Below are 115,343 nucleotides of genomic sequence, written 5' to 3'. Positions count from 1 at the left end.
CTGGATGCCTTCATCGCCGAACTGGGCCGGTATCGCCCCGGCCTCCTGCGCTGCGATCCGGCGGTGGGCGCGCTGCGCGTCTCAGGCGTCTTTCCGCTGGACGACACCGAGCGCATCCTGGCGATGCTGCCCAGCGTGCTGCCGGTGCGGGTGAGCCGGCGCAGCCGGTATTGGGTGACGGTGCAGGCGGCCGGGCAGGGCTAAGGCGCTGCCCGGCGGCACGTCGACAAAAAAGTTTGCTGCCGGCCTGCCCGATCGCCGCAGTTGCGGCACCTCCACAATGACGGTGTCAGTGCGACACCAACATCTTGTGGAAACAGCATGTCGATCACTGCCCGCCGCGGCCAACGTTTTTCTTCTTCGTTTCAGCGTATCGCTTCTGTACGGGCAGCACAGCGGCCCATCAGCACGGCAGTTGCGATTGCGCTGTGCAGTCTGGCGCTGTGTGCAGGCATGCCCGATGCAATGGCGCAAAACGCAGCCGCCACGCAGGATGTGCGGCAGAGTTATCGCATTCCCGCCGGCCCGCTGGCACCGGCGCTGCGCAACCTGGCCGGTTCGGCCAACCTGTTGCTGAGCTTCACCGCCGCGCAGACCGACGGCAAGACCACCGCCGGGCTGGATGGCAGCTATACCGCACCGGCGGCGCTGGCGGCGTTGTTGGCCGGTAGCGGCTTGCAGGCGGTGCCGTTGGAGACCGGCGGCTATGTATTGCGCGCCGCGCCGCGGGTGAGTGCGACCAGGAGCGAGGTGGATGCGTGGCTGCTGCCGACCGTCAAGGTAACCGCGCAGGCCAACCGTAGTGCGGCCACCAGCGGCACCGGCAGCTATACCGCGCGTGCGGTGAGCATCGGCCGCGGCGAGCAATCGCTCAAGGACATCCCGCAGTCGATCAGTGTGGTCACCCGCCAGTTGATGGACGAGCAGAACATCACCTCGGTCTACGACGCGCTGGCCAGCACCACCGGCATCACCATCGTGCAGAGCCCGCAGGGCGGCAAGTACATCTATTCGCGCGGGTTCGACATCACCACGGTGCAGTACGACGGCGTGCCGCTCAATCGCGGCATGTACGGCCGGGCCAGCAATTACAGCGCCAACATGGGCATCTACGATCGCGCCGAAGTGCTGCGCGGTGCGGCCGGCCTGCTGCAGGGCGCGGGCAATCCCGGCGGTGCGGTGAACCTGGTGCGCAAGCGCCCGCTGGATGTGCCGGGCGTGAGCGTGATGCTGCAGGGGGGCACGTGGGATCGCTACGGCGCGCTGATCGATGGCAGCGCCAACCTCACCGCCGATGGCGCGTTACGCGCGCGCGGGGTGATCGACTATCAGGACCAGGGCTCGTTCGTGGATGGCGTCACGCGCCGCACGCCCACCTACTACGGCACGCTCGATTACGCGTTCTCGCCGCAGACCCAGCTCAGCCTGGGTGTGAGCTACGAACAGGTCGAAGGCCGGCCGTTCTTCGGCGGCCTGCCCAGCTTCACCGATGGCCGCGATATCGGCCTGCCACGCGAGACCAATCTGGGCGCGCAGTGGAACCGGCAGTCTTCGTCCAATCGCGGGCTGTATCTGGATCTGGATCATCGCTTCAATGACGATTGGGTGTTCAAGCTCAGTGCGGTGCAGGTGCGCGAGCTGCACGATCTGAAATACGCCAGCTCCAGCCGTGCGATCAATCCGGCCAACGGCACCGGCGCCTTGTTGGCGGCACGCACCATCTCCGATACGGATGCGTTCGGCTTCGATGCCAATGTGATCGGGCATTTCAACGCGCTGGGCCGCCGGCATGAGCTGGTACTGGGCAGCAATTTCGCCGAGAACACGGTCGACACCGTCTACGGTACCAAGAACAACTTCCAGACCTTCAACGTGTTCGATCTGCAGCGCAATGTGCGGGCGATCAGCGACGAAGAAATCTTCGCCAATGCGCGCGAGGCACGGCATGGCACCTCGCGCGAGTTCGGCCTGTACGGCGCGTTGCGCTGGCAGTTGAGCGACCCGCTCAAAGCCATCGTCGGCACCCGTGTGAGCTGGCACGACACCCAGTGGAACACCACCACCACCGGGCTGTTGCCGTCGCAATCGATCGAGCACACCCGCGAGACCGGGCAGGTCACGCCGTATGCCGGCCTGGTGTATGCGTTGAGCCCGAACTGGTCGGCCTATGCCAGCTATGCGGACATCTTTCAGCCGCAGAACGCGCAGACCGAAGCCGGCGACATGCTCAAGCCGATGACCGGTGCCAACTACGAGCTGGGCATCAAGGGCGAGTGGCTGGATGGCCGCATCAACACGGCCTTTGCGTTGTTTCAGATCGAGCAGAAGAACCGTGCGCAGGCCGACTTGACCACCAGCCCCACCTGCCGCAACAACGACTTCTGCTACATCGACAGCGGCAAGGTACGCAGCCGCGGATTCGATGCCGAAGTGAGCGGTGAAGTGCTGCGCGACTGGAATGTGTTTGCCGGTTACACCTTCAACCGTACGACGTATCTGCAGGATGTCACCAGCCAGGGACAGGCCTTCAACAGCTATACGCCCAAGCATTTGCTACGTGTGTGGACGACGTATCGGTTGCCGGGTGTGTTGCAGGATGTGACCGTTGGCGGCGGTGTCAGTGCGCAGAGTGCGGCGTATCGGCAGATCGGCACCGCCATCGCGCCGATCGAAGGACGTGCGGTATGGAATGTATTGGCGCGCTATCAGGTCAACCGGCAGTGGTCGCTGGCGGTCAACCTCAACAACGTGTTCGACAAGCAGTACTACAACACGCTGTCCAGCTTCGTTAACGGCCGCTATTACGGCGAACCATGCAATGTGATGGTAACCCTGCGCGGCGCGCTGTAATGCAGGCATCGGCAGCGAGATGGTGCGTGGCGATGGCCGCATGAAGGACGGGTTTCGCCAAAGCATGGCGTGGCTGCACACCTGGTGCGGACTCACCTGCGGCTGGTTGCTGTGCGCGATTTTCCTGACCGGCACGCTCAGCGTGTTTCGCGACCCGATCACTCGCTGGATGCAGGCTACACCTGCCTTGCCGAGTGCGAGCACGCACGCGGCGTTGCCGGAACAAGCACTGGTACCGCGTGCATTGGCGCAGCTGCGTCAGCTCGCGCCGCAGGCACGCCTGTGGCGGATCACCTTGCCTGCGCATCCAGGTGAGGCGCTAACGCTGTTCTGGCGTACGCCGGATGGCCAGGGCCAGGCTTCACTGGATCCCGGTAGCGGCGAAGTCTTGCCGTCGCCGTGGGGCCGGCAGACCGAAGGCGGCCGGCATTTCATGAGCTTCCACTACACCTTGCACGGCGGCATTCCCGGCTATTGGCTGGTGGGCTGGGTGTCGATGTGCGGGCTGATCGCGCTGGTGTCCGGGGTGATCGTGCACAAGCGAATCTTTCTGGATTTTTTCACCTTTCGTCCGGGCAAGGGCCAGCGGTCGTGGCTGGACGCGCACAACGCCACCGCGGTGCTGACGCTGCCGTTTCTGCTGATGATCGTCTACACCGGGCTGGCGTATTTCTACACCAGCTACATGCCCGCGCCCTTGCAGGCGGTATATGGCAGCGATGAAGACGCGTACACGCGGTATGCCGATGATCTGTCACCGGCGTCGCCTGTTGCAGGTGCAGACGACACTGCGCTGAACAGCGTGCCTGCCTATCTGCCGGAGTTGGTGCAGCGCGCTGCGGTACTCAACGGCGCGCCTGCGCAAACGCTGGTGATCGAGCGCCCGGATCAACCCGGCAGCAAGCTGCGCGTGATTGCGCCTATGGCCGATACCGGCAGCTCGCGGCGTCTGCTCAATCCACCCGGCAGCGTGGTGTTCGATGCGAATAGCGGCGCGGTGCTGGAGCAGCATGCAGATGCTTCACGCACGGACATGCATGCGCAGGATGTAGAAGAGGTCATCAAGACCTTGCATGTAGCCGGTTTCGGCGGCTGGACCAGCAAGTGGTTGTATTTCATCTGTGGCCTGGCCGGCACCTTGATGATGGCGACCGGCACGCTGCTGTTTTCGATCAAGCGGCGTCGGCGCAGCGAGCAGGAGTTTGGTGCGGCCACTGCCGGCATCTATCGGGTGGTGGAAGCGCTCAATGTCGCCGCGCTTGCCGGAACCGCATTGGCGAGCATTGCGTATTTCTATGCCAATCGCTTGGTGCCGGCTGCGAATGCCGAGCGCGTGCAGATCGAAATCCATGCATTCCTATGGGTGTGGATGGCCACGCTGCTGCATGCGCTGTTGCGCCCGCCTGCACGTGCATGGGTGGAGCAATTGGCGGTCACCGCGCTGCTGTGCCTTGGTTTGCCGCTGCTCAATGCGCTGACGACCGGGCAACACGTTGGCGCGTATCTGGCCGCCGGCGATCTGCAACGTGCCGGGGTCGAGCTGGTCTCGCTCGCGTTTGCTGTGGCGTTTGCGTACGCGTCGTATCGCGCGCATCGCAGTGCCATGCGGCCTGCAACGGTGCGTGCCAAACGGGGCGCCACTGCCGCGAGGGATGCGTTGTGAATCGTGCCTCCAGCCCTGCATCGGTAACGCGTGATCGCTGGTCGGTCGCCGGTCGCGTGCTGGCCGCCAGTGTCGGTGGCTATGCACTGACCTCCACCGGCTGCAGCGTGCTGGCGCAGCTGTTGACCCGGTTTGCCGGCGTCTTGCCTGCGGTGGCGGTACTGAGCACGACGTTACTCAGCTTCGTCATCTACACCGTCGTGGTGTTATGGATGTTCCGCGCGCGCAATGCGTCGCGCATGTGGTTGTGGCTGGGCATATGCCTGGGAGTGCTGGCTGGCACGAACTGGCTACTGCGGAGCACGCCATGGGTGGGCTGATCACTGCGCTGCTGGGCACGGCGCTGTGCCATGCCGGGATGCTGGCGTTGGCCGTGGCGATGCATCGCCATTACGAGCAGCTGACCGGTCGCCGCACTGCACCAGTCACGCAGCGGTGGCTGTTGCGCTCGATCGGTACCTGCCTGTTGTTTGTTGCGCTTGTGCTGTGCGTACTCGGTTGGGGCGGCACGGTGGGAACGATGTTGTGGTTGGGGTTTCTCAGCGTGGGCGCGCTGTTGGTGGCGCTGGGCCTGGCGTACGCGCCGCGCTGGAGCGCATGGCTGGCGTTGCTGCTGGGCTGCGTGGCGTGTGTGGTGATTGGCTGGCGCGCGCAGTAGGTGGTGCGGAGTTCGCTGACCAGTGAAGTGAGGTCGGCAATGGCAGTGACGTTGCTCGGATCGAAACGCGCCGAGCCGACCGCACCTCATCGCATGGGAGTTTAGATGCAGTCAAAAGCCTGGTCGGTCGAGGGCGCGATGCCCTCACCGCTCGCGGGACACGCCGTGAATCCGTCCCTGGAGGCTCAGTGGCGGCATCCATGCCGCCACATGGTCCCGCAAGCGGCGAGGACACCGCACCAGAGAGTGAGTCGGTTGCTTTGTTGAAAGCCTGCCCATTGCTTCGCCTGCATTGAGATGCTGTTCGGACGCGCCGTTATCTAAACAGCGCACGTCATGCACTGCTTGCAACCATGCCCTCCGACGCTCTCCACTGGTCCTTGCCCGCCCACCGTCGCGGGACCTTACGCGGCATGGATGCCGACATGGACGTACTTGCGGCGTGTCCTGCGATGGTGGGCGGGCAAGGGCCTTGCAGCCAAGCCGCAGATCAACCGCTCTGCACTTGACGCATCCACATCGTTTAAACGCCTCTCAAGACGAACGAGAACTTGAGCTTCAGCGTCGTTCGGATGTTTCAAAGCCGCGTTGGTCGGCGTTGGTCGATGGCGCGGTGCCCTCACCGCTCGCGGGACACGCCGTGAATCCGTCCGTGGAGGCTCGGTGGCGGCATCCATGCCGCCACACGGTCCCGCAATCGGTGAGGGCACCGCACCAGGAAGTTTGTAGGCTGCTTTGTTAAAAGCCTGCCTATTGCTCTGCCTGCAGTGAGAAGCTGACCGAACGCGCCGTTATCCAAACAACGCACGTCATGCACTGCTTGCAACCATGCACGCCGACCAACTCGACTGGTCCTTGCCCGCCCACCGTCGCGTAAGAGCCTACATGGACGTACTTGCGGCGTGTCCCGCGATGGTGGGCGGGCAAGGGCCCTGCACGGAAGCCACAGAGCACATGTGTTGCAGTTATGTTGGGTGCTCTAAACACAGCCGGATCAACCGCAGACACGTGCCGCCATCGCGCAGGGATGCCAGAATCCATGCATGTCGCCGCCCATCGTCTCCGTGTCTCCTGCGCTCACCGCTCTGATCGAGCGGGCCGTAGCGCGCGTCCGTCATGCGCTGCCTGCCGACCAGTCCTGGCCGGGCGATGACGTCGACCAGCGGCTCGAAAAAGTCGCGCTCGCCAGCGAGTTTGCACTCGATACCCTGGCGCGCCAGCCGGCGTTGCTGCAGCACCTGGCGCAGCCCGATCCGCCGCCGTTGCCACTGCCGTTGCTCGATCCCGCACAGCCCCAGGCCTGGCCGGCGCAGCTGCGGCGCTACCGCAGCGCGGAATCCACACGGCTGGTGTGGCGCGATGTGCTCGATCTGGACAGCGTGGACGACACCCTGGCCGGCGCAACCCGCCTGGCCGAAACCTGCCTGCAATGCGGGCTGCAGGCATTGGAGCAGCAATTCCGCGACCGCCACGGCCAGGTGATTGCCGAAGACGGCAGCGTGCAGCGGCTGGTGGTGTTCGGGCTCGGCAAGCTCGGTGGCGGCGAGCTGAATTTTTCCTCGGATGTGGACCTGGTCTACGCATATCCGCAGAGCGGCCAATCCGATGGCGCGCGCCCGCTGGCCGCCGAGGAATATTTTGCACGTCTGGGCCAGCAGCTGGCCAAGCTGCTCGACGAAACCACTGCCGATGGTTTCAGCCATCGCGTGGATCTGCGTCTGCGCCCGTTTGGCACGGCCGGGCGGGTGGCCTTGTCGTTCACCGGCATGGACCACTACTTTCAGCGCGAAGGCCGCGACTGGGAACGTTATGCCTGGCTCAAGGCGCGTGCGGTGGCCGGCGATATCGATGCTGGCGAAGCCTGGCTGGAAACGCTGCGGCCCTTCGTTTACCGACGCTATCTGGACTTCACTGCACTGGATGGCTTGCGTGACATGAAGGCGGCGATCACCGCCGAAGTGGCGCGGCACGATCGGCTGGACGACATCAAGCGCGGACCGGGCGGCATCCGCGAGATCGAGTTTCTGGCGCAATCGCTGCAGCTGATTCGCGGCGGGCGCGAACCGACCCTGCGCGAGCGCCGCCTGTTGCCTGCATTGCGGGCGCTGGTCGCCGCAGGTCAGATGGATGCCGGCAATGGCGATGCCTTGATTGAGGCGTATCGCTTTCTACGCCGGCTCGAAAATCGTCTGCAGATGCTGCGCGATGCACAGACGCACGCCTTGCCGCAGGCAGCGCTGGATCGCGAACGCATTGCGGTGGGCCTGGGCTACGCGGATTGGTCGGCATTGCTGCAGGCACTGGCCCCGCAACGTGCGCGCGTGGCCGCCGAATTTGCCGAGCTACTGGCACCACGCGTCCATGCCACCGCGCCCGATGCGCTTGCCGATTATTGGCGCGCGTTACCGGAAGGCGATGCCGCGCCGTTGGCAGGCATCGGCTTGCACGATCCAGCCGGCGCGCATCAGGTGCTGGCCGATTTTGCGCAGTCCTCCGGCGTGCGTGCGCTCTCCGATACTGCCGGCGCACGGCTCGACCGCGTCATGCCGGCGCTGCTGCATGCGGCCACCCGCGCCAGCCAGCCCGATGCCGCCGTGCGCCGCATGCTCGGCCTGTTGCAGGCCACCTTGCGCCGCACCAGCTATCTGGCGCTGCTGGACGAACAACCCAGCGCGCTCGCACGCCTGGTCGATGTGCTCTCGCGCAGCGCCTTGCTGGCCGAGCGCCTGGCGGCGCATCCGTTGTTGCTGGACGAATTGCTCGACACCCGCATCAGCGGTCCGTTGCCCGACCGCGCCGCATTGCATACCGCATGCGTCGACACCTTGCAGATCGACGATACCGAAGCGGCCTTGCGCGAACTCAACGAGCGCCGGCTCGCGTTGAGTTTTCGTATCGCACTGGCCACGCTCGATGGTCGCCAACAGGCTGTGGAGAGCACCCAGCAACTGGCCTGGCTTGCCGAAGCGGTGGTGCAGACGGTGTTGCAGCTGGCGCGCCGCGAATTGGTCGCCGCGCATGGGCAGGTGCCCGGCGGCGCGTTCGCCATCATCGGCTATGGCAGTCTGGGCGGTCTGGAGCTGGGCTTCGGCTCGGATCTGGATCTGGTGTTTCTCTACGATCACCCACGCGAGGTGGAAGCCTCCGATGGCAAGCGGCCGCTGGAAGCCGGACGCTGGTTTGCGCGGCTTGCGCAGAAGGTGATGACACTGCTGGGCGCCGAAACCGGCGCCGGCCGTCTCTACGACATCGATGTGCGGCTGCGCCCGGACGGCGGCAAGGGCGCGTTGGTGTCCTCGCTCGCCAGCTATCGCGACTATCAACGCGATCGTGCCTGGACCTGGGAGCATCAGGCGCTGGTGCGCGCGCGTGCGGTGGCCGGCGATGCTGCGCTTTGCGAAGCGTTCGCGCAGGTGCGTCGCGAGACGCTGACACGCGTGCGCGACCCCGCACTGCTGCACGAGAACGTACGCAAGATGCGTGCGCGCATGCGCAGCGAACTCGATCGCAGCGATACCGGGCGACTGGATCTCAAGCAAGGCGCAGGCGGCTTGGTCGATCTGGAATTCGTGATGCAGGCCGGTGTCCTCGGCAAGGCAGCACAGCATCCCGAGTTGCTGTTGGCCTGCGCCACGCCCGCATTGATCGACGCGCTGGTGCAGGTGCAGTGGCTACCGGCCGAGAGTGCAGCGCCGCTGCACCACGCCCACGCCACGTTGGTGGAGGCGGGCCTGAGTTGCACGTTGGACCGTCGGCCACGTTTGGTGGTCTCCACGCCTCCGATTCGGGATGCTTGCCAAATTGTTGCATCGATTGCAGATGCGCAGCAGTTGCGATTTCCGCCAGGAAAAGGCGCCTAAAGACGTCGGCGGAGCCAGCCGTTTCTCTGCAGTGCGGCACGCCCGCAGTCCTTGTGCGCTACGCATCAGCACTCGCTCGGGTCTAGGCGTTTCTGGTCATGGACCTTCCTGCATAGAACGCCTGTGCAGCATCCTTACAGACATTCTCGTAAAACACATCAGCATCCTCGGTGGTGTAGCCGGCTCCGACGAAGCATCCGCGCGCGATTTCATGCAACGTATGCCTGACGCTGCTCGCATCGTCGTATACAGCATTGAGGCATGCCACCACTACCCCTACATCCTGTTTGGAAAGACGGGGCTCACCGCTCATCAAGCGTGCGTGGTTGATGCATGCAACGGCATTTGCGCTGGTAAACGAATCGCCTAACCCGGAACAGTCTTCGAAGCCATTGCCTTGCGCGTTGAGCTTGAAGTGCACGATCGGCAGGCCTTCCATATTCTTCTGTTTCGCCATCTCCATGAAGTCTGCAAGAGCTTCGGGTCGATCTTGCAGACGCCTGGACTGGAACTTCGTTTCCAACTGTTGCAATAACGGCCCGGCGACACTGGTGTTTCTTTTCAATACGCTGATGGACGGATCTTCGAACATCAGGGTCGCATCGATCCTGTCTGTTTGCTCCTGCGATAGCAGCCCGTTGGCGATCAGCGTTTTCATGATGACCTTTTCGGGGTGGCCCCAATGCTCGTCGGCGGCATACACCTGACGGAAATTCAGGATCGCTTGGCCGGCAGCGTGTTGTGCCTGCTTGCCAAGTTTGTCGTCGCCCTCCAGTGTACGTTCAAGCAATTCCATGCACTGTTTGAGCGACAACGCTCTGTCGCTCTGGGAATCCTGCTTGAAATGCTGCATGCCGCGATTGATGAAGGGCTGGGTGATTGATCGTGAGGTATATCCGCTTGCACCGGTCTGAGCATTGGGTACGCCGGTCAGAGAGTACTTGTTCTTGGTTTCGTAGAGCGGGCTTCTACTCAGGTCCGGATTGGCCGGGACATGCGTAGGGGCGTACTGGGCAATGCACTCGTCCCTGATGCGCTCGCCCTTGAGGCAGGCAAGGTTGGTGAGCAGCGATTGCTGTGCGTGCTGGCTGTCGAAGAGGTGTCCGATATGAACCTTGGTCGCCGCACGGTAGTCGCTCATGGTGGCGAACTGGTTGGACCCGCACGTTCTGATCGGTACGAAGGGACGGCTGTGCGATGCGCGTTCTCCTTCGGTAGCGCTGTGATACCGCGCGTGATAGCTCTCCGCTTTCACGCATGCTTTCTCAAGCCGATCATTGCTGCTAAATCCGGCCTTGCCGTCGCGGAGCGAGGTCGTTGAAAGAAAGAAGTTGTCTGCCACATAGCCTGCGCCAGCAATGCCAAGAGCGTACTTGGCAGCTCGTGTTGCCCACTGTCCGCCATGGTCTCTGCCATTCTTTGGTGTGCCTTCCTGCGTATTGGGTGGACGTTGGCTTTGCTGTTTTTGCTTGTTCTTTCGAGTTGGCAACGCTCCCAGTAAGCCTGCCGTCGTTTCTGCACGGGGAGTGGCTGACGCCGACGCAGGTGCGGGCGTGGATAACCCGGAGGAGGTGGCAGGGGTCAGTAGCCGCTGAACGGTGGCCAACGGCAGTGAGGTTTTTGTTCGCATGAGGGGTCTCCTAGAGTGCAGGACGGAAATCAGCGATGCCGGTTGAGTCGATGCTGGGCGGGCCTATGACCGAACGTAATGAACAGAGCGTGCGGGGTAGAGAATTGAGGGGCGTAGCACACGTTTGCGGGTGCCGTCTGGTGGTTTCATCCATCATCGGTCCAGCTCTGTGATTGAAGATGCGGACCGCCCAATCAATGATGCGGACCGCCCAATCAATTCGGTGTACGCGATCTCTCGTTCCGCCACGTGATAATGAATATGCCCTGCCGCGGTGGAGTCACCTGGATTTGCCTGTACTAGGACGTCGCTGACCAAACGCGTTATGCCGGTGTTCTCGATGGTGCGTGCAACAGTGTGTGCGCATCAACCGTAGTCGACCCCGTAAACCAAGCGTTTTTGCTCCCAGTTGACTCACGAGACGACTGTGCCGCAGATCTGCGCACGCTTTCATTTCGACTGCGAAGATGTGATGTCATAAGCGAGCAGCCACGTTGTGGCTCGTATCAGGAGCGTGTGCGATCGATGCACTGCCGTTGGATGCAGGCGTACCCGTATCATGTCGGTCGAGGTGTGTGCTGCAGTCACCCGCTCGCGCGCGGAGCGCTACGCCACAGCAGTGCGCGGAACGGGCCGAGCAGAAACACGCCCATGCCCAGCTTCACTGCCAGATCGCCGGCCGCCCAGCTGATCCACGGCAGACCGGCGCCGGCAAGGGCGATGCTCCAGAAGATCGCCGTATCCAGCGTGGCGCTGCAGGTGGTCGCCACGATCGGCGCGCGCCACCAGTTGCCATTACGCAGACGATCGAACACGCTGATATCCAGCAACTGCGCAGCGATAAACGCGCTGCACGACGCGATTGCGATCCGTGGCGTTGCCAGCCAGATCGACAACACCACTGCGAGCGCAAAGCCGCACCAGGCCACCTTGCGCGCTGCGCGTGGGCCGAAGCGGCGATTGATCAGGTTGCTCACCAGAAACGCCAGCGGATACGAAAACGCGCCCCAGGTCAGCCAATCGTTGATCGGGTACTGCACCAGGATGTTGGACAACAGCACCACCGCGCCCATGGCCAGCACCGCCCACGTCAAGGCACGTGCGGTGAGCGGAGCGAACAGCGTAGGTGAGGTGGTGGACATGGCGGTGCGGCAGTGAGCGATCAGCGCGAATTATCCGCGCGTTGGCGCATGCGGGCCAGCGCGCGCGGGGCCGCAAGTGCCTGCACCAGTACCATGGCGTGGCTGTTCGGCAGAACAGTGGCCGACACGCGCGCGCGCACCGCGCGTAACACCGTGTCCGGAGACGTGAGACGTCAGCGACGCCACATCGCAGCCGAGAGCTTTTGTACGCAGCGTTCCAGCATCACCATGTCTTGCTGCTGTTCTGTGCGGCCGCTTCTGCGGTCGGTACGAATGCCAACGCCTGGCCTTGTGGCGACTGCACGGTCCAGCCTGCGCCGGCCGGGCTCGGTTGAAAGGTCACCGTCTCGCCAACGTGGAAGCCCGCAGTCGGGTCGTCCTGGCGTGCTGGCCAGCGCAGCAGGGCGGTGTTGTCGGCTTTCGCTGGATCCTGCAAGTGCACTTCGCAGCCGCCATCGGTGTTTTTCTCCACCGACTTCACCCGCATCGGCGGCAATGGCCCGGCGGAGGCTTTGTTCGATGCATCGCCGAGTGCTTCCGAGCCCCTGCCCACACTGTGGCCGACAGCGATCGACACGAACACCGGTGCAGACACCACCAGAATCGCCGACATCGTCGAGGCATCGCCGCGCGTGATCGTGGTCAAGCCTGCGTGGGCCCGCATCGGCTGACCAAACGCGATGGCCAGCAACAGGCCAAGCCCGGCCGATCGAAGAGGGATGTTCATGGAGACGCTCCGTGCGTGGTGACGCTGTGTGGAATGGAATGATCCTGCTGCAGCACTTGGTGTTGCTGCAGGAAATCGAACACCGACTCGACCGTGATCACCGAATAATTGCCGGAGATACGTTCGCTGGCAGGATGGTCGGTGACGGCGGCATTGGCGACGAAGAAGCGTGCGCCGATGCGCTTGCTCAGATCGAGATGCAGGCGCGTGGGCTGGTAGCCGTTACGCTTGAGCCAAGCTTGCGCGCTGCGCCGATCCTGCACTGGCGCCGGTGTCGCAGAAGGTGCGTCGGTCGCCGCCAGCGCCGCTGCCAACACCTCGAGCACCCATTGATTGGAGTTCTGATACTCGGTGGAAAATGGATAGGCAATCATGCTGTAGCGCGCTTCGTGCAGCGTGTGTGCCAGCGGGGCCGGATCCTGCAACAGCGTGTGTAGCTGCTGCTGCAATGCAGGCGCCAGCACGCCGACGCGCAGATCCGCATTGAGTGCGCTTTCGCCGATGAAGTTGCTCAGGCCTTCGCGATACAGCTCGGAGCTGTCCGACTTGCAGTGATTGAGCAGGTGCTTCACCCTCCAGGTGCCGTCGTCCTCGCGCAACGCGAAGGCCAGATGGCTGTGTTTCAAGCCGTAGCGGCTCAGATCCTGGCCGCCGCGTGCCAGCAGTACCACCTGCGCGCCGTCAAGGGCATCCAGCGCCTGTTGGGTGGATTTGGCCATGTCGAACATCGCCGCCAGCGTGGCCGGTGTGGGGTAATGCGGGGTGCACACCGGCGCGGCAACGGCGGGCAGTGCGGCACTCAGGCACAGGAGCAACAGCGTTGTTGCAGGCCAGGTGCGTTGTTTGTCTTCCATCTGCATGCGGGTGCATCGTCCTTGTGTCTGCCCCGTGTCACTCACGGCCGCGCCATCATACGTGCAGGCGCTCGCGCACCAGGGTGGCAATGCGCTGGGTTTCGCGTAATGGTTCAAGGTGCGGCTGCGCTGCGAACACCGCGCTTGCCTCGCATAGACGGCCGTGCGCTTGCAGTGCCCGAACATATGTCTCAACCCGCCCTTGTGCCTGATCGGCAAATGCTGCGGCCACCGGTACGCGCGTGGCGCAGGCTTCGGAGAGCAGGTTGACCGAGTCGGCGCTGGCCACGATCGCATCGGCCCAGCCCAGCAGGCCGGCGTATGGATTTGGCCCATCGCGCGTGTCGCACCACAGCAGGCCTGGCAGATCTGCGCACAGCTTGCGCAGCCTCGTCATTGCCTCCGGCGGAGTGCGTCGCGACGTGGTGACCAGCAGGCTGCCACCGACCGCGTACAGCTGCTCGCGTAGCTGCGCGCACAGCGCCGCCAACGCCTGGGTCGTCCACGGCACATGTGCGGTTGGGCCGCCGATCAACAGCGCCACGCGCGGGCCGGGCAGGGTGCCGAGCGTGGGGAACGCGGCGCGGCCGGCGGCCAGCCAGGCATCGTCCACCGGGTGCAGGCTGCCGAGCAGGGTGATCACGTTCGCGCCACGCAGCGCATCGTGCTCGGGCACGATCAGCAGATCCCAGTGGCGCCGGTCCAGGCGCGGGTCCAGGACTTGCACCACCCGGCTACCGCGCGCGCGCAACAGCCGGGTGGCCAGCGCGGCCTGGCGTCCGCAGCCGATCGCCAGCGCCGGTGGCTGCTGCAATTGCCGGGCGAATCCGGGTCCGAATGCGGCTTGGGCGCCTGGTAAAAGGCGCGGCGCAAGCCAGCGCCAGGGCGCGCGGGCCTGCAGATGCAGCGCGGTGACCGGCTCCGGCTGCAGCGCACGCGCCAGCGCCTCGGCCTGGCGTGCGTTGCCTGCGCGGCCATCGCTGACCGCCCAGGTCAGCGCCATCGTTTCGAATCCGACATAGATTTGTTTCAGATTGAGCGTGTGTTGCAGCAATCGCGTCACTCTACACTGCGGGTCTTCACACCTGGGCCGGTGCCGCACTCTACTGTCGCCCATTCCTTTGCCTTCCGGAGTCTTCATGTCCGACCTGCTCGACGCTGCCGTGCTGGATCAGCTGTTCCGTACAGCCCGCACGCAAAACGCCTTTCTCGACACGCCCGTCAGCGAAGAGCAGCTGCGCCAGCTCTACGACTTGGTGAAGTGGGGCCCGACTGCCGCCAACGGCTCGCCGGCACGTTTCGTGTTCGTGACCAGCCCGGAAGGCAAGCAGAAGCTCAAGCCAGCGCTGTCCGACGCCAACGCCGCCAAGACGCTGGGCGCGCCGGTCACGGTGATCGTCGGTTACGACGAGCAATTCCACGAAAAGCTGCCCTACCTGTTCCCGCATGCCGATGCCAAGAGCTGGTTCGAAGGTTCGCGCGATATGCGCGTGTCCGGTGCATTTCGTAACAGCTCGCTGCAGGGCGCCTATCTGATCCTGGCCGCACGTGCGCTGGGCCTGGATGCCGGCCCGATGTCCGGCTTCGACAATGCCAAGGTGGATGCGGCGTTCTTTGCCGGCACGCCGATCAAATCCAATTTCCTGATCAATCTCGGCTACGGTGATCCGGCCGCGCTGTACCCGCGGCTGCCGCGCTTGAGTTTTGACGAAGCCGCACGCATCGAATAAGCGTGCGTCCCCCCTTTCCTGCAGTCCTCGTCCGTCTGCGTTCTGTCCCATCCGCGTTGATCCAACGCGTCTCTCATCACATGGAGTTTCAATGAAGACCACCCACAAACTGCTGCTGCCGCTCGCCCTGACCCTGGCCATTGCCGCCTGCTCCAAGCCGGCCGACAACGCCGCCGCACCGGCCGCCGAAACCCCAGCTGCCACCGCACCGGCCGACGCCGCTGCTGCCCCGGCACCTGCTGCCGCCGAGTCGACCGCCTCGACCGCGCCGGCCGTGACGGTGGCCTCGGGCACCTACACGCTGGACCCGAGCCACACCGACGTGCTGGCGCAGTGGAGCCACTTCGGGTTCTCCAACCCCACCGCGCATTTCGGCAATGTCGACGGCACCCTGATGTACGACGCGGCCGACGTGACCAAGTCCACCGTGCAGGTCACTCTGCCGCTGTCCGGCTTGAACAGCTTCACCGCCAAGTTCGACGAACACCTCAAGAGCGGTGACTTCTTCGACGCGGCCAAGTTCCCGACCGCCACCTTCAAGAGCACCAAGGTCGAAGCGGCTGGCCCCAACAAGCTGACCGTCACCGGCGATCTGACCATCAAGGATCAGACCAAGCCGGTCGTGCTGGACGTCACCCTCAACGGTGCCGGCGAGCACCCGATGAAGAAGGTGCCGGCCGCTGGTTTCGACGCCACCACCACCATCAAGCGCACCGACTTCGGCGTGGGCCAGTACGCCCCGAACGTCAGCGACGAAGTGAAGATCCGCATCACCACCGAAGCCCTGCAAGCCAAGGCCGGTGACGCTGCTGCGAAGTAATTCGCTGCAAAGTTCATGCATCGGTGCGCGTGGTCGCACCGATGTGTGGAACGCAGGAGCCGTTCGATTGGCGTAATGCTGTTCACTAAAGAAAAAACGGCGCCTCTCCATCTCGGTGGGAAGCGCCGTTTTTTTATGGGCATTGCGGTCGAGGGCGCGGTGCCCTCACCGCTCGCGGGACACGCCGTGAACCCGTCCCTGGGGGCTCGGTGGCGGCATCCATGCCGCCACACGGTCCTGCAAGCGGTGAGGACACCGCACCAGAGAGTTGGTCTGTAGTTTGATGAAAGCCTACCTGTTGATCGCGTCGCGTTTTGCGTTGCGAAGCTGATCGGCCGCGGCGTTATCCAAATAACACACCATGCCTTGCTTGCAACCATGCGCATCGACCATCTGGACTGGTCCTTGCCCGCCCACCGTCGCGGGACCTTACGCGGCATGGATGCCGCGTACCTGCACGGACGTACTTGCGGCGTGTCCCGCGATGGTGGGCCGGCAAGGGCCCCGCGGAAGTCCACAGATCAACAGCCGTCTGCACGGCAAACGCTGCACCCAGAGCCGCCATGCTGTCCGTTAGTGCGGAGCTGATTCAGCCTTCCAATATCCCTTCGCGCGCACCGACTCCTTGTCCACCCCGTGGTGCTCTTCGAGAAACTTGCGCATCGCACGTGCACGCATGGATTCGGCGCCGATCCAGTAGAAGGTATCGCCATCGTGCGGCTCGTAATCGCGCAGGCTGTCTTCCAACAAGGTGCTGCTGGCCGCATCGAAGCCGTTGCGTTCCAGCCAGTACACGTCCACGTCGGCGGCGCTGAGCAGCTCCTGGCGTTCTGCGGCGTCGGCAATTTCGATAAAGACTTCTGCATGCATGTCGGCAGGCATGGATTCCAGCCAGCGACCGATCGCCGGCAGTGCGGTTTCGTCGCCGATCAGCACGTAGTGGTCGTAGTCGTCGGCCACCAGAAACGAGCCGCGCGGGCCGCCGATCTTCAGCGTGTCGCCGGGCTGTGCGTGCGCTGCCCAGCTGGTGGCCACGCCGTCGCCGTGCAGCACGAAGTCGATGCTCAGCTCGCCGCTTTGCGGGTCGAATGCGCGCGGAGTGTAATCGCGGCCCGGCGAGGGCAGGGCGCCCTCGTCATAGCGCGGGCCTTCTGCCGTCATCGTCGGCAGCACAAAGGCGCCATCGGCATTGGGGAAGAACAGCTTGACGTGATCGTCCGGTGCGTCGCTTTGAAAGCCTGCAAGTTCGTTGCCGCCAAAGACGATACGGCGCATCTGCGGGGTGATCGATTCGCAGCGCAGCACCTGCACGGAGCGCAGGCGCGAGTCGCGGCGGACTTGGGTGTTGGTGTGGGTTGCCATGGGGGAATTGTTCCTGGATTGCCGTGCGTATGCGCGATGGGAAGAAGTGGGGAGTAACTGGCAAAACTGATGGCGCAATAAACAATCAAATAAACCAGCTAGGCAAATAAACCAGCTAGGAGCAGCTGCTGTTAGCTATCCCTTCTCCCATCGGGAGAAGGTGCCCCGAAGGGGCGGATGAGGGTACGGGCGAAGCCGCACGCAGTTGGAATGGCACGTGGCTTCGCCCGTACCCTCACCCCAACCCCTCTCCCGGCGGGAGAGGGGCTTGCCGTCCCGCGGCTGAAACTGTGTGTTGATTCTGAAATTGCATTTTGATCAAGACAGGCGATTACGTCGCTGCCAAACACGCAAGGTCGATGCTTTGGAATTTGCAGCGTTGTGAAGTCACAAAACAACGCATGTGCTGCGGTTCATGCCCGTCACTGACGCCCGCAACGCGAACATTGCATGAGGTGTCACTGTCGCAAAGCGCAATCAAGCTGGCATCGGCTGGCTTGGGATCACGGCGATAGGCGCACTTAGCCGTCATCGCGCTCCATGCCATCAGCGGCGTTGTTTAGCAGTGCCGCGATGCGTGCAGTTTCTGCTTCCGTCCACTGCCCGTGCCGCGCAAACAGGCCGTGCTTGATGCGATGAATCGCCTCGCGAATCGGTGCAGGTGTCTGTGCCTTGATCAACTCGCGTGCGCGGCGATGCGTGCGTGCCAGCGCCGCGTCGAGTGCGTCGCGCTGCTGTGCCACGTGCGTGCGGCCGGCCTCGGTGACCTGATAGCGCTTGCGGCCGTCATCCTGAGCCGTCTGCACCCAGCCGTCGGTTTCAAGCTGGGCCAGCGCCGGGTAGATCGCGCCGGCACTCGGGGTGTACAGCCCTTTGAACAATGCGGCGATCTGCCGCATCAGCTCGTACCCATGCCGCGGCTGTTGCTCGATCAGCGCCAGCAACAACAAACGCAGATCGCCATGCCCCAACGGCCGCGAGCGTCCGCTTGTGCCGCGCTCGGGCTTTGGGTCGGAGGCCGCATCGGCGTCTGCGGAGATGTCGTCAGGTGGAGGACGCGTGTTCATTCGATATATCGAAGCATGACGAAACGATATATCGAATTCGCGCTGCTCGCAAGCGCTGACGCACACGAGATCGCCTGGGCCGTGCGCCTTCTCGTCCCGATGGGCCTCGCCCGGCCGGTCCAGCACCACGCCGTCGACCACCGTGCCCACGCTAAGCAGAGCAGGGACCAGTCGGCCCGGTGCCGAACGACACCAAAGTCGACTTGCACCAAAGCCGGCCAGCACCGATGCCGAACGACCTCAACGCCGATCGACACTAAGGCCGACCAACCCCGAACCATGCTTCGCCGCGACTAGACAATGCCGAATTCTATAATTACGATGTAATTACTCCGACATTACGGGCCTGGCCCGATGAGGCAGCCGCATGAGTCGACAGTGGGACACCCAGGCCGAGAGCCGGCGCCAGCGCTTACAGCGCGCCGCCCCGCTTGCGCCGCAGGGGCGTGTGGTGGCGGCCAGCGATGTGGTGGCGCTGCTGGAAGCGGTGATCGAGCCCGGCGACCGCGTCTGCCTGGAAGGCAACAACCAGAAGCAGGCGGATTTCCTGGCGCGCTGCCTTACCGAAGTGGACCCGGCACGCGTGCACGACCTGCACATGGTGCAATCGGTGTTGTCGCTGCCCGCGCATCTGGACGTGTTCGAGCGCGGCATCGCCAAGCGGCTGGATTTCTCGTTCTCCGGCCCGCAGCCCGCGCGCCTGGCCGGGCTGGTCGGCGAGGGCCGCATCGAGATCGGCGCCATCCACACTTATCTGGAATTATTTGGCCGCTACTTCATCGACCTGACCCCGCGCATTGCGCTGGTCACCGCGCAGGCCGCCGACCGCCACGGCAATCTCTACACCGGCCCGAATACCGAAGACACGCCGGTGATCGTGGAGGCCACTGCATTCAAGGGCGGCATCGTGATTGCGCAGGTCAACGAGATCGTCGACACGCTGCCGCGCGTGGATATTCCCGCCGACTGGGTGGACTTCGTCACGCAGGCGCCCAAGCCCAACCATATCGAACCGCTGTTCACCCGCGACCCGGCACAGATCTCCGAGATCCAGGTGTTGATGGCGATGATGGCGATCAAGGGCATCTACGCCGAATACGGTGTCAACCGGCTCAACCATGGCATCGGCTTCGATACCGCCGCGATCGAATTGCTGTTGCCCACCTACGCCGAATCACTCGGGCTGAAGGGCAAGATCTGCCGGCATTGGGCGCTCAATCCGCATCCGGCGCTGATTCCGGCAATCGAATCGGGCTTCGTCGAATCGGTGCATTCGTTCGGCTCGGAACTGGGCATGGAGCAGTACATCGCCGCGCGCCCGGACATATTCTTTACCGGTGCCGACGGTGGCATGCGCTCCAATCGCGCGTTGTCGCAGACCGCTGGTTTGTACGCCTGCGACATGTTCATCGGCTCCACCCTGCAGATCGATCTGCAGGGCAATAGTTCCACCGCTACGCGCGACCGTATCGCCGGGTTCGGCGGCGCGCCCAATATGGGCTCGGATGCACGCGGCCGCCGCCATGCCAGCGACGCCTGGCTCAAGGCCGGGCGCGAGGCTGCACGACCGGGCGAGATGCCGCGCGGACGCAAGCTGGTGGTGCAGATGGTGGAAACCTTCCGCGAGCACATGGCGCCGGCCTTCGTCGATAAGCTCGATGCCTGGGAACTGGCCGAGCGCGCTAACATGCCGCTGCCGCCGGTGATGATTTACGGCGACGACGTCAGCCACGTGCTGACCGAGGAAGGCATCGCCAACCTGCTGTTGTGCCGCACGCCGGAAGAGCGCGAGCAGGCGATTCGCGGCGTGTCCGGTTACACCGCCGTCGGCCTGGGCCGCGACAAGCGCGCGGTCGAAAACCTGCGCGATCGCGGTGTCATCAAGCGGCCGGAAGACCTGGGGATTCGGCCACGCGATGCCACGCGCGACCTGCTCGCTGCGCGCACGGTCAAGGATCTGGTGCGCTGGTCCGGTGGGTTGTACGACCCGCCGAAACGTTTTCGCAATTGGTAGGGGCACAGCATGGAAACCCTGCGGTATCGCTTCGATGGCCAGCATGGCGCGCGCGCCGGGCTGGAACATGCGCTGGTCGGCGTGGTGGCCTCCGGCAATCTGGAAGTGCTGGTCGAGCGCGTGCCGCTCGATGGCGCGATGGAGATCGAGATCCTCACCGCCGCACGCGGATTCGGCGCGATCTGGCAAGCGGTGCTGGACGATTTTGCCGCGCGCCACCCGCTGCGCGATGTGCGCATCAGCATCAACGATGTCGGTGCCACGCCGGCGGTGGTGAGCCTGCGCTTGGAGCAGGCGATGGATGTCCTGCAGGGAGCCGACGCATGAGCCGCCCCTTTCACCCCGTAGGAGCGCACCCGGGCGCGACGGGCGTTCCCGGTGACGCCTCAGTCGCGCCCAGGTGCGCTCCTACGCGAGCCATCGGGAGCCGCACATGAGCACCACCACTCATCTCGTAGGAGCGCGCCTGAGCGCGACAAGCTTTCTCGGTAACGCCCCGGTCGCGCACAAGTGCGCTCCTACGCATGTCGTCGGGAGATACGTATGAGCACCACCATCCACATGGCCGAGCGCAGCTATTACGAAGCCGATGCGCGCGAGCGTATCGACGGCTTGCTGGACGCCGGTAGCTTCCGCGAATTCGTCGGTCCACGTCGTCGTTTGATCAGCCCGCATCTGGCCCAGCTCGACACCCCCGGCGCGTTCGATGACGGCATCGTGGTCGGCGAAGGCACGCTGCGCGGGCACAACGTATTGATCGCCGCGCAGCAAGGCGCCTTCATGGGCGGTGGCGTCGGCGAGGTGCATGGCGCCAAGCTCACCGGCCTGCTCGAACGCGCCGCAAAAACGCAGCCGGATGCGGTGCTGTTGCTGCTCGACACCGGCGGCGTACGCCTGCACGAAGCCAATGCCGGCCTGATCGCCATCTCCGAGATCATGCGCGCCACCTTGGGCGCGCGCGCTGCCGGCGTGCCGGTGCTGGCCTTGATCGGCAGCGGCAATGGCGCCTTCGGCGGCATGGGCATCGTGGCGCGCTGTTGCAGCGCGGTGATCATGTCCGAAGAAGGCCGCCTGTCGCTATCCGGCCCGGACGTGATCGAGACCGTGCGCGGCGTGGAAGAGTTCGACGCCCGCGATCGCGCGCTGGTGTGGCGCGTCACCGGCGGCAAGCACCGCTATCTGCTCGGCGAAGCGCAGACCTTGGTGGCCGACCGCATCGCCGCATTCGCCGAGGCGGCTGCCCATGCGCTGGACACACTTGCCGAGCCGGAAGGCGAGGCCGCACTGCAGGCACTGGAACTGGCGCAGCAGCAGTTGTCCAAGCGCATCGAGGCTTACGGCGATTGCCGCGATGGTCTGGATATCTGGCAGCGCCAAGGCATCGTCGATGCGCAGCGCCTGCCGTTGCTGGACACCGAGGCCTTCCTCGCTGCCACTGCCGACCGGAGCATTCCATGGAACTGAGCCAACTGCTGGATCAGCTGTTTCCGCTCGGTCACGCCATCGCACGCAACGACGATGTGCTCACCGGCAACGCGATGACCGCTGCGGGCGAGGTCACCGTGATCGGCACCGCCAATAAATTGGAGGTCGGCGTGGACCACGCACTGGCGTTGGCCGCCACCGTGTTGGCGAGCACCCGTGCACATCCGCAGCGGCCGATCGTGATGCTGGCCGACACCGCCGGGCAACGGCTCGCGCGCCGCGATGAACTGCTCGGCATCAACGGCTATTTCGCGCATCTGGCACGTTCGCTGGATCTTGCACGTAGGCGCGGTGCGCGCCTTGTCACGTTGGTGTATGGCGAATCGGTCAGCGGCGGCTTTCTCTCGTTCGGCTTGATGGCCGACCATATCCACGCCTTGCCCGATGCACAGATCCGCGTGATGGATCTGCGTGCCATGGCACGTGTGACCAAGCAATCGGTGGACACCTTGCAGGCGCTGAGCAAGAGCTCGCCGGTGTTCGCGCCGGGTGTGGAAAATTATGTGCGCATGGGCGCGGTGGAGTCGTTGTGGAAGGGCGATCTGGCGCAGGCGCTGCTCGATGCATTGGCCATGCCTAGCGATGGCGATCAGCGTCGTGCACTCGGCGCGCAGCGTGGCGGCCGCACGTTGGCGCGCGATGTCGCCGCTGCCGTGGCAGCCGGCGAGGCCTGAGCATGCTAGGCCGCCACGCACTGGTGTGGTTGCATCCCGATGCGCGCTGGCAGGCGTTGACGCCGGGTGCGCACCCGCGGCTGCAGCAGTGGTTTGCGGCGGGTTTGCCGGCGGTGGTGGCGCGTGGCGACGGCAGCGAAGCACCCGGCACACTGCGGCTCGGCGTGCCATTGCCGCCGAGCGAAGGCAAGCAGCGTCTTGCGTTGAGCGCCAGCAGTGTCGATATCGCACGCAGCACCGCACCGCTGCTGTTGGACGACGTGATCGCCCACACGCCCAGGGATATGCAGCCGGCATTGCAGGCCTTGCTGACGCAGACCCGGGCCAATGCATTGCAGCCGCGCGTGTTCGGCAGCTTTGCATGGCAGGCACTGACCGGGCTTGCGTATGTGCATGCGCACTCGGATCTGGACCTGTTGTGGTCGATCGAAACACCCGAACAGGCGCATGCGGTGGTTACATTGCTGCAGCGCTGGGAACAACGCCATGGCCTGCGTGCCGATGGCGAATTACTGCTGGCCGACGACGGCACCGCCGTGAACTGGCGCGAATATGCCGGCAGCGCGCAGCAGGTGCTGGTGAAATCCAATCATGGCTGCCGGATGGCGTCGCGCACCGCGTTGTTTCCTGTATGGAGCGCGGCATGAGTGCGCTGGCGAAAGATGTTGCCGATGCCAAGGCCGAGACCGCATGTATGCATGGCGATATTCAACATCGTGCATCGCTGCAGGGCGCATCGCGTCTCACCAGCGGCATGGCAAGTCCACTGGCGCACCGACTCGGCCGCCTTGCAGTGCTTGCCTTGCACGCAGAACTGGCCTGCGCACCAAAGCCTGGCCTGGTTACCCCGTTCGATACCGGTAGCCACACCGATATGGACGCGGCCACCTTTCTGCGCAGCCTGTTCGCGTTGCGCGGCTACTTTGTCGCGATTGCGCAAGCCGGCATCGACAACGCGCCGTTCGCACGCCTGCGTCAACTCGGTATCGATGCCGAAGTGGCGATGCTGCGCGCCACCGGCGGCATCAATACCCATCGCGGTGCGATTTTCAGCCTCGGCCTGCTCACTGCGCAGGCGGCGCGCTTGCGTGTCGCGCACAGGCGCTGCCCAACTGGTGAAGCGGTCTGCAACGCGGTGCAGTTGTGGCGCGCTGCATTGCAGGCTGCGCCGCTGAATCCGCACAGCAATGGTCAGCGTATGCGTGCGCAGTATCAGGTCAGCGGTGTGCGCGAGCAGGCCGCAACTGGCTACCCGCTGTTACGTGAAGTCGCGCTGCCGTGCCTGCGCGCTGCGTTGCTCAGCGGCGCCACGCGGGAAGCGGCGTTGGCGCAGACGCTGATGCAGTTGGTTGCTGAAGTGGACGATCTGAATCTGCTGCATCGTGGTGGGCAGGAAGGGCTGGCCTACGCAAAAGTGGAAGCACGTGCCTTCCTCGCCGACGGCGGCATCGCACAACCGCAGTGGCGTGATTGTTTGAACTCCATTGGCGAGCAATTCGTCGCCCGGCGTCTAAGCCCGGGCGGCAGCGCCGATCTGCTGGCCTGCGCCTGGTTTCTGCATCTGCAGGAACGCGCATGACGCTCGCCGTGCTCTGCCCGGGCCAAGGCGGCCAACACGCGAAAATGTTTGCGCGTGTCGCCGATACACCCGCGGCGGCCAGCGTGCTCGCTGCCGCGACCAAGCTGCTCGGTGCATCTGCGCAAACGCTGGCCGCAGACCAAAGCCGTTACGCCAATGCCATCGCACAACCACTGGTGTGTGCCGGCACGCTGGCGCAATGGCAGCTGGTGCGTGAGCAGCTGCCCACGCCGTTGCTGGTACTCGGCTACAGCGTCGGCGAGCTCGCCGCGCATGCGGTGGCTGGCAGCATGGACAGTGAAACCTGCCTGCAGCTGGCCGCGACCCGCGCACGCCTGATGGACGCGGCCAGCCCGGACAATGCCGGGTTGATGGCGGTGGTCGGCCTGCCATTGCGCGCGCTCGAAACGCTATGCCAGACCCATGGTGCGGCACTGGCCATCATCAACGGCGACGACCATGCCGTGCTCGGTGGCCCGCACGCTGCGCTGCAGGCACTCGGCGAAGCTGCGCAGGCGCAAGGCGCGCGCATCACGCTGCTGCCGGTCAGCGTGCCCGCGCATACGACGTGGTTGCGTGCGGCCGCCGACGCATTCGCCATCGCATTGAAAAACGCAGAAATCACTGCGCCAAAGCTGCGCGTGCTGGCCGGTATCGATGCACGTGCAGTCACCACGCAGGCCTTGGTGATCGACACGCTGGCCGCACAGATTGCGCAGACCGTGCACTGGTACGACGTGCTGGTGCAGGCCGCAGAGCGCGGCGCACGCGTGTTTCTCGAACTGGGGCCAGGCAGCGCATTGGCGCGCATGGCGCGGGAGGTATTGCCGGACTGCGAGGCGCGGTCGGTGGACGAATTCAACAGCACCTTAGGTGTTGTCGAGTGGGTCAATGCCGCGTGCGAGCGCGCTGCATGAGGTAACGCTAGGAGAGGCCAGCAACGCGTAGCGAGCAGGCAACCGCCTGGCAGCTGCGCATCGGTGCTGTCGGCCGCTCCTGGTGTCTGACAGGGCGTGACCCTTGGGTGGCGGGTGGCCATCCGTGCTGTACGCGTATCAGGTGTCTGGGAGGGCGCATGACCCCGCAAATTGCAACGATTCTTGGCTTGGTGATCATGTTCATCGTCGCCACCGCATTGCCCATCAACATGGGCGCGGTGGCCTTCGCGCTGGCCTTCATCATCGGCGGCGTGTGGGTGGGGCTGGACGGCAAGGAGGTGCTGGCCGGCTTTCCAGGCGACCTGTTCCTGACCCTGGTCGGCATCACCTATCTGTTCGCCATCGCGCAGAAGAACGGCACCATCGATCTGCTGGTGCATTGGGCGGTGCGCGCGGTGCGCGGGCGCATCGTGGCGATTCCCTGGGTGATGTTCGTCATTACCGGGTTGCTGACTGCATTCGGTGCGCTGGGGCCGGCGGCAGTGGCCATCATCGGCCCGGTGGCATTGCGCTTTGCCAAGCAGTACCGCATCAACCCGTTGATGATGGGCCTTCTGGTGATCCATGGCGCACAGGGCGGCGGGTTTTCGCCGATCAGCGTGTACGGCGGCATCACCAACAAGGTGGTCGAAAAGGCCGGGCTGGACGTCACCGAGATGGCGGTGTTTCTCACCAGCCTGGGTTTCAACCTGATGATGGCGATCATCTGCTTCTGCGCGTTTGGTGGGCTCAAGCTGATGCGTCGGCAGGAGGTCTCGCTGGCCGATGCGCAATACGTGGCGGTGGCCGACGATCAAGCCTCCAAGCGGCCGTTCGCGATCGAAGGGCATGGCTCCTTGGTCGCCGCTGGCGGCGGCACGCTGTCGACCAATCCGCTGGCGCTGGAGGCTGTCGCCATCACCCGCGATCGCTTGATTACGTTGGTGGGCTTGCTGGGTCTGGGTGTCGCGGCGCTGATCTACAACCTCAATGTCGGTCTGGTGTCGATCACCGTTGCTGTCGTCCTCGCATTGATCTCGCCCAGCGCGCAGAAGGGTGCGGTGGATGGCATCAGCTGGTCCACGGTGTTGTTGATCAGCGGCGTGGTCACCTACGTCGCAGTGCTGGAAAAAGCCGGCGCGGTGGACTACATCGGCACCGGCGTCTCGCATATCGGCATGCCGTTGTTGGGCGCGCTGCTGGTCTGTTATGTCGGCGGCATCGTGTCCGCGTTCGCATCGTCCGCAGCCGTGCTGGGCGCCACCATTCCGCTGGCGGTGCCGTTCCTGATGCAGGGTCAGCTGGGTGCGGCCGGGGTGATCTGCGCGCTCGCGGTGTCTTCCACCATCGTCGATGTCAGCCCGTTCTCCACCAATGGCGCGCTGGTGGTGGCTTCGGCCGCGAAAGAGGAGCGCGACGCGCTGTTCCGCCGCTTCCTGGTCTACAGCGGGCTGGTGGTGTTGTTGGGGCCACTGACCGCGTGGCTGCTGTTCGTGGTGCCGGGCTGGCTGTGAGCCGGCATGCGCACAGCGGCGGAGTGGGGCGCCCCCGTAGAATGGGCGGCCCTGCTCCGACGCTAACGACCTGCCCGCCATGACCCTCGCCCCTGATTCGCGCACCGCCAAAAAGCGCGTACCGCTGTACGAGGAAGTGGCCGAGCGCCTGCGCCAGAAGATCTACGACTACGCGTTGCCACCGGGCGAGTGGATCGACGAGCCGGCCCTGGCCGAAGAACTCGGCATCAGCCGCACTCCGCTGCGCGAAAGCCTCAAGCTGCTCGCCGCCGAAGGCCTGGTGCAACTGGACGCCGGCCGCGGCAGCCGGGTCACGCGGTTGACGCTGGAAGACCTCAATCAGCTGTTCCCGGTGATGGCCATGCTCGAAGGCCGCTGCGCCCACGATGCGGTCAAGCGCATCGACGCGGCCGGCGTGCAACGCCTGGAAGACCTGCACGCGGCGATGGAAGCCGCTGCCACCGCTGGCGACCTGGCCGAGTACTACCGTAACAATTATCTGATTCATGAAACCGTGCAGCAGTACGCCGGTAATCCGTGGTTGATCCGGGTCACCCACGATCTGCACCGTATCCTCAAGATGCATCGCGGCCGTCAGCTGTTGACGCCGGGACGCATGGCGCAGTCGCTGGCCGAGCATCGCGCATTGATGGAGTGCGTACGGCGCGGCGATGCCGAGGGCGCAGAACGCACGATGCACGGGCACCTGTTGAGTCAGGGGCAGGCCTTGGCGGCGTATGTGGCAGCGGGCGGCATGTTGAATGTGCCGGCACCCTTGCCGCGGGTCGGCGGGGTGTAGAGCCGCCGTGGCGAACCGCTTAAAGCAGCTGGCTTGACCCCAGGTGCACCTGACGCTCCTACCCTTCTCCCACCGGGAGAAGGTGCCCGAAGAGCGGATGAGGGTACGTCCGCACGTAGCGGCGGGAAGCTCTTGCTCTTGCGAATCCCAAATCCCAAATCCCAGCCTTTGAAAGACCGGGCTACCGCACACCCAACCCGAGCAACCCATCCACACGTTCAATCAACTGCGTCCCAGCCAACCCGGTAAACACCTCCGGGTGCGCATAGCCCCACGCCACCGCAGCAAACGGCAACCCCACCACTTGCGCCGCTTCCCAGTCGGCAACCTGGTCGCCCACATACACCGCCTGCGTCGCGCCATACCCGGTGGCGCGCAGTACACGACGCAAGGCGCGTTGCTTGCCCAGCAGATGCGCACCACCGTCGATCACTGCGAACTTCGCGCTCAAGTCCTTACCCAAGGCGCGTTGCACATTCTCCACCGAGTTGGACGACACCACCGCCAGGCGCGTGCCGCTGGCATGCAGCGTCTCCACTACGTCGGCAATGCCGGCAAACAACGCCATTGGCGGGGCGGCGCGCATCAGGCGGATAAAGTCGGCGGCCACCAGCGGCACGCGCCAGGCACGCAGCCCGGAGGCTTTTAACAGCTCCCGCGTACTCAGCCGGCGAGCATCCTCCACCTCGTGCGCTTGTGCCGCACGGAAACCGTGCCGCTCGGCCAGCACGCGCTGCGTGCTCAAAAAGAAACCGAACGAGTCGGCCAGGGTGCCGTCGAAATCGAAAATGATCAGTGCGGGCATTGCAACGCAAGTATCAGGGCGTCTTAGCCTAACCAATGCCGCTGCCGTGCCATACGCACACACGTCACTACATGTACGCGTAGGCGATGCCGCTTACACTTCGGCGAAGTGCGGCAGGATCGGGTTGTCGCCGTCGGCGTGCTGTTCGATGACCTTGCGCTGCATCGCGGACAGATACGCATCCAGCTCTTCGGTGGAGGCGAACACATCGCTCAGCGGCACCGCCTTGACCATGTCGAAGACCTTGCGGATCTGCGGCTGCGGGTTGGTCACCAGCAGCTTGCCCTGATGGGTCGCCAGCGCCTTGCGCACCTTGAAGATGCTGCGGATGCCGGCGCTGGAAATGTATTCCAGCGCGGTCAGGTCCAGCACCAGGGTGACGATGCTGGTGCCCAGCAGTGGCGACAGCGCCGCATCCAGGTCCTGGTAGGTGTGGGAGTCCAGGCGCCCGGTCAGGATCACGCGTTGACGGGTGTCTTGCGGCGGGTCGATCTGGATGGCGAGCGTGGTCATGGCAGTGCCTCGGGGACAGGGGCGTACGGATGCAGCAAGGTGATACGCACGACGTTATATGCACCATCGCGACGGTAGTCGATGTGATCGGCGAACTGATGCACCAAAAACAACCCCAATCCGCCGATCGGCCGATCGTCGAGCGCGGCGTCCAGCTCCAGTTCCGGCAGCGCACGCGGGTCGAAAGCGCTGCCCGGGTCGCTCAGCTCCAGTACCAGCGCCTGCGCGTCCAGCTGCAGCTGCAGGCGTAAGGGCTGTTCGGCGCATTGGCCGTGGGTGAGCGCGTTGCAGCCGAGTTCTTCCACGATCAGCCGCACCTGGCCGATGCGCGCTTCGTGCAGGCCTTCGCGCATCAGCGAGTCTTCCAGCGCGTCGTTGGCGCCGGCCAGTTGGGCCAGCGACGGCGCGATGGCCAGTTCGAGCTTCATCCGGTCGTTGCCTTTCCGGGACCGTCCCGGCCAGCGTCTGCCACCGGCTCAGCATGCTCCTGGCGCAGCCGGATCGCCAGCAGCGTGATGTCGTCGTACGCATCGGCCTGGCCGGTGAACCCGGCGATGTCGTCGATGACCGCCTTGCACTGTGCCGCCGCGCTACGGCGCGGATGCAGCGCGGCCAGCAGCCGCTCCAGCCCGTAGCTGGCGCCGTATTCGTCCATCGCCTCGGTCACGCCATCGGTATAACCCAGCAGGGTCTGCCCGGCGCTCATGCGGCCCTGCAGCACCGGGTACGCCAGCTGCGGCTCGATGCCCAGCGGCGCACCGGTTTCCAACGGCAACGGCCGCACCGTGCCATCCAGGTCGATCAACAGCGGCGGCTCGTGCCCGGCGCTGGCCAGCCAGTATTCGCCGCTCACCACATTGATCACCCCGCACAGCACCGTGGCGAACATGCACGGCTCGTTGTTCTCGGCCAGCCGCGTGGAGGCGGCGATCAGGATGGCGTCCGGGCGCGTGTGCCGGCGCGCGGCGATTTCCAGCACGCTCACCGCGCGCGCCATGAACAAGGCGGCCGGCACGCCCTTGTCGGAGACATCGCCCACCACAAACCACAACAGCCCCGGCTCGGTCTCGATGAAGTGGTAGAAATCGCCGCCCACCGCCTTGGCCGGTTCCAGCCAGGCGCAGGTTTCCAGATGCGAGTTGGCGCGGTCGAAGGTGCGCCCGGACGGCAGCATCGCCTGCTGGATCTCGCGCGCAATCTGCAGCTCGCTGTACATGCGTTCGCGCGCAGAGGTCATCTCGCCGATCTGCGCGATATGGTCGCGGATCGCACCGCGTGCACTGTCGAACGCACGCGCCATCACGCCCACTTCGTCATCGCGTTCGATATGCCGCAGCGGGTACTCGAATTCGCCACGGCGAAAATGCTCGGCGGTATCGGTCAATTCCTCGATCGGCCGCGTCAAGGTGCGGGTGATCCGCCCCATCAACCACCACCACACCGCCGCGCCCAGCAATGCCGCCAACGCCACCCATGCGGCCAGCCAATTCAGGCCGGCCAGCACGTAGTTTTCCGATGCGGACAGCACAAAGGTCCAGCCGCTGCGCCCCACCGCCGCGCTATGGGTCAGAAAGCGCTCGCCATCTGGCGCGGTGTGCGAGAACGAGATCGGCTGGCCCGCCGCCACTGCACGCTGCAGCGGTGCCAGATCCGGGCGCGAACGCGCCACGTAGGTAGCGAGCGTGTCATGCAGATTGAGCGCAGGGTCGGGGCTGAACATCACCATCCCCTCCGGCGACAACAGCATCGGCCGGATGCTGATGTCGTGCGGCAACTGGTCGATGATCTCGCGCAGATGTTGCAGCGGCAGATCCACGCTCACCATGCCCACCGGCGCCGCATCCACGGCATCGCCCGGCCGGCGCAGTGGCAGGTTGTAACTGGTGTACAACTCGCTGCCGCCATTGGTGTTGATATACGGCTCGGACCACCACGCGCGCCCTTCGCGCTGGGTGCGCAGATACCACGGCATCGCGCGGTAATCGTATCCCAGGTCCTGCACCGATTTTTCCAGCACGCGCGTGCCATCGCGATGCACGTACCAGACAAACCCGGTATCGCCGGCTTTTTGCGTGCGCGGTTCGATGATCAAACGCGCCGCGCCGATATCCGGGTCGCCACTGAGCGTGGCCAGCAGCAACGCACGCAGATTGAACGGCTGCAGCCCCACCGCACCGCTGCTGGCCGCCAATGTGCGGCCGCTCACCTGCACTGAATCCAGCATCGCCGCCAGGCTGCGCGCGGTCTGCTCGGTCAAGCCATCCACTTCGGTGCGCGCCGCTTCCACCAATTCGGCACGGGCGCCCAGGTAAAACACCGTGCCCAGGACCGCCAGCAGCAGTACCAGCACTGCGGTGGCGGCCAGCAACACGCGCATGCGCAGGCTGCGCCGCCAGTGCACGCGCGGGGTGACGGCCACGTTGTCGGCTGGCGATGTGAACCCCGTGGCGATAACGCGCTCCCCCTAGCGGACAGGTCGAATCATGGCAGCTTTCCGGCGGGCAACAACTGCCTCACGTCAGCTGCCGTAAATTGACCCCACCGGCTCAAGCGGACTAGATTGAGCCCCCTTATCGCCATGGAGGCCGGCCTTGCGCCTGATTCTCACACCGAGCCTGCTGGCCCTTTTGCTTACGGCCTGTAACGCCCCGGAGACCAGCATGACCCAGACCACATCCCCCGCAACCGAGGCCACTGCAGAAGCCGACGTGGAGGCGGGCGGTCGCGGCCTTGCCAAATTGAATCCCAGCCCGCGCAAGGCCTTCGAGGTCACGCTCACCCTCGACAAGGCGCCCGGTACCTTCGGCCTGGTCCAGGGTGCGGCGCAATACGACGTCAGCAACGAAGCCGAATGCGGCAAGATCCAGGCCGACACCGGTACCGCCGGGCGCATCACCAGCCAGGAAGACTTCGCGCTCAAGAAGATCTCCGACACCGAGTACCGCGGCACTGTCTATCTGGACCTGATGCAGGACGAGGACTATTACGGCCGCGGCGTCTGCCATTGGGAATTCAGCGGTGCCAGCGTGCTGCTCAAGGCCACCGGTGCCGAAGAAGAGACGCGCTTTTTGTCGTTTATCGAAGGCAAGACGGTGACTGCGCAGCAGCCGCAGACGAAGTACTACTGGAGAGAGGGTTATCCGAACTCAGGAATGGACGACTTCCCTGATGTGGGCGAACTGACTCCTGACAAATTCAAGCCTGAGATCCGCGACAATCTCTTCACCATCACACTGGCTGCCAAGGAAGTTGCGCCATGAGCATTCCATCGCCCCAATACGCGGGCTTGTCTGAAGACGCCTACAAGGATCGCGCGGTAGGTCGGCGTGCGCCGGGGCAGGAAGAGATTGTTACGGTTGAGGGGCAGCGTTACGCCGTTCTCGAACACGTCAACAACAAGTCCAATGGCTACCAGGGCACGATTTACCGCCGCGAAGGCAGTGGCGAAATCGTGGTTGCGCATCGGGGTACCGAAGGCGCGGCCAAGGACATTCTCACCGACGCGGCGATGGTCACCTCGCGGACCAATCCGCAAGCAGCTGATGCGCTGGCATTGACCAAACACGCGCTCGATTATGCGGAAATTGCGGGAAAGCGAACCGGTCACGCACCCGAAGTCACCGTCACCGGCCACTCCCTCGGCGGCGCGCTCGCACAGGTCTCCGCGCACCACTACGACCTCAAGGGCGAAACCTTCAACTCGTACGGTGCAGCCAGCCTGAGCTACCGCATCCCGGAAGGCGGCAACAGCGTGATCAACCACGTCATGGCGTCCGATCCGGTCAGTGCCGCCTCGCCGCATTTCGGGCAGGTGCGTATCTATGCCAAGCCGGATGAAATCACCACGTTGAATGGCGCCGGCTACAGCAACAGCAAGGCCAACTTCCTGATCCCGGACTACCCGCTGGTGGCGGCCGGCAGCTCGCTGGGCGCGCACAAGCTGGGCAACTTCCTGGGCGAGCACTCAGCGCTCACCGATCCCAACGCGCGTCCGCTGGCTGAAAAGAACGCGCGGATGATCGACGAATACCGCAACGATGTGGATGGGCTGCGCACCGGCACCACCATCCTGACGCGCAGCGCGCGCGGCCTTGGCCAGGACGCGGTGGACGCCATCCGCGGCCCGCTCGCACCGGGCGAACCCGCAAAGCGCGACGCGCGCGAGCACGGCAACGACCACACCTCGCTCCGCATCGATCAGCCGGGTCACGTGGGCAATGCCTTGTTTCAGGATGCACAGCGTGGCGTGCATGCGCAGGACGCGCGCGCAGGGCGCACACCCGACCAGCAAAGCGCCCAGTTGTCCGGTTCGCTCGCATCGGAAATGCATGCCATCGGCGGCAAGCGCATCGACGAAGTGGTGATGAGCCCCGATGCCGCGCGCACCTTCGCCGTGCAGGGCCGTGCCGACGATCCGGCGCAACTGCGCGTCAGCGTCGAGACGATGACCGCCATCAACACCCCGCTGGAACAGAGCAGCCAGCGCGTTGCAGAAAACGCCGCACGCCAGTCGGTGGCATTGGAACAGCAGCAGTCGCAGACCCAGCAACAGCAGCAGGGCGCACGCGCGATGAGTTGAGTGCGGGCATGCGTTCGCGGCCCGGTGGTGTTTATTCGCTCAACCAGCCTCCGTGACGCAGTGCCACGTCAGCCTGCCAACTGCTTCCATCGCACGTTGCACCAAAAACGCCGGCTTGCCCGGCGTTTTTTTGTTGGATCGCTGCGATCCTCCAGCGAGAGTTCGTTGAGTGCGCCGAACACGCAGGGCATCAGGAGTTGGGCTTCCAGCAGCGTGCCCAATTGCCGGCAGGCCTGTAGCGCTTTGCCGTATCTGATCAGGCCCAGGTCCATTGCGGTCGCAGACAGTCGGCCATGCGTGCCGTTGCGGCGACAGAGCGCCAGCATCAGAAGCCTCGCGCAGTACCGCGCCGTTTTTCTGTTGCACCCGCACAACATCGCGCTGGTGAAAACAGTGCCAGTTCGCTGGCGCAAGGTTTTTTCTGCCGCGAACTATGCCGCAATCGCCCAGCACCTATAGCGAGTGCAACCGCGTTGCAGTGCCGTGTTTGAATCGCCACCGTTTCGCAGCGTGCGTGGCTGTCGCGGCATTGCCCGCATCGCCGCACAGCACGCATCGAGATTCAGGGGGATCAGGCAAGGCGCCGCGTGGCGCGACATCCATCGATCAAGGGAGAGGGTTTCATGAGCATGTTTCGTAAGGGCTATAGCCGCTTGCTGTTGGTGCTGCTGCTGGGCTTCGTCAGCGCCGGCGCAGGCGCGCAAGGCATCGCCAAGGGCGCCGATGTCAGCTGGCTCAACCAGCAGGCCGCAGCCAACCCGCCGCAGGTGTTTCGCGATGCCTCCGGCAACACCACCGACTTCATCAAGCTGTTCAAGGATGTGGGCGGCAACGCAGTGCGCCTGCGCGTGTGGGTCAACCCGTCCGGCGGCTGGAACGATGGCCGCGACACCCTGGACAAGGCCAAGCGCGCCGCCGCGCAGGGCATGCGCATCATGATCGACTTCCACTACAGCGACAGCTGGGCCGACCCCGGCAAGCAGAACAAGCCGGCCGCCTGGGCGGGCCACTCCGTCGCCCAACTCAACACCGACGTCTATAGCCACACCCAGGGCATCCTCAAATACCTCAAGGACAACGGCATCACCGTCAGCTGGGTGCAGGTGGGCAACGAGATCAACAGCGGCATGCTGTGGAACGAGGGCAAGACGCCCAACTTCGCCAACCTGGGCCAGTTCATCAACAGCGGCTACAACGCCACCAAGGCGGTGTACCCCAACGCCAAGGTCATCGTGCATCTGGCCAACGGCTACGACAACGCCAACTTCCGCTGGTTCTTCGACAACCTGCGCTCGGCCGGCGGCAAGTGGGACGTCATCGGCATGTCGCACTACCCACCGGTGGGCAGCTGGCAGGACTACAACAACCGCCTGGACACCAACATGCGCGACATGATCTCGCGCTACGGCAGCGACGTGATCGTGGCCGAGGTCGGCATGGACTGGCAGCAGGCCGCCACCACCCGCGCCATGCTCACCAACCTGCTCAGCCGCAGCAACGCCATCGGCTCGCGTGTGCTCGGCGTGTTCTATTGGGAGCCCAACGCCTACCCCGGCTGGCAGGGCTACACCATGGGCGCGGTCAACAACAATGGCCAACTGACTGAGGCGCTGCAGGCGTTTTGACCGGGGCACGCAACCGGGCACCATCGACCGCCCCCGTAGGAGCGCACCCGGGCGCGACGGGCCTTACCGGTAACGCCCCTCGCGCCCAGGTGCGCTCCTACGGTGCATGCACATCGGCCCATTCCGCGCCGAGCCGGGCACTGGCGTTCGGCAATCGGCCGCCAGCGGCCCTTATCCTTTGGTCGTACACCGGCAGCGGCCGCATGCGTGGCATCCGCCACCAACGCATTCACCGCACAACACCATCCCATTCCATACGCACCCGTAGCGAGGAATGCCAACAGGTGCGTGCGGTACACTTGGGGGTTCACGAATTCACGATGTCGACACACCCGCGGGGTGTGTCCCCCCGGGAGCGCTAATGAACTGGTTGAACGAAGTGCTGCACAACGATCCGAACCCGCTTGAGACGCAGGAGTGGCTCGAATCGATCAAGGCCGTCATCGATGTAGAAGGTCCTGAGCGCGCCCATCAGCTGCTGGAAGGCATGGTCGAACAGACCCGCCGCGCCGGCGCTTACCTGCCGTTCTCGCCCACCACCGAGTACGTCAACACCATCGCACCGGCCAACGAGGCCAAGAACCCCGGCGACTCCGCGCTGGAGTGGAAGATCCGCTCGATCATCCGCTGGAACGCCATGGCCACCGTCGTGCGGGCCAACCGCAAGCCCGGCGACCTGGGCGGCCACATCGCCTCGTTCGCCTCCAGCGCCACGCTCTACGACGTGGGCTTCAACCACTTCTGGCGCGCGCCCTCGGACACCCACCCGGGCGACTTGCTGTTCATCCAGGGCCATAGCGCCCCGGGCATCTACGCCCGCGCCTTCCTCGAAGGCCGCATCAGCGAAGCCCAGCTGGACAACTTCCGCATGGAAGTGGACGGCCAGGGCATCTCCTCCTACCCGCACCCGTGGCTGATGCCCGAGTTCTGGCAGACCCCCACCGTGTCGATGGGCCTGGGCCCGCTGGCCGCCATCTACCAGGCGCAGTTCATGCGCTACCTGGAAAACCGCGGCCTGATCGAGAAGTCCGACCGCAAGGTGTGGTGCTTCATCGGCGACGGCGAGAGCGACGAGCCAGAAACCCTCGGCGCCATCGCGCTGGCCGGCCGCGAAGGCCTGGACAACCTCATCTTCGTGGTCAACTGCAACCTGCAGCGCCTGGACGGCCCGGTGCGCGGCAACGGCAAGATCATCCAGGAACTGGAAGGCGTGTTCCGTGGCGGCGGCTGGAACGTCATCAAGCTGCTCTGGGGCGGCTACTGGGACGCCCTGCTGGCCAAGGACACCGACGGCGTCCTCAAGAAGCTGATGATGGAAACCGTCGACGGCGAATACCAGAACTGCAAGGCCTTCGGCGGCGCCTACACGCGCGCCAACTTCTTCGGCAAGTACCCGGAGACCGCGGCCATGGTCGCCGGCCTGTCCGACGACGATATCTGGCGCCTCAACCGTGGCGGCCACGACCCGCACAAGGTGTACGCCGCCTACAACCAGGCCGTGAACACCAAGGGCATGCCCACCGTGATCCTGGCCAAGACGGTCAAGGGCTACGGCATGGGTTCGGCCGGTGAAGCGCTCAACCCCACCCACCAGACCAAGAAGCTGGACGATGCGGCGGTCAAGCACTTCCGCGACCGCTTCAACATTCCGGTGACCGACGCCCAGCTGGAAGACGGCCAGGTGCCGTTCTACCACCCCGGCGAAGACTCCCCGGAAGTGCAGTACCTCAAGGACCGCCGCAACGTGCTGGGCGGCTTCCTGCCCTCGCGCCGTCCCAAGGCCAGCAAGTCCTTCGTCGCGCCCACGCTCGACAAGTTCGAGCGCCTGCTCAAGGACAGCGGCGAGCGCAGCTATTCCACCACCATGTCCTTCGTGCAGAGCCTCAACATCGCCCTGCGCGACAAGGAACTGGGCCCGCGCATCGTGCCGATCGTGGCCGATGAGGCGCGCACCTTCGGTATGGAAGGCATGTTCCGCCAGATCGGCATCTATGCCCCGTTCGGCCAGAAGTACAAGCCGGTCGATGCCGACCAGCTGATGTACTACCGCGAAGACCAGACCGGCCAGGTGCTGCAGCAGGGCATCAGCGAGCCGGGCGCCATCGCCTCGTGGATGGCCGCCGGCACCAGCTACTCGGTGTCGGATGTGCCGATGCTGCCGTTCTACATCTACTACTCCATGTTCGGCTTCCAGCGCGTGGGCGACATCGCCTGGCAGGCAGCGGACATGCGCACGCGTGGCTTCCTGCTCGGTGGTACTGCCGGCCGCACCACGCTCAATGGCGAAGGCCTGCAGCACGAAGACGGCTTCAGCCAGGTCATCGCCGGCTCCATCCCCAACGTGCGTAGCTACGACCCGACCTTCGGCTTCGAAGTCACCGTCATCATGCAGCACGGCATGAAGGCGATGATGGAAGACCAGATCGACGAGTACTACTACATCACCCTGATGAACGAGAACTACGCCCACCCCGGCATGCCGGACGGCGCAGCCGAGGGCATCATCAAGGGCATGTACCTGCTGAAGGACGCCGGCAAGCCCAAGAAGGGCGAGCTGCGCGTGCAGCTGCTGGGCAGCGGCACCATCCTGCGCGAGGCCATTGCCGCGGCCGAGCTGCTGGACAAGGACTTCGGCGTCACCGCCGACATCTGGTCCTGCCCCAGCCTCAACGAAGTGCGCCGCGACGGCTACGCCGTGGAACGCTGGAACCGCCTGCACCCGGAAGCCGAACAGCGCAAGCCCTACGTCACCCAGCTGCTGGAAGGCCGCCAAGGCCCAGCGATCGCCGCAACGGACTACGTGCGCCTGTTCGCCGACCAGATCCGCGCCTTCGTCCCGATGACCTACAGCGTGCTCGGCACGGATGGGTTCGGTCGTTCGGACACGCGTGCGAACCTGCGTCGCTTCTTCGAGGTCGACCGTTACTACATCGCGCACGCGGCGATAGCCGCGCTGGCGAAGGATGGCAAGATGACCGGCAAGGATGTGGCCCGGGCGATCAAGCAGTACAAGATTGATCCTGAGAAGGCGAATCCTGTAGGGGTTTGATGTTACTTACGAAATGAGCGAAAAACTCGGGGGTAGCGGCTGCTGCCCCTTTCGTCTTATGACGATTGCGTAGTCAAGGAGGAGCAGTGCCGATCAGATTCGCATTTAGGCAAATCGATAGACGGGATCTGAGCACGATTTTCAGAGATGGAGAGATCCGTTCTAAGAATCATGTTTTCGTACAATCGTGTCATCAGACAAGTCATGCACAGATTGTGGGGTTTAGAGGAACTCCTGCTTTTTTGCTGCCTCATGGTGGAGTGGTGAATGACTATGTTCCATTCTATTTTTCGCCAGTCACCGCATTCTCACTGGTGATACATCGCGGTAACGTCGAAGTTAAGAGTCCTGCAGGGGTTTCCTTGGGAAGGTCTTCTATTGAAGATCGCATCTTCCTAGTTGTTAATATTTCAGAGATTACTAAAAGTGGTCTCAAGGCATGCTTTAGCGACTATGCTCTCAACTCGATGGCGCCAATGCCCACGGTGCTAGCTGACTTTAATCGATTGGAGTCACATGTTAAGTGGCCTCTCTTTGATGAGGTTCCAATTGTTGCTAAAATTCCCGAGGTGGGTTACGACGGCGTATGTCAGTACTTCATGGACTCTCCCGTGCCTGTAAGTAGGCAAAATCGTAAGAGCGCTAGAATGGCCGAGTTGCTTGTGAAAGATGCGATGCCTGTGTCTTTAATAAGTTGTATCGTTACGCCTAACGAAACAGCATACAAGCACGCAGCAATGCTAGCGGAAGCACACGGGTTTAGTGGAAAAGTCATCAATAAACCGAGCTGTTTCGTTTCATGAATAATATAACCTTTAAGGTGGGCGATATGTTCTTGACGAATGCAGATGCGATCGTTAACACGGTTAATTGCGTCGGGGTGATGGGAAAGGGCGTCGCCCTCGAGTTTAAGCGCCGCTGGCCAGAAAATTATAAATTTTATAAAAAAGCATGCGATAAGCGCGAGCTGCGCCCAGGGAAAATGCTTATATTCGATAGGGGCGGAATATTTGACGCTGAAGGACCGAGATTTCTAGTTAATTTTCCAACTAAAGATCATTGGCGTTCAAAGTCTAAAGTTGAATATATTGAGAGCGGACTAGATGCTCTTGTGGAGGAGATTAAGGTTCGATCAATTAAATCAATTGCGCTTCCTCCGCTAGGGTGCGGTAATGGAGGCCTTGATTGGGCCTTAATAAGGCCGCTGATCATCAGTAAGCTATCAATGCTATCTGGAGTGCGAATCGAGATATATGGTCCACTTGGCGAGGGTTTAGATCCAGAATATCTCGACGTGTCAGCAAAAATGACGCGCAGTAGAGCAATTTTTATTAAAGCAATCGCTTCGTTGGAGCCGAGATTTGGAGGTTCCGTTGACAGACTTTCGCTGCAAAAGCTTGCATATTTTCTTCAGAATCTAGGTGTTCCATTTAATCTAGAGTTTAAGAACAGTCTTTATGGGCCATATTCTTCAACTTTAAAAAAAGCTCTTGTTAAGTTGGATAAATGGTGTTATTTGTCAGGATATGTTGATGGCGACCGAAGCGCTAGCGTAACGAGCGCTGGCTATGCAGCTGCAGATGAATACATCAGAGTGCATAGTATGAGCGAGGAAGTGATAGATAAGCTGGCCCACCTTTTTCAAGGTTACGATAGTCCCTACGGTCTCGAACTTTTGTCAACGACTCATTTTAAGGCTTCAAGGCAGTTGGCTTACGACGGAAGTGATTATTCCTCAGATGAATTAGTTCACTACAGAAAGAATATCTTTCCACCAAACGAAGTTGAAGCAGCACGTAACCGTCTTATGGAAGATGGATTGCTTGATTTTGAAGATTTTGCCAGTGAGCGGTAAGCCGTGAAAGCCTACGCTATAGAAATTTTAGTGAAACTAGTAAGCTATGAATTAAACTAGAAGGCCTAAATTTTTCAAGCGTTACACTTGGATCTGAATTATTCGGTCTGTAGGCGATAAAAAAGCGACATGCAGCGCATATGTCTTGAAATGAGATTTATAAAAATCAAGCCACTAAAAAAGTATTATTTTAATATTATGGTATTTCTAAGGTTGCATTTATTTGGCAAGGGGTGGGTGATTTAGCAATGAAAGCTTTATATCTACAGCTAATCCAGGGTCTATATCAGCCGCAAATGCGATGAGGCCGCCAAGCATCTTTTGATCTTCTGTGCTGAGGATTCCTTGTGAATGGCGATGTGCCATTGATCTCATTAATCTCTTCCTGCCTCTACCAATAGAAAGCTTTCCACTCGGAGTTATGTTGATTCCCGTAACAGTCCTCCGCTGACGTTTGGAAATGTGGATAGTTTTATCTTTATTTATTTTTAGCTTTGGATAATCGGCTTTGCCAATGATGAGTTCTGTTTCATTTTGAATTTCTTTAAGGAGATTGGGCTCTGAAGAAGAGAATGTCAGGTCATCCGCGTAACGTGTATACGTCACCCCTGATTTATCGCAGACAGCGGTAAGCTGAGCATCAATCGAATATAAGAAAGTGTTTGATAGCATTGGCGAGCTCGGTGCCCCGATACACATTCGAAGGCTATCGCTACCTTTCTCCAGCCAAAATAAGATCAATTCAAGTTGTCGAACCTCATTTTCGTCGAAACGAGTGCTTGCATACATTTGTAAGTGCAATCTCAGGTCGTTTGGCTTCATTGACGGAAAGAAGTTTTCGAAATCCATTTTCAATATAAAATTTGCGCTCTGATGTGCCTCCGCATTGGTTCTAATGCCGCGTCCACGCACGTATCCGTGGGCAGCATTATGCACTGGGAAACCTGTCAATACGCTCTCACACAATGCACGTTGAAGTAACTTGACTTCTCTGCTCGGCTGCGCGATCTTCCTGTGTCCTCGGCCATTATTCTTTGGGATAAGGAACTCCTTATAACGCCTTGGAGCGGATGAGATTATTCGCATTACGTCAGTAGGCGTGAGCCCAACGCTCATGGAAAGTAGCTTGACAAGAGGTGTGCTCATGATTGCTGAGTCTTTAAAAACGCCGAAATTGCCTTGTAGCGTCTTGCGTCTTTTTCTTTGTAAGAAAGGACAATGTCAGATTTGAACCGGAGTTGATCGAAAATCTGATTTTTTGCAGTGATCACAGGTCGGAGTGTAAGTAACGGTCGAGCACCTAATGGCATATAAAAGTCTAAGCTTCCATAGCCAACTCTCTTAATGAGATTAAAATGTTCTAGCATTTTAATAATTTTACGCAATTGTTTTACTTCTATTTTAATTCCGAATCGCGTAACTATTTCCTGTATCTCCCCAAGCTTGAGAGCCGCAAAGAGGTCAATTGAAGCAGCCACCACCAGCATTTGATGAGCTAGATTGTCAGGTTGAAATTTAGTCGCAGAGACTGGTCGTTTGATAGAATCAATCATTGATTCTTCAATAAAATCCCAACATTCATCCATCTTAGTGACATCGGCTTGCATATTCGTATCATTGAACATGGGGAATACCTGAACCGAATTGCTCCGCTTGCGCCGGAGACTTGCGATAGGGCCAAGGAAAATAAACGATGGTGATGTGGATGAGTCGAGTCGTTGTTCGCAAACGACTAAAAGACGATTGGCGAGATGAGTCATTACACTGAAACTACCCAGTTCCGCAATTGATCCTGGACTTTCAACAAAAATAAGTACGCAGGCACAAAGAGCGGCAATATGCTCTTCAAATTCAAGTAAATCGAGAAAATCATCGCCGTGAAGGACATTGGTCAATTTCTCAGCGATCATGACTTTATGGCCAGCAATACAGCCTTCACGATCGGCTCGTGTCATTGCGTACTGACGGGCTGATAAATTTGCCGATGAGCCATCGGCAAGAGGGCCGCCACATAGAAAAATGAAGCCGTCGAAAGGCCTCAAGCTAATACTGGCTAAATCGACCTCGGAAAAAAAGCTATCGATTGATGCCACTTCTCTTTACCTTAAAAAGGCGGAAAACGCCGCGAGGCCTTACCGGGGGAGCGCACGCGGAGGAGGTAAGGCCTCGCGGTGTTTTCCGCCGATAAAAGTCAACAATCCTTATACAGTCTGGCGAAACGCCCGACAAGCAGATCAGCCATGATCAAACGCGTAAAGAGGAGTGCGGCAAATGACCGCATACGACCCTAATCTAACTAAGTCTGCATCGAAAAGCAATAGCAGTAAAATTGCTCCGCCGTTCGGAGTTGCCAACCCTTGATTCAAGATCCTTACAGTGTAGGGAGTTAATGTAAACGAGCTGAGCCATATGAACCTCTGGCGATCCTCCAAATGATGTTGAGCAACTATGTAAAAGTAAATATATGGGTGTAGTAAAAATTTAATGCGAGAGGGTGGTCAATCCCCGCTTTATGATGATTATCACTCTATATGGAGAAATTCTTGTTAGAGACAGCTTTAACTTAATCCGCTCGCAAGGTAGAGGTCGAAAAGACTTTCTTAGATAACGGTAGGTGCGCGGTCAGGTTGCCGTATCAGTGGGATGGGTCGCGTTTTTTTCTGGCGGTAGGAGTTTTCAACTTGGCGGAGCGGCGCGGATTGGGCTCCATCAAGGCTAGGGTCAAGCTTATTTTTAGGGACGCTCGTCCCACAAAAGGATTGGCTGCTGTAGCTAGGCCAATAATGCATACGCTGATCATAAGTCTGGGCAGGTAGCGGTGTTGGCAGTTGATACGCCCCAGCGTGCGAGCGGCGAAGCAGTCCTCGCGTTGCTAAAGACCTAATGTAGTTCTAGTACCGGTCAAACGCTGATACGTGGCGCTTGCTGCGAATCTTGCTGCTGGCTTCGTGCCAATTCCTGTTGTCGTGTCTGCGTCTGCTCCTGGGCGATGGCTTGGTTGGCCGCTTGTAGCTTTGCGTCCGATTGCTCCAAAGGCATATGAATTGCCTGGTCGATAGAGACGGCTGCGCGCTTGTGTGTTGGGTCGTCGATGCGCCCTTCGATCGCGACAAGGTTGCCGTTCTTGCCCATCAGTACGTGGTCCACGCGCTGCAGTGCATTGGCGGCAAGCGAGGTGTTGTCGGCGTCTGGATAACGCTCGCGATTGTCCTTGCACGCGGCCAGCAGGCAGCGGCTGACGCGCTCGCTCATCTCGTCATAAGGTTTGCCCACGCTCTCATCGATCTTGGCCACACCTTCGCGGATCTGATTCAGCATGGCGTGATCGGGATGATCCGGAGCTTGCGGGCCTGACGCTTGCGGTCGTGCGGGGGCGCTATGGCCGCGTACATCTGTGTCTTCTTGAGTTTTCTTCGAAGAGGTGTCCGCGTTGTCGTGGCTTTGCATCCTCGGCGCAGTGACATGGATCGTCTCTAGCGTTTTGATCGATTCGGCAGCAGCCTGGGCTACCGGCTGTGCAGCCGTACGCTGTGTGCCTACGGTCTGAGCTGCGTAGGTTCCATCAAGCTCTTGCTTCAAGTTTCCCTTGGCCTGGCTGTCCCAGAGCATACCGTCATGGGTCCATTGACCATCTTTGCCACGTTCGTAGAGGTCGCCGTCTGAGCCGACGATCCGGCCGGGATGCTTCAGTGCGTCATGGACTGCGGCGGGCATGTAGGTGTGACGCTCCCAGCCGTTCTGCTCGTAGGTCTCCTTGTAGTGCGCGGCCATCGCTGCTGGCGTGTGCATCGCGTTCTGCCTGATGATTTGCTGCGAAGCTTCATCGAGTTGCGACGCACGCTGAGGGCTAGCCGTTTCGGTGTGCGTGCTCATCGTGCGATCGATCAGGCCATCGGCTACCTGGCGCGTCCACTGCTGCGTATTCGCGTTGTGCACCCACGGGGATTCGCGCAGGCTGCGCGTGTCGTGCTCGTTGGCCGGTTGGGTGTAGGGATCTTTATTCTGCAGCGGCGAGCCGAGTGCCAGCTCGATAGACGTACGAGATGCTTTGAAGGTCAGTAAGTCCGCGACTTCCGGCGTGGCAACTTCGGTCCGCGTCTTGAAGAGCGGCACGCCGGCCTCGCCAAAGGCGACAGCGGCTGGATCGACCTCGCCAGTGCTGATGTCACGCGCCCACCGTTCTCCGGTTTGGTGATTCTCAAGGCGCCACGTATTGCCTTGCGCATCTTGTTGGTGGGAAATGCGATGATCATTGATCACATCGGCCAGCTTGTCGCCGCCCACCGCGCCAACGATGCCGCCAACCGCACCTGTGACTAGTAAGCCCGGGCCAGACTCCACGCCGAGCGCTGCGCCTACGCTACTGCCAAGCACTGCCCCGCCAAAGGTGCCCAGATTTCGTGTGGCGTAGCGAGTGACCTCTGCATCGGCCGCATTGCTGTTGCCCTGCGCGTCCAGCCGCTCGGTGTTCCTCACAGTACCGCCCAGGTCGTACACCGCCGCCGCCGCGCCCACAACGCCCAGCCCACGGACGGTGCCGGGAGAGAGCCTGCGTGACGCTGCTGCTTCTGCGGTAAGCGCTGTTTCCGCAAGGCTCGCGGCTGGCACATCAAGCCCGGTCGGTGCGCGGACCATGCCGGAGGCACTGAGTTCTGCGGATGACCGGAAGTGCGTCTCCTTTAGGTCAAAGCTTCCAGCAAACTCACGTGAAAACGTGACATCTTTGACCTGGTTTCCAATGCTTTCCGCCGATGTAAAGATTCCTTTGGGTGCTGCCTGAATAAATTGCGTTTGCACTTCCGGCAGCACGGCACCTGCGCCACCTTGGGCATACAGCGCCTGCAACTTCGGGACAGGTTGCCCACCTAACGACGTGACATTCGGGTTGTTCAGGACGGCCGGCACTTCCACCTGACCGAAGACACGCTCCAGGTTGGCAGCAGAAGCAACAACTTTGATCTCACCGCGCAGGGAACTTGCGAACTCGTGAGAGGCTTCGCCCCAGAGGCACCTCGACAGCGACGTCGGGTCCTGCGACGGGACGTTCGGATCGCCGTATAAGAACGAAGTTGCAGACTTCCTCGCTGTGGTCGGGTCATGACCCAGATCTTCAAAGATTTCTCTAGCTTTCTTTTCGATTGAACTGCGAACATCTTCATCAGAAAGAAAATTTGCTCGGGGCGTGTCATTTATGATTGGCAGCCCAGTCTCTTTCGAGAGGCTAACTGCTGCCCTCTCCGAAGAGACTTCTCCGATGGGCCTGCTATAGAGGATTCCACCTTCTTTTTCAGTTGTAGCAGCATGTTGCCGTGCAATGCTTGCTATGTCTTCCAGGCTATTGGACTGCCTGATTAATGCGATTTCGCTCTGGTAGTCATTCATCTGCGCAACTCCTACAGATCAACCTGCGTGATTAGCGCCCAGTCCTGCTCAAAGACAACTTGGCCGGTGAAGAACGACTTCTTTGATTCCATTAGCGCAGATGGCCTGTCTTCGAACTGCAGGCCTGCCGCAATTAACTTGTTGACCAGAAGCTTGACTCGCTCTAATTCATCAAGAGTGAATGCCCTCGTCGAAAATGATGGGAGCGGCATTCCGACCTCTACGCGATCTAGGTATCCGAAGTTGAGAATATGGATATTGAAGTGGGCCTTGTCCTCCAGCCACCTTGGTTCTAGCTCCCCAAATACCTCAGCCTGATCAACTTCGATTGCAAATGTATCGTGGCCCAGCTCGTCAAATCCGCGGATTCCTCCAGAGAAACGCGCGCGACCTTCTGGGAAATTTATCCATTCAAATGTCTCTGACATAACAGCGCCTCTTTTCCTGGATATGGATTGATGTGGCTCATTCTTGAGATTGAGCGGACGGCGATTCTTGTGATGCATCACTGCCAATTGTAAGCCGGGAATGACGTAGTGCTGACGGAGCATCGCTATAGTCGCAGCATAAGTGGGCGCCTGCACTTGATCGTCCATCAGCTGCTTGAAACGCTATCCTGCCGGTTCGCCTCAGCCAATAGTTGCTCGTACGACTGCACGCGTATACGTAGGCGAACAAGATGCCAGGACATCGCAAAGGCAAACAACAGTATGAAAGCCAGCACGCCCTGTGTCAGGGTGATCTTGCTCAACACCGCCCAATCCCCGAAGCGCCAGTCTTTCAGCTGTAGATAGAGGGCGAGCAGGACGGGCATGAACCCAAGCTTGTCCATCCCTCCGGTGAACAGCCCGAGCCGATCGTGCATGTTGGTGCGACGGTCGCGGATGAAGGCCTCGCGCCGCCGCCGTTGTTCTAGCGGAAACCTTCGAAGCGAAGCAACGATGGATTGATATTGGTGAAACTCTCGCTCTATTTGATCTGCGTGGTCGGCATAGGGGCGGCGGAAGCTCGGCCACTCGCGTTTGAACGAGAGTACGCCGTAGACGAGGAAACCTGTCAACTCAACCGCGAGGCCAGCCGCGGCTAAGTAAACACCGGTCCTACCATCTAGCAGAACGCCAGCCAGGATCCCGACGCCGGCACCTATCAGGCCAATCGCTAAGCTCCAGCGCTCCACTGGACCGGCACGGCTCTGTTCGGTCACTTGTGTGTACTGAGCGATTGCCACCGATAGCGATGGAAAGCTCGGGTCTGCAAGCGCGATAGCGTCTGCATCAACGCCGACGCTGCCTTCCGCTGCTGCTTCATCCACTGAACTCATCAAGCCTCCCTCGGCGATTGCGCGTGCAACATCCGTTTGTGATGGTCAGTATTCCTCAGCTGCCGACAGCGCGCCAGCACGTTACTCAAACGTGTCAAGTCTCTTCGTCAGTTGCTATTGACACGGTACGCCTTGCGCTCGCAATCTAAGCCCAAGGAGCGTCGAAACTCCTCTAAGAGCGGTACCCACCTCCGTCAAACCGGTGGGTTTTTTGTGCCTGCATCCTGCAGGTACAAGCCGATGCGATGCCTGCGTCGGGAGGGCGGCTAATACAACACCCGCAAGGGAAATACGCCCGCCGGCTCTTAGCGGTTTCGAACCTCCCGACATCCCGTCGCCGTTGGCGGCGGTTCTTGGGTTGTTCCAGGAGGGCGTTGCCATGTCTACCGCACCATCCACGCCGGCATCGGCGCCGGGTTATCTGTTGCCAGCCTCCGCCCATGGCTTGCTGTGGGATGTGGGCGAGGTGCTGCGCCGGCTGGCCGCACGCGCGGCTATTGAGCAGGCCGGCGACGATCCCGCGCAGCAGTTGCTCAGCCAACCCGGTGTGTTGTCGCAGGCCTTGCGCAGCCTGTCCGCCCGCATCGACGTGGCGCTGCAGCAGTGCGTTGCTGCACCTGTCGCCACCGGCCACCACTCGGAGGCGCCATGACACGCCGCCGCCCACCCAACGCGTCCGCCACCGCACGGCCCACCCGTCAACGTGCGCGCCCCGCGCCACCCAAGCGGGTGCAGTGGGTCATCGTCGAACCCGACCGGACCAAGCTGCCGCCGATGCTGCCGCCCGAGCCGGACACCACGCCGCAGGGCCCCGGCCGTTTGCAGGCACCCCGCCGCGCCCGCCGCCCGCGCCAATGCACCGTCAGCTACACCCACTACCCCGGCGCCCATGACCACGCCGGCGACCAGCACGTGCCCCACGTCCGCCTCAGCGGTCTATGGCTGGAACAACTGGGCTTCGCTATCGGCAGCAAGCTGCGGATTACCGCGAGCGAAGGGCAGTTGGTGATGGAGGTGTTGGCGCAGGTGGAGGTGCCGTCCAAAGCGCGCGGCGCGCGGCGGTGATGCTACCGCTGCCAGGGACCTTGCGATTGACCTCGGTGCCGGATGCCACTAGCGTCGCAGCCACACCAGCGCACAACGGACGCTTCATGATCGCGCGGCCCCTCTACGCCTTGCTCGCCACCCTCGCTCTGGGCGCATGCGCCCATACGGCGGCCACCCCAGCCCCGGCAACCGTCACGGAGACATCTGCCATGCGTTCCTCACCCGATTCCGCAGTCATTCCCGCTGGCAGTGAACCCAGCGGGCCGATACGAACGGCAGAGGATGCGCTTACCCGCATGCTTGCATTGATTGAAGCGATTCACGGACTTGACGATCTGACACCTGACTACCTGCAATCCAAAATGGGGGTTCCGGTTACGCATGCGGCAACAGATCCCAAGCGCTACGGTGCCAGTGCTCCGCTTACCACTGAATGGGGTTACAGCTTTGGCATGGACCAGACGCCTACTGCGGGGCGTTGGTTCGAGTTCACCTTTGTTCCAGCGCAAGCGGGTGCTTCCCCGCCCATGACGGAGATCTGCAGGATCGATTTCGATACGTTTACCAAGAAGCTAGAGAGCATCGGGTTTGTGCGTCAACGCAACATGGTGGAAGACGGGCGATGGATGAGTGACTTCTTCAGTCGCCCAGGCATGCGAGTGGAGGTGTTTCCACGAGGCGAGGCCGATGCGCCGCAGGAGCGGGTGGAGCACCACTGCGTTGAATGGATCTACATTCGTTAATCCAAGGAACGGTCATGCCATTGAGTCCACAGGCGCAAGCGATTGTTGATGACTTCGGCCGCCAGCCAGGCGTCAGCCCCGAACATGTCGTCAATTTGCAAGGTGTGCTCGCCGCATCGCCCGTTTTGCTTGACCAATTCAATGAGGCGGTTGCCAAGCAGCGCGTGCTCGGCCTAAAACCCCTGACCGACCCGAATGCAGGCGGAACGTTCACGCCGGATGATCATTCCATCCGGCTACCTCTGGCCAGGTTGTCGAATGGACCTGGTGGGAAGTCGCTCGACTCAGGTGAGATGACGTTTGTACTAGGCCATGAATTGCAACATGGCCTATACAGCACAGCCGCAGCCGCCTCTCGCAAAGATTTCGAAACCGCTGCGGTGCAGATAGCCAAGACCACGCACGACTATTCTGACGCAGCCGAGAAAGTGCTCTCAAGCAACCGTATGGATGAAGCGAGTGCAGAAATCGCAGGCTGGAATGCAACCGTTAGCAGGGTAAGGCAATCAAATCCGCATGCTTCCTTGGAAGATATTTATCGGGAAGCGCCAGGCCGTATGCATGACTTCATTGATCGGACTGGCGGAATGCCGCAATTTAATTACGCGCTCAAGTCCAACCTCACCTTGAACGCAGATATGACGATGCCCGCCAACGCTGCCAACGTCGAGGCAATGGGCGTCAACTTCTTCGACAAGGCTGCCAAGAGCACTCGCATTGGTCACGCGGGGCAGTCTGACTACGCCAACCACTACGGCCCGTGGGTGGTCGGCACAGCCGCCATCTACGAGCGTCACTACAACAAGCCCAAGCCCGGCGATCCAGAACAGCCAATGATCCTGGACATGCAGCGTCTGGGATTGAAAGAAGAAGTACTGGAACGCAACGGCATCGACCTGGGCAGCGATACGCGCCCCATGCCTTACCTCGACAGCAGCACGCAGCCACCGACGCCCGGCCTGTTCCAGCACAGCAAGAATACCCACTTGCACGTGTCGCCAATCTCCGTGCAGGAGTTGGAGCACGAGTTGCGTGAGCGCGACCCGCAATCACAATCATCACCGGCGCTGTCGCCCTCGCAGCCTGGCCACGCGGATCATGCGCTGTACCAACAGATCAAAGGTGGCGTAGAAAAGCTCGATGCGCAACATGGCCGGGAGTGGGATGCATCGAGTGAGCGCATGACGGCAAGCCTGCTTGTGCTCGCAAAGGAAGAAGGCTTGTCGCGGGTAGACCATGTGCTGCTCAACAACCCGACAGACAAGCTCGCGGCCGGAGAAAAGGTGTTTCTGGTGCAGGGCACCCAGAGCGATCCAGCGCACCACCGTGTCGACATGGCCACTGTGCAGGCAGTGCAAACGCCTGAAAACCAGTCGTTCGAGCGCGTGCAATCGATTAATCAAGCCCAATCGCAGGCACGGGAGCAGCAGCAAGCGCTTGAGCAATCGCAACAGGAAGTCACTCCGCCTGGACCAACGATGACGCGTTGAGATCGTTTGCGGACATGCTTGCAAAGGATTGATCAATTCGCGAGATAGAAGGTTTTTCTCAATTTCCTTTGCGCAAGTCCGCTCCCCACAGCACCCAAACCGCCACCGATGCTCGCGCCCGAGCCGGACACAACGCCGCAAAGCCCCGGCCGTTTGCATGCACCCCGCCGCGCCCGCCGCCCGCGCCAATGCACCGTCAGCTACACCCTCTACCCCGGCGCCCACGACCACGCCGGCGACCAGCACGTGCCCCACGTCCGCCTTAGCGGGCTATGGCTGGAACAACTGGGCTTCGCTATCGGCAGCAAGCTGCGGATCACTGCCAGCGCGGGGCAATTGGTGATGGAGGTGTTGGCGCCGGTGGAGGCGCCTGCCAAGGCGCGTAGCGTGCGGCGGTGACGCTACGGCCGCCAGAGACCTTGCGATTGACCTCGATGCCGGATGCCACTAGCGTCGCAGCCACACCAGCGCACAACGGACACTTGATGATTGCGCGCTCCCTCTGCGCCTTGCTCGCCACCTTAGCTCTGGGCGCATGTGCCCACACGGGCGCCACTCCAGGACCGGCAACCGTCATGGAGACATCTGCCATGAGTTCATCCAGCCGTGCCACTGTGACGCCTGGCAAGCCCACTGCGGAGGATCTGCTTGGCCAACTGCTTGCTTTGGTCAAGGACAGCCACACCATCTCTGACTTCACTCGCGAGCGTTTGAGTTCGACAATGGGTCAGGTGGTTCAGCTCGTGAAGAACGACAAACGCCGATACCGTGCTTTTGGCCCGCTTAGCAAAGAGTGGAGTTATGGCTTTGGTGTTGATGAAACCAAACTCGATGGGCGATGGTTCGAATTCCGTTTTGATCGCAATGTGGCGGTTGCATCGCCTACGATGACCGAGATCTGTCATCTCGACTTCGACCACTTTACCCAACAGCTCGAGCGAATGGGATTCACGCGCGAGCGCAATATCGTCGAGGACGGCCGCTGGATGAGTGATTTCTTCACTCGCCCAGGGATGCGTATAGAGGTTTTTCCACGAGGCGAGGCTGTAGAGCCGCAAGAGTTGGTGGCGCACAAATGCGTCGAATGGGTCTATATCCGATAAGCCGAGGGAGCGGACATGTCACTCAGCCCTGAGTTGTCAGGCCTCATAAAGCAATGCGTGCATAATTCCCACTGCAGCACCAACACTCATTGGAGAAAGGCCGTGCCCCTTGCAAACGATCGAATGCGCTTTGCACTCACGGCATTGATTACCTGCCTGATCGCTGGCTGCAGCATGCAACCGCCGCCTGCAAACGTGCCTATCGCAAAGGAGCAGATAGAGATGAGAACGGTCGTCCCGTTGGTACGGAGTTTGACCCCACATGATCGTGGGCCTACAGAACTGGAATTCGATGTGCCTGCACTACCCGACGACGCGACGCCGCCCGTTTTCATCGGTGTGCGGCTAACCGGCGTCGACCCAACCGCAGTCTCAGAAAGTGCTGACAAGCTGATCAGCGCTGGTGTTTCGGCCGAACTCCACTTGGAGCGTATTGAACCATCCGGCCCGGTCTCCGTGGAATTGCAGCGTAGTCAGCGTGTGGGAGTAGGTCAGCAGGCGTCCATTCCCTTGTCAGCTGATGGTATGGCGCCTGGTCTGTTCGCATTTGATGCAGACGGTACGACGCTGCAGGACGCCGGTTTGTCTACTGAGCAGACCGCATCCAGGGAGTTGGCGTTCGGCTATAGCAACGCTGTCCAGCCAGGCCGTTATCGGCTCAAACTGCGCTTTGATCAGAACGCCGAGGCGCTGGTTGCGGCTAATGCGCAACTTCTTGTCGCTTACACCTACAAAGGAAAGTGAGGGGAATGAGCATGGATGATCATGAAAAGCGCTATGCAGTCACTGTCTACGTCGCTGCCGCAGGTACGCCGTTGATGGCCGGAGGCACATCCTTCGGTGGCCATATGTACTACTCGATTGACGACGGAACGACTGTCAAAAGTTATGGGTTCTCGCCCATCAAGCATGGCGAGGCTAGCGGGCCAGGAAAAGTTTCGTTCAATGACGTCGACACCTATCAAAAACCGTATTACTCACGCACGATGGAGATCGATAAGGCGCAGTATGAAAAGCTGGAGGCCTTCGGCCCAGCGCCTGAAAATACGGGTTCAATATGGAGTATCACGGTGCTAAAAATAGTTGTATCGACTACACATGGGATGCGCTCAATCACGCTGGATTGCACCGGAAGACAAAAGACGGAGTTGATAAAGGCTTTGAGGGGGATATCAGACCCGTAGAAAACGTGGATGATATCAAGAGCATTCCTGCTCCTGTGCCTAAAAGTGAGTTGAATAAGGAGCACAACAATCCGAAGCCTAAGCAGGAAATTTGGCAGAAGGTGATTGGTGAGGTGCAGCCGTCCGGTGAGCAGGTATCTCCGCTACAGGAAGCAGCGCAGGTTGCGAGACTGCCAACAGATCCGCTGCACCACCAAGCAGAAGAGGCCGTTCGCCGCCTTGAGCAAGGACTCGGCCGCGAGTACGACGACAACAGCGCCCGGCTGGCAGCAAGCAGCGCCTATTTATCCAAAGAGAACGGGCTGTCGCGAATCGATCATGTCGTGCTGAGCGAGAACTATAAGTCCGTGCGACAAGGCGAGAACCTGTTCGTTGTGGAAGGCGCGTTGAGCGATCCCGCACACAAGATGGCGTACATGAAGACGAACGACGCAATCGCACAGCCGGTAGAGCAGTCTCTGGCGCAATTGCAGTCCTTAGGTGAGACGCAGCGGCAGCAACAGTCCCAGCAACAGTCCCAGCAACAAGAGCAGCAACGCGACCAGTCGATTACTCCGCCGCCTCGGATGGTGTGAGGTCTGATACGCCGGTATGCGTACGCTGGTCACTTCTGGTAGAACATCGCTTTACCGCAGGAAGGAGCCGCGCCGTATGCCATTCGCTATCTTCCGTTCTTACGTTTCGGCATCGGCCGCAGTGGTTGTTGCCACTTTTGCAGGATGCGCCATGACCGAGCCGCCGATCTCAAACAAACAGTTTTCCGAGCATGTTGTGACGCTGCTAGCTGGCAAGGACTCGGCTGTGGTCGAAGCCGGCAAGTTGACCGATTTCCCTTGGAAGACGCTGTGCTTCGAGCGCGATGATAGCCTGCTGCTGAAGTTCGATCGCGGCGGGGAAACGTCCGTTCTGCCGTTGCCTTATGAAGAGTTCTTCGTGGATGAGGCGCATGTGGCCAATTCCCTGGAGGATAGCTGTGTCACGCCATCCGATCACATCCTGATCAAGAAGATGTATTCGGGCTATCAAGCGCCCATCGAGTTTCAGAAGGCAGCGTAGGGAGGCTGAGCCGTGGTCGACTTTGCGAATCTGCGGAAGCCCGACGTGAGGTCGCGCAGGGGCATGTTTGTATCGCGATGAGATGAACCGCACACCACGTGTTATCGATTGAACTTGGAATTGAATGCTCTAGTTCTTTTGCCCGGCCAGTCCTTTCCTGCATAACGCAAGATTGGTTCGCGCTGCGCGCACGATTGCCAGATAGCGATCCGCAAGCACCGGTGGCCAGTTCTCCATCACTGCGTCGTTTTCTGCTGCTGCGTCTTCGGCGTAGGCATTCAAGGTTTCCAGGCACTGCGCATATAGCGCGTTCTTGTACTGCGTGATTGCCAGGTCATTGCGAATATCTCCCTCTTCTCCCCATTCCAGTGTCGGCGCGCACTGCGCCAGTACCGGAGACAGGGTGGTCAATGCCGTCTTGTAGTCCTTGCGGTCGTACTGCTGCTGAAATGCTGCGAGCGTGCCTGCAAGGGCGTTGCGGCTGCAGCCTTCTTTGGCCCGCAGGTAAGGTGCCTCGAAACCGCCGTTATAGCCGCAGAGTGACTTGCACTCGACCGGCGTGGGGCTTGTCACCTCGATACCTTCGGCCGTGTTTGCGAACTGTACTCTGCAGTCCGTGGGGCCCGTGTCGATTGTGGCCACCGCTTGGCTTCCATCGATCACGCCTTCCAGGAAGCACATGGATTGGCCAGTGGTGCTTTCCAAAGCAAACCGCAGCGATCCATTGCGCTTGGTTAGCAGCAGATGCCCCCATCCCTTTTCCGTGATGTATTCGCCGGGCGCAAGAGCGACGCTTGCTGCAGGGTTGTCCGAGATCGGTGCGGAGCCGGGCACGCTGGCGAGCGGCTGCGCCGGGCATAGCGTTGTGGCAAGTGCCGCACATGCCAGCCATGCCTTCGTCAAAATGGGGAGTTTGTTCTTCCGATCCATGCGTCTGCTCCGGCTTCCTTGAGGACACGGGGGACGGAAATGCCTAGTTGCCTGAAGATCCGCGCCCGGCATATCCGCGGCCATTCTTCTGGCCCATACCCAAATGTTTCAGGGTGCGGGTTTACTCCGCCGCTGGTACTCCAGAATCATCTGCGCGAGATCGTCTTCTTCGGCATAGAAGTAGGCCACCGGCACATCGAGGGCGTTTGCCAGGCGCTGGATGGTTTGCAGGTCGGGCTGGTGGACGCCGGTTTCGTAGCGGTTGACGCGGGTGCTGGCGACAAAGTCGTCCAGGCCGGCCTTGATGCCCAGGTTGCGCTGCGACAGGCCGTAGACCTGGCGCGCCTCGCGTAGCCGGCGGCTGTACACGGGGAGCTGTCGTTTCTCAACCAAGGGTGTGCGCGTCCCGGACTTCGATGCACGGAAGCTTCCGAAAGCGGGCTTGACTTCGATACTACGATAAACGTAGTCTTGGTGTGATGGCTACGTTAAACGTAGCTGCGGCAGTGCCTGCGGTGGCGACGCCAACGATGAGTTGAGCGTCGGGACCACTGCCGGCAGTGGGGGGAAGTGCAACAACTTGCGCAGTGATGGCGTGTCGGGCCCGAGTGGGCACCGAGGTGCTTTGCGTGCGCGATGATTGATCGTATGGCAAACAGTTAGCAATACTGATCATGGCCCGCTGTCGCAGCGGTGCCGTGTTTCGGCAGTCAGGTGCAGGACCGATCTTGCTCAGCTGGCTGCGTGCTCCGGGGTCGACCGGAGCGCGCTGTCGGCGGGGCCAACCCAGGCAAGCCAAAGGACGCTCGATGAAGACACGCACGTTACGCGACGCCATCTCTCTCGCCCTGTTCGCTGTGAGCAGCGGGGCGGCAGGTGCGGCGACGGCACAGGCCGCGGCACCGCAGGCAGCGGCAATAGATCAGGCAGCGGCGGCCGGCATTCCGGCGCCCGCGTCGGCTAGCACCAGCGACCCGGCGGCTGTCACCTCTCCCGAACCGGTGCCTGCGGCGATTCCCCCGACGACAGCACCCGCAACCGAGTTGGAGACCATCGAAGTCACTGGCACACGCATCAAGGGCGGTGCGGTGCCGTCGCCGGTGATCGCAATCAGTGCGGCGCGCATCCGCGAAGAAGACTTCGGCGATCTGGGCGAGGTGATCCGCAGCGTGCCGCAGAACTTCTCCGGTGGGCAGAACCCGGGTGTGCTGAGCGGCAACCTGGCCGGGGCGGGCAACGCGAACCAGAACATGACCGGTGGTGCGAGCCTGAACCTGCGTGGCCTGGGCGCCGATGCCACGCTCACGCTGCTCAACGGGCGCCGGCTGGCCTATGGCGGGTTCACCCAGGCGGTGGACATCAGTGCGATTCCGGTGGAGGCGGTGGAGCGGCTGGAGATCGTGGCCGATGGTGCGTCGGCGATCTATGGGTCGGACGCAGTAGGTGGCGTTGGCAATGTGATCCTCAAGCGCGACTACGACGGGGTGAGCGTTGGTACGCGCTTCGGGCGGGCCACGCAAGGCGGGCTCACCACTCGGCAATACAGCGTCACTGCCGGCACCACCTGGCGCAGTGGTGGGTTGATCGCCACGTATCAGGATGTCTCGGCAGACCCGATCTACAGCCGGCAGCGCAGTTACACCGCGCAACTCACCGACCCGTCCACGCTGTATCCCGGCAGCGATCTGCGCAGCGGCCTGCTCAGCGCGTACCAGGCGCTGGGCGACAACGCCGAGCTGCGGCTGGACGCGTTACGCACCGAACGCGACCAGCTGCATTTCTACGCGGTCAGTGGCCGCAACAGCCGGGTCACGCCGACCACCACCAGCCTGCTGCTCTCGCCGAGCCTGGTGGTGTGGTTGCCCCGCGACTGGACGCTGACGCTGGGTGCCACCGACGGCAACAGCAAGCACGATCAATACCGCCAGGAAACGGCGCTGGCCAGCGGTGCGGTGAGCGTGACCGACCTGTGCTACTGCAACGACAGCCGCAGCTACGAGCTGGGTGCGGAAGGGCCGTTGTTCGCGCTCCCGGCAGGCGATGCGCGGCTGGCGGCCGGGGTGGGGTATCGCAGCAATACGTTCCGCAACGTCAACCACGTCAGTGGCGTGGAGACGATCGACGGCAGCGAAAGCGCGCGCTTCGCCTATGCGGAGGTGAACCTGCCGTTGGTGAGCCCGGCGCAAGGCGTGCCCGGTGTGCAGCGGCTGACGCTGACAGCGGCGGTGCGCGGGGAGGACTACAGCAGCTTCGGCGGAGTGACCACGCCCAAGTTCGGCGTGCTGTACGGGCCTGGCAGCGATGTGACCTTGAAGGCGTCGTGGGGCAAGTCGTTCAAGGCGCCGACGCTGTTCGAGCGCAACTACGCGCAGGAGGCGTGGCTGTTCCAGCCGGGCGCGTTCGGCGGGGTGGGCTTTCCCGCCGGGACCACGGTGCTGGTGGCCGATGGCGGCAACCAGGATCTGCAGCCGGAGCGCGCCATCACCCGCTCGGTCTCGCTGGCCTGGCACCCCGAGGCACTGGATGGCCTGGAGGCGGAGCTGACCTGGTTCGGGGTGGACTACAGCAACCGCGTGCTGCAGCCGATCACCAATGCCAGCCAGGCCTTGCGCAATCCGATCTACGCGCCGTTCGTGGACCGCTCGCCGACGCCGCAGGCGCAGGCCGATGTGATCGCGCTCGCCAGCCGGTTCTCCAACTTTGCCGGCGTCGCCTACGACCCGGGCCGGGTGGCGGCGATCATCTACACGCAGTACGCCAACGTGGCGCAGCAGGACATCGAGGGTCTGGACCTGAGCGGCAGCTACCAGGTGGCGTTGGCGCGCGGCACGCTGACCTTGCGCGGCTCGGCGAGTTGGCTGGACAGCACGCAGCAGACGTTGCCCACGCAAGCGGCGTTCGATCTGGCCGGCACGCTGTTCAACCCGCCCACGCTGAGCAGCCGCGTGGGCGCGGTGTGGAAACAGGGCGGGCTCACTGCCTCGCTGTTCGGCAACTACCGCGGCGGGGTGCGCAACCGCGCCGATGGGGTGGAATCGGCATCGTTCACCACGCTCGATATGGCGTTGCGCTACGCCACCGGCGCCCGCCGCGATGCGTGGGCCGGGCTGGAGTTCGGCGTGTCGGTGGACAACGCCTTCGATCGCGATCCGCCGTTGTACCGGGTGACCTCGCCGCTGTACGTGGCGGCGTACGACTCCACCAACTATTCGGCGATTGGTCGCTTCGTGAGCGTGTCGGTGTCCAAGCACTGGTGATGCGTCGGCTGCCTGCTGCAGCCGATGTGCAGCCGACCGTTTTTGAGCATTGCTGAGAGGAGTGCGTGCGTGACGAATCACAAGCTATGGCGCCTGCTGCTCGCAGGCGTGCTGATGGTGGCAGGTATGTGCGTGGGCCATGCGCAAACGGTGTCGCCGCAGCGGTTGCTGGAGGTGGTGGATATCGCCAGCCCCACGCTGTCGCCGGATGGCCGCAGCGTGGCCTTTCGTACCGAGCAGGCATCGGTGCAGCGCAATACCTATGACAGCACCTGGTATGTGCAAGGCCTGCAGGATGCTGCGCCCAGACGTGTGGCCGATGGCGGTGTGCCGTTGCGCGATTCGGCCGGTGGCGCGTTGCCTGCAAAGGTGCTGTGGTCGCCGGATGGCCGCTGGCTGTACTACCGCGCATTACGCGATGGCGTAATCGCGGTGTGGCGCGCGGCGGCGGACGGTTCCGGCGCGCTAGCGGTAACCCACGATCCGGCAGACGTGCAGGATTTCGTGTTGGAGGCGGATGGGCGGGTGCTGCGTTATCGCGTCGGTGCCACGCGCGCGCAGGTGATGGCGGCCGAGCAGGACGAGTATGCGCAGGGCATCCGGATCGACGAGACGGTGCCGCTGGGGCAGGGCCTATTCCGCTCGGGCAAGGTGGAAGGGCGGCTGGCCACGCAGCGCTTCGGTGGGGCGTGGTTCGATCGCACCGGGTTGTCGGCCGAGGTGCCGGAGCACTGGCTGGCGCTGGACCTGGCAACGGCAAGCACACGGCCGCTCGCCGCTGCGCAGGTGCCCGCGGAGGAACCGCCCGTCAGTGCGCTGCGCGGTATCGACGGTGATGCGTGGCAATCCGTGCGTGCGCCGCAGGGCGACGCGGTGGCGGTGCTGTCGCGTGTGGGTGATGGCAACGGCCAGCTATACCGGCCGCAGGTGGCGCTGTCGGTGTTGCCCGGCCCACGTGCACGCAAGGCGCTGCGCTGCACGGCGGCGGCCTGCGTGGGCAAGGCGATCACCGCAATGCAGTGGCGGCCGGGCAGCGCGGAGGTGCTGTTCACCATCACCGATCCTGCGCTGGGCCTGGCGCAATCCATCCAGCGCTGGAATCCGGCCACCGGGCAGGTGCATGCGGTGGTGCAGGGGCGTGGTTTGATCAATGGCGGACGTGATTCCTCCACACACTGCGGTGCGTCGGCCGCTGCGCTGGTGTGCGTGACAGCCGAGGCCGATCGCCCGCCACGTCTGGAACGTATCGGCCTGGAAAATGGCGCGCGGCAGGTGCTGTTCGATCCTAACGCGGAGCTTGCGGCGGACATGGCGCGTGCGAAGCCTGCACGGCTATTGCAGTGGCGTGATGCACAAGGGCGGCAGTACAGCGGCCAGTTCTTTGCGGCACGCGGTGACGGCGCGGGCAAGCTCCCGTTGTTCGTCACCTATTACAGCTGCCCAGGCTTCGTGCGCGGTGGCGTGGGTGACGAGTGGCCGCTGGCCGCGTTGGCGCAGGTGGGGATTTCGGCGTTGTGCATCAACCAGTTGCCTGGCTACACCATGGATGCGCTGGAACGGCACGGCGAGGGGCTGGCGGCAGTGGAAAGTGCGGTGGCGTTGTTGTCAGCGCAGGCTGGCATCGATCCTACGCGCGTGGGCATGGGCGGGCTGAGCTTCGGCGGTGCGGTGACCCTGTGGACGGCCACCGAGTCGAACTTGCTGGCCGCCGCCTCGGTGGCAAACCCGGTGGTGTCGCCGACGTACTACCTGTTTGGCAGCATGAAGGGCGAGCCCTTCTTCAAGGGATTGCGCCAGATGTGGGGCCTGGGCGCACCGGAGCAGACGCCTGAGCGGTGGAAGGCGTTGTCGCCGGCGTTCAAGTTGGACAGGATCCGCGCGCCCATCCTGTTTCAGCATTCCGAGCAGGAGTATCTGTACGCACTGGATTACGTCATTCCGCTGCTGCGTGCGCAACGTGCCGAGCTGTATGTGTTTCCGAACGAGCCGCACCAGAAGTTTCAGCCGCAGCACAAGTTGGCGGTGTATGCGCGCAATGTCGATTGGTTCCGCTTCTGGTTGCAGGATTACCAGGACGCTGCGCCGGAAAAGGCCGCGCAGTACGCGCGCTGGCGTGCAATCAAGGCGGCGCTGCCGGCGCGTGGCGATTAGCGTGCGTGATGCCGTTTGTGCGTGGCACACGTTGCCACGCACACGGCAGGCTTCCACGCAGCGCAGGCAACATCAGCCTTGATGACGGACCCAGTTCTCGACCGCACACAGGTCGAAGATGCGCATGACGCTGTGGTCGCCGTCTGCCACTGTGTGGTCGAAATGGTGGCGTAGGGCATCGGCGTCCAGCAGCCCCTGGCTTTCGAGCCGGCCATGCAGCAGATAATCGCGGATCTGCTGCCCGCCCTGACGATAGACCGCGCCGGAGTAGTTCATGAAGGTGCCTTTGCTGCGGCGGCGCAGGATCTGCGCAGGCAGCACATCAGCAAACGCATCGCGCGCCACCGCGCGATTGCGGCCGCCGTCGATCCACATCCAGCTCGGCACCGTCAGGCAGGCCTCCACCACCGGTTGCGACAGCAGCGGCATGCGCAGGTGCCATGACGCGCTGCGTGCCAACCCATCGCGGAACCTGGGTGCCGGCCAGATCGAAGATGCGTTCGCGGTCGCCGGGCAGGCTGCCGGGCGGGGCATCGAACCAGGGATGCGATTGCAATGGAACCTCAGCCTGCGTGCTTGGTAGAAACGATCGCTCCGGCTTGCGCGGCGGGCCGGCCTTGGCGAGGAGTTTCCTCATCGTCAACCTGCCTGCTTTCCAGAGCGTGCATTGATGCAGCTCGGCAAGCGCATGGATTGCGGTTAAGCCGGCGCGCAGGCCGCCTGCGCGGAAGGCATCTGCGGCAGGCCCGGCGGTTCTGGTGTTGCAGAACACGGTGTCGCCACCACCGCCGGAAAAGAAACTGCTGACGGCGAGCTGCTCGGCGATGGTCTCCTTCAATGCGTTGGAGGCATGCTGTAGAAACCAGGTGCTGGGCGCGACCGCATGGGGCGGCGGTGCGAAATCGACCGGCGCCGCATCGAATCCGAGTGTCCGCACGATCAGCTCGGTGCCCAACAAGTCACTCATCTGCCGGGCATAGTGCCGCTCGTCGGCACCGGGTACCGGCGTAACCAGGTTGCAACACGCCACGCGCGCTGTGGTGTCTTTCAGGCACGCGGCGAGGATGGACGAGTCGAGACCGCCAGAGAGTTCCAGCAGCACAGACGCATCGGTCTGCGCCCAACACGTGACGCTGGAGGCCACCGCCTGACGCACCTGCGCCTGTGCGGCGAACGGGTCGTGCCGGCGCTGCGGTGCTGCGACGAAATCCCAGGGGCTCCAGACCTGTTCGACACTGCTGCGGTTGGACTGGATGCACAACTGGCTGCCCGGCAGCAATTCACGCACGCCGACAAGCCCGGTGCGCTCGGTCTTGAGGTGCGGATAGTGCAGATGATGGGCGATGGAGTCCCAATCGATCTCACGCGTGTACACACCCGCATGCATGGCGATCGAGATGTCTGAAGTGATGAAGCCATGCTGTAGCGCATAGACGCATGCCACGCCACCGGAAGGCTCGCGCATGACGGTGACAGTGCCTGGGTCCTCGTGTGGTGCGTGCAACAGCAGGTACTCGCCCCAGTGCGCATCGATCAGGTGCCGCGTGCGCTGTGCTGCCGACAACGCCTGCAGCGATGCGCCGTCCACCAAGGGGGTGTTGTCGCGCCGCGAAAAGACATGGCCGATCAGTGCGCCGCCACCGGGCATGTCGAGCACGGGCGTGTCGTCTGATGCGTACAGATCGATGCATTCAGTGCGTAGCCGTGGAAGTAACCCGATCTGTCGCAGCGCCTCATCGACAGCGGCGCGGTTGCCATCGCGGTGTGTCTGCGGATGGTTGAGCAAGGCGATGTAGCGGTACATCACACCACCCGGATGGGCGTATGCGCGTGGACGTTTCCAACCGTGTCGTTCAGGACCAGATCGCCCGCCTGCACCCAGCAATGCGCCGAAAACGGATCGAGTGCGACGCCGAAGACAATCCGGGCATCGAGCTGGCGCCTACGTAGGAATCTGGCCAACGCTACCGAATCGAGCAGACAGCGCATTTCGACCGGCACCCACACGCGTGCGTGCCGGAAGACCGATGCCGCATCGGTGAGCCGTTGCTCGAGCCGGGCGACCGAGCTTTGCTGCGCCCGCTCGCGCTGTGCTCCAGCGGAGAGGCTGCCGAGTATCTTGCTGAGCGGAGTGCGCTTCAACGCCAGCCGCGTGGACAGCACGAGCGCCAGCACCTCAAACAGTTCAAACAGCTGTGGTCGTCGCGCTGGTATCGGCGTCTCCATCGCGCTACGCGCAACAGGCATGACGGAAGGCTGCGGGCCGGCGCTGGCTTGCGACCGCTGCACAAGCAGGCCGCGTTCGACAAGGCCGTCGATCTCCGGCTCCGATACCGGGTCTTGCGCCAGGTAGGCGAGCAGGGAGTGTTCTTGTGCACTGGGCAGACGGAAGTAGCGGTCGTTGCCGACATCCAGGAACACCAGGCGCTCGCCAATGCGGCAGAACGACAGGTCGTCGCGCAATGTGTAGCGATGCATGGCGTCATCCTGGAGAGAGAAGGGGCGCACCGTTGGAGTGCGCCCCGTGGCTTGGGAAGTGCTCATCGGCATCTGCAGCCGAATGGCGACTGCCGCGCGTTGGCAGTGCCTAGTCCTGGCTGATGCCCAGGGTGGTGATGCCACCCATTTCTTCGCCTGCCAATGGCCCGCCCTGTGTGTCCAGGCTTGCGACCCCGAGCACGATGAGATCCTGTTCCAACGCCGTGGTGCGAGCGTCGTTGTTGCTGGTATCCATGGTCTCTACTCCTGGTGGGAGAGGCGTGCACATAGGCACGCCTCGGGTTCATTCTTCGGAAATGCCGGGTACATTGAAGCCGCCGATTTCTTCGCCAGCGAGCGGGCCGCCTTTGGTGTCGGTGCTGGCAACGCCAAGCACCGTGATCTCGCTGGATGCATCGCTGTGGGTGGTGTCGTTGCTGTTCATCGCTGTCTCCTGGTTGTGTCATGGGGCTCCATGACATGCACAAGGTAAGAAGCGAGGATTTTGATTTTCAAATGATTACTGCGTTGCACGCCGGTAATTAAATCCGGTCTGTGATCGATGCCCGGAATGACGGCACTTTTCTAGCGCTGCTAAAGGCAGCCAATGCACTATCGCGTGTCGCGGCTACGCTCGTTCAACGTAGCGACAATGCGGGGCACAGCCTGTTTGCGTCGTGCGTGATAAGCCTGCAAGGCCGACTGCAACGCCACGAAGTCGCGTTGTTGCCAGTGATGCTCTAGCGCCACCAGCTCGTCGTCGACCGCGTCGAGCATGCCCTGTTTGGCACGGCGTATTGGCGCCAGCCGGTCGTTGGCCTGTTTGACAGCACGGTGTAGTGACCAGTGGGAAGTGCCGCGCGCGATCGCGTCGAACAGTTTCCAGGTCTGCTTCACCACATCGTCCTGCGTGGTGGTCGATTCCGGCGCTACGATGATGCGTGGCACAGGTGCCATGCCGATATCGCAGGCCATCGACAACAGGCGCTCCATCCAGTCGTAGAGATCGCGCAACGCTACTTCGGTGAGCAACGGCACCTGCAGGCCATAGCGTGCGTGATCGGCAACCAGCCCTTCGCCGACCAGGCGATACAAGGCAAAACGCACCGGGGTAGCGCTGGTATTGAACTCGCCAGCAAGCTTGCCTGGATCGATCCGTTGACCGGGCAGGTAGCGCCCGGATTGCAGCGCACGTCTGACCTGCTCATAGACGAACGCACTCTTGGAATGAATCGCACTCATCGCCGAACTCCTTGTCTGCGTACGATGGCTGGATCGTACATGGAATGCAGAGGTGCACGAGGACGGCCGTGTGCGTTTTTTCAATCCATCGCAGATATAGCATTACAGGCATGGTGCAATATCACTGCACCATGCCATGCAAACGCGCCTGCACCATTGTTCAAATCTAGCTGCGATTAAATTGCGGCTTGTTCACCAATCCGTCGGCGCATAGTCCTTCAAAAACTGCCCCCACACATGCTCGCCGGTGTTGGCGCCGTGGATGATCGGGTCGACGATGCGCGCGGCGCCGTCGACGATGTCCAGTGGCGGGTGGAAGCGTTCTTGCTGCACCTTGAGCGCGGCGATGTCGGCCGGATCTTCATCGGTGACCCAACCGGTGTCGACGCTGTTCATGTGGATGCCGTCGTTTTGATAATCGGCCGCCGAGGTGCGCGTCATCATGTTCAACGCGGCCTTGGCCATGTTGGTATGCGGGTGACGGGTGGTCTTGAAGTTGCGGTAGAACTGGCCTTCCATCGCCGAGACATTGACGATGTGTTTGTCGCGCTCGGGTGTGCGCAGCATCAGCGGTTTGAGGCGCGCGTTGATGATAAAGGGCGCGATGGCGTTGACCAGTTGCGTTTCCAGCAGCTCGACCGACGGCACTTCGGCCATCAGCAGGCGCCAGGAATTGCGGCCGCGCAGATCGACCTGCTGCAGATCCTGATCGAGACGGCCTTCGGGGAACAGATGTTCCTGGCCCACCAGCTCATCGTCCAGCAACGCGACCTGCGACAGCTCGGCGGCGCGGGTGAGGCCATCGGCATCGGCGAGGCCCCTCCCGTGCACGGCCGGCAGCGCGGTGGCCGAGGCTTCGCGCAATAGCTCGGGCGTGCGCAGGCCTTCGTAGTGACCAACGAGCTTTTGTACGGTGTCGGGCAGCGCATCCAGCGCGGCGGTTTCGTTGGCCATCATGTGCGCGTAAAACTGCGGCGGGCGGCGCACGGTCTGGCAGGCATTGTTGATGATGAAGTCGAGCCTTTCGCGCGTGGCCAGCAGCTGGCTGCAGAACGCTTCCACGCTGGGGGTGTGGCGCAGATCCAGGCCGAATACCTGCAGGCGATGGCCCCACTGCGCAAAATCCGGCTCTTCCGCATAACGCGCGGCCGAATCGCGTGGGAAGCGCGTGGTGACGATCAGCTCGGCCCCAGCGCGTAACAACTTCAAGCCAGCCTGATAGCCAATCTTGACCCGCCCGCCGGTGAGCAGTGCCACGCGGCCGCGCAGGTCGGCGGTTTCGGTGCGCTTGAAGTAATTCAGTTCCGCACAGGTCGGGCACATCTGATCGTAGAAGTGGTGCAGCTGGGTGAACTTCTGCTTGCACACGTAGCAATGACGCAGCTCGGGCGAATGCATCGGCTCCGGCGTGGCGGTTGCGTTCTCGCCGTTGTGCGCGTCGTGCAGACCAGCGGCATGTGGCGGGAAGACGTTCGGCGTGCTGAACACTGGCTTGCGCCGCAGTGCACGGATACCGCGTTGTTCGAGCAATGCCTCGGCCTTGCGCACCTTCTCCTGATGCCGTTCGCGCTCGCGTTGCTTGAGCAGCTGCCGCCGCGCCTTCGGCTCGGGGTGATAGACCTTGGCCACCACCTGGTGCAGGCGCACGCGGTCGGCCTCGGGCAGCGCGTCGAGCACGCTGCGGTCGGCCTCGATGGCCTCCAGCAGGTCCAGCGCCACGCGCAGGCGGTCGGTGAGGGGCAGGTCGTCGGCGGGCAGGGGCGGGGCGTTGGTGTTCAAGATGGATCCGAAAAGAGCGGCAGAAAGCGAAGCGAACGCAGCGGGCAGCTGATGGCGGACCGCGATGGACAGCTGGACCAGCGACGCGACGGCCCGGGACCCTGCTGCAGCAGGCCGGAACAGCCGGCTGGCGGCTATTTTCGCCGATCCTGGGGTGTCGACGCCAATGGGGTGCCAGGCCAGACTGCAGTTGTCGACGCAACCGGTGCTGTTAGTGCATCTGGCCGGGTTGGAGCAACTCGCCACGCTGCTTGCGGGCGCCCTGGCGAGCATTGCATTCGTCTGCCAGGGCCGCCTTCGGCAGCGCGTAGGGATTGAGTGCAGCCTGGATGCGGTCGCGTCGAAGAATGGATAATCTTTCGTAACACACCGGAAGGGCATTGACGCCCGACCGTTCAAGGGGACATCGATGAAAAATGTTGTGCTGGCCGCTGCGCTAGCTGGCTTGTTGTGCGCCTGTACCGTCGTCTCGCCCGATCCGGGGCAGCAGGCTGTATTGGTGGACAAACCCATGTTCTTCGGCAAGGGCGGCATCCGCCTGGACGACGTGCGTGATCCTGGCCGGACCTACACCTGGTTGACCACCTCTGCTTCGTATATCGATGTGACGCCGCAAACCGTGCAGGTGGCATTCGATGATTTTTCTTCAAGCGACAACATCTTGTTGGACTTCTCTACCCAGATCCAGTATCGAATCACGGCACCAGCATTGCTGCTGTCCGGTTTCGGGCAGGATTGGTTCAAGAACAATGTCGCCAGCCAGTACGCCTCCATCGTGCGCGATCAGGTCAAGCGCTACGACATGACCAAGATGATGAGCGATCCGGACACCGCCAAAAAGATAGACGACGCGGTCACACAGAACGTGAGTGCGTTGGTCAAGCAACAAGGCCTACCGATCCAGATCCAGAACATCACGCTTGGCCGTACGCGTCCCAATCCGGATGTGTTGCAGCAGATGAATCTCACCGCTGCGCAGCAGCAGCGAGTCAAAACCTTGGTCGAGGCGACGACTGCAGAACGGCAGCGCGAGCAGGAACAGGTCGCCAAGGCGGATGCCGACAACGCCTACCGCAATCGCATGGGGCTGACGCCTGAGCAGTACCTCGCCAGCCAGATCGCCGAGCTCAATGCAGAGGCCTGCAAAAAGGCGCAGGCGTGTTACATGGTGCCGTCCGGCACATCTGTGATCGCTAAATAGCGTGCGGTACTGATAGACGGCAAGCCAACGCGCTTGTTGCCTTGATGTGTGTCTTCGATATTCAACAGCGCTTGGCTTGGTGCATTTGCTCAAGCCAGCAAGGCTACTCACGCACTCTCCAAATCGGGTGAGCTAGGGTTGCTTCTTACTGTTGTTGTGGGAGAAGACACCATGGGCCTGTTGGTCGACGGCAAGTGGCAAGACGGTTGGTACGACACCGACAAGAGCGAGGGGCGTTTCGAACGGTCGCAGTCGCGATTTCGTAACTGGGTGACACGCGATGGCAGTGCGGGTCCGCACGGCGAGGGCGGCTTTCAGGCCGCTCCTGGGCGCTACCACCTGTATGTGTCGCTGGCCTGCCCTTGGGCGCATCGCACGCTGATCTTTCGTCGGCTGAAAGGCTTGGAGTCGATGATCGACGTCTCCGTTGTGCATTGGCTGATGGGCAAGCAAGGCTGGACCTTCGCGCAGGGCCCGGGTGTGGTGGGCGATGCGATCCATCATGCGCAGCATCTGTACGAGGTCTATCTCAAAGCCGATCCTCACTACTCAGGGCGCGTGACCGTGCCGGTGTTGTGGGACCGCGAGCGCAATACGGTGGTCAGTAACGAGTCTGCCGACATCATCCGCATGTTCAACAGCGCGTTCGACGACGTTGGCGCTGCAGACGGCGACTTCTATCCCGAGCCGTTGCGCGAGCAGATCGATGCAGTCAATGCGCGCGTGTACGACAGCGTCAACAATGGCGTGTACAAGGCGGGCTTTGCGACCACGCAGGCTGCGTACGAAGAGGCGGTGGTGCCGTTGTTCGAGACATTGGATCGGCTTGAGACGCGGTTGAGCCAGCAACGCTATCTGTGCGGCGACCAACTGACCGAAGCAGACTGGCGCCTGTTCACCACGCTGATCCGTTTCGATGCGGTGTATGTGGGGCACTTCAAATGCAATTTTCGGCGCATTGCCGACTATCCGCAGTTGTCCGGCTTTCTACGCGAGCTTTACCAGCTGCCCGGTATCGCAGATACCGTCAATTTCCAGCACATCAAAAATCACTACTATCAGAGCCACGACATGATCAATCCCACCGGCATCGTTCCGGTGGGGCCGGTGCTGGATCTGGACGCGCCGCATGGGCGAGGTGGTTGAGCGGTGCTGTCTACGTGTAGCGTTGGTTTCACCAATAAACGATCATTCAACGTGGTAAGCGCCACGACAGGCGCGCAATCTCGCTGACCAGCCTTCGCATATGCAACCGACATCAGACAAGGATCCGTCGTTTTTCCAGTTGCTGCTTCGGCTTCTCGCTGATGTGTTCCGCTTGGCCCTGCCTTTTGTCATTCCCTTCTTGCTGCCGTTTGGGCTTTTATGGGTCTACCTGGTCGTTGCCCTGCTGGTTCAGTGGATAGAGGACAAGCTGCGCGGCGAAGTGGAGGTGACGTGGATCTGGTGGCTGGGTGCGTGCGTTGGCGTCAGCGTTGCCCTGGGCCAGCGCGCCGACGCGATGGTCAGCGGTGTCTTGATCGGCAGTGGATCTTTTGCCGCGCTGCTGCTGGTAGGTAGGGCGTGGCAAAAGATCGCCGGTCTGACAATCGCTCGCGACGAGCCTGGTCCGACGCTGACGCTGACACGTATCGACGGTGTGGAAAGACCGCGCAGCAGGGGATGGATGGATGCTGCGCCGACGACACCGGAAGGCGAGCCTCTGCGCATCATCGGCTGCCATGAGCCTCGCAACAGCGCGCCCTTGCAGTACGACTATCTGTTTCCCGACGGGAGTGTCGTGTTGGGAGTGGGAACGTCTACCGCCTACTCCCCAGATGGCCGTTACTTCATCTCGCCGATGCCGACCACCGGCCAGTGGGGGCTGCTGATCTACGATCGTCATGCCCAACGTGTCTATCGTTGCAACAAGGTCGAAACCTTTGTCGAACTCCATGCTGTGACGCAAACGCACGTCAACGGCTGGGGCAGCCGAATTGAGAAAAACGGCCGCATGCTCTCCGCAAGCATCGCGGAGTTGATTGCACATTCGAACGCGGAACCCATGGTCGAGATTGCCGACCTCAGGCTTCCAGAAAGCTATCTGGAGCATGCCAGGCATAGGCAGAATGCGCAGCGTCCACCTATGCCAGAGGGCGGGCCCACGCTTGAACTGGTTGCCTATCTCCCCGAGAGTTTGATGGCACTGGCAGACCCGCTCGAACCACTGTTGGCGCCATGGCTGGAGCTGATCGTCGATCATCAACCCAGTGGATTGCTCGTTCCTCAGCATCAGCCCAACGTGCTTTGGCACGACGATACAAACACTCTTGTGTGTCTTGCCAAGCGTAAGGGGAGTGACGAGGCACCCACGTCCTGGTCATGGAGCGCACAGCGGGGATGGAGCGCGATGCCTGAAGCGTCTTATCCGATTTAGAGCGGCCAACAAAACTACGGCGCGGCCGTCAGGCGGGCGCGGCCGGTGCTCGGAATCGGCATGTACCACTCGTACACTCCGGTTCCTGCGCGCCGTCCGCACCCACCTGACGGCCGCTCGCTACGTTTTGTTGGCCACTCTTCACCAAGGCCAGCCGCGCCAGTGCGATCACTGACGCGGTTTGCGCGGAGAGCGGTTAAATAGATGACGTACCTGGGCAGTTGGGCGCAGCGCTAGCGCTTTGCCGCATCGCGCACGATCAACGTTGCCGCACCCACCGAGATGGCGTCTTCCACCATGCCGGTGCTGGTCTGGCCATAACGTTCGATTGCACGCATGCGCACGTTGAAGGTGAGATAGGCAGCCGCAACCGCGGTGGTGGCACCGAGCAGTGCCGCGATTCCGCGTTGCTCGCGTGGTGCCAGCGCCGTGCCGACAATCACGCCGGTGGCGATGCGGGCAATCATGCCGGGCAGCACGATACGGTCGGGCGCGGTCTTCATCTTGTCGCCAGCCAGCTCGCCGCCTGCAAGCGCGAGCATGCCGGCCGATGCGAGCGGATTGGCCAGTAGCGTCGGTGCGCCGTTGTTGGCGGGGAGTTTGCCGGTGCGGGCCGCATTGGCGACCGCCGCCAGTGGCGTCATCGAGCGCATGCCTGCGACGGCGCCCATCAGGATCGAATGGATCAGGGACATGTGGACCTCTGCGGTGACGCGCCTTCGGTGATGCAGGTGGGGCCCTGCAGCAAGCGCTGACGTGGTGGTGGCGCAAAGCCTATGACGTCACATGTGTGCGAGATGGCAAGGTGGTGCCTGCAATGTGCAGGCTCCTGGGCAGAGCATGCGGTGCTGATCATGACGTCACGCGATGCGTGGGTTTCCGCGGACGCGTCAGACTGTGTGATCAGACCGATAGGAACACATTCGGGTCTTGAGCCTGTTGACGGTGACCGCGACTGACGGCGGTCGTACCGCCAGTCGGTGAGCAAGGCGGCGTGGTGGGCGCATTCTGCGCTTACGGTTGCTTTGCAAGCTTGCCCGCACGCCACGCCATCCACAGGACCGTGACGCCCACGGCAAGGCACACCAGCACGCCCGGCAGCGATGCTTCCGGGCCGAAGGGGCCGCCGGTGAGCCATTCGGCGATGCCAGGGCGAGCGGTGCTACGGGCAATCGCCGGACCCATGTCGGTGCCCGACACGGCTGCACCGAAGACGTAGCCTTGAGTGAAATTCCAGGCGATATGCACGCCGATCGACATCCAGACTCGCCCGGTCAAGGCGTAGAACGCGCCCAGCAGGATGCCGGCCTCCAGCGCGATGCAGATCGCAGCAAAGACCGTGGCGTGCGGGTTGGCGATATGGCCGAAGCCGAATAGCGCGGCAGACGCGGCGAAGGCGATCCAGGGACCGAACGCACGCCAGACCAGCCGCAGGAAAATCGCGCGGAACAGCAACTCTTCGATCACGCCCGCCTGCAAGGCCTTGCGGACTGCCGTCCATGCCGGCGCCATGCCCAGCGCCTGGATGTCGTACAGCCCGAATACCGCCATGATGCCCATGACCGTGGCGAACATGGCCGCACCGATCAGCAGGCCGGCGATCACCTGGGGCAGCATCGGTCGCACGGCCAGCTCGCTGGCGCGCCGTCCTTCGGCCAGGCGCACCGCAAGCACATAGACACCCAGCCCGACCGCGATACCGACAAGGCTGGCGAGCAGTTGCAGGGGGCCGGAGTCCTTGGGGAACAGACCGCCGACAAACCTGCCGGCCATGGGCGCCAATGTGGCAACCACGACAAGCAACGCCACTGCCCAGCCAATCGCGCGGAGCCAGCGCAGGCGCCCGGGGTGCAGAAACTTGCGATCACCCAGTTCGATCTGGTGCGTCGTGGGTCCATTCCCGGTGAAGGAACGTCCGGCAACCGGTTGCAGTGGTGCGTGCATGTACGACTCCATGTGGTGTGGTTGCTAGAGAGTGGGTGGGCGGGGCAGGGCGGCGGCTGCCGTGGCAATGCGTGCCGAAAACGGGCGTTGATGCAAGGCGGCGATCGCTTCGCCGAGGATGCTGGAGAGTGGAACCGACAGCTCTGCATCGAGCTGCGCGGCTGCGGCATTTGTCGCGGCCCATTGCCGTTGCAATGCGGGGATCATCTTCCTGGCCTTGGGTGTCAGCACCACGATGCGTTCGCGCGCGTCGGCGCCCGGTTTCAGGTGGGTGAGACGCTGCTTGGTCATCTGGGCCACGGTCTGACTTGCGGCCGAGTGACTGATGCCGATCTCCTGTGCAAGCACCTTGATGGGTGCAGGGCCTACACGGAGAAGTGCCCGCAACACAGGGGTATAGCGTGGTCGCCAGGTCAGCCCTGCGGCCGCGTACACCTCTTCCAGCTCACCATCGAGTTGCTCGATGAGGTGCCGGACAAGGGTGCCTAGCGTTGGCGTGGGTGTGCGCATTGGCAAAATGTATAAGCGCTGTCGTATTTCCGCCATGTGCCAGAAGTAGGGGGGTGGGGCGCGCTGCAGAGCACCTCACGCACGCGTGCGCGCAAGCGCCGCACCATGGCCTGCGCATCGGTGACCATGTCGTAGTTGTGGTGGTAACGCCGTTGCTCGTACTCGCCCACAGACAGATGGACCTGCGCGAGCAGATCCTCACGGTTGACTGCAGATGCCGCTTCCAACCTCGTCATTACGCAATACGGCGGGCTGCCGATGCGGTAGGCGCTCTGTAGAATGCAGTTGCCAGCGGGCGCCGCCGCCGCCATCGCGTCGCGGCAATCCTTGTCCGTCTGGAGTCTTGCATGCGTGCTTCTTCTGCGTTGTCGCCGATGGGTCGGCTGTTTGCCGTGGCTGCGTTCTTCGAGGGGCTGACCTGGGCCGGGTTGCTGCTCGGTATGTTGCTCAAGTACGGCACCCACACCACCGAGGTTGTGGTGTGGCTGTTCGGGCGCCTGCATGGCGCCGCGTTCCTGTTCTATGTGGCGGTCAGCGTGCTTGCCGCATTGCGTCTGCGTTGGCCTTGGTGGGCATGGGCACTGAGCTTGCTGGCCGCGTTGCCGCCGTTGGTGACGGTGCCGTTGGAGATGTGGTTCCGGCGTATCGGTTTATTGGGTCAACGGACACGCCGCGGTGGCTGAGCGCATCAAGGCAAGCTAGGCACTGCGGAGAATGCCGTGCATGGCACGCGGCATGTCGCTACGCAACGCCTCCGATGTCACGCCAGACCATGGACTCCGCAAACGGCCTTTGCCACCATAGGCCGACCAAGGAAGAAGCGGAGTGCAGCAATGCGTTATTGGACGATGGTGGCGACTGCCGCGCTGGCAGGCTTGATGGCGGTGCCGGTGCACGCGCAAACCCCGCAGGAAGCGCTGGATCTGACGCCGTATCTCAGGAACGACCAGTTCGAGCGCATCAAGATTTCGCCCTCGGGCGCGTATTACGCCATCACCATGCCGTTGGAAGATCGCACCGTGTTGGGTGTGGTGCGGCGCGAAGACAAAGTGGCCACGGCCAAGGTGACCGGCGGCGCCAATAGCGTGGTGGACGATTTCTGGTGGGCCAACGACGACCGCATTGTGGTGTCGATGGCGCAGCGGCTGGGCTCGCGCGATGAGCCGATGGCCATCGGCCAATTGCATGCGATCGATGCCGACGGCAAGAACGGGCGGCTATTGGCCAGCCCCTACGGCACCAACGATGAGATCAACGGTGCGCAGTTGAAGATGGACCTGGATCCGGGCACCTTCATGCTGGACACCTTGCCGGGCGATCCACGCAACATCCTGGTGTCGTCGATTCCGTTCGTCGGCGACCCGAACATCCGCATCGACAAGCTGGACATCTACACGCGCCGACGCAGCACGGTAGCCACTTCACCGGTGCGCCGGGCCAGCTTCGTCACCGACCGGCAGGGGCGTATCCGGTTTGCGCACGGGGCGGATGTGGAAAACGCCAGCAAGCTGTATTACCGCGACAACGACCAAGCGCCGTGGAAGTTGATCAACGACTCGGCCACCAGCCACCATCGCGAATTTCCGCTTGGCTTTTCTGCCGATGGCACGCAGGCCTATCTGGAAGTGGAGCAGGCCACCGGCACCGACGTGGTGGTGGCGTGGGACCCGGCCACCGGCAAGTCGACGCCGCTGTTGCACGACGACACCGTCGACCCGTACCGGATTTTGCAGGATCTGGACGGCACCACGCCGATCGGTGTGAGCTACATGAGCGATCGGGTACGCAACCGCTTCTTCGATGAGAAAGCGCCGACTGCGCGGTTGTACCGCAGTCTGGAAAAAGCCTTCGGCGACAACGCGGTGTACATCACCTCGGCCACCAGCGATGGCCGCTTCGTGCTCGCCTATGTGTGGAGCGATCGCAATAACGGCGATTACTATCTGTTCGATACGGTGAGCAAGCGTGCGGACCGTGTGTTCAGCCGCCGCGAATGGTTTCCGCCGGATGGTGTTCCGGCCAGCAAACAGGTGAGTTTCAAGGCGCGCGATGGTCTGCAGCTGCATGGCTATCTGACCCAGCCGTTGAACGCCGAGCCCGGCAAGCCGTTGCCGCTGATCGTGATGCCGCACGGTGGGCCGTTCGGTATCTTCGACAAATGGGCGTTCGATGACGAGACCCAGCTGCTGACTGCGGCCGGCTATGCGGTGCTGCGCGTCAACTATCGCGGTTCGGCCAATTACGGGCGTGCGTTCACGCAGGCCGGCGCCAAGGAATGGGGCGGGCGCATGCAGGACGACCTCACCGACGCCACGCATTGGGCGATCACGCAGGGCGTGGCCGATGCATCGCGCATCTGCATGTACGGCGCCAGCTATGGCGGCTATGCGGCGTTGATGGGCGTGGCCAGGGAGCCAGGCTTGTACCGCTGTGCTGCCGGCTACGTCGGCGTGTATGACCTGGACATCCTGGCGCGCGACAACTCTAGTCGCGCGCGCTGGGCCAAGAACTGGACGGGCGATTGGCTGGGCGCACGCGAGACCTTGGCTGCACGCTCGCCGGTGACCTTGGCGCGCCAGATCAAGGTGCCGGTGTTTCTGGCTGCAGGCGGCAAGGACGAGCGAGCGCCGGTGGCACATACCGAACGCATGGAGCGCGCATTGAAAGTGGCCGGTGTGCCGGTGGAGTCCCTGTATTTTCCCAACGAAGGCCATGGCTTCTATACCGAAGCGCATCGGCGTGAGTACTACACGCGCTTGCTGGCGTTCTTGAACAAGCAATTGGGCGGCCGCACGGCGAAGTAAGGGCTTGGTGGCTGCATCCGGTTTTGTCCGGATGCAACGTGTGGCCGAGCAGCGTAGTGGTGGCGCGGGATGTTCAGGCGCCGGACAACGCTGTGCCTGGTTGGCAATGTCGCCTGATATGCCTTGCGTATTTATCGGTAAGGCATCGCGGCCAGGGCCGCTCCTACACGACAGGGTGCCTGCGTCAGCGTGCGCAGGTCGCCGGCGCCTGGTGCGGCGTCGGCGACCGTGCTGCCTGTGCGCCGCTCAGTTCTTGGGCATCGGCTTCATCTGATACTCCGCCGGCGGCGTGGCGCCGAGCAGGTACTGCACGAAATAATCCCAGCGGCGGCGTGTGACATACGGGGTGAGATCGCCATAGCCATGTTTGGCGTTGGGCAGCATCAGCATGTCGAAGTTCTTGTTGGCCTTGATCAGCGCATCGGCCACCAGCAAGGTGAGATACGGCGGCACGTTGTCGTCCAGGGTGCCGTGCACCAGCATCAGCCGGCCCTTGAGGTTGCCGGCGCGGCCGGCGTTGGCCTGGTCGTCGTAGTTGGACGTGCCATCCTTGTTGACGATGTGTTCGCCGTGATACTTCTCGGCCCAGTCGTCTTCGTAGCCGCGGTTGTCGTGGTTGCCGCTTTCCGACCAGGCCACCTTGAACAGATCGGGATAGCGCAGCATCGCGGCGGTGGAGGCGTTGCCGCCGCCGGAGTGGCCCCAGATGCCGATGCGGCTGGTATCGAACCAGGTATAGCGCTGGCCGAGTTCTTTGATCGCGGCGACTTGGTCGGGCAGCGTGTTGTCGCCCATGTTGGCGTACCAGGTGTCGTGGAAGGTCTTGCTACGCCATGGCGTGCCCATGCCGTCGATGGCGATCACGATGAAGCCCAGCTCCGCCAACGATTGATTGTCGCCGTGGCCGGCAAGGAAACTGCGGCCACGCACCGATCCGGTCTGCGGGCCGGGATAGATGTAATCGATCACCGGGTATTTGCGCGCCGGGTCGAAGTTGCTGGGCTTGAACATCAGCCCGTACAACGTGGTCTTGCCATCGCGCGCCTTGACCGTGATCGGTTCCGGCGGGACCCAGCCGGCGGCCTTGAGGCGGCTGATGTCGGCAGTGGCAATCGTGCTGACGGTGCGTCCCTCGCCGGCATCGCGCAACAGCGTGATTGGCGGGGTGACTGAGGTGGAATAGGTATCGACAAAGCGCGCGCCATCGGGCGAGAGCGCAATGTGGTGATCGGCCACTTCGGGTGTGAGCAGCACCGGCTCACCGCCGTCCAGGCTCACCTTCCACAGCTGCTGGTAGTACGGGTCCACACCGGGCGTGCGGCCCACACCGACGAACCACGCGGTGCGCGTCACCGGGTCCACGCGCAACAACTCGGTGACGTTGCCTTCGCCGGTGGTGATCGCGCGCTTGGGTTTGCCGGTGCCCAGATCGTAGAGATACAGCTGGCCCCAATCGCTGCGTTCGGAGAACCACACCGCCTCGTTGCTGCCAGGCAGGTACGCCCAGTTGGCGGCGACCTGGCCGCTTTCGTAATAGGTCTTGGCGGTTTCGTCGAAGGCGGTGCGCACCTCGCCAGTGGCGACATCGGCGATGCGCAACCAGGTCTGCTTGTGGAAGCGCGAGGTGGAGGCGAAGGCCAGCGTCTTGCCGTCCGGCGCCCACTTCACATCGTCCCACAGGCCAGGCGAGCAGCTCACATCGTCGCACAGGGTGGAGCGGTGCTGATCCGGCGGCAGTTTCAGCCGCAGCACGCTGCGCGTGGGCACGTCGATGACCACGCGCTCGATCATGGTCACGTCCTTGTCGCCGGCAAGCGGGTATTTCCACGACTGCAGCTCCGGATGCCCGAGCTTGGTGCTGACCAGATACATGTCGCCGGTCTTGCGCTGGTCCTGCTGGAAGGTGGCGATCTTGCGCGAGTCCGGCGACCAGGCAACGATTGCGTTGTCGCTGTGCTGCCAGCCGGCGTTGTCGGTGGCGTAGCCGAAGTTTTCCACGCCGTCGCGGGTGAGCTGGGTTTCCTGGCCGCTGACCAGATCGCGTACCCACAGGTTCCAGTTGCGGATGAAGGCTTCGCTGCGCTTGTCCGGCGACGGCACGCCCGGCTCTGCCTTGTCCTTCGCATAGAGCTTGCTGCAGCGCGCACGCGTGTCGCAGACCACGGCGGTATCGCGGACGTTGAGGCGGTAGCGGCCATCGGCGGTGCGCTTGACCACCGGTGCGAACGTGTCGGCCTTGAGCGGTTTGTCGCCGGTCTTCAGCAGCGTATTGAGCGAGCCGACCAGCGCGGACTGCTTGAACAGCGGCGCGGTCCTGCCGGTGGCGGTATCCAGCTGCAGCAGCCGGTTGCCGGTGGCATCGTGATCGACATAGACCACATGGGTGGCGTCCAGCCAGTCGATGCGCGTGGCTTGGTGATCGACCAGCGGTTGCGCCAGATAGCTGGTGAGGCGCTCGGCGCGGGCGTAGTCGGCCTCGGTCACGCTGGGGACCTGTGCGCTGGCCAGCGCGGGCAGCGCGGCGATCGCCAGGGCGGTGAGCAGGTGGCGCATCGGCAACGGTGTGAGCATGTGGACCTCGTCGGAAGGGGCGCGCGTCGATGCGGTCGACGCAGCCCCCTGATGCTACCTGGGCCGGCGGTGCGTGTGCCTCTGCCATAGGTCGTGCCATGGCCGTAGACCAAGCCGTTGCGACAGGCGCAACGTGCGCCGACATCCCGGGTGTGCCGCGCGCGCGGGCGTGTGGCTACTTGCCCATGCAGCACTTCCAACGCTCGTTCACCCGCTGCGCGAACCAGGCGGTGGTGAGCGTGCGGGTGATCTTCGGGCTTTCCAGGGTGATACCCGGCAATACGGCGCGCGGCAACGGTTTGCCGGTGCTGCGCTCGGCCAGCGCGAACACCTGGCGATACAGATCGGTGTCCTCGAAATCGGCCGTATCGCCGGCTTCCAGTGCCCGGCGGAGTTGCCGGTCGCTCATCGCCAGCTGGCTGCCCAGGGTGCGTGCGGCGCGTTCGGTGCCGCCCGGTGCTTCCAGGCTGGCGCCGGGTGTGAGCAGGTCGCCGTCCAGCGCGAGCGCGATGCCGCTGGCCTTGCTCAGCGCGGCCTGGAAGGCGGCATTGCGGCTGGCGTACCAACCGGCGTTGAAGTCGGCGAAGCGGTACAGCAGTGCGTCGTAACTGGCCGGATACCCGAGCAGATGTCTGGTGCCGAACCACAGCCCGCCGCGACGGCTGAAGACTTCATGGCGCATCGAGTCGCCCGGTGGATACGGATAGCGCTCGGCATGCTGCTCGGCAAACGCGATGCTCACCTGCATCGGCCCGGCGGTGTGCACCGGATTGAGCCCGTCGAACAGGCGCGCGCCCAACGGCACGCTGCCGGTGAAGTCCTCGAAGATCTTGCTCAACTCCTGCTCGGTGCGCGCGCTCGCAATGCGCGTGGCATAGCTGCGGCCATCGGGGGAGTCGATGCGCAGGGCGGCGTCGACCATGAAGCCGGGAATGTGGTGCGCACTGGCGCGGCGGTCGATCTCTGCGCGCGAAATCTTGCCCAGATTGGGAACGACGGGATTGGCCTGATAGGTCGACTCCTGCTCGGTCACCGCCAGCACCGCGCAAATGTGCTCGGGGCTGGTGTCCAGCCCCTGCGAGGACAACGCCACGTACACATCGTTGGCCCAGCCGGCACGATCGGTGAGGGTGGCCGGCAGGCGCCGGGCGATGTCGGCCTTGACCGCATCCGGAGAGCGCTGCGGCGCACGCGGGGCCTGGGTGGCGCAGGCCGACAGCAAGGCGACGGCAAGCAGCATGAGCAGGCGGGGCAAGCGGGATGTCACGGCGTCTCCAGATCTCAGGCGGCGGCTGCCGTGCGGCAGTTTACGTCGCTGCCGGACGGGGACCAGCACACACCGGCACACAAGGGATGCCGGCAGCTCGCTGCGTCGGTCGCTCCGATTCAAGCCAGGTGCGATCAGGCCGATAACGAGCTCGATCAGGAACGTCGCGATCACGGTGCCTGGCATGCCTGCCGGTCATCATTGCAGAAATTGCTGCATCGATGTCGCGTTCAAGCAGACGCCGACCTTGCCCAATTCCACCGCTGTCCACCCATGGGAGTGCCTGAAATGCCGCAGCAACCAGCAAGCCCGGTTCGGGTCGGAGGTGTCGCCGTGGTCACGGTCCCGGCGCGTTGTGCCTTGTCGCCGTCATGAGTCGCCGATGAGCCTTCTTGCGGCACGCTGGCAACGGGTCTTCGCGGGGATCGCATTACTGCTGAGCAGCGCGGTGGTGTGGGCGCAGCCGCAGCCGTGGAAGGCGATCGAATCGGCCGCCATCGACGACCCCAAGGCCGCGTTGCAGACCGCACAGACCTTTTTGCAGCAGGCGCGCAGCAATGGCGACGCCGACGCGCAATTCTGGGCCTTGCTGGCCCAGGCGCGCATCCTGATCTCGCTGGAAGACAACGATCATCGCCAGCTGGTGCTCAGCCAGGCACGCACCGTGTTGGAGCAATTGCATGGCAACGCCGCGCAGGCGCAGCTGTGGCTGGATACCGTGCAGGCACTGAGCGATGTGCGCGAGAATCCCAACCGCGGCATGGTGACGCGGCTGGAAGACCTGCGTCAGCGGGCGCGGGCACTGGGTCGCAACGATCTGCTGTGCGAAGTGGAAGCGGTCGACATGTGGAGCATGCTGGCCTCCAGCAGCAGCGATGAGGCATGGAAGGCGGCGCAGGCCAGCTACCAGTGTGCGGTGCGCGAGCACACCTTGAGCCTGGAGCTGGACGCGTTGACTCAGCTGGGGTCGCTGGCCAGCCGTGTCGGCGGGCGCATGGCAGAAGACAGCGAAGCCGAAGATTATCTGCAGCATGCCCTGACGCGCCTGTACGGCCAGCCGGCACGCTTCCAGCGCAGCCTGATCGAATACGAGTACGGCACGTCGCTGGCCGGGCAGCAACCCGAGGCCGCCTTGCTGCATTTCAAACGCGCGTTGGCGCTCAGCCGCGAGCTCGGCGATCAGGCCGGCGTGGCCGCAGCACTGACCAGCGCCAGCGAAGCCCTGAGCGAAACCGGCGATGCGAATGCGGCACTGGCGATGGCGCGCGAGGCGCTGCCGCTGATGCAGAAACAAGGCAACGTTGGCCGTATCGCGGCGTGTCATGCGGTGTTGCTGCAGGCATTGACGGTGTTGAAGGCAGACAGTCTGGGGGCCGAGATCGTCGCGGCCAGGGCGGCTGACGACCCGAACCTGACCTTGAGCCGACGTGCACAACTGCTCGATGCCATTGCCCAGGCGCTGGCAGCGGAAGGCCGCCATGCCGAGGCGTACCAGGAACTACAGCGCGCCAACACGCTGCGCGCACAAAGCCTGGACCGCCAACGCGACACCGTGATGCTGCGCTTGCAGGCGCGCTACGAAGATGCGCGCCGTGGCGCCGAAACCGCCGAGCTGCGTCGCCGCAGCGAGACTGCGCAACTGGCCTTGCAGGCGCGCGAAGCGGGCCAACGCACGCTATGGATCGCGCTATGTGCGGCCTGCCTGCTGTTGCTGGGCGCCTTGGTGGTGCTGGCCTTCGGTGCGCGCCATCGCCGTCAGCTGTCGCGGCTGGCGATGCGCGACGAACTCACCGGCCTGCCCAATCGCCGCGCCATTCGCTCTGAAGCGCAACAGCAGATCGAGCAAGCGTTGCGCTCGCAGATCCCATGCATGCTGGCGTTGATCGATCTGGATCACTTCAAGTTGATCAACGATGTACACGGCCACGCCACCGGCGATGCGGTGCTCAAGGCGCTCGCCAGCGCCTCGAAGCTGGCCTTGCGCACGCAGGATCGCCTGGGCCGCCTGGGCGGCGAAGAATTCCTGCTGGTATTGCCGGGCTGCAACGCGGAAGAAATTCCTGCGGTGTTCGCGCGCCTGCGCAGCGCCGTGGCCGCCATCCAGATTCCCGGCCTGCCGGCAGACCAGCCGGTGCGGTTCTGCATGGGCGCGGTCAGTGTCACCGCCGCCACCGGGCTGGACGTGCTGCTGAGCCAGGCCGATCTTGCGTTGTATGCAGCCAAGACTGCCGGGCGCGATCAATGGGCGGTGTGCTGAGCGTGCGTGCGTCGATCGCGTATTTGCGAATCGCGCTTTTTAAATCGCTGGGGTCTGCAGTCGCGCTGCAGCATCGAGCAACGATGCCGCTCTAAACCACATGACGTTTTTCATCGCAGTGCGTTGTGAACCTGCGTGTGAGGTGACCAGTGGAGTCAAGCGAAGCGAGAAGGCTCGATCGCGCCTTGCGGACCACGTATCGCGGTCCGCAAGGCGCCACCGACGAGACCGTCGTGCTTACTGGCTGACTTCCTGCATCGGCACCTTGTGCTCCTTGGAATATGCGCGCTGCGCGGTATTCAGGGCTTCGATATCGACATTGAGCTGGGCCGACACGGTTTCCAGGTCCTTGGCCAACGGTGCCAGCTCGGTGTTGGTGTAGCCGTTGGGCAGTGCGGCAAAGCGCTCCAGTGCGGCCATCATTGCGTCGGCGCTCTTGAGGTAGGCCGACAACTTGCCGTCCAGGTCCTTGGCGTTGTCCGGCACACCCGAGGCAACGGCGGCATTGGCCTGCGCATTGGCGGCCAGGGCCTTGCGTTGGCTGCCCAGCGCGGTCTTGTAGCTGTCCAGCGGCTTGTGCGCGATGGCATCGTTCACCAGGCTCTGCCCGCGATCGCCGGACACCCACGGGTCGATGATGGTCACCGCGCCATTCCAGACCGAGATGTTGTGCAACAGGTACTCGCTGGAGGAGAGCTTGGAAGCGCCGGTAGTGGTGCCGCCGCCGCAGGCAGCAAGCAGCAGACTGAGAGAGACAAGCAGGAGTGTGGTGAACGTCTTCAAAGCGAAAGATCCTTGAGGGAAGACTGTTGTCGCCGTTGCATGGCGTCACAGCAAAAAATCCAAGGAAGCGTCCAGACAATCCGCGTGGCAGTGCTGCCGGCCATCTTCCTTGAGACGAATGCAGCGTGGAGCGTTCCATGTCACTCGATCGAGTGCGCTGCGCGGCGATTATAGCGGCTGCGACCACGCTGCATGTGCATGCGCATAGCGCGGCGTTGCAGTACAAGAACGCCTTTTGTCTGCGCGCGATCACGCCGACAGGCGCCGATGCAAAGTGCCAGCGGTAAACTGCGTCGCACGATTGCAGAGAGGCCTGCTTGAAAAAACGTCCCAAATCACCACCACCACCGACGCCGGCGCCTGCCAATTCCCGCATCGTCGACGCCTGGTGGTCCTCGTGATCGCGGCGGCCTGTTGCGGGCGGCTATGGTTGTTGCTGCAGGCGGTAATCAGCGGGCGCTATGTCAGCGTCGTTCGTGGTCGGCCGGCCAGGACGTTTTATGCCGACACCGACCCGCAGCGCTACTGGATCTCGATCGGCTGGGATGGCCTGTTGACCACTGCCCTGTTGGCGATGGTGGGTGTGTTTGCGTATCTCGCATGGAAGGATTACCGGCGCGATCGTGCCGATGCCATGCGGCGCGGCAGACGCTGATGGCAGGCCACGCCCACCGACCATCTTGAGTGGTCCTTGCCCGCCCACCGTCGCGGGACCTTACGCGGCATGGATGCCGCGTAAGAGCTTACAGGGATGTACTTGCAGCGTGTCCCGCGATGGTGGGCGGGCAAGGGCCTTGCAGCCAGGCCGCAGATCAGCGGCTGCACACACCTGGCAGTTTTGTGCGCGACTCTTGAACAGACTTCACGGTATCCCACGCTTGCGCGAAGGTTTGGCTGCGTTGCGCTTCGGCCAGGTGTCGTAGCTGTAGACGAACTCTTTCTGGTCGGCACCGCGTGTCGGGTCGCAATGCCAGGAGCTGGCGACGATGCCGGCTTCCAGCACATCGTCGACCTCGCGCACGGATTGCGATTCGAAGGCGCAGATCGCCCCGTAGAGTTTGATGTCCCAGTCCGGGCTTGCCGTTTGATGGGCATGCTGCACCAGCACAATGTCGCTGCCTTGGAAGTGGTGCACCTGTGCGCTGCGGTCGCGCGCGATGCTGAAATAGCACGGCGCACCGATGCCCAGCGGAAACACTTCATCGTCGCGCAGCACTGCGCATTTTCCAGCGTGCTCGCCCAAGCGAATCGTGCGCCCGGCCAGTGTGGCGGTGGTGACAGGGTTGGAGAGCGTGACTTCAGACATGGGCTGCGCGGGCGGTGTCTGTGCCTGCGATTGCGTCTGTGCGCCTGCTGGCGTGCACAGCATCAGCACGAGTGGGGCCAACCATAAAGCAGTGAGATGGAGGCGCATGCAACATCCTTGTCGAGGGCGGTGCAGTATCGCAGATTCATCCGCTATCGCTGTCTGCATGGCCCACGTGTTGAGGTGTCTCGATGATGGTCGGGGCGGTTGTACCTGATCGCGCAGACGACACTCAGCGCCGCGCAGGCAACGTCGCCAGCACACCATCCAAGGCGAGTTGCGTGCTGAAACCAGCCTTGCTCAGGCGCTTGCTCACTTCGTTGGGAACATCGCGCCCGCTGGTGAATTTGTTTGGCGCGCCGGTGTAATGGAACATGCGCCCGCCGCGGCGCAGCACGCGCGCCAGCTGGTCGTAGAACACCTGCGAATACAGCTCGCCGGCAATGCCGAAGCGCGGCGGGTCGTGCAGGATGGCGTCGACCGAACCGTCTGCGAGCGTGGCGACGTGCTGCGAGATATCGGCGTGCGTCAGCTGCAGACGTCCACCGCTGGCGTCGTCGTCCGGATCCGGCGACCACGGATTGAGGGTGCGCAGCCACAGCACGTCGGCGTTCTTTTCGAACGAGTGCAGTTGCGCCACGTTGGCCTCCAGGCAGCAGGCGGCGAAATAGCCCAGGCCACCACAGGTATCCAGCACGACCTTGCCGCGCGGATCCACCAGTGCCACCTTGCGGCGCGCATCGTCGAACGGCGACAACTGCGCCGACGGCAGCATCTTGATGCCGTCGATCTCAAAGGTGGGCGCGCCCCATTCGGTCGGCACCAGCTTGATCAACGCACCGTTGAAACGCGAGATCGGCGCAAAGTCGTCGCCGTCCCAGAAGTACAGCGTGCGCTCTTTGAGCTTGCCCGGATACGGGTAGCCCCTGCCGCGCCACTGCCAGGTCTGCGCATCCAGCTGCGCAGTGCCGGTACTGCGGCCCAGGTCCAGCGACCCGGTCCATTGAGTCAGACCATTTCCGCGCGCGGCAAGCAGGGCTTGGGCGTCAGAGAGAATGAGTAGTGGGCCGGAGTAATGGGGCACGGGTGACAGGTCTGGATTCGGACGCGTAGCGCGCGCGCCGGTGTCAAGGAAGGAATCGGCATCGTAACCGACCCATAGCGTGCCGGCATCCTGTTGCCTGCAAGTAACCCAGGAGTGCGCAAACAGCGGCTGCGCGCAACGATTCCTCCAACGCATGGCGCACCGCATACTGTGCACTGCCCGCACCGACACCGCGTCGGATCGGCGCCAACCGTGGAGTGTGGGCAATGCTGAAGGGTGTGTTGTTGGGGTTCGCCTGCTATGCGGCCTATTCGATCAGCGATGCGTTCGTGAAGCTGCTCGAAGGCACGTTGCCGGTCTACGAAGTGCTGTTTCTCGGCGCGTTGCTGATGCTGGTGGCGGTGCCGTTCCTGAAGAAGCCCGACGACCGCCTGCGCGAGCTGGTGATGGCCAAGCAGCCCAGTCTGTGGCTGCTGCGCGCGCTTACCGGCGCGATCGGCAATCTGACCTCGGTGATCGCCTTTACCACCTTGCCGATGGCCGAGGCCTTTGCGCTGATCTTCTTGATGCCGATTTTCGTGACCGTGCTGTCGGTGGTGTTCCTCAAGGAAGAAGTGCATTGGCGGCGTTGGTCGGCGGTGATCGTGGGCTTCATCGGCGTGTTGATCGTGTTGCGTCCCGGCTTTCGGCATCTCACCCACGGGCATGTGGCGGCGATCGTCTGTGGCCTGGTGGGTGCGATCTCGGTGATCACCTTGCGCATGGCCGGCCATAGCGAGAAGCGTTTGACGCTCTATGGCGCCGGCGTGATCGGCCCGTTGGTGATGGGCGGGATCATGATGTTGCCGACCTTCGTCTGGCCCACGCTGTACCAGTGGTACTTGTTGGCAGGCTACGGCTTGCTCGCCGGTCTGGCGGCGATTTGCCTGATGTACGCCACGCGCATGGCACCGGTGAGCGTGGTGGCGCCCACGCAATACAGCCAGATGTTGTGGGCGATCGCGTTCGGCTATCTGCTGTTTCACGACCATCTGGATTGGCCGATGGCGGTGGGCATCGCGTTGATTCTGGGCGCCGGTTTGTTCACGCTGGTACGCGAAGAACAGGTGTCGCGTTGGTGGCGACGGACCAAGATTGTTTGAGGTCGGCGCGGTGCGCCGCGGGAATGGGGAGTCGGGAATGGGGAATCGGAAGGGCGCTGTTTCGACATGTCGCGATGCGCGTGATGCTGTTGCGATTCCCTATTCCCTATTCCCTATTCCCTATTCCCTATTCCCAGCTGAGCGTTACGGTGACGTAGTGGATTCCGGGCGCGGTGCGCGCCAGGTTTCGACGATGCGCGCGTACTCGCCGCTGGCCTTGCTCAGGTGCAGCCATTGGTCGACATAGGCCTTCCATGCTTGGTCGTCGCGCGGCAGCAGGAAGGCTTTTTCGCCGTACTGCAACGGTTGCTCCGGTGCGATGGCGCATAGCGCGGGCAGGCGTGCCTGCTGGTACAGCGCCTCGGAGGCATCGGTGATCATCACGTCGGCGCGCTGGTCCACCAGCTCCTGAAAGATGGTGGTGTTGTCGGCGAACAGGCGCAGGGTCGCATGTGGCAATTCGCGCCGCGCGAAGGCTTCGTTGGTGCCGCCGGGCGGCTCGATCACGCGCACGTCGGGTCGATTGAGTTGCGCGATGCTGCGGTAACGCGTCTGATCGGCGCAGCGCACCAGCGGGATCTTGCCGTCCACGTCCAGCACCGTGCTGAAGCTGGCCTGGCGTTGCCGCTGCAAGGTTACCGAGATGCCGCCGACTGCAATGTCGCAACGATCGGCGAGTAGATCGGGCATCAGTTGCGGCCAGCTGGTGCGTACGAATTGCACGCGTGCACCCAGGCTGGCGCCAAGCGACTGTGCCAGCGCGATGTCGCTGCCTTCGAATTGCCCGTCTGCGCGCAGCAACGAATAAGGACGATAGTCGCCGGTGGTGCACACGCGCAGCACACCGGATTGCAGCACTGCATCCAGGCGTGAGGCAGGCTCGGCAGCCTGCGCGCTGCCGCAGGTCAGCAGGAATGCGAGCAGAGCGCGATAACGCATGGTTTGGCCTCGATGATGAGTCATCATGATAACCATAGGCTGCACGGCTGGCTTCGGCGCGTTTTCAGCGAACGCACGTCAACAGCGTGTCAGCGCGGCGATGCTCAGGCTCACGGTGCACTAGCGTTGCGCGGCCTAGCGTTAATGCACCACTGAACGCAACGGAGTCGTCCATGCATCTCAATCCACGTACTGCTCGCCCGATGACCAAGTTCACCACAGGCGTTGCCGCGCACGGCACGCCCGATCCGGATACCAACGAGGAAGAAATTCCGTTGGAAGAGCAGGCGCCGCAGCAAGGCGGTTTGCGCGAGGAGGTGGGCGATCTGGAAGAGGATGACGATCAGGCACTACCGGGCCGTGTAGGCGGTGGGCTTGCTGGGGGCTAGTAAGTGTTGGTTGCTGGGCAGCGTTTTGCGAGTTGATTAACACGTCAGGGGAACTGCACGTTGCCCGGTTCGAAATACACCGGCTTGTTGCCGTCTTCGGGCAGCGCGGGAATGGTATCGAGGATGGCCTTGCCGCGGATGTCGGTGATGCGGATGGACAGTGGCTGGTTGCCCAGTTGTTCGCCCAGGAAGTGGTTGTAGTCCATCTTCTGCAAGCTTTTCCAGGTGCTGCCTTGCTTCACTTCGAACTTCACGACCGGGTAGGCGTGGTTACGCACCTGGATCGCGGCCCACCAGCGCGAACTGCCTTCCTTGATGCGGTATTGCACGTTGCCGGTGATGGGTGCGCGCACGATCTTCCAACTGATCGGGATGCGCCCTTGCACCATGTCGCCGATTGCAGCAAAGGCATTCGGCGATAAGTCCAGGCCGCCGGATGCGCCGTCCGGATACAGGTCGGTGACATAGACGACGGTCTTGCCCTTGGGGCCGGTGACTTCCAGGTACGCGCCGGCAAGTGCGGCCTTGACCCCACCGAAGTTCATCTGGGTCGGGTTGAGTGCGGTGATGAAGGCGTTGCTGGGAATCGGATCCAGCAGGACTGCACCGCCGGAATAGCCGGAGCCGGTATAGGTCGCTGTGCCGCTGAAGGTGCTGTTCCAGGTGGTCGCCTTGCTCGCGTCGGCTTTACTCGCGCTTTTTGCAGATGCGCTGGCAGATGTAGCTGTCGCCAATCCCCATGCTTGATGCAGGATCTGTAGCTTGTCGCTGCGCGGGCTGCCATCGCTGGCGAGCAGGCCGCCATTGTTGGCATTGCCTATTTCCCAGCTGCCCAAAAAGGCACTGTGCATGCCGGTGTTTGTCAGATAGCCGCTCAATGCCTGTTGCCATGCGGGGTCGCGCGGGTCGCCATCGCCCAGGCCGCCGCCAATGCTCACCGGCAGTACCGCATAGTCTGTGGCAAATGTGCCGAAGTCGCGTTGCCAGCCCGCTGGCAGACTGCGTGGAAAGTCGGCCGCTGCGAAGGCATCTGCCGCATCGCGATCCGGCCCCGCCAGTTTGGGCATCAACACCAGTTGCTTTGCCGGAATGCGCAGCGGCACGCAGGCAAGCGGCTGCAGATTGCTGCCGGGCGCCTTGCGCGCGGAGTCGCTGCAGAGCGCGTTGTTGCCGACACCTTCCACGCCCACCACCCAGCGCGGTGCCTGTTTGAGGACGGTGGCTGCCGCGCGCGAGGCGATGCGATTCCAGTCGGCGTCTGCGCTGTTTCCGGCCCAAGTGGCATTGCGGTAACCGCTGCTGCCCAGATCAATGCCGATCACACCGGTGGTGGTGCCGTAGCGGGCGGCGAGCGTGGTCAAGCCGTTCGTCCAGGCTTGCTGCTGCGTGCCCAGTTGCGGTGCGGAGTCATCGCACCTGCCATCGGCAAATGCCAGCAGGACCTGCATGCCGCGTTGGGTGCTGGCGCGCACGACCGCATCGAGCACCTGCAACGAAGTCAGGCCGTGCAGTGCGGGGTCGCCTGCGACATCGGCCGCAGCGACGGGCTTGGCTTGCAGCGTTGCCGTGCAGATCGGCACACGCAGCGCATTGATATCGGCTGCCTGCATCTGATCCAGCGTCTGTTGCAGCGTGCCGTTGCGCAGACCCGCTGCAACCAGCGCAGCGCGATCGAAGCCCGGCCAGGTCACGCCGCGCAGTTGCAGCGCCTGACCGCGCGCGTCGATCAGTTGCCCGTGTGCATCGACCTGCACGGCCAATGCAGAGACCGGAGCCAGCAACGTCATGGCCAGCAATAGATGGGAGCGTGAGTACATGGGAGTGTCCTGAGGGTTGGGCCCGCGCAGGAGACCAGCAATCGCCACGTGCGGGCCGTGCGCGCAGTCAAGGAAGCGGGCAGGAGCGCGTGCTGCAGCCAGCGCAACGAGCGCGCTGGGACGCGGATCGCTGTTTGTGCGAGATGCCGCACGCTTGCCATCTTGGTCGCGGCAGTGAATGCCCTGCCAACGCGCAGCCCTAGCTGCATGGCGCAACACGCGGCGCGCAACCCGCACTGTGCGCACCGCAGCATGGCGCTGTCCGCTCGGCATGCGCCGGCGTATTTGCCGGCCCACCCGGCGTTGCTGTTCAAACCGCTGGTGCGCGCTGCCGCGATCTCGTATTTTTGACGGCTTGTTCACTTGCCGGTGCCGTGCCCATGTCTGACCCGTCCGCGCCCGATCATCTGCAACGCAGTCTCTCCAATCGTCACCTGCAGCTGATCGCCATCGGTGGCGCCATCGGCACCGGGCTGTTCATGGGCTCGGGCAAGACCATCAGTCTGGCTGGCCCGTCGATCCTGTTCGTCTATCTCATCATCGGCGCGATGCTGTTCTTCGTGATGCGCGCGATGGGCGAGCTGCTGCTGTCCAACCTGGAGTACAAGTCGTTCATCGACTTTTCCACCGATCTGCTCGGGCCGTGGGCAGGGTTCTTCTGCGGCTGGACCTACTGGTTCTGCTGGATCATTACCGCCATCGCCGATGTCATCGCGATTGCGGCGTATGCGCAGTTCTGGTTTCCGGGATTGGCGCCGTGGATTCCGGCCATCGCGTGCGTGTTGTTGTTGCTGAGCTTGAACCTGGTGACGGTCAAACTGTTCGGCGAGATGGAATTTTGGTTCGCGTTGATCAAGATCGTCGCCATCGCTGCGTTGATCATCACAGGCGCCGGGCTGGTGGCGTGGGGCTTCCGCTCGCCGTCGGGCAATGTGGCCTCGCTGTCGAATCTGTGGAACGACGGCGGCATGTTCCCGATGGGCATTGGCGGGTTCTTCGCCGGTTTTCAGATCGCGGTGTTCGCCTTCGTCGGCATCGAGCTGGTCGGCACTACCGCGGCTGAGACTGCAGACCCGCGCCGCAATCTGCCCAAGGCGATCAACTCGATCCCGGTACGCATCCTGATTTTCTACGTGCTGGCGCTGATCGCGATCATGGCGGTGACGCCGTGGCGGCAGGTGGTGGCCGACAAGAGCCCGTTCGTGGAGTTGTTCGTGCTGGCCGGCGTGCCGGCGGCGGCGAGTTTGATCAACTTCGTGGTGCTGACCTCGGCCACCTCCTCGGCCAATAGCGGCATCTTCTCCACCAGCCGCATGCTCTACGGCCTGGCCGAGGAGCAGCATGCGCCCAAGGGCTTCGCCAAGCTGTCGCGTGCAGCAGTGCCGGCGCGCGGGCTGCTGTTCTCCTGCGTGTGCCTGTTGCTGGGCGCGATGCTCGTGTATCTGATTCCCAACCTGGTCACCGCGTTCACGCTGGTCACCACGCTGTCGGCGGTGCTCTTCATGTTCGTGTGGTCGCTGATCCTGTGCGCCTATATCGCGTATCGGCGCAAGCGCCCGGAGCAGCACGCGGCCTCGGCGTTCAAGATGCCCGGTGGCGTGTTGATGTGCTACGTGTGCCTGGCGTTTTTCGCCTTCGTCATCGTGCTGCTGACCTTGCAGGCCGACACGCGCCAGGCTTTGCTGGCCAGCCCGGTGTGGTTCCTGCTGCTGGCGATCGGCTATGCGGTGAAGCGGAAGCAGACGCGCACAGGCTGAGCGCACGCAAGACCGACCGAAGACATCACCAAGGCCCCGCACTGCGGGGCTTTGGCGTCTGTGGCTGCACGGCGCCGCGATAAAGGCCACTGGCAGCTAAGCGCGTTTTGCGCGCGACGTTGACGCCGATCGGATGGAACGGGATGCTCGCCGCCATCCATCGCCACGGCCCGCCGCATGATCACGACACACCCGATTGCCGGAACGCAGCACACGCAAGGTTCCTGGGTCGACCTGTGCCAACCCAGCGCACAGGAGCTGGCGCAGGCCGCAGAAAAGGTGGGGTTTGCGCTGCCGGATCGCGCGGCGATCGGCGAGATCGAATTCAGCAGCCGGGTGCGGCGCCAGGGCGAGGTGCTGTTTCTCAACGTGCCGCGCTTTCAGGACGACGATGGCCCGACCGCGCCGCTGGGCTTTGCGGTGTCGCCGACCATGTTGGTCACCTTGCGCGAGCAGCGCTTGGGCTCGCTGGAGGCGGTGGCCGCGCGGCTTGAACACGAGCCCTGCCACAGCGCCGACGATTTGTTGCTGCGCATGTTCGACCAGCTGGTGGGCCGCCTGGCAGACCGGCTGGAATCGCTGGAAGCCGAGGTCACCGACACCACCCGGCAGGTGTTCGACGAGCCGCACAAGACCAAGGATCTGGAACGCATGCTGCATCAGGTGGGCGGCATGGGCCGGCGCCTGGGCGGGCTGCACAATGCCGGGCAGGGACTGCTGCGCCTGGTCACCTATCTGGATGACCAAGCACCGGACTGGTTTGGCGAGGATGCGGCCAAACGCATCGGATTGCTGCACAAGGATCTGACCACCTTGAGCGAGTTCCAGCAACACATGGACGACCGCATCGAGTTCCTGCTCGACAGCGTGCTGGGCATGATCAACATGGACCAGAACAACGTGATGAAGGTGATGGCAGTGGCGTCGGTGGTCGGCATCCCGCCCACGGTGCTGGTCGGCATCTGGGGCATGAATTTCGCCTACATGCCCGAACTCAAATGGCACGACGCCTATTTCTGGGCGCTGGGCGTGATCGTGCTGAGCATGGTGGTGCCGCTGGTGTGGTTCCGCAAACGCGGATGGGTGTAATGCATCAGAGCTGAAAAATCGTAGGAGCGCACCAGGGCGCGATGCGGGTTACCGGTAAGGCCCTCGCGCCCAGGGGCGCTCCTACGAGGTGCCGTCAGCGCAATCATCTGTTGCCTACAGTTGCGTGACTACGCAATGCCAAGCTAGGGCAGCTCGGTAGCTGTGCAGCTCGCGGCAGAATGCAGGAAAACCGTAGGAGCGCCCCTGGGCGCGATGCGGCGTTACCGGGAAGGCCCTCGCGCCCAGGGGCGCTCCTACAGGGCGGCCTGGATCAGCCCTTGGCCTGGAAGCTGGCTTCTTCGTACGGCTGCACCACCACCCAGCCTTCGCCGGCAAAACGCATTTGCAGGCTTTCGCCGGAGCCCCGGCCGAACAGGGTGCCGATCGACACGTCGGCCACCAGTTCCGGAGTCAGCGTGCCCGACCAGGCTACGGTGGCATTCGGGTCGGTGAACACCGGGCCGCTGGCGGCGGTGACGGGCAGGGTCAGCGGCTCGTAGTGCGAGGTGATCGCCACGATGCCGTGGCCGCTCAGGCGCACGTTGAACAGGCCGCCGGACAGCATGCCGGCCACCTTGCGCATCATGGTGATCTTGTGCTCGACACCGGATTCGAACGCCAGCACGTCGTTGCCGTTGACGAAGATCGCCTCGCCATTCAAACGCAGCAAGGTCACCAGCTTGCCGAGGTCGGCCAGATACACACGGCCCTGGCCTTCGGCCTTCATCAGCTGCATGCCTTCGCCGCTGACGGCCTTCTTCAGCAGGTTGCCCAGGCCCTGTTCCAGCAGACCCTCGCGGGTGAACTTGACGTTGCCGGTGCGCGCGACCATGGCGCCGGCCTTGGACCACACCATGCCGTCGAGGCGCACTTCCAGCAGGTGCGGGTTTTCCAGTTCGAACGGATCGGGGCTGACGTCCTTTTCCTTGGAATGGGCGAGAAATTCGTTGAGCGTGCGTACGGCCATGGGTCCATCCCGGAGCGTGAAAGAGTGCGCATGATACGCGGCAGGCCGGTGTCTTCGAAGCGTGCTGATGTGCGAGCCGCTTTGGGTCTGCAGAGATGGCGCGCCGATCGGCACGAAGGCGCGTCGCAAATAAAACAACCGCTCGGCCTGCGCAATGCTTCTGAGATCAGCGTCGGATTCACGACACTGCTGCCGGGCTAGATTGCTCCTACAGATAACGTCTTTACGTTTGTTCAAGGAGTTGGCCGATGCGCGTTGTTCGTGGCAATCGAGTAGCAGGGGGCTGGTCTGGAATGTCGCTGCGCGGTGGCGCGATCGTATCGCTGCTTGCCATCGTCGCCAGTGTGATTGGCGTGCACGGCGCACCCGCGCAAGCGGCAGTGGGGCCGGGCGTGGTGACCGGCGACACCATCGTGCACGATCCTTCGATGCTCAAGCTCGGCGATGGGCGTTACTACATCTATGCCACCACGGGTGTGGTCACCAGTACCGACCGGACCAGATTCAGCAATGCGGGTGCGATCTTCAGCACCACGCCGAGTTGGGTGCGCAATTACAACGCAGACAATCAGGTGTGGGCGCCGGATGTGTCCTTCCACGGCGGCAAATACTTGATGTATTACACCGCGTCCAAATTCGCCACGAACAATTCGGCGATCGGGTTTGCCAGCAGCAGTTCCGGCAAGCCTGGCTCGTGGAAGGATCAAGGCATCGTCTACACGTCAAAGAGCAGCGACGACTACAACGCCATCGACGGCAATCTGGTGGTGGATGGCGGCGGCAAATGGTGGTTGGCGTTCGGTTCGTTCTGGTCGGGGATCAAGCTGATCCAGCTCGATCCGGGCACCGGCAAGCAGCTGTCCAGCAATACGGCGCGTTACAGTCTGGCGAGCCGGCCGTATCCGGGCGCGGTGGAGGCGCCTTTCATCCAGCAGGCCAATGGCTGGTACTACCTGTTCGTGTCGTTCGATGCGTGCTGCAAGGGCGCCAGCAGCACCTACAAGATCGCAGTGGGGCGTGCGCGCTCGGTGACAGGGCCGTATCTGGATCGCGCTGGTGTGGACATGCGCAACGGTGGCGGCACGGTGATCCAGTCCGGGTTGGGCAGCATGCATGGGCCGGGCGGGCAATCGGTGTTTCGCGATGGCGATGGCGACATTCTGGTCTACCACTACTACGACGATCGCGGCGATGCGCGCCTTGGCATCAACCGGCTGAGTTACGACGGCAGTGCGTGGCCGGTGGTGCAGTAGCAGCGATCACTGCAGCGCGCGGTGGGCTCTGCAATGACGCAACGATCAGGCGATGCTTGTTGCAGTGATCTGCCAGCGCTACCGACAGCCGGAAATGCGATGCCGCCAGCGACGCCGAGCAACGCCCGGGATCAACGATTGCACACTCAGCGTGTCGCCGCTTCGGGCTTGCGCGCGCGTTTGGCCGGCGCCGCCTTGGTCGCTGTGTCCGGGTATAGATTCAACAGCATCAAGGTGACGCCGTTGGTCCAGCCGAAGCCGTCCTGCAGTGCGTATTCGCCACCGCCGCCGCCGGCTGCATCGGCTTCCAGGCCGTATTTTTCGACCAGCTTGTGTTCGCGCGCGAACAGCGCCTGCACCTGGGTGAGAAAGCGCTCGCCGATGGTGCGTGCCAGCGCGTCTTCGCCGTAACGGCGCAGGCCGTCCACCGCCACCCATTGCAGCGGCGCCCAGCCATTGGGCTCGTCCCATTGCTGGCCGGTCTTCGCTGCGGTGGTGGCCAGGCCGCCGGGACGCAGCAGACGCGCACGCACGCTGCTGGCGGTGCGCTTGGCATGGTCGTCCGACGACAGACCGGCAAACAGCGGATACAGCGCCGCCGCAGTGACCTGGTCGCTCAGCTTGCGTGTCTGCCAATCGTAGTCGGCGTAATAGCCGGCCTTGTTCCACAGATGCGCATCGATGGCCTGTTTGCGTTGCAGTGCCAGCGCGGCGTAGTCCTGCGTGCACTCGGTACCTGGCTGCGCGCAGGCCTGGGCCAGGGTGCGCTCCAGGTGATACAGCAGGCTGTTCAGATCGATCGGGATGATGGCGGTGGTGCGGATGGTGCGCAGGTTCTGGCCATCGGCCAGCCAGCGGCTGGTGTAGTCCCAGCCGCTTTCGGCACCGGCGCGCAGGTCGCGGTAGACCTCGGCGGCCGGGCGGTCGCTCGCTTCGGCGGCGGTGCGGGTGTCGTGCAGCCAGGCTTCCGGGCGCGGGGTGTCGCGCTCGTCCCAATAGCGGTTGAGCAGGCTGCCGTCGGCCAGGCGCACCACGTGGCGGGCGGCTTGGCCGGGCTGCAGATCCTCGCTGCCCTGCATCCAGTAGGCGTATTCCTTCTGCAGCTGCGGCAGGTAGCGCTGGTAGACCGCCTCGCCTTCCACGCCGGCCTGCAGTTCCACCATGTAGGAGAAGAACGGCGGCTGCGAGCGGCTCAGGTAGTAGCTGCGATTGCCGTTGGGGATGTGCCCGTAGGTGTCGATCAGGTAGGCGAAGTTGTCCAGCATCTGGCGGCTGAGCGTGGTCTCGCCGCTCTTCACCAGGCCGAGCATGGTGAAGTAGGAATCCCAGTAATACACCTCGCGGAAGCGCCCGCCGGGCACCACGTACGGATGCGGCAGCGCCAGCAAGCTGCTGTACGGCGGCACGTGGGTCTGGCTGCGCACCAGCTTGGGCCACAGGTCGTCGATGTGTTCGCGCAGCGCGGTGTCCTGGCGGATCGCGTCGGTTTGCACCGGCGGCGACTCTTCGAAATTGGCGTCCACGAACTTACGCAGGTCAAAGCCGGGGTGATCGTGTTGCGCCAGATAGTCGGCGTTGATCAGTGCCGGGTCGCGCAGCGGCAGAAAGTCGACGAAATGCTTCTGGTCGTCGAACAGCTCGCCGCGCTGCACCGCCCGGAACAGTTCCGGGTAGGCCAGGTCGGGTGTGGGCGGTGTGGCCGCCGGGGCGTTGACGACCGGAGTGTCCATCGGCGCGGCGGTCAGCGTGCACGGCGCAACGAACATGCTCAGCGACAGGCCAAGCAGCGACGTGCAGCACGGGGGCGCGGCAGAACTCATGGCATCTCCAGAACGGGCAGTGGCGTAAGGCATGGTAAACGACCGAAGTGGCGGGCGGGACCGGACGATGGTGTCGGCAGGCCGACAGGCTTCGCACGGAGACGACAAGATTCAGCAAGGTGATCCGGCGCGGTGTCGCAGGTTGTTGCGCCAATTCAGGCCTATCGGCGCGGATTGAGGCAGCTTGAGCAGGTGCGGTTCGGCGTAGTCAGCCCGTTCACTGCAAGATGCGCACCAGCCGTAGCGGGCTGAGCTGCGATTGCGAGCACCAACCGCGCCCGCCTGGCAGCCGCGCCGTAGTTTTGTTGGCCGCTGTAAAGCGTTGCATGCGTAGGTGGATGGCAATCCTGGGCGACCGATCTCGCTCATCCAGCTGATGGGGCGTCTTGTTGGACGCGCCGCCGCCCGCAGATGGGACGTGGTTTCACATGCTCCATCAACGCGGTCTAGCGCTTGCGGTCGGTTTCCAGCAAACGCTGCAGCTGCAGCGCGTTGGGCACTGCCAGCCCGGCGGCAGTGTTGTCGAAGATCACCCAGCGTTCGGCCTGCAGATGCGTGCCGTCGTGCGGGGTATGACGCACCGCGTCGGCCAATGCCTGCAGCGCGCTGTTGTCGTAACTGCTGTAGTAAATGCGCGGTGCGCCATGCCAGCGCCAGTAGTAAGGCCCGGCGGTAGGGCTTGGTGTGGCGGCTTCGGGAACCGGCGCCGGGTCTGCGGCGCAGCGTGCGATGTGGTGGCGTGTCAGCAGTGCCTGTGCCTGCGGCAAAAACCAGCTGGCGTGGCGCGGCTCGCACACCGCGCCGCCGTCCCAGCGCCGCCGCAGCATCGCGAAAAAGCTGGCTGCCACGCGCGCATCGAAGGCGGCGCTGGGCGGCAACTGCAGCAGCAGGCAGCCCAGTCGCGTGCCCAGCGCGCCGGCCTGGGCCAGAAACGCATCCAGCAACGGACCGGCCGCATGCAGGCGCGCGTCGTGGCTGATGCTGCGCGGCAGCTTGACCGAAAAACGGAAATCCTCCGGCACGCTGTCGGCCCAGCGCGCATAAGTGCCGGCACGGTGCGGGCGATGGAACGAGGAGTTGATTTCCACCGCATCAAAACGCGTGGCGTAGCGCTGCAATACGCTGGCGCCGTCGCCAAACGCCGCGCGGTCGGCGGCCGGAATCGACCAGCCTGCACAGCCACAGCGCACACGCGGCACGGCGATGGACGAACGAGACGACATGACGGGGAGCGATGCGATCGGGCAGCACTCTATGCATGCGCGCGCGTCAGCATTGCGTGTGCAGTGTGATCACGGCCGACTCACCCGCGACTTCGATACTGGGCGGATGCCAGAAGGCCCGTCCCTTGTCATCCTGCGCGAACAAACCGAGGCCTTTGTCGGTCGCAAGATCCTGCGTGTCTCCGGCAACAGCAAGCAGGACATCGCGCGCCTGGATCAACAGAAAGTGCTGGCATTACGCAGCTGGGGCAAGCACTTCTTGATCGAGTGCGCGCAGTTCAGCGTGCGCATCCATTTTTTGTTGTTCGGCAGTTATCGCATCGACGAAGACAAGCCCAATGCGGTGCCGCGTTTGCGTCTGGAATTTTCCAAGGGCCAGCGGCTGAACTTCTACGCCTGCTCGGTGCAGTTTATCGATCGCCCCTTGGACGATGTGTACGACTGGACGGCGGATGTCATGCATCCACGTTGGGATGGCGCACAGGCGCGGCGCAAGTTGCGTGCCGCGCCATCCATGCTTGCCGCCGATGCATTGCTGGATCAGAGCATCTTTGCCGGCGTCGGCAACATCATCAAGAACGAGGTGCTGCACCGCATCCGGGTGCATCCGGAGAGCGCAGTGGGCGCGTTGCCGGCGCGCAAACTTGGCGAGCTGGTCACCCAGGCGCGCGACTACAGTTTCGATTTCTACACCTGGAAAAAGGCCTTCGTGCTGAAAAAGAATTACCAGGTGCATACCAAAACCAGCTGCCCGCGCGATGGCGCCCCGCTGCAGTATCGAAAGCACCTGGGCAAGGCCGGGCGGCGTGCGTTTTTCTGCGAAGTCTGCCAACGGCTTTACCGGGGCGAGGAGGCTGTGTGACCCAGCGCTCAACGTGAATGGCGGCTGGCTCTCTCTGGCCAGACAACGAATTTCAAACGCGCGCAGGCGCAGCGCCCGCTAGATTTGCGCGTCCTGCACCGGGTTCACGGTGTGGCGTGCGAATCTCTCATCTCATCGGTCTCCCGCATTGTGACTACCCGCAGGAAGGAAACGCTTGTCCCGCATGTCGCCGCAGTCGCATGCACGGGCGCCATGCTGTTCTTTCTTGCCTGTCTGTTGCTGTATATGCCGCCGCCGCGCGAAACCCTGCGACACGACGACAGTTTGCAGGTGTATTTCGTGCCGCGCCCGCAATTGACGCTGCCGGCACCGATGGAGCCGCCGCAACCACGCGAGCGCACAGCGCGCGCTGCGCCTGCCGCCGCATCGGCATCGGCCGCCCGCAGCGCGCCGCCACCAACGCGTACCCCACCGCCGCAGCGCCAGGTGGCCGCCGCCAACGCGCCGGCCAACGAATCGATGGCAGCCCAGCTCTATACCCGCGAAGGCCGTCTGCGCATGCCGCAAACGGCGCAAATAGATCCGATGGCGCAAAACGGTGCCGCCGTGCCGCCGGGCATGAGCGATGAGCGCGCGCAGACCAAGGCGCGCAATGTGATGGAACGGGTCAACCCGGTGCAATACCAGGACACGCGCTTTGCCAAGGACTGGAAGAGCGACGGCACGCTCGGCGATGTGGCGATGCAGGAAATGAATCGCGGCATGAAAAAATTCAACGACATGCTCAACGGGCCGCAGACGCAGGTGGCCAAGGCGCGACCGCCGCCGGATGTGCGCTTCAATCCCGCGTTGGCCGGCAATCAGGCCGAGATGGGCAGCGAAGCGACCGGCGATGCCTACAAGGCCGCACCGATCGCGCACGAGACACCGCCCGATCTCAAGGGCGAAGCCAGCCGCCGCATCCGCGAGGCGCTGGCGGCGCTGGAGCAACGCAGTGCGCGTTGCGACGCGTCAAAACGCAAAACCCTGTTGTCGCCGGTGCGCACGCATCTGGGCGATCTTGAGCGCGCCGAGCACGCCTTGAACAACGGTGCCGACCCGGTAATGGCCGCGCAAATGCTGCCGCGCCAGGCCGACAGCGCCTACGATCTGGCCCGCCGCGCGCTGTGGTATGCCGATCGCCAGTTGAAGCAGTGCGCGACTGGGTGAGTGGGTTGGTTAGTGTGCAGCTGACCAAGAGCGGCTGACAGAACCTCTTTGATGCTGTATCGATGGCGGCAGCGTGTCGGCCACACGCGCACCGTTGATGCGTGAGGATGAGCAGGTCGAGTTCGCGGTGCCCGCACCGCTTGCCGGACACGCCGTGAATCCGTCCCTGGAGGCTCGGTGGCGGCATCCATGCCGCCACACGGTCCTGCAATCGGTGAGGACACCGCACCAGGAAGTTGGTCGGTTGCCGGATATAAACCTGCCTGTTGCTCGGCTTGCGATGAGAAGATTTTCGGACGCAACGTTATCCGACTAACGCACATCATGCATTGCTTTCACTATGCATACCGACCATCTCGACTGGTCCTTGCCCGCCCACCCTCGCGGGACCTTACGCGGCATGGATGCCGCGTAAGAGCCTACACGGACGTACTTGCGGCGTGTCCCGCGAGGGTGGGCGGGCAAGGGCCTTACAGCCAGGCCTCAGGTAATGCGCTCTAAAAACCGACGCATCCACCGTTCAATCACCTTCAAGCCGCTCTAAATGGAGGAGTGAGGGATGTGTTTTGGTTGGAGGCAGCCAGGGTTTGCAGGAGCTTGTACACCAGGCGCCGCACGGAGGAGTGAGGGATGTGTTTTGGTTGGAGGCAGCCAGGGTTTGCAGGAGCTTGTACACCAGGCGCCGCACGATCGCTTGGCAACCGCACCCTCATCCGGCGCTGCGCGCCACCTTCTCCCGATGGGAGAAGGGGACCAGCCGCTCTTGCCCTTATGCCTGCATGCGCCCAACTGCCCAGCCCAGCCGCCCAGCCGCGTATGGCCGTCAGGAGTCGAATCACGGCGACGCCCGCCTCACAACAGCCCAATCCGAGCTCTACATAACGCCAATCCCAGCGCTACATAAGGCCGATCCGAGCGCTATCCCTACATACGGCCAACCCGAGCGCTACAGCAGGCTATGAGTCTGTCCACGCCATACTTTTACTGAGCCGTCCTCTTATCTGAGTCCGTCCTACGCCAGACTCTGCCGATAGCGGTCTTTTTCGATACTCAGCGCCACTTCCGCACGCAGGAATACCTGGCCGATCGGTTCATCGCCACGGGTTGCCTGCGCTTCGCCGATCAGCACGGTGAGCCCGAGCGCATGTTGTTGTTGGGCGATGTCACGCAGGCCCTGCAGCTTCTGTTCGGCATCGGGGCCGCGCAGCACGGCGATGAACTCCGCGCTTTCGGTGACGCGGTCTACGCTGTCCCCGCTGGCTTGTACATGCGCGGCCAGGGTCTGATCGAGCTGTTGCAAGGCGCGGCCCAGTAGCCGCTCGCTTTGTTTTTCGGCCAGCGCGGCCAGTTCCTGCACTTCCAGGATGACCAGGTAATAACCAGTGTCGGCGCCGGTCTTGGTGGCAACCGGCGCCACCGGTTGCAAAATCGCCTCGCGCTCGAGCTGCAATTCGCGCTTGCGCTCGTCCAGCAGACGCATCGTGACGCGCGCCAAGGCCTGCAGGCCGGTGCGTTGAATCTCGGTGAGCGTGCGCGGCTCGGTGTCGAGCACGCAGACCGTGCCCAATGCCACGCCGTCGGAGGTCACCAGCGGCATGCCGGCGTAGAACCGCGCACCGGTTTCGCCGGTGACCACCGACACATCGGCAAAGCGCGTGTCCTTGGTCAGGTCGTGCACTTCCATCAGGTGCTCGGGGCTACGGATGGCGTGATCGCACACTGCCTGGCTGCGATCGGTCTGCTGCATGCCCAGCCCCAGTTGGGCCTTGAACCACTGGCGGTCGCGATCGACCAGCGACATCAGTGCGATCGGCGTGCCGCACAACGAAGCCGCCACCTGCACGACGTCTTGGTACGTGTCCTCGGGCAGGCTGTCGACGATGCGGTAGCCATCCAGAACCTGTTGGCGAGAGGCTTCGTCAGCCATGGGCATTTCTTTCATTGAATAAGCCAGACAAGCGCGAGCGGGAAGGTGCCACGATACCGGCGTTGCCGATAACGCGGCGTGGATATTAGCCATGTGCGTCGGCGTGACCTGACACCGAGCATGGGAATACGCAATAACGCGGTTGCGGGATGGGCAGGTGCATCTGTTCAACAATCTGCACCTGGGCGACCGCTCCGATGTGGATGATCCGCGCAACCACTACGCGCACGGCGAGCCACCAGCGGGCATGGATGCGGCAGGTACGCCTGCCGCCGCCAAACGCCAACGCTTGCATGGCGGTGCGGATGTCATCTGAAGCCGCGGGCTGCGTCCTTGCAGTTCCTGATCGGCCTGCACGCAGTCACGTGCAGGCGTCCGGGCCATGCGTCTGGATACCTCCACCGCCGCACAACCCGACCGCGCCGCTTGGCAGCAGCGCAGCCGGTGGGTCAATCGCCTTCAGCGCTTGACCGGCTTGCCGTCCACGTCGAGCACCTGCACCTCGCCCAGCTTGAGCGCACGCACCGGGGCTTCGATCTTCTTCAGATCGCCCACGATCACCCAGGTCATCGCCTTGGGCGCGATGATTTCCTTGATGGCTTTCTGCGCTGCCGGCTGGTCGATCGCTTCCAGGCGCGGCTTGAGCGTCTGCACGTAATCGTCCGGGCGGTCGAACTGCACGATGCCTTCGATCGCACCCAGTACCGCGCCGGTGGTTTCGAAGCTGCCGGGCAGGGCGCGGATGCGCTGGTTCTTGATCTTCTCGATCTCCTCGGTGGTCAGCGGCTTGTCGCCGATGATCGCGGTGGCTTCCTTGAGAATCTCGTTGGCCGATTCGGCGGTCTTGTCGGTCTGCACCGGTGCCGAAAACAGATACGGCCGCTGGCCCTGCGCATCCAGCATGCGGGTGCCGGCGCCGTAGGCCCAGCGCTTGTTCTCGCGCAGGTTCATGTTCAAGCGCGAGGTGAAGGTGCCGCCGAACGCGCCATTGGCCACGCCGATGGCCAGGTTGTCCGGCGCCTTGGTGGACGGTGCGAGCAGGCCGGCCAGGATCACCGACTGCGGCGCATCCGGGCGATTGATCAGATACACGCGCGGCTTGGGCTGCGCGGCGACGTTGGCCAGGTTCTTCTTCGGCAATGGCGTGGCAGGGGCCTTCCAGTCGCCGAAGGCGGCATCGAGCTGCGGAATGATCTGCGCCAGCGTGGTATCGCCGGCCACCAGGATGCGCAGGTTGTCCGGACGCAGCCACTGGCTGTGGAAGGCCTGCAGGTCCTGGGCGTTGAGGCTCTTGATCGCCGCCTCGGTGCCGCTGCCGGTGAGCGGGATGCCGTAGGGGTGATTCTGGCCGAACAACAACGGCGGCAGTGCCCGCAGCGCCAGGCTGTTGGGCTGGGTCTTTTCCTGTGCGATGCCGGCCAGCCACTGGCTGCGGATGCGCTCGATGTCGGCGGCCTTGAAGGCCGGGTTGCGCACGATGTCGGAGAACAATTGCAGCGAGGGCTGCAATTGATCATTGAGCGCGTCCAGCGAGGCGCTGCAGCTGTCCAGATCGCAGCCGACCGCAGTGATCGCGCCCAGGCGCTGGCGGCGCTGCGCCACTTCCACCGAATCCAGCGCGGCGGTGCTCTCGTTCATTAGCGCGGCGCTGAAGCTGGCGGTGCCCAGCTTCTTGCCCTGGTCGGCCGCATAACCGGCATCGAACAGCAGTTCCACCTGGGTCACCGGGATGGTGTGGCGCTCGGCCAGGATCACCTCGATGCCGTTCTTCAACTTGCCGCGCTGCAACTGCGGGAAGCTCAGATCGGGGAACTGGCTGGTCTGCGGCACGCCCTTGCTGCGGTCCAGCGTGGAAGCGGTGGTTTTGTACTTGCCGGCGGCCGGCAGCCTGGGTGCCGGCTTGCCGGGTTCGTCGCCACGTGCGACCACCGCCTTGTCTTCGGCGGCGGGGTCGAAATCCTTGCCGGCCGGCAGCACGGTGAGCAGATAGTCGCCCTTGCCGAACCAGCTGGCGGCGGCCTGCTTGACGCTGTCCACGCTGGCGGCCTGGCCGCGCTGCAGATCCTGCTTGTAGGCGCCCGGGTCGCCGCGATAGACCTGGCCCTCGGCCAGGATCACCGCTTTGCCGGTGAACCCGCCGACCTTTTCCAGCCCGCGCACGAAGCCGGCGCGGTAGGCCACCTGCGCGCGCTGCAGTTCGTCGGCGGTCGGGCCCTGGGCGATGAATTTCTTGAGTTCCTCGTCGATGATCGCCTCGACCTTGGCCGGGTCCACACCGTCCTTCACATCGGCCTGGATCTGTACCTGGCTGGACAAGGCGAAGGCCTGGATCGACGCCGACACGTCGTCGACCAGATTGTCCTGATAGACCAGACGCTGATACAGCCGCGAGGTCTTGCCACCGCCGAGCACGGTGGTGGCCAAGTCCAGCTGGATCGCCGCATCGCTGCCCAGTTGCGGCGCGACCCAGGTGCGGTAGATGCGCGGTTGTGAGACATGGTCGTGCTGCACGCCACGCTTCTGCGCGGCCAGCGGGGTCACCCACGGCTGCTGGCGTGCCACCGGCTTGCCGGACGGGATATCGCCGAAATACTGCAGCGCCTTGGCGCGCGCCTGCGCCACGGTGATGTCGCCAGCCAGCACCAGGGTGGTGTTGGCGGCGCCGTAGTTGTCGTTGAACCACTGTTTGACGTCGGCCAGCGAGGCCGCGTCCAGGTCTTCCATCGAGCCGATGGCGTCGTGCTGATACGGATGGTTGGCCGGGAACAGGTTGGACAGGATGTTCTGGTCCACGCGGCCGTATGGGCGGTTCTCGCCCTGGCGTTTTTCGTTCTGCACCACGCCACGCTGGGTATCGAGTTCTTCCTGGCCGATCGCCCCGAGCAGATGGCCCATGCGGTCCGATTCCATCCACAGCGCGGTATCCAGCGCGGTGGTCGGCACGGTTTCGAAATAGTTGGTGCGGTCGAACCAGGTGGTGCCGTTCATGTCGGTGGCGCCGACCTTCTCGAACGGGGCGAAATAGCTGCCCTTGTTGTTCTCCGAGCCGGAGAACATCAGATGCTCGAACAAGTGCGCAAAGCCGGTCTTGCCGGCCGGCTCGTCGCCGGAACCGATGTGGTACCAGATGCTTACCGCCACCACCGGCGCCTTGTGGTCTTCGTGCACCACCACGGTCAGGCCGTTGGGCAGGGTGAAGCGGGTGTAGCCGATCTCGGGAATGGCGCTGCTGGCCGCGGGCTTGGACAGGCTGGCTGGGGCGGCTTCGACGACGGGAGCAATGGTGCCGGCGGCGGCGCCGAGCACACCGGCGATCAACAGGGACAGCGGACGCAGCATGTGACACTCCAGAACAGGACAATCGGCCGAGGGTAGTGGCTGGTTGGCGGCGCCGCAAATGCTGTTTGGCAGTGTCGGCCGCTGCTGCCGTGCCCGTTGCGGTGCAAGACAGGCGGCAGATCTGAAATGCGGTGTAAGCGGACCCGGCCGCGCTCGACTCAAGTTGATCCTCGCCTCGCCGTTACTTGGGGCGACCTACCTTGACCAGACGCTACCCGCCGATCACGCCATGACCGTCCTGTTGCCGCCCGTGCCGATGCCCGCCAACGACGCCTTGCGCGTGGAGGCCGTGCGTCGGTTGGGGGTGCTGGACACCGAGCCCGAGGCCGAATTCGACGACATCGCCTGGTTGGCCGCGCACGTCAGCGGCGCGCCGATGGCGCTGGTGTCGCTGCTGGATGCCGACCGTCAGTGGTTCAAGGCGCGTTGCGGCACCGATCTGGAAGGCACCCCGCGCAGTGTGTCGTTCTGTTCTTACGCGGTGATGGGCACCGAGCTGCTGGAGGTGCCCGATGCCGAGGCCGATCCACGCTTCGCACTGAATCCGCTTGTCACCGCCGCGCCGGGCATTCGCTCCTATGTGGGCGTGCCGCTGATCGGCCGCGAGGGCTATGCCTACGGCACCTTGTGCACGCTCAGCACCAAATCGCGGGTCCTCGACGAAAACCAGAAACAGGCGCTGATCCGGCTGGCACGCCAGGCCGCCAATCAACTCGAGGCGCGCCGCGACCGTTTGGCCGCGCAGGCGCAGCGGCAGACCCTGAGCCGTTTGCTGGAAGCCATGCCCGACGGCGTGGTTTCCTGCGATAGCGAGGGGTTGTTGCGCGAGTTCAATCATGCCGCGCGGCAGTGGCATGGCACCGATCCGCGCCTGTTGCCGCCGGTGCAATGGGCGCAGCATTTCGATCTCTACGCTGCCGACGGCAGTACCTTGCTGCCTACCGAAGCCATCCCCCTGGTGCGTGCCTGGCGCGGTGAGCACGTGCGCAATGCCGAGATGGTGATCCGTGCGACCGGCCAGAGCGCGCGCAGCGTGTTGTGCAATGCCGACCCGGTAGTCAGCGATCAGGGCGCCGCGTTGGGTGCGGTGTGCGTGATGCACGACATCACCCAGCTGCGCGACGCCTCGGCCGCGCTGGCGGGCGAGCGCGCGCGCTTGCAGTCGCTGGTGGACGCTTCGCAGGACGTGGCGATCATCGCCTTCGATCCGAACGGGCGCATCGAATTGTTCAATCCCGGCGCCGAGCGCCTGCTGGGTTACGCAGCGGACGAAGTGCTGGGTCGCTGCCCTGCGCAGTTCCATCTGCCGGCCGAGCTCGAACGGCACATGGCCACGCTTGCGTTGTCGCCGCCGTCGTATCTCAAGCTGGCCGCCGCTGCGGCAGGCGATGTGCTCGAAGAAGAAATCTGGACCCTGGTGCGCAAGGACGGCGGGCTGCGGCGGGTACGGCTGTGCTTCAACGTCATCCATGACGCCCAGCAAGGACTGGCCGGCTACCTGGCGATGGCCATCGACGTCACCGCCGAGCTGCAGGCACAGGCGGCCGCGCAGCTGGCGGCCGAGCACTTCAGGGGCGCGTTCGAAACCGCCCCGCAGGGCATGGCGATCGTCTCGCTGGACGGCGCCTGGCGCGACGTCAATCCATCGCTGTGCAGCATCCTGGGGTATCCGCGCGAGCAGTTGCTGCGCACCACCTTCCAGACCATCACCCATCCCGACGACCTGGAGATGGATCTGTGCTTTGTGCAGGAATTGATCGACGGCAAACGCGACAGTTACAGCATGGCCAAGCGCTATATCAGCCAGCAGGGCGCGGTGATCTGGGCGCAGTTGTCGGTGTCGCTGGTGCGCGACAGCAGCGGTGCACCGGTGCATTTCGTCTCGCAGATCCAGGACGTCACCGAACGCCATGTCGCCGCCGAACGCCTGGCCGAAAGCGAAGCGCGCCTGCGTGCGATCAGCGATGCCACACCGACGCTGGTCAGCCAGTTCGATGCCGAGCAGCGTTGCCTGTTCGCCAATGAAGCGCATCGCCACTGGCTCGGCGTGGAGCCGTCCAGCCTGGTCGGCCGCCATCTCACCCAGGTGCTGGGCGAAGATCTCAGCGCCGCCGCGCGCGCTGCACTGGCGCAGGTGATCGCCGGGCAACGCGCCAGCTTCGAACACGTGTTACGTGGTGGCGCGACACCGCGCGATGTGGAAATCACCCTGGTGCCCGCGACGCAGAGCGCATCGACGCAGGCGCAAGGGTTCTTCCTGATGGCGCACGACGTCACTGCGCACAAGACGCTGCATCGGTTGATGCACGAACGCGCCACCCGCGATGCCTTGACCGGGTTGCCGAATCGCCATGCCTGGTCCGAAGCGCTGCAGATCGCCGTGACCCAGGCGCAGCAACAACAGCGCGCGGTCGCGGTGATGTTCCTGGACCTGGATGGATTCAAACGCATCAACGACGTGCACGGTCACCGCGCCGGCGACGCGGTACTGGTGGCCTTCGGCCGCTGCCTGCAGCAAGCGGCCGGCAGCCGTTATCTGGTGGCGCGCCTGGCCGGCGACGAATTCGTGGTGTTGCTGGACGACCTGCAAGACCCGCAGACCGAATGCGCGGCAGTGGCAGAACGGATTCGCACCGCTGCCGCAGCGGGCGCCGTGTTCGGCGAACAACACCTGCCGATCCACTCCAGCATCGGCGTCGCCTGGCAACACGGCCAACACGCCGACGCTGCCAGCCTGATGCACAGCGCAGATGAATCGATGTACGCAGCCAAACGCGCCCGCTGCGGCAACGACACCGCCACCACCGGGCGCGATGCCGCGCGGTAGTTAAGCGCGCTGCAACGCTCCCTTCTCCCACCGGGAGAAGGTGCCCGAAGGGCGGATGAGGGTACGGCCTACCCATAAAACCGCGTCAATCATAAGCGCGCATTGCACTTATTGATTTTGTCAGTGGCGATGCAATCGCATCGATACGTGTTCACTACCTGCGATGTTGAGGCCGACTATCTCGGTCGTCTGGAGAGGTGACGAAAAGGGTTGGATGTGTCGATTGTAGAGCGGACAATCTGCGACCTGGCTGCAGGGCCCTTGCCCGCCCACCATCGCGGGACACGCTGCAAGTACGTCCATGTAAGCTCTTACGCGGCATCCATGCCGCGTAAGGTCCCGCGACGGTGGGCAGGCAAGGACCAGTCGAGATGGTCGGTGTGCATGGTTTTAAAAAGCTACCGATCAACTCTCTGGTGCGGTGTCCTCGCCGCTTGCGGGACCGTGTGGCGGCATGGATGCCGCCACCGAGCCCCCAGGGATGGGTTCACGGCGTGTCCCGCGAGCGGTGAGGGCACCGCGCCCTCGACAAGCTAAGCTTTTGACTTGAGCCTCGGATCGCGTCTCGACGACGCTACGTTTCGAAGTCCTGGTTGCTTTATGCGTTGTGTCTCAATGCACTTGGACAGGCCCGCGCTTGCGGCGCGGTCGTTCCCAGGCACGCGCGCCAGTGACGCGCATGCCGTGCCTTCTCGCCCTGCAGGGCGAGGGGCTATGCATCCATCAATCAAGCCGCCTGCACGACCGAACGTCGTTGCGTCAGTGCAGCTTGCTCCGGCACCAACCGGAACACCGCCACCGCGCGCGTCAGATCCGCGGCCTGATCTTCCATGCTGCGTGCGGCCGCCGTGGCTTCTTCCACCAGCGCGGCGTTCTGCTGGGTCATTTCATCCAGCTGCATCACCGTGGTGCTGACCTGCTCGATGCCGGCGCTTTGCTCGGTGCTGGCGGCGGTGATCTCGGCCATGATGTCGGTCACGCGCTTCACTGAGCTGACCACCTCGGTCATGGTGCTGCCGGCTTGTTGCACCAGGTTTGAGCCTTGTGCGACTTTTTCCACCGAGTCGGAAATCAGCTGTTTGATCTCCTTGGCTGCACTCGCCGAGCGCTGCGCCAGGGCGCGCACTTCGGTGGCCACCACTGCAAAGCCGCGGCCTTGTTCGCCGGCGCGTGCGGCTTCCACCGCCGCGTTCAAGGCCAGGATATTGGTCTGGAACGCGATGCCGTCGATGACGCCGATGATGTCGGAAATACGTGCCGACGATTGCGTGATTGCCTGCATGGTGCTGACCACTTCCTGCACCACGCGGCCGCCACTTTCGGCGACATCGCCGGTGCCCTTGACCAACTGGTTGGCCTGACGCGCGTTGTCGGCATTCTGGCGCACGGTGGAGGTCAGTTCTTCCATCGATGCGGCGGTTTCTTCCAGATTCGCGGCCTGATGCTCGGTGCGCGTGGACAGGTCGGCATTGCCGCTGGCGATTTCGCCGGCCGCCGTGTTGATCATCTCGGCCGAGTGTTGGATGCCCTGCACGATGCTGGTCAGCTGGATCGCGGTGCGGTTGGCGGCATCGGCCAGCCGGCCGAACGCGCCTTCGTAATGCGACTCCACCCGCTGCGACAGATCGCCATCGGCAATGGCGGCCATGATGCGGCCCACATCGTCCAGACCGGCATCGGCCTGCTGCATCAAACGGTTCAACGCCTGCACCATTTCCGCAAACGCGAACTGGTAGCGCGATTGCTCGCCACGTGCAGAGAAATCGCCGCGCGCAGCGGCATCGGCCAGGCGCGCGATGTCGCTGTTGATCGCCGACAGGTTGCTCTTCACCGTGTCCAACGCTTCGTGCAATGCCGCGCGCTGGCCGGGCAGGCGGCGCATGTCGCGGCGCAGATCGCCACGGCCGTAGTCGCTCATCACATCCATCGCTTCGTTGATGGCATCCAGATGCTCGAACACCACCGTGTTCACGCCGTGCGCCAGCGTGCCGTAATCGCCGGGGAAATCTTCCGGGATGCGGTGCGCGATGTTCTCGCCCTGTTGCAGACGGATCATGGTCTGCATCTCGCCGTTGAAGCGCTGCAGCTGATTCTGCATCTGCTGCATGCTGTGCATCAGCTGGCCGGTTTCGTCGCGCGATTCGACCCGGATGTCGTTATCGAAGCGGCCGGAGGCGATCGCCTCTGCGGTGCGCGATGCGGCACGCAGCGGCGCAGCCATGGCCGAGGCGATCAACCAGCACAGGCCGATCACCATCGCCACCAACGCGCCGCCGATCAACGTCAAGGTGCGCGTGAAGCCCCAGGCCTGCACCTGGATGTCTTCGGCGTACACACCCATCACCAAGACCCAATTCCAGGCCGGAAAGGTCTTGGCATAGCTGATCTTGGGCAGCTGTTCTTTTTTACCCGGCTTGGGTGCGTTGTAATAGCTGAAGCCATCGCCACGCTCGATCGCGGTCTTGATGTCGCGATACACGTACTGCCCGGCATCGCTCTTGTAATCGCTCATGTCGGTGCCGACGGCGCGCTTGGGATGCATCAGGATGCGCATCTGCGGGTCGACGATGAAAAAGTAATCCACGCCATCGTTGGTGCGCATGTCGGCAAGCGTTGTACTTGCCGCTGCCTTGGCCTGTTCGACGGTCAACTCGCCGGCTTTGACCTTGTCGGCATAGTGCTGCATCACGGTGAGACCCATCTCGACCTCGGTCTTGACGCTGAGCTTGCGCGCCTCCACCAGATCCAGATATTGCAGGCGCGCCGCAGCCACCGCGAGCAGGATCACACCCACGGTCAGTAGCGCGCAGAGCAGGACGAACTTGCGGGTGAGTGGGAGATTGGCAACGTGACGACGCAATAGCGACACAACAGGCATGGCAACGACATCCAAAACGCGCGCAGGGCGCTATGGCATGGATATCGGCTGATTCACATCCGGGTTGAATGCTGATTGCGGCAGCGTCTGCTTGAGCGGGGCAGGTCATGCAGCAATGCGATATCTGTCAATACAACGTAGGAGCGCCCTCGGGCGCGATGAAGCGTTATCGATAACGCCTCATCGCGCCCGAGGGCGCTCCTACAAGAACATGCAGGTGGCGGGCACCGATCCATCGATCAATGCCTGACGCCGCATGCTTACATTGCAAACTGCCCGCAGCATGTAGCGCAACGGCGGACACGCGCTGCGCACCCGCCTCACCGCACTCAGCTGGCCGCGCAGAAACCGAATTCAGCGGTTGCACCCGCTGCCAGGGTGCGATTGAAGTCCACGCCGCTGGCCTTGAGCGTGCTGCCGCTCTGCGACCAGTTGACATTCCAGGCATTGTTGACGGTGCCGCTGACAGGCAGCGAGATCGACCAGGTGCCGCTACCGGTGCCGGTGTTGGTGACCTGCACGCGATTGCAGGAGCCGCCGCTCCAGCTGCTGTCCACGATCACCTTGGTGCTGAAGCTGCCAGTGGGAGTCGGTGTCGGAGTGGGCGTCGGGGTTGGTGTTGGCGTGGGAGTAGGAGTCGGTGTCGGCGTGGTGCTGCTCACCGTGCCCCACAGCGTGCGCAACAAGGTCATCTTGTCTTCGCGCACGCTGGTCCAGTCGTCGCGCAGGATGCCGCCGGTGTCGCCGCTGTTGGGATTCCACGACCAATAGAAGCCCTCGTTGATGCCCTTGCTGCGCAGGTACTTCACCAGTGCGTCCTGCCACACCTTGTCGCGCGCATCGCCTTCGCCGTACTTGCCGCCGAATTCGCCCAGCAGCAGCGCGTGGGTGCCGGCGAACTGGCCGAAGTGACGCTCCCAGATCGCGGGCATGTTGTTGGGGAAGTTGCTGTCGTTGAAGTACGACTGCACGAACACGTCCGGCCCGTACACATGCGGTGCCAGCAGCAGGCGGTTGGCCGGAATGTTCAACGGCGTGCAGGCCAGCGGCTGCAGATTGCCGCCCCAGAAGATGCCGCCATTGGTCGAGCACACCGGATTGTCGGTGATGCCTTCCACCGCAATGATCCACTTGGGCGCCACGGCCAGCACCGCGGCCGAACCGCGCTCGGCGGCCTTGTTCCAGTCGGTGGCCGCGTTGCCGGTGCCCCAGGTGGCGGCGCCGTGCGGTTCGTTCTTCAGATCCACACCGATCACGCTCGGCACGTTCTTGTAGCGGTTGGCCACAAAGCGCAGGTCGTCCAGCCATTGCGCTTCGGAATACGAACTGGTGTACCAGAGCTCGGAAATGGCGCCGCAATCGGGCGTGTGGTGATCCAGCAGCACGTAGATGCCGCGAGCGTTGAATTCGTTGATCACCTTGTCGAGGATCTGCAGCGAGGTCAGGCCCTGCAGATCGGGATTACGGCCATAGTCGATGCTGCTGGGCATGGTGGTGGCACGCAGCGTGGCCGGGCAGAACGGCAGGCGCACGGCGTTGAAGCCCAGGCCCTGTATCTGGATGATCATGTCCTTCCAGTTGCGCGCCCACAGACCATGGATGACATGGTTGCCGGTCTCGAAACCGAACACGTTGACGCCCTTGAGCTGGACCACCTTGCCGTTGTCGTCGACAACCTTGTTGTTGCTGATGGAATAGCTGAAGGCCGGTGCGGCGGCCAGCGCCAACGCCGTAGCCAGTGCGAGCGCGCTTGCAGTCCTGAAAATGGACATGGTGATCTCCCTGGAAGACCGACCCGACACCCGGGTGCGGTGAGGGGGGCATCTTGGTCCGCGGCCGTTTTATGTGGCGTGACCCCAGCCACAGAAAAGCGCATTGCCGCACCGATCACGCGCAGGCTGCGGGCGGGGTCGCTTTCCCGCACACTATTGCCGCTGCGCAGTGTCCGCAGGCTGTCCTTTCTGTCCCCGGAGTGTCTTCCAATGTCCTTCTTGCGTGCCGAACTGGCGCAATGGCGCGCCTCACCCGCGCGCGAACTCATGGCCGGTGCGGTCGCAACATTTGCCCTGATTCCCGAAGTGATCGCATTCGCGTTCGTGGCTGGCGTGGACCCGCAGGTCGGCCTGTTCGCCTCGTTCGTCATCGGTATCGTGATTGCGTTTTGCGGTGGACGCCCGGCGATGATTTCTGCTGCGGCCGGCTCGGTGGCGCTGGTGGCCGCACCGCTGGTGGCCACGCACGGCTTGCCGTATCTGCTGGCGGCCGGGTTGCTCGCCGGTGCGGTGCAGATCCTGTTCGGCTTGCTGCGGCTGGGCGTGCTGATGCGCTTTGTCAGCAGCTCGGTGCGCACCGGTTTCGTCAATGCGTTGGCGGTGCTGATCTTCGCCGCGCAGCTGCCGCATCTGCATGGCGCCAATCTGACTACCTGGGTGATGTTGGGCGTGGGCCTGGCGATCATCTACGGCCTGCCGCGGCTGCGCCTGCCGGGTGTCTCGGCGATTCCCTCGCCGTTGCTGTGCATCCTGCTGCTGACGGTTGCAAGCACGGCCTTGCATCTGCCGCTGAAGACCGTGGCCGATCTGGGCAAGCTGCCAAACGCGCTGCCGTTCCTGCAATGGCCGTCGGTGCCGTCGACGCTGGAAACCTTGCGCATCATCGCCTTGCCGGCCTTGGCCATCGCCATGGTAGGCCTGCTCGAATCGCTGATGACTGCGCGCGTGGTCGACGAACTCACCGACACCCCGAGCGACAAGAACCGCGAATGCACCGGGCTGGGCATCGCCAATGCGGCCGCCAGCCTGTTCGGCGGCATTGCCGGCTGCGGCATGATCGGGCAGACCGTGGGCAACGTGAAATACGGCGGCCGTGGCCGCTTGTCGACCTTGTTTGCCGGCGTGTTCCTGCTGATCCTGATGGTGGCGCTCAAGCCGTGGGTGTCGCAGGTGCCAGTCGTGGCGTTGGTGGCGATCATGGTGATGGTCTCGGCCGAGACCTTCGATTGGCGCTCGTTGCGCACCGTGGTGACCCATCCGCGCACCTCCAGTGTGGTGATGCTGGCCACCGTGGCGGTGACCCTGCTCACCCACAACCTCGCTGCGGGTGTCGCAGTGGGCGTGGTGCTGAGCGGGGTGTTCTTCACCTTCAAGGTGGCCGGGCTGCTGCAGATCGGCCACAGCGACGACAATGGCGTGCGCTCCTATAGCGTGCGCGGGCAGGTGTTCTTCGCCTCTGCCGACGTGTTCATCGATGCCTTCGACGCACGCCAGGTCCCCGGCCGCACGGTGCTGATCGACGTAAGCCGCGCGCATTTCTGGGATATCACCGCGGTGGCGGCGCTGGACAAGGTGGTGCAGCGGCTGCGTCACCATGGCCTGGAGGTGCAGGTCACAGGCTTGAACGCCAGCAGCCGGAGGCTGATGCAGGCGCACGCGCTGGGCGAAGACGCACTGGAATCTTCGCTGCCCTGAGCGCAGCAGGGCGGGTGGGCGCATTCGGCCTAGCCGCACATAGCCGACACGCAGGCGGCCGACATGCACCCGGCTCCCGGGCTGGCTGGCCGCACGCTGAGCGTGGCCGGGCAGCGACCTCAAGTTCGCCTGAATAGCGCCGATGAACCGACATCAAAGATTGCCGGTGATCGTCGTGATGCCAGTGCGTTCCAGCCCGAGATGTCTGCCTGCGTGCCGCCAGCGGTGCTGCGGGCCTGCGTCCGTGCACGGGATGGCGCGGCGATGACCAACGAACCGTTACTGGAACGGATGGTGGACCTGACCGCCATTCGCGATGCCGATCTGCTCGATCTGAGCCTGCTGCGCACCGTGCGCGAGGTCTGTGCAGCTGAAGAACTCTCGCTGCTGCGCATCGCTCCGGATGGCCGCACCATGGCCGAAACCCGGCTGCGCGAGGACGGCCGGCTGTCGTTGACGGTGGCCGAGATCCGCGACGCGCAACTGCGTGCGCAGCTCGCCGACGCACGCGGGGCGGGCGATGTGGTGCAGCTGGAGGAAGACGGCCGTGCACTGCTGGTCTACCCGATGATGGAAGCGCGCGGCATCCGCACGTGTCTGCGCGTGGGTGGTTCGCGCATTCCCGGCACCGCCGAGCAGGCGATGCTGCAGGGCTTTGCGCGTTTTTTCCAGAATTACCGCAGCCTGCTCGACGATGCCCAGCGCGACGCGCTGACCGGGCTGCGCAATCGCAAGACCTTCGACGATGTGATCTTGCGCTTGTTCGCAGGCGCTGCGGCAGACGCGTCGGCAGGCGAAAGCGTGTGGCTGGGGATCGTGGACATCGATCACTTCAAGCGCGTCAACGACAGCTTCGGCCATCTGTACGGTGACGAGGTGTTGCTGCTGGTTGCCCAGCTGATGCAGCGCGCGTTCCGTCAGGACGACCTGCTGTTCCGCTTCGGCGGCGAGGAGTTCGTGATCGTGCTGCGCGGGGTGGATCGCGATACGGCGGTGAGCCTGTTCGAACGCTTCCGGCTGGCGGTGGCCGAGTACGCCTTCCCGCAGGTGGGCAAGGTCACGCTCAGCACCGGCATCGTCGAATTGACCCATGGCCGCTTGATCAGCCAGATGATGGACGAGGCCGACAAGGCGCTGTACTGGGCCAAGCAGCACGGTCGCAACCGGGCCGAGGTCTACGCCGAGTTGATCGCCAGCGGGCAGATGCAGCATCTCACCCAGCAAGTGGGCAGTGTCGATCTGTTCTGAGTGGCGTCGTCCATGGATGGCAACGCAGTACCGCGCTGCGTGATGCAGCCGCGTTGGCAATGCACACACCCGGTCAAACGCCGCAGTGGCTACACTCCAGGGCTGTCTGGACAACACCTGGGTGCTGCAGTGAAGCGAGCTGTGATGAAGCAAGTTGTGACGAAGCGAGCCGTGATCGAGCGACTTGCGATGGGAATGCTGGCCATGGCGATCTCGACTGCAGTCATGGCAGCGACCCCCACCTTCGATGGCGCGCGCATCTCGCGCGACGTCAAGGAACTGGCCTCCGATGCCTACGAAGGCCGCGGCCCGGCTACCGCCGGCGAAGAAAAGACCATCGCCTACCTGAGCAAACAGTTTGCTGCCGCCGGCCTGCAGCCGGGCGGTGATCTCACCAACGGCAAGCGCGCGTGGACCCAGGCGGTGCCGCTGCGCCGCGCCGATATCGTCGGTACACCGACCATCGCTTTGCAGAATGCCGGCAAGCCGCAAACCCTGACCCAGGGCAAGCAGATCGCCATCCGCGCGGCGCTGGATGGTTCATCCAAGGTCGAGATTGCCAACGCACCGCTGGTGTTCGTCGGCTACGGCGTCAAGGCGCCGGAGCGCGACTGGGACGACTTCAAGGGCGTAGATCTGAAGGGCAAGATCGCGGTGGTGCTGATCAACGACCCGGATTTCGAAACCGGCAAGGGCGCCTTCGACGGTGCCGGCATGACCTACTACGGCCGCTGGACCTACAAGTACGAAGAAGGCGCGCGTCAGGGCGCACTCGGCGTGCTGGTGGTGCACGAAACCGCGCCGGCCTCTTACGGCTGGGACACGGTGGCCAGCTCCAACACCAACAGCATGTTCGATGTGGTGCGCGACAACCCGCGCGCCGCGCATCCCACCCTTGAAGGCTGGGTCCAGCGCGATCTGGCCAGCGAGTTGTTCAAGCATGCCGGGCTGGATTTCGACACCTTGAAGAAGCAGGCGCAGACGCGCGGCTTCAAGCCGGTCGAACTCAAGGGCCAGAGCCTGAGCGCCAGCTACCAGGTCAAGTCCGACGTGATCACCTCGCACAACGTGGTCGCGCGCCTGGAAGGCAGCAAACGCCCCGACGAGACGCTGATCTACAGCGCGCATTGGGACCACATCGGCGTGGGCAAGCCGGATGCACGCGGCGACACCATCTTCAACGGTGCGCTGGATAACGCCAGCGGCACTGCGGCGTTGCTGGAACTGGCACGCGGTTTTGCCGCGGGGCCCAAGCCGGAGCGCTCGGTGGTATTTCTGGCGGTGACCGCCGAAGAAAAGGGCTTGCTGGGTTCGGAGTTCTACGCCTCCAAGCCGCTGTACCCGCTGGACACCACGGTCGCGGTGATCAACATGGACGGCATGAACCCGTTCGTGCCGGCGCGCGATTTCGGCATCTACGGCACCGCCAAGCTGGAATTGCTCGACCAGCTCAAGAGTGTCGCCGGCCAGTGGAAGCTGCGCTACACGCCCGATCCCAAGCCGCAGGCGGGCTATTTCTTCCGCTCGGACCATTTCTCCTTCGCCAAGCGCGGCGTGCCGGCGCTGTCGTATGCCTCCGGGCAGGATTGGGAAGTGGGCGGCGTGGCCGCAGGCAAGGCCGCCTCCGACGACTACACCGCCAAGCGCTATCACCAGCAGGGCGACGAGTGGAAGCCGGACTGGACCTTCGCCGGTGCCGCGCGCGATCTGGGCGTGCTGTACGCGCTGGGCCAGCAACTGGCCGATTCGCGCCAGTGGCCGAACTGGAGCAGCGACTCGGAGTTCCGCGCCACCCGCGACGCCAGCGAGGCCGCACGCAAGTAAGAGGTGGTGCGACGGATAGCTTTCATCCCGTTACCGACCAATCTAGAGCTATAGGGGTGCGGCTTGGCTGTAGGGCCCTTGCCCGCCCACCATCGCGGGACACGCCGCAAGTACGTCCGTGTAGCAACTGTGTTGATCAGGACCTCAACCCGCGACCTTTGAGCGGTTTCCTTCAGGCGCGTTCATCGGTAGGTGCCGGCCGCTGGCCGGCACGCTTTTTTGCGTTTGCGCATGGCCGTCAAATGCGCTCAGGCGGGCTGCATGGCGGCTCTTTCATCGCGCACGCGCGCATTGAGGATGACCAGCATCTTGCGCATCACCGCCACAAGGGCGACCTTGCCCTCCTTGCCGCGTGCCCGCAGCGCCC

General features: G+C 63.1%; 94 protein-coding genes, 1 other RNA gene and 3 pseudogenes (1 of these 98 running past the window's edge). 55 read left to right on the top strand and 43 right to left on the bottom strand.

Annotated elements, in window-relative coordinates:
- From FFY45_RS13640 to glnE, 6 genes are all read left to right on the top strand, one after another.
- Positions 1–204, top strand: the 3' end of a protein-coding gene (locus FFY45_RS13640) for a FecR domain-containing protein (RefSeq protein WP_176340840.1). It extends 846 nt beyond the left edge of the window; the window shows 204 of its 1,050 coding nt (coding positions 847–1,050); the start codon falls outside the window, past its left edge; it ends in the stop codon at positions 202–204.
- A 117-nt stretch (positions 205–321) separates the two neighbouring features.
- Positions 322–2,850 carry a TonB-dependent siderophore receptor gene (locus FFY45_RS13635; protein ID WP_255171969.1) on the top strand — a complete coding sequence of 843 codons (2,529 nt, stop codon included), beginning with the start codon at positions 322–324 and terminating at the stop codon, positions 2,848–2,850.
- A 40-nt stretch (positions 2,851–2,890) separates the two neighbouring features.
- Entirely contained in the window at positions 2,891–4,513 is a 1,623-nt protein-coding gene (locus tag FFY45_RS13630; protein ID WP_176340839.1) for a PepSY-associated TM helix domain-containing protein, read from the top strand.
- Positions 4,510–4,833, top strand: coding sequence for a hypothetical protein (locus FFY45_RS13625; RefSeq protein WP_176340838.1), 324 nt, complete (start codon positions 4,510–4,512; stop codon positions 4,831–4,833). The genes FFY45_RS13630 and FFY45_RS13625 overlap by 4 nt, the downstream gene beginning before the upstream one ends.
- Positions 4,821–5,171 carry a DUF3325 domain-containing protein gene (locus tag FFY45_RS13620; protein WP_176340837.1) on the top strand — a complete coding sequence of 117 codons (351 nt, stop codon included), beginning with the start codon at positions 4,821–4,823 and terminating at the stop codon, positions 5,169–5,171. Before FFY45_RS13625 ends, FFY45_RS13620 begins: the two co-directional genes overlap by 13 nt.
- Before the next feature lie 1,043 nt (positions 5,172–6,214).
- Positions 6,215–9,031, top strand: a complete 2,817-nt coding sequence (gene glnE / locus FFY45_RS13615; protein ID WP_176340836.1) for a bifunctional [glutamate--ammonia ligase]-adenylyl-L-tyrosine phosphorylase/[glutamate--ammonia-ligase] adenylyltransferase — start codon at positions 6,215–6,217, stop codon at positions 9,029–9,031.
- A gap of 82 nt (positions 9,032–9,113) precedes the next feature.
- Here the strand turns inward: glnE and xopAG are convergent, their stop codons facing one another.
- From xopAG to FFY45_RS13590, 5 genes are all read right to left on the bottom strand, one after another.
- On the bottom strand, positions 9,114–10,661 hold the full coding sequence (xopAG, locus tag FFY45_RS22280; protein WP_303396514.1) for a XopAG/AvrGf1 family type III secretion system effector: 1,548 nt from the start codon (positions 10,659–10,661) through the stop codon (positions 9,114–9,116).
- A 584-nt stretch (positions 10,662–11,245) separates the two neighbouring features.
- Positions 11,246–11,803: a VUT family protein gene (locus FFY45_RS13605; RefSeq protein ID WP_176340835.1), complete on the bottom strand. Its 558-nt coding sequence runs from the start codon at positions 11,801–11,803 to the stop codon at positions 11,246–11,248.
- A gap of 223 nt (positions 11,804–12,026) precedes the next feature.
- Entirely contained in the window at positions 12,027–12,530 is a 504-nt protein-coding gene (locus FFY45_RS13600) for a hypothetical protein (protein WP_176340834.1), read from the bottom strand.
- Complete coding sequence (locus tag FFY45_RS13595; RefSeq protein ID WP_439333536.1) at positions 12,527–13,384, bottom strand: DUF2145 domain-containing protein; 858 nt, start codon at positions 13,382–13,384, stop codon at positions 12,527–12,529. The genes FFY45_RS13600 and FFY45_RS13595 overlap by 4 nt, the downstream gene beginning before the upstream one ends.
- A 55-nt stretch (positions 13,385–13,439) precedes the next feature.
- Positions 13,440–14,387: a mitochondrial fission ELM1 family protein gene (locus FFY45_RS13590; protein WP_176340873.1), complete on the bottom strand. Its 948-nt coding sequence runs from the start codon at positions 14,385–14,387 to the stop codon at positions 13,440–13,442.
- A 136-nt stretch (positions 14,388–14,523) separates the two neighbouring features.
- On the opposite strand from FFY45_RS13590, the gene FFY45_RS13585 reads away from it, so the two are divergent.
- A complete protein-coding gene (locus tag FFY45_RS13585) occupies positions 14,524–15,114 on the top strand; it encodes a malonic semialdehyde reductase (protein WP_176340832.1) in 591 nt (196 codons plus the stop codon).
- Positions 15,115–15,205: 91 nt separating this feature from the next.
- Positions 15,206–15,934, top strand: a complete 729-nt coding sequence (locus FFY45_RS13580; RefSeq protein ID WP_176340831.1) for a YceI family protein — start codon at positions 15,206–15,208, stop codon at positions 15,932–15,934.
- 573 nt (positions 15,935–16,507) lie between these two features.
- On the opposite strand, the gene FFY45_RS13575 is transcribed toward FFY45_RS13580, so the two are convergent.
- Positions 16,508–17,296, bottom strand: a complete 789-nt coding sequence (locus FFY45_RS13575; RefSeq protein WP_176340830.1) for a siderophore-interacting protein — start codon at positions 17,294–17,296, stop codon at positions 16,508–16,510.
- Between the two features lie 521 nt (positions 17,297–17,817).
- Positions 17,818–18,363: a PadR family transcriptional regulator gene (locus tag FFY45_RS13570; protein WP_176340829.1), complete on the bottom strand. Its 546-nt coding sequence runs from the start codon at positions 18,361–18,363 to the stop codon at positions 17,818–17,820.
- A 367-nt stretch (positions 18,364–18,730) separates the two neighbouring features.
- Between FFY45_RS13570 and mdcA the strand changes: the two genes are divergently transcribed.
- The 9 genes from mdcA to FFY45_RS13525 all read left to right on the top strand — a co-directional run bounded on the left by mdcA (position 18,731) and on the right by FFY45_RS13525 (position 27,345).
- Complete coding sequence (gene mdcA / locus FFY45_RS13565; RefSeq protein WP_176340828.1) at positions 18,731–20,377, top strand: malonate decarboxylase subunit alpha; 1,647 nt, start codon at positions 18,731–18,733, stop codon at positions 20,375–20,377.
- A gap of 9 nt (positions 20,378–20,386) precedes the next feature.
- Positions 20,387–20,704, top strand: coding sequence for a malonate decarboxylase acyl carrier protein (gene mdcC, locus FFY45_RS13560; protein ID WP_104551694.1), 318 nt, complete (start codon positions 20,387–20,389; stop codon positions 20,702–20,704).
- Positions 20,705–20,938: 234 nt separating this feature from the next.
- Positions 20,939–21,841 carry a biotin-independent malonate decarboxylase subunit beta gene (locus FFY45_RS13555; RefSeq protein WP_176340872.1) on the top strand — a complete coding sequence of 301 codons (903 nt, stop codon included), beginning with the start codon at positions 20,939–20,941 and terminating at the stop codon, positions 21,839–21,841.
- On the top strand, positions 21,832–22,536 hold the full coding sequence (gene mdcE / locus FFY45_RS13550; protein ID WP_176340827.1) for a biotin-independent malonate decarboxylase subunit gamma: 705 nt from the start codon (positions 21,832–21,834) through the stop codon (positions 22,534–22,536). The genes FFY45_RS13555 and mdcE overlap by 10 nt, the downstream gene beginning before the upstream one ends.
- Positions 22,537–22,538: 2 nt before the next feature.
- Complete coding sequence (mdcG, locus tag FFY45_RS13545) at positions 22,539–23,183, top strand: malonate decarboxylase holo-[acyl-carrier-protein] synthase (protein WP_176340826.1); 645 nt, start codon at positions 22,539–22,541, stop codon at positions 23,181–23,183.
- Positions 23,184–23,290: 107 nt separating this feature from the next.
- On the top strand, positions 23,291–24,115 hold the full coding sequence (gene mdcB, locus FFY45_RS13540; RefSeq protein WP_176340871.1) for a triphosphoribosyl-dephospho-CoA synthase MdcB: 825 nt from the start codon (positions 23,291–23,293) through the stop codon (positions 24,113–24,115).
- Positions 24,112–25,032 (top strand): malonate decarboxylase subunit epsilon, encoded by a 921-nt coding sequence (mdcH, locus tag FFY45_RS13535; protein WP_176340825.1) that lies wholly within the window; start codon positions 24,112–24,114, stop codon positions 25,030–25,032. The genes mdcB and mdcH overlap by 4 nt, the downstream gene beginning before the upstream one ends.
- Before the next feature lie 158 nt (positions 25,033–25,190).
- Positions 25,191–26,546, top strand: a complete 1,356-nt coding sequence (locus tag FFY45_RS13530) for an SLC13 family permease (protein WP_023905270.1) — start codon at positions 25,191–25,193, stop codon at positions 26,544–26,546.
- 79 nt (positions 26,547–26,625) lie between these two features.
- A complete protein-coding gene (locus FFY45_RS13525; protein WP_176340824.1) occupies positions 26,626–27,345 on the top strand; it encodes a GntR family transcriptional regulator in 720 nt (239 codons plus the stop codon).
- 181 nt (positions 27,346–27,526) lie between these two features.
- Here FFY45_RS13525 and FFY45_RS13520 read toward each other — a convergent pair whose 3' ends face one another.
- From FFY45_RS13520 to FFY45_RS13505, 4 genes are all read right to left on the bottom strand, one after another.
- Positions 27,527–28,150, bottom strand: a complete 624-nt coding sequence (locus FFY45_RS13520) for an HAD-IA family hydrolase (RefSeq protein WP_176340823.1) — start codon at positions 28,148–28,150, stop codon at positions 27,527–27,529.
- A 93-nt stretch (positions 28,151–28,243) separates the two neighbouring features.
- Positions 28,244–28,663, bottom strand: a complete 420-nt coding sequence (locus FFY45_RS13515) for an STAS domain-containing protein (protein ID WP_006452511.1) — start codon at positions 28,661–28,663, stop codon at positions 28,244–28,246.
- Positions 28,660–29,091: an ATP-binding protein gene (locus FFY45_RS13510; protein WP_023905273.1), complete on the bottom strand. Its 432-nt coding sequence runs from the start codon at positions 29,089–29,091 to the stop codon at positions 28,660–28,662. Before FFY45_RS13510 ends, FFY45_RS13515 begins: the two co-directional genes overlap by 4 nt.
- On the bottom strand, positions 29,088–31,040 hold the full coding sequence (locus FFY45_RS13505; RefSeq protein ID WP_217902576.1) for a SpoIIE family protein phosphatase: 1,953 nt from the start codon (positions 31,038–31,040) through the stop codon (positions 29,088–29,090). The genes FFY45_RS13510 and FFY45_RS13505 overlap by 4 nt, the downstream gene beginning before the upstream one ends.
- A 283-nt stretch (positions 31,041–31,323) precedes the next feature.
- On the opposite strand from FFY45_RS13505, the gene FFY45_RS13500 reads away from it, so the two are divergent.
- On the top strand, positions 31,324–31,923 hold the full coding sequence (locus FFY45_RS13500) for a hypothetical protein (protein ID WP_176340821.1): 600 nt from the start codon (positions 31,324–31,326) through the stop codon (positions 31,921–31,923).
- Complete coding sequence (locus tag FFY45_RS13495; RefSeq protein ID WP_176340820.1) at positions 31,920–33,242, top strand: XVIPCD domain-containing protein; 1,323 nt, start codon at positions 31,920–31,922, stop codon at positions 33,240–33,242. The genes FFY45_RS13500 and FFY45_RS13495 overlap by 4 nt, the downstream gene beginning before the upstream one ends.
- Before the next feature lie 68 nt (positions 33,243–33,310).
- On the opposite strand, the gene FFY45_RS13490 is transcribed toward FFY45_RS13495, so the two are convergent.
- Positions 33,311–33,514, bottom strand: coding sequence for a hypothetical protein (locus FFY45_RS13490; protein ID WP_176340819.1), 204 nt, complete (start codon positions 33,512–33,514; stop codon positions 33,311–33,313).
- Positions 33,515–33,865: 351 nt separating this feature from the next.
- On the opposite strand from FFY45_RS13490, the gene FFY45_RS13485 reads away from it, so the two are divergent.
- From FFY45_RS13485 to darG, 4 genes are all read left to right on the top strand, one after another.
- On the top strand, positions 33,866–34,867 hold the full coding sequence (locus FFY45_RS13485) for an arabinogalactan endo-1,4-beta-galactosidase (protein ID WP_176340818.1): 1,002 nt from the start codon (positions 33,866–33,868) through the stop codon (positions 34,865–34,867).
- A gap of 361 nt (positions 34,868–35,228) precedes the next feature.
- Entirely contained in the window at positions 35,229–37,916 is a 2,688-nt protein-coding gene (gene aceE, locus FFY45_RS13480) for a pyruvate dehydrogenase (acetyl-transferring), homodimeric type (protein ID WP_176340817.1), read from the top strand.
- An 86-nt stretch (positions 37,917–38,002) separates the two neighbouring features.
- A complete protein-coding gene (locus FFY45_RS13475) occupies positions 38,003–38,719 on the top strand; it encodes a DarT ssDNA thymidine ADP-ribosyltransferase family protein (RefSeq protein ID WP_176340816.1) in 717 nt (238 codons plus the stop codon).
- Positions 38,716–39,771, top strand: coding sequence for a type II toxin-antitoxin system antitoxin DNA ADP-ribosyl glycohydrolase DarG (darG, locus tag FFY45_RS13470; protein ID WP_176340815.1), 1,056 nt, complete (start codon positions 38,716–38,718; stop codon positions 39,769–39,771). The genes FFY45_RS13475 and darG overlap by 4 nt, the downstream gene beginning before the upstream one ends.
- A 219-nt stretch (positions 39,772–39,990) precedes the next feature.
- On the opposite strand, the gene FFY45_RS13465 is transcribed toward darG, so the two are convergent.
- The 5 genes from FFY45_RS13465 to FFY45_RS13445 form a co-directional block, all read right to left on the bottom strand.
- The gene (locus FFY45_RS13465) at positions 39,991–40,917 is read right to left on the bottom strand and encodes a retron St85 family RNA-directed DNA polymerase (RefSeq protein ID WP_176340814.1); all 927 of its coding nucleotides are present in this window, start codon (positions 40,915–40,917) and stop codon (positions 39,991–39,993) included.
- A complete protein-coding gene (locus tag FFY45_RS13460; RefSeq protein ID WP_176340813.1) occupies positions 40,914–41,864 on the bottom strand; it encodes a retron St85 family effector protein in 951 nt (316 codons plus the stop codon). The genes FFY45_RS13465 and FFY45_RS13460 overlap by 4 nt, the downstream gene beginning before the upstream one ends.
- 808 nt (positions 41,865–42,672) lie before the next feature.
- Positions 42,673–45,153, bottom strand: a complete 2,481-nt coding sequence (locus tag FFY45_RS22320) for an XVIPCD domain-containing protein (RefSeq protein WP_306432074.1) — start codon at positions 45,151–45,153, stop codon at positions 42,673–42,675.
- Between the two features lie 11 nt (positions 45,154–45,164).
- A complete protein-coding gene (locus tag FFY45_RS13450; RefSeq protein WP_176340812.1) occupies positions 45,165–45,749 on the bottom strand; it encodes a hypothetical protein in 585 nt (194 codons plus the stop codon).
- On the bottom strand, positions 45,749–46,474 hold the full coding sequence (locus tag FFY45_RS13445) for a hypothetical protein (protein ID WP_176340811.1): 726 nt from the start codon (positions 46,472–46,474) through the stop codon (positions 45,749–45,751). Before FFY45_RS13445 ends, FFY45_RS13450 begins: the two co-directional genes overlap by 1 nt.
- Before the next feature lie 379 nt (positions 46,475–46,853).
- On the opposite strand from FFY45_RS13445, the gene FFY45_RS13440 reads away from it, so the two are divergent.
- From FFY45_RS13440 to FFY45_RS13400, 9 genes and pseudogenes are all read left to right on the top strand, one after another.
- Positions 46,854–47,126 (top strand): XAC0095 family protein, encoded by a 273-nt coding sequence (locus FFY45_RS13440; protein ID WP_176340810.1) that lies wholly within the window; start codon positions 46,854–46,856, stop codon positions 47,124–47,126.
- On the top strand, positions 47,123–47,539 hold the full coding sequence (locus FFY45_RS13435) for a SymE family type I addiction module toxin (RefSeq protein WP_176340809.1): 417 nt from the start codon (positions 47,123–47,125) through the stop codon (positions 47,537–47,539). The genes FFY45_RS13440 and FFY45_RS13435 overlap by 4 nt, the downstream gene beginning before the upstream one ends.
- 86 nt (positions 47,540–47,625) lie before the next feature.
- Positions 47,626–48,264, top strand: coding sequence for a hypothetical protein (locus FFY45_RS13430; protein WP_176340808.1), 639 nt, complete (start codon positions 47,626–47,628; stop codon positions 48,262–48,264).
- A 14-nt stretch (positions 48,265–48,278) separates the two neighbouring features.
- Positions 48,279–49,754: an XVIPCD domain-containing protein gene (locus FFY45_RS13425; protein WP_176340807.1), complete on the top strand. Its 1,476-nt coding sequence runs from the start codon at positions 48,279–48,281 to the stop codon at positions 49,752–49,754.
- 108 nt (positions 49,755–49,862) lie between these two features.
- Positions 49,863–50,153, top strand: coding sequence for a SymE family type I addiction module toxin (locus FFY45_RS13420; protein ID WP_176340806.1), 291 nt, complete (start codon positions 49,863–49,865; stop codon positions 50,151–50,153).
- An 86-nt stretch (positions 50,154–50,239) separates the two neighbouring features.
- Positions 50,240–50,857, top strand: coding sequence for a hypothetical protein (locus FFY45_RS13415; RefSeq protein WP_176340805.1), 618 nt, complete (start codon positions 50,240–50,242; stop codon positions 50,855–50,857).
- Between the two features lie 15 nt (positions 50,858–50,872).
- Entirely contained in the window at positions 50,873–51,601 is a 729-nt protein-coding gene (locus FFY45_RS13410; protein ID WP_255171967.1) for a hypothetical protein, read from the top strand.
- Between the two features lie 104 nt (positions 51,602–51,705).
- Positions 51,706–52,616: pseudogene (locus FFY45_RS22315) on the top strand (XVIPCD domain-containing protein).
- Between the two features lie 151 nt (positions 52,617–52,767).
- A complete protein-coding gene (locus FFY45_RS13400; RefSeq protein WP_176340804.1) occupies positions 52,768–53,097 on the top strand; it encodes a hypothetical protein in 330 nt (109 codons plus the stop codon).
- A 129-nt stretch (positions 53,098–53,226) separates the two neighbouring features.
- Here the strand turns inward: FFY45_RS13400 and FFY45_RS13395 are convergent, their stop codons facing one another.
- Positions 53,227–54,027 (bottom strand): hypothetical protein, encoded by an 801-nt coding sequence (locus FFY45_RS13395; protein ID WP_255171964.1) that lies wholly within the window; start codon positions 54,025–54,027, stop codon positions 53,227–53,229.
- 108 nt (positions 54,028–54,135) lie between these two features.
- The gene (locus FFY45_RS13390) at positions 54,136–54,396 is read right to left on the bottom strand and encodes a helix-turn-helix domain-containing protein (RefSeq protein WP_343204106.1); all 261 of its coding nucleotides are present in this window, start codon (positions 54,394–54,396) and stop codon (positions 54,136–54,138) included.
- A 440-nt stretch (positions 54,397–54,836) separates the two neighbouring features.
- Here FFY45_RS13390 and FFY45_RS13385 point away from each other — a divergent pair, with 440 nt between their 5' ends.
- Entirely contained in the window at positions 54,837–57,284 is a 2,448-nt protein-coding gene (locus FFY45_RS13385) for a TonB-dependent receptor plug domain-containing protein (RefSeq protein ID WP_176340802.1), read from the top strand.
- A gap of 69 nt (positions 57,285–57,353) precedes the next feature.
- Positions 57,354–59,435, top strand: a complete 2,082-nt coding sequence (locus FFY45_RS13380; protein ID WP_343204105.1) for an Atxe2 family lasso peptide isopeptidase — start codon at positions 57,354–57,356, stop codon at positions 59,433–59,435.
- Positions 59,436–59,507: 72 nt separating this feature from the next.
- Here the strand turns inward: FFY45_RS13380 and FFY45_RS13375 are convergent.
- The 6 genes and pseudogenes from FFY45_RS13375 to FFY45_RS13350 all read right to left on the bottom strand — a co-directional run bounded on the left by FFY45_RS13375 (position 59,508) and on the right by FFY45_RS13350 (position 64,934).
- A pseudogene (locus FFY45_RS13375) lies at positions 59,508–61,239 on the bottom strand (lasso peptide isopeptide bond-forming cyclase).
- Entirely contained in the window at positions 61,239–61,913 is a 675-nt protein-coding gene (locus FFY45_RS13370) for a lasso peptide biosynthesis B2 protein (RefSeq protein ID WP_176340800.1), read from the bottom strand. The pseudogene FFY45_RS13375 and the gene FFY45_RS13370 overlap by 1 nt, the downstream one beginning before the upstream one ends.
- A 109-nt stretch (positions 61,914–62,022) precedes the next feature.
- The gene (locus FFY45_RS13365) at positions 62,023–62,169 is read right to left on the bottom strand and encodes a benenodin family lasso peptide (protein ID WP_176340799.1); all 147 of its coding nucleotides are present in this window, start codon (positions 62,167–62,169) and stop codon (positions 62,023–62,025) included.
- Between the two features lie 48 nt (positions 62,170–62,217).
- Positions 62,218–62,358, bottom strand: a complete 141-nt coding sequence (locus FFY45_RS13360) for a lasso peptide xanthomonin 1 (RefSeq protein ID WP_023905249.1) — start codon at positions 62,356–62,358, stop codon at positions 62,218–62,220.
- 167 nt (positions 62,359–62,525) lie between these two features.
- Positions 62,526–63,155 (bottom strand): GntR family transcriptional regulator, encoded by a 630-nt coding sequence (locus tag FFY45_RS13355; RefSeq protein ID WP_176340798.1) that lies wholly within the window; start codon positions 63,153–63,155, stop codon positions 62,526–62,528.
- A 192-nt stretch (positions 63,156–63,347) separates the two neighbouring features.
- Positions 63,348–64,934 (bottom strand): SDR family NAD(P)-dependent oxidoreductase, encoded by a 1,587-nt coding sequence (locus FFY45_RS13350; RefSeq protein WP_176340797.1) that lies wholly within the window; start codon positions 64,932–64,934, stop codon positions 63,348–63,350.
- Positions 64,935–64,998: 64 nt separating this feature from the next.
- Here FFY45_RS13350 and FFY45_RS13345 point away from each other — a divergent pair, with 64 nt between their 5' ends.
- From FFY45_RS13345 to FFY45_RS13325, 5 genes are all read left to right on the top strand, one after another.
- A complete protein-coding gene (locus tag FFY45_RS13345) occupies positions 64,999–65,289 on the top strand; it encodes a hypothetical protein (RefSeq protein WP_176340796.1) in 291 nt (96 codons plus the stop codon).
- A 66-nt stretch (positions 65,290–65,355) separates the two neighbouring features.
- Positions 65,356–66,135, top strand: coding sequence for an SPFH domain-containing protein (locus FFY45_RS13340; protein WP_176340868.1), 780 nt, complete (start codon positions 65,356–65,358; stop codon positions 66,133–66,135).
- A gap of 171 nt (positions 66,136–66,306) precedes the next feature.
- On the top strand, positions 66,307–67,281 hold the full coding sequence (locus FFY45_RS13335; protein WP_176340795.1) for a glutathione S-transferase family protein: 975 nt from the start codon (positions 66,307–66,309) through the stop codon (positions 67,279–67,281).
- Positions 67,282–67,381: 100 nt separating this feature from the next.
- Complete coding sequence (locus FFY45_RS22180) at positions 67,382–68,551, top strand: hypothetical protein (protein WP_255171963.1); 1,170 nt, start codon at positions 67,382–67,384, stop codon at positions 68,549–68,551.
- A 60-nt stretch (positions 68,552–68,611) separates the two neighbouring features.
- Positions 68,612–68,687: non-coding RNA, sX9 sRNA (locus tag FFY45_RS13325), on the top strand.
- A gap of 97 nt (positions 68,688–68,784) precedes the next feature.
- Here FFY45_RS13325 and FFY45_RS13320 read toward each other — a convergent pair.
- The 3 genes from FFY45_RS13320 to FFY45_RS13310 form a co-directional block, all read right to left on the bottom strand.
- Entirely contained in the window at positions 68,785–69,246 is a 462-nt protein-coding gene (locus tag FFY45_RS13320) for a DUF4126 family protein (RefSeq protein WP_176340794.1), read from the bottom strand.
- A 319-nt stretch (positions 69,247–69,565) separates the two neighbouring features.
- Positions 69,566–70,507 carry a CPBP family intramembrane glutamic endopeptidase gene (locus FFY45_RS13315; protein WP_176340793.1) on the bottom strand — a complete coding sequence of 314 codons (942 nt, stop codon included), beginning with the start codon at positions 70,505–70,507 and terminating at the stop codon, positions 69,566–69,568.
- Between the two features lie 12 nt (positions 70,508–70,519).
- The gene (locus FFY45_RS13310; protein WP_176340792.1) at positions 70,520–71,005 is read right to left on the bottom strand and encodes a MarR family winged helix-turn-helix transcriptional regulator; all 486 of its coding nucleotides are present in this window, start codon (positions 71,003–71,005) and stop codon (positions 70,520–70,522) included.
- 347 nt (positions 71,006–71,352) lie between these two features.
- On the opposite strand from FFY45_RS13310, the gene FFY45_RS13305 reads away from it, so the two are divergent.
- Positions 71,353–71,688 (top strand): DUF3817 domain-containing protein, encoded by a 336-nt coding sequence (locus FFY45_RS13305; protein ID WP_043910434.1) that lies wholly within the window; start codon positions 71,353–71,355, stop codon positions 71,686–71,688.
- A gap of 150 nt (positions 71,689–71,838) precedes the next feature.
- On the top strand, positions 71,839–73,809 hold the full coding sequence (locus FFY45_RS13300; RefSeq protein ID WP_255171961.1) for an alpha/beta hydrolase family protein: 1,971 nt from the start codon (positions 71,839–71,841) through the stop codon (positions 73,807–73,809).
- Positions 73,810–74,055: 246 nt separating this feature from the next.
- Here FFY45_RS13300 and FFY45_RS13295 read toward each other — a convergent pair whose 3' ends face one another.
- Together FFY45_RS13295 and FFY45_RS13290 are read right to left on the bottom strand one after the other, a co-directional pair.
- Entirely contained in the window at positions 74,056–76,380 is a 2,325-nt protein-coding gene (locus FFY45_RS13295; protein ID WP_176340791.1) for a S9 family peptidase, read from the bottom strand.
- A 175-nt stretch (positions 76,381–76,555) separates the two neighbouring features.
- Positions 76,556–77,647 (bottom strand): DUF1615 family protein, encoded by a 1,092-nt coding sequence (locus tag FFY45_RS13290; protein WP_176340790.1) that lies wholly within the window; start codon positions 77,645–77,647, stop codon positions 76,556–76,558.
- A 382-nt stretch (positions 77,648–78,029) separates the two neighbouring features.
- Between FFY45_RS13290 and FFY45_RS13285 the strand changes: the two genes are divergently transcribed.
- Positions 78,030–79,904: a GGDEF domain-containing protein gene (locus FFY45_RS13285; protein ID WP_176340789.1), complete on the top strand. Its 1,875-nt coding sequence runs from the start codon at positions 78,030–78,032 to the stop codon at positions 79,902–79,904.
- 237 nt (positions 79,905–80,141) lie between these two features.
- Here the strand turns inward: FFY45_RS13285 and FFY45_RS13280 are convergent, their stop codons facing one another.
- On the bottom strand, positions 80,142–80,687 hold the full coding sequence (locus FFY45_RS13280) for a hypothetical protein (protein ID WP_006452317.1): 546 nt from the start codon (positions 80,685–80,687) through the stop codon (positions 80,142–80,144).
- A gap of 388 nt (positions 80,688–81,075) precedes the next feature.
- Here FFY45_RS13280 and FFY45_RS13275 point away from each other — a divergent pair, with 388 nt between their 5' ends.
- Positions 81,076–81,342 (top strand): hypothetical protein, encoded by a 267-nt coding sequence (locus FFY45_RS13275; RefSeq protein WP_176340788.1) that lies wholly within the window; start codon positions 81,076–81,078, stop codon positions 81,340–81,342.
- 207 nt (positions 81,343–81,549) lie between these two features.
- Here the strand turns inward: FFY45_RS13275 and FFY45_RS13270 are convergent, their stop codons facing one another.
- Positions 81,550–82,101 (bottom strand): hypothetical protein, encoded by a 552-nt coding sequence (locus FFY45_RS13270; protein ID WP_176340787.1) that lies wholly within the window; start codon positions 82,099–82,101, stop codon positions 81,550–81,552.
- Positions 82,102–82,225: 124 nt separating this feature from the next.
- Positions 82,226–83,077: a class I SAM-dependent methyltransferase gene (locus FFY45_RS13265; RefSeq protein ID WP_343204104.1), complete on the bottom strand. Its 852-nt coding sequence runs from the start codon at positions 83,075–83,077 to the stop codon at positions 82,226–82,228.
- Between the two features lie 227 nt (positions 83,078–83,304).
- Between FFY45_RS13265 and FFY45_RS13260 the strand changes: the two genes are divergently transcribed.
- Positions 83,305–84,180, top strand: a complete 876-nt coding sequence (locus tag FFY45_RS13260) for a DMT family transporter (RefSeq protein ID WP_023905229.1) — start codon at positions 83,305–83,307, stop codon at positions 84,178–84,180.
- A gap of 144 nt (positions 84,181–84,324) precedes the next feature.
- Here FFY45_RS13260 and FFY45_RS13255 read toward each other — a convergent pair whose 3' ends face one another.
- Positions 84,325–85,119 carry a transporter substrate-binding domain-containing protein gene (locus FFY45_RS13255; RefSeq protein WP_176340786.1) on the bottom strand — a complete coding sequence of 265 codons (795 nt, stop codon included), beginning with the start codon at positions 85,117–85,119 and terminating at the stop codon, positions 84,325–84,327.
- 173 nt (positions 85,120–85,292) lie between these two features.
- Here FFY45_RS13255 and FFY45_RS13250 point away from each other — a divergent pair, with 173 nt between their 5' ends.
- Positions 85,293–85,508 (top strand): hypothetical protein, encoded by a 216-nt coding sequence (locus FFY45_RS13250; RefSeq protein ID WP_176340785.1) that lies wholly within the window; start codon positions 85,293–85,295, stop codon positions 85,506–85,508.
- Between the two features lie 44 nt (positions 85,509–85,552).
- Here FFY45_RS13250 and FFY45_RS13245 read toward each other — a convergent pair whose 3' ends face one another.
- Positions 85,553–87,325 (bottom strand): expansin EXLX1 family cellulose-binding protein, encoded by a 1,773-nt coding sequence (locus FFY45_RS13245; protein ID WP_176340784.1) that lies wholly within the window; start codon positions 87,323–87,325, stop codon positions 85,553–85,555.
- 380 nt (positions 87,326–87,705) lie between these two features.
- Between FFY45_RS13245 and cycA the strand changes: the two genes are divergently transcribed.
- Both cycA and FFY45_RS13235 read left to right on the top strand, forming a co-directional pair.
- Positions 87,706–89,082, top strand: coding sequence for a D-serine/D-alanine/glycine transporter (gene cycA, locus FFY45_RS13240; RefSeq protein ID WP_176340783.1), 1,377 nt, complete (start codon positions 87,706–87,708; stop codon positions 89,080–89,082).
- Between the two features lie 177 nt (positions 89,083–89,259).
- A complete protein-coding gene (locus tag FFY45_RS13235) occupies positions 89,260–90,171 on the top strand; it encodes a CorA family divalent cation transporter (protein ID WP_176340782.1) in 912 nt (303 codons plus the stop codon).
- A gap of 271 nt (positions 90,172–90,442) precedes the next feature.
- Here the strand turns inward: FFY45_RS13235 and FFY45_RS13230 are convergent, their stop codons facing one another.
- Positions 90,443–91,138, bottom strand: a complete 696-nt coding sequence (locus FFY45_RS13230) for an AIM24 family protein (protein WP_176340781.1) — start codon at positions 91,136–91,138, stop codon at positions 90,443–90,445.
- A gap of 248 nt (positions 91,139–91,386) precedes the next feature.
- Between FFY45_RS13230 and FFY45_RS13225 the strand changes: the two genes are divergently transcribed.
- On the top strand, positions 91,387–92,391 hold the full coding sequence (locus tag FFY45_RS13225; protein ID WP_255171960.1) for an arabinan endo-1,5-alpha-L-arabinosidase: 1,005 nt from the start codon (positions 91,387–91,389) through the stop codon (positions 92,389–92,391).
- 146 nt (positions 92,392–92,537) lie between these two features.
- On the opposite strand, the gene treA is transcribed toward FFY45_RS13225, so the two are convergent.
- Together treA and FFY45_RS13215 are read right to left on the bottom strand one after the other, a co-directional pair.
- A complete protein-coding gene (gene treA / locus FFY45_RS13220; RefSeq protein WP_176340780.1) occupies positions 92,538–94,211 on the bottom strand; it encodes an alpha,alpha-trehalase TreA in 1,674 nt (557 codons plus the stop codon).
- Between the two features lie 446 nt (positions 94,212–94,657).
- Positions 94,658–95,434, bottom strand: a complete 777-nt coding sequence (locus FFY45_RS13215; RefSeq protein WP_176340779.1) for a DUF72 domain-containing protein — start codon at positions 95,432–95,434, stop codon at positions 94,658–94,660.
- Between the two features lie 106 nt (positions 95,435–95,540).
- On the opposite strand from FFY45_RS13215, the gene FFY45_RS13210 reads away from it, so the two are divergent.
- Positions 95,541–96,296, top strand: a complete 756-nt coding sequence (locus FFY45_RS13210) for a DNA-formamidopyrimidine glycosylase family protein (RefSeq protein WP_176340778.1) — start codon at positions 95,541–95,543, stop codon at positions 96,294–96,296.
- 150 nt (positions 96,297–96,446) lie between these two features.
- Entirely contained in the window at positions 96,447–97,466 is a 1,020-nt protein-coding gene (locus FFY45_RS13205) for a hypothetical protein (RefSeq protein WP_176340777.1), read from the top strand.
- Positions 97,467–98,478: 1,012 nt separating this feature from the next.
- Here the strand turns inward: FFY45_RS13205 and FFY45_RS13200 are convergent.
- Positions 98,479–99,408: a GAF domain-containing protein gene (locus tag FFY45_RS13200; protein ID WP_115037648.1), complete on the bottom strand. Its 930-nt coding sequence runs from the start codon at positions 99,406–99,408 to the stop codon at positions 98,479–98,481.
- 142 nt (positions 99,409–99,550) lie between these two features.
- On the opposite strand from FFY45_RS13200, the gene FFY45_RS13195 reads away from it, so the two are divergent.
- On the top strand, positions 99,551–99,709 hold the full coding sequence (locus tag FFY45_RS13195; RefSeq protein ID WP_176340776.1) for a hypothetical protein: 159 nt from the start codon (positions 99,551–99,553) through the stop codon (positions 99,707–99,709).
- A gap of 143 nt (positions 99,710–99,852) precedes the next feature.
- Here the strand turns inward: FFY45_RS13195 and FFY45_RS13190 are convergent, their stop codons facing one another.
- Positions 99,853–102,732: a M16 family metallopeptidase gene (locus FFY45_RS13190; protein ID WP_176340775.1), complete on the bottom strand. Its 2,880-nt coding sequence runs from the start codon at positions 102,730–102,732 to the stop codon at positions 99,853–99,855.
- Positions 102,733–102,790: 58 nt separating this feature from the next.
- Here FFY45_RS13190 and FFY45_RS13185 point away from each other — a divergent pair, with 58 nt between their 5' ends.
- Positions 102,791–105,559: a PAS domain S-box protein gene (locus FFY45_RS13185; protein ID WP_439333534.1), complete on the top strand. Its 2,769-nt coding sequence runs from the start codon at positions 102,791–102,793 to the stop codon at positions 105,557–105,559.
- Between the two features lie 727 nt (positions 105,560–106,286).
- Here the strand turns inward: FFY45_RS13185 and FFY45_RS13180 are convergent.
- Together FFY45_RS13180 and FFY45_RS13175 are read right to left on the bottom strand one after the other, a co-directional pair.
- Complete coding sequence (locus FFY45_RS13180; RefSeq protein ID WP_176340863.1) at positions 106,287–108,419, bottom strand: methyl-accepting chemotaxis protein; 2,133 nt, start codon at positions 108,417–108,419, stop codon at positions 106,287–106,289.
- Between the two features lie 347 nt (positions 108,420–108,766).
- The gene (locus FFY45_RS13175; protein WP_176340773.1) at positions 108,767–110,209 is read right to left on the bottom strand and encodes a cellulase family glycosylhydrolase; all 1,443 of its coding nucleotides are present in this window, start codon (positions 110,207–110,209) and stop codon (positions 108,767–108,769) included.
- A 210-nt stretch (positions 110,210–110,419) separates the two neighbouring features.
- Here FFY45_RS13175 and FFY45_RS13170 point away from each other — a divergent pair, with 210 nt between their 5' ends.
- From FFY45_RS13170 to FFY45_RS13160, 3 genes are all read left to right on the top strand, one after another.
- Positions 110,420–111,904: a SulP family inorganic anion transporter gene (locus FFY45_RS13170; RefSeq protein WP_176340772.1), complete on the top strand. Its 1,485-nt coding sequence runs from the start codon at positions 110,420–110,422 to the stop codon at positions 111,902–111,904.
- A 264-nt stretch (positions 111,905–112,168) separates the two neighbouring features.
- Positions 112,169–113,152 (top strand): GGDEF domain-containing protein, encoded by a 984-nt coding sequence (locus tag FFY45_RS13165; protein ID WP_176340862.1) that lies wholly within the window; start codon positions 112,169–112,171, stop codon positions 113,150–113,152.
- Between the two features lie 174 nt (positions 113,153–113,326).
- A complete protein-coding gene (locus tag FFY45_RS13160; RefSeq protein WP_176340861.1) occupies positions 113,327–114,976 on the top strand; it encodes a M28 family peptidase in 1,650 nt (549 codons plus the stop codon).
- Between the two features lie 248 nt (positions 114,977–115,224).
- Here the strand turns inward: FFY45_RS13160 and FFY45_RS13155 are convergent.
- Positions 115,225–115,343 (bottom strand): annotated as a pseudogene (locus FFY45_RS13155) (IS110 family transposase); the annotation flags it as partial.

It is taken from the genome of Xanthomonas hortorum (genome assembly GCF_011305375.1).
Classification (GTDB): domain Bacteria; phylum Pseudomonadota; class Gammaproteobacteria; order Xanthomonadales; family Xanthomonadaceae; genus Xanthomonas; species Xanthomonas hortorum_E.
Note: the sequence above shows the minus strand (reverse complement) of the source record. Positions and strands in the feature narration are given on the sequence as shown.

Coding starts and splice junctions, on each gene's coding strand:
- FFY45_RS13635 (WP_255171969.1), top strand. CDS start 322: ATGTCGATCACTGCCCGCCGCGGCCAACGTTTTTCTTCTTCGTTTCAG.
- FFY45_RS13630 (WP_176340839.1), top strand. CDS start 2,891: ATGAAGGACGGGTTTCGCCAAAGCATGGCGTGGCTGCACACCTGGTGC.
- FFY45_RS13620 (WP_176340837.1), top strand. CDS start 4,821: ATGGGTGGGCTGATCACTGCGCTGCTGGGCACGGCGCTGTGCCATGCC.
- glnE (WP_176340836.1), top strand. CDS start 6,215: ATGTCGCCGCCCATCGTCTCCGTGTCTCCTGCGCTCACCGCTCTGATC.
- xopAG (WP_303396514.1), bottom strand. CDS start 10,661: ATGCGAACAAAAACCTCACTGCCGTTGGCCACCGTTCAGCGGCTACTG.
- FFY45_RS13605 (WP_176340835.1), bottom strand. CDS start 11,803: ATGTCCACCACCTCACCTACGCTGTTCGCTCCGCTCACCGCACGTGCC.
- FFY45_RS13600 (WP_176340834.1), bottom strand. CDS start 12,530: ATGAACATCCCTCTTCGATCGGCCGGGCTTGGCCTGTTGCTGGCCATC.
- FFY45_RS13595 (WP_439333536.1), bottom strand. CDS start 13,384: ATGGAAGACAAACAACGCACCTGGCCTGCAACAACGCTGTTGCTCCTG.
- FFY45_RS13590 (WP_176340873.1), bottom strand. CDS start 14,387: ATGGCGCTGACCTGGGCGGTCAGCGATGGCCGCGCAGGCAACGCACGC.
- FFY45_RS13585 (WP_176340832.1), top strand. CDS start 14,524: ATGTCCGACCTGCTCGACGCTGCCGTGCTGGATCAGCTGTTCCGTACA.
- FFY45_RS13580 (WP_176340831.1), top strand. CDS start 15,206: ATGAAGACCACCCACAAACTGCTGCTGCCGCTCGCCCTGACCCTGGCC.
- FFY45_RS13575 (WP_176340830.1), bottom strand. CDS start 17,296: ATGGCAACCCACACCAACACCCAAGTCCGCCGCGACTCGCGCCTGCGC.
- FFY45_RS13570 (WP_176340829.1), bottom strand. CDS start 18,363: ATGAACACGCGTCCTCCACCTGACGACATCTCCGCAGACGCCGATGCG.
- mdcA (WP_176340828.1), top strand. CDS start 18,731: ATGAGTCGACAGTGGGACACCCAGGCCGAGAGCCGGCGCCAGCGCTTA.
- mdcC (WP_104551694.1), top strand. CDS start 20,387: ATGGAAACCCTGCGGTATCGCTTCGATGGCCAGCATGGCGCGCGCGCC.
- FFY45_RS13555 (WP_176340872.1), top strand. CDS start 20,939: ATGGCCGAGCGCAGCTATTACGAAGCCGATGCGCGCGAGCGTATCGAC.
- mdcE (WP_176340827.1), top strand. CDS start 21,832: ATGGAACTGAGCCAACTGCTGGATCAGCTGTTTCCGCTCGGTCACGCC.
- mdcG (WP_176340826.1), top strand. CDS start 22,539: ATGCTAGGCCGCCACGCACTGGTGTGGTTGCATCCCGATGCGCGCTGG.
- mdcB (WP_176340871.1), top strand. CDS start 23,291: ATGGCAAGTCCACTGGCGCACCGACTCGGCCGCCTTGCAGTGCTTGCC.
- mdcH (WP_176340825.1), top strand. CDS start 24,112: ATGACGCTCGCCGTGCTCTGCCCGGGCCAAGGCGGCCAACACGCGAAA.
- FFY45_RS13530 (WP_023905270.1), top strand. CDS start 25,191: ATGACCCCGCAAATTGCAACGATTCTTGGCTTGGTGATCATGTTCATC.
- FFY45_RS13525 (WP_176340824.1), top strand. CDS start 26,626: ATGACCCTCGCCCCTGATTCGCGCACCGCCAAAAAGCGCGTACCGCTG.
- FFY45_RS13520 (WP_176340823.1), bottom strand. CDS start 28,150: ATGCCCGCACTGATCATTTTCGATTTCGACGGCACCCTGGCCGACTCG.
- FFY45_RS13515 (WP_006452511.1), bottom strand. CDS start 28,663: ATGACCACGCTCGCCATCCAGATCGACCCGCCGCAAGACACCCGTCAA.
- FFY45_RS13510 (WP_023905273.1), bottom strand. CDS start 29,091: ATGAAGCTCGAACTGGCCATCGCGCCGTCGCTGGCCCAACTGGCCGGC.
- FFY45_RS13505 (WP_217902576.1), bottom strand. CDS start 31,040: ATGCGCGTGTTGCTGGCCGCCACCGCAGTGCTGGTACTGCTGCTGGCG.
- FFY45_RS13500 (WP_176340821.1), top strand. CDS start 31,324: ATGACCCAGACCACATCCCCCGCAACCGAGGCCACTGCAGAAGCCGAC.
- FFY45_RS13495 (WP_176340820.1), top strand. CDS start 31,920: ATGAGCATTCCATCGCCCCAATACGCGGGCTTGTCTGAAGACGCCTAC.
- FFY45_RS13490 (WP_176340819.1), bottom strand. CDS start 33,514: ATGGACCTGGGCCTGATCAGATACGGCAAAGCGCTACAGGCCTGCCGG.
- FFY45_RS13485 (WP_176340818.1), top strand. CDS start 33,866: ATGAGCATGTTTCGTAAGGGCTATAGCCGCTTGCTGTTGGTGCTGCTG.
- aceE (WP_176340817.1), top strand. CDS start 35,229: ATGAACTGGTTGAACGAAGTGCTGCACAACGATCCGAACCCGCTTGAG.
- darG (WP_176340815.1), top strand. CDS start 38,716: ATGAATAATATAACCTTTAAGGTGGGCGATATGTTCTTGACGAATGCA.
- FFY45_RS13465 (WP_176340814.1), bottom strand. CDS start 40,917: ATGAGCACACCTCTTGTCAAGCTACTTTCCATGAGCGTTGGGCTCACG.
- FFY45_RS22320 (WP_306432074.1), bottom strand. CDS start 45,153: ATGAATGACTACCAGAGCGAAATCGCATTAATCAGGCAGTCCAATAGC.
- FFY45_RS13450 (WP_176340812.1), bottom strand. CDS start 45,749: ATGGACGATCAAGTGCAGGCGCCCACTTATGCTGCGACTATAGCGATG.
- FFY45_RS13445 (WP_176340811.1), bottom strand. CDS start 46,474: ATGAGTTCAGTGGATGAAGCAGCAGCGGAAGGCAGCGTCGGCGTTGAT.
- FFY45_RS13440 (WP_176340810.1), top strand. CDS start 46,854: ATGTCTACCGCACCATCCACGCCGGCATCGGCGCCGGGTTATCTGTTG.
- FFY45_RS13435 (WP_176340809.1), top strand. CDS start 47,123: ATGACACGCCGCCGCCCACCCAACGCGTCCGCCACCGCACGGCCCACC.
- FFY45_RS13430 (WP_176340808.1), top strand. CDS start 47,626: ATGATCGCGCGGCCCCTCTACGCCTTGCTCGCCACCCTCGCTCTGGGC.
- FFY45_RS13425 (WP_176340807.1), top strand. CDS start 48,279: ATGCCATTGAGTCCACAGGCGCAAGCGATTGTTGATGACTTCGGCCGC.
- FFY45_RS13420 (WP_176340806.1), top strand. CDS start 49,863: ATGCTCGCGCCCGAGCCGGACACAACGCCGCAAAGCCCCGGCCGTTTG.
- FFY45_RS13415 (WP_176340805.1), top strand. CDS start 50,240: ATGATTGCGCGCTCCCTCTGCGCCTTGCTCGCCACCTTAGCTCTGGGC.
- FFY45_RS13410 (WP_255171967.1), top strand. CDS start 50,873: ATGTCACTCAGCCCTGAGTTGTCAGGCCTCATAAAGCAATGCGTGCAT.
- FFY45_RS13400 (WP_176340804.1), top strand. CDS start 52,768: ATGACCGAGCCGCCGATCTCAAACAAACAGTTTTCCGAGCATGTTGTG.
- FFY45_RS13395 (WP_255171964.1), bottom strand. CDS start 54,027: ATGGATCGGAAGAACAAACTCCCCATTTTGACGAAGGCATGGCTGGCA.
- FFY45_RS13385 (WP_176340802.1), top strand. CDS start 54,837: ATGAAGACACGCACGTTACGCGACGCCATCTCTCTCGCCCTGTTCGCT.
- FFY45_RS13370 (WP_176340800.1), bottom strand. CDS start 61,913: ATGCATCGCTACACATTGCGCGACGACCTGTCGTTCTGCCGCATTGGC.
- FFY45_RS13365 (WP_176340799.1), bottom strand. CDS start 62,169: ATGGATACCAGCAACAACGACGCTCGCACCACGGCGTTGGAACAGGAT.
- FFY45_RS13360 (WP_023905249.1), bottom strand. CDS start 62,358: ATGAACAGCAACGACACCACCCACAGCGATGCATCCAGCGAGATCACG.
- FFY45_RS13355 (WP_176340798.1), bottom strand. CDS start 63,155: ATGAGTGCGATTCATTCCAAGAGTGCGTTCGTCTATGAGCAGGTCAGA.
- FFY45_RS13345 (WP_176340796.1), top strand. CDS start 64,999: ATGGACAGCTGGACCAGCGACGCGACGGCCCGGGACCCTGCTGCAGCA.
- FFY45_RS13335 (WP_176340795.1), top strand. CDS start 66,307: ATGGGCCTGTTGGTCGACGGCAAGTGGCAAGACGGTTGGTACGACACC.
- FFY45_RS22180 (WP_255171963.1), top strand. CDS start 67,382: ATGCAACCGACATCAGACAAGGATCCGTCGTTTTTCCAGTTGCTGCTT.
- FFY45_RS13320 (WP_176340794.1), bottom strand. CDS start 69,246: ATGTCCCTGATCCATTCGATCCTGATGGGCGCCGTCGCAGGCATGCGC.
- FFY45_RS13315 (WP_176340793.1), bottom strand. CDS start 70,507: ATGGAGTCGTACATGCACGCACCACTGCAACCGGTTGCCGGACGTTCC.
- FFY45_RS13310 (WP_176340792.1), bottom strand. CDS start 71,005: ATGCGCACACCCACGCCAACGCTAGGCACCCTTGTCCGGCACCTCATC.
- FFY45_RS13305 (WP_043910434.1), top strand. CDS start 71,353: ATGCGTGCTTCTTCTGCGTTGTCGCCGATGGGTCGGCTGTTTGCCGTG.
- FFY45_RS13300 (WP_255171961.1), top strand. CDS start 71,839: ATGCGTTATTGGACGATGGTGGCGACTGCCGCGCTGGCAGGCTTGATG.
- FFY45_RS13295 (WP_176340791.1), bottom strand. CDS start 76,380: ATGCTCACACCGTTGCCGATGCGCCACCTGCTCACCGCCCTGGCGATC.
- FFY45_RS13285 (WP_176340789.1), top strand. CDS start 78,030: ATGAGCCTTCTTGCGGCACGCTGGCAACGGGTCTTCGCGGGGATCGCA.
- FFY45_RS13270 (WP_176340787.1), bottom strand. CDS start 82,101: ATGCGCCTCCATCTCACTGCTTTATGGTTGGCCCCACTCGTGCTGATG.
- FFY45_RS13260 (WP_023905229.1), top strand. CDS start 83,305: ATGCTGAAGGGTGTGTTGTTGGGGTTCGCCTGCTATGCGGCCTATTCG.
- FFY45_RS13255 (WP_176340786.1), bottom strand. CDS start 85,119: ATGCGTTATCGCGCTCTGCTCGCATTCCTGCTGACCTGCGGCAGCGCG.
- FFY45_RS13250 (WP_176340785.1), top strand. CDS start 85,293: ATGCATCTCAATCCACGTACTGCTCGCCCGATGACCAAGTTCACCACA.
- FFY45_RS13245 (WP_176340784.1), bottom strand. CDS start 87,325: ATGTACTCACGCTCCCATCTATTGCTGGCCATGACGTTGCTGGCTCCG.
- cycA (WP_176340783.1), top strand. CDS start 87,706: ATGTCTGACCCGTCCGCGCCCGATCATCTGCAACGCAGTCTCTCCAAT.
- FFY45_RS13235 (WP_176340782.1), top strand. CDS start 89,260: ATGATCACGACACACCCGATTGCCGGAACGCAGCACACGCAAGGTTCC.
- FFY45_RS13230 (WP_176340781.1), bottom strand. CDS start 91,138: ATGGCCGTACGCACGCTCAACGAATTTCTCGCCCATTCCAAGGAAAAG.
- FFY45_RS13225 (WP_255171960.1), top strand. CDS start 91,387: ATGCGCGTTGTTCGTGGCAATCGAGTAGCAGGGGGCTGGTCTGGAATG.
- treA (WP_176340780.1), bottom strand. CDS start 94,211: ATGAGTTCTGCCGCGCCCCCGTGCTGCACGTCGCTGCTTGGCCTGTCG.
- FFY45_RS13215 (WP_176340779.1), bottom strand. CDS start 95,434: ATGTCGTCTCGTTCGTCCATCGCCGTGCCGCGTGTGCGCTGTGGCTGT.
- FFY45_RS13210 (WP_176340778.1), top strand. CDS start 95,541: ATGCCAGAAGGCCCGTCCCTTGTCATCCTGCGCGAACAAACCGAGGCC.
- FFY45_RS13200 (WP_115037648.1), bottom strand. CDS start 99,408: ATGAAAGAAATGCCCATGGCTGACGAAGCCTCTCGCCAACAGGTTCTG.
- FFY45_RS13190 (WP_176340775.1), bottom strand. CDS start 102,732: ATGCTGCGTCCGCTGTCCCTGTTGATCGCCGGTGTGCTCGGCGCCGCC.
- FFY45_RS13185 (WP_439333534.1), top strand. CDS start 102,791: ATGCTGTTTGGCAGTGTCGGCCGCTGCTGCCGTGCCCGTTGCGGTGCA.
- FFY45_RS13175 (WP_176340773.1), bottom strand. CDS start 110,209: ATGTCCATTTTCAGGACTGCAAGCGCGCTCGCACTGGCTACGGCGTTG.
- FFY45_RS13170 (WP_176340772.1), top strand. CDS start 110,420: ATGTCCTTCTTGCGTGCCGAACTGGCGCAATGGCGCGCCTCACCCGCG.
- FFY45_RS13165 (WP_176340862.1), top strand. CDS start 112,169: ATGACCAACGAACCGTTACTGGAACGGATGGTGGACCTGACCGCCATT.